The sequence below is a fragment of the Paenibacillus sp. OK060 genome, from assembly GCF_900101205.1.
GTDB lineage: Bacteria > Bacillota > Bacilli > Paenibacillales > Paenibacillaceae > Paenibacillus > Paenibacillus marchantiae.
Genome location: NZ_FNFR01000002.1, coordinates 807,399 through 922,741 on the forward strand (window position 1 = coordinate 807,399; position 115,343 = coordinate 922,741).

General features: G+C 46.7%; 110 protein-coding genes (1 of these 110 only partly in view). 16 read left to right on the forward strand and 94 right to left on the reverse strand.

Annotation, left to right across the window (positions count from 1 at the left end):
• Positions 1-309 precede the first annotated feature (309 nt).
• Both BLS14_RS09865 and BLS14_RS09870 read left to right on the forward strand, forming a co-directional pair.
• Positions 310-462: a DUF1540 domain-containing protein gene (locus BLS14_RS09865; RefSeq protein ID WP_072733378.1), complete on the forward strand. Its 153-nt coding sequence runs from the start codon at positions 310-312 to the stop codon at positions 460-462.
• 203 nt (positions 463-665) lie between these two features.
• Positions 666-2,123 (forward strand): 4-hydroxyphenylacetate 3-hydroxylase family protein, encoded by a 1,458-nt coding sequence (locus BLS14_RS09870; RefSeq protein ID WP_090951373.1) that lies wholly within the window; start codon positions 666-668, stop codon positions 2,121-2,123.
• A 22-nt stretch (positions 2,124-2,145) separates the two neighbouring features.
• Here the strand turns inward: BLS14_RS09870 and BLS14_RS09875 are convergent, their stop codons facing one another.
• The 3 genes from BLS14_RS09875 to BLS14_RS09885 are packed head-to-tail and all read right to left on the reverse strand — an operon-like array spanning position 2,146 to position 4,027.
• Entirely contained in the window at positions 2,146-2,712 is a 567-nt protein-coding gene (locus BLS14_RS09875; protein ID WP_090951376.1) for a nitroreductase family protein, read from the reverse strand.
• A 52-nt stretch (positions 2,713-2,764) separates the two neighbouring features.
• Positions 2,765-3,568 carry a hypothetical protein gene (locus tag BLS14_RS09880; RefSeq protein WP_090951379.1) on the reverse strand — a complete coding sequence of 268 codons (804 nt, stop codon included), beginning with the start codon at positions 3,566-3,568 and terminating at the stop codon, positions 2,765-2,767.
• Positions 3,569-3,574: 6 nt separating this feature from the next.
• Positions 3,575-4,027, reverse strand: a complete 453-nt coding sequence (locus BLS14_RS09885) for a flavodoxin (RefSeq protein WP_064636952.1) — start codon at positions 4,025-4,027, stop codon at positions 3,575-3,577.
• 262 nt (positions 4,028-4,289) lie between these two features.
• On the opposite strand from BLS14_RS09885, the gene BLS14_RS09890 reads away from it, so the two are divergent.
• The 3 genes from BLS14_RS09890 to BLS14_RS09900 all read left to right on the forward strand — a co-directional run bounded on the left by BLS14_RS09890 (position 4,290) and on the right by BLS14_RS09900 (position 6,352).
• Positions 4,290-5,153, forward strand: coding sequence for a class I SAM-dependent methyltransferase (locus tag BLS14_RS09890; RefSeq protein ID WP_024630567.1), 864 nt, complete (start codon positions 4,290-4,292; stop codon positions 5,151-5,153).
• The gene (locus tag BLS14_RS09895) at positions 5,153-5,887 is read left to right on the forward strand and encodes an RluA family pseudouridine synthase (protein WP_063563167.1); all 735 of its coding nucleotides are present in this window, start codon (positions 5,153-5,155) and stop codon (positions 5,885-5,887) included. Before BLS14_RS09890 ends, BLS14_RS09895 begins: the two co-directional genes overlap by 1 nt.
• A gap of 120 nt (positions 5,888-6,007) precedes the next feature.
• Positions 6,008-6,352 carry an MGMT family protein gene (locus BLS14_RS09900; protein WP_072733382.1) on the forward strand — a complete coding sequence of 115 codons (345 nt, stop codon included), beginning with the start codon at positions 6,008-6,010 and terminating at the stop codon, positions 6,350-6,352.
• Between the two features lie 112 nt (positions 6,353-6,464).
• Here the strand turns inward: BLS14_RS09900 and BLS14_RS09905 are convergent, their stop codons facing one another.
• From BLS14_RS09905 to BLS14_RS10025, 24 genes are all read right to left on the reverse strand, one after another.
• Positions 6,465-7,976, reverse strand: a complete 1,512-nt coding sequence (locus tag BLS14_RS09905) for a DHA2 family efflux MFS transporter permease subunit (RefSeq protein WP_063563169.1) — start codon at positions 7,974-7,976, stop codon at positions 6,465-6,467.
• The gene (locus tag BLS14_RS09910) at positions 7,973-8,419 is read right to left on the reverse strand and encodes a MarR family winged helix-turn-helix transcriptional regulator (protein ID WP_090951382.1); all 447 of its coding nucleotides are present in this window, start codon (positions 8,417-8,419) and stop codon (positions 7,973-7,975) included. Before BLS14_RS09910 ends, BLS14_RS09905 begins: the two co-directional genes overlap by 4 nt.
• Before the next feature lie 242 nt (positions 8,420-8,661).
• Complete coding sequence (locus tag BLS14_RS09915) at positions 8,662-9,099, reverse strand: MarR family winged helix-turn-helix transcriptional regulator (protein ID WP_063563171.1); 438 nt, start codon at positions 9,097-9,099, stop codon at positions 8,662-8,664.
• A gap of 229 nt (positions 9,100-9,328) precedes the next feature.
• Positions 9,329-11,791: a DNA gyrase subunit A gene (gene gyrA, locus BLS14_RS09920; protein ID WP_090951385.1), complete on the reverse strand. Its 2,463-nt coding sequence runs from the start codon at positions 11,789-11,791 to the stop codon at positions 9,329-9,331.
• A gap of 12 nt (positions 11,792-11,803) precedes the next feature.
• On the reverse strand, positions 11,804-13,783 hold the full coding sequence (parE, locus tag BLS14_RS09925; RefSeq protein ID WP_063563173.1) for a DNA topoisomerase IV subunit B: 1,980 nt from the start codon (positions 13,781-13,783) through the stop codon (positions 11,804-11,806).
• A gap of 76 nt (positions 13,784-13,859) precedes the next feature.
• A complete protein-coding gene (locus BLS14_RS09930; protein WP_063563174.1) occupies positions 13,860-14,849 on the reverse strand; it encodes an ABC transporter permease in 990 nt (329 codons plus the stop codon).
• Entirely contained in the window at positions 14,842-15,807 is a 966-nt protein-coding gene (locus tag BLS14_RS09935; RefSeq protein ID WP_143021531.1) for an ABC transporter ATP-binding protein, read from the reverse strand. The genes BLS14_RS09930 and BLS14_RS09935 overlap by 8 nt, the downstream gene beginning before the upstream one ends.
• Complete coding sequence (locus BLS14_RS09940) at positions 15,808-16,674, reverse strand: GDSL-type esterase/lipase family protein (protein ID WP_063563176.1); 867 nt, start codon at positions 16,672-16,674, stop codon at positions 15,808-15,810.
• 248 nt (positions 16,675-16,922) lie between these two features.
• Positions 16,923-17,741, reverse strand: a complete 819-nt coding sequence (locus BLS14_RS09945) for a CAP domain-containing protein (protein WP_240321286.1) — start codon at positions 17,739-17,741, stop codon at positions 16,923-16,925.
• A gap of 349 nt (positions 17,742-18,090) precedes the next feature.
• Positions 18,091-18,549 carry a GNAT family N-acetyltransferase gene (locus tag BLS14_RS09950; protein ID WP_062328403.1) on the reverse strand — a complete coding sequence of 153 codons (459 nt, stop codon included), beginning with the start codon at positions 18,547-18,549 and terminating at the stop codon, positions 18,091-18,093.
• Positions 18,539-19,726, reverse strand: a complete 1,188-nt coding sequence (gene purT / locus BLS14_RS09955) for a formate-dependent phosphoribosylglycinamide formyltransferase (protein WP_063563177.1) — start codon at positions 19,724-19,726, stop codon at positions 18,539-18,541. Before purT ends, BLS14_RS09950 begins: the two co-directional genes overlap by 11 nt.
• 136 nt (positions 19,727-19,862) lie before the next feature.
• Entirely contained in the window at positions 19,863-21,713 is a 1,851-nt protein-coding gene (locus BLS14_RS09960) for an ABC transporter ATP-binding protein (RefSeq protein WP_063563178.1), read from the reverse strand.
• Positions 21,710-23,482: an ABC transporter ATP-binding protein gene (locus BLS14_RS09965; RefSeq protein ID WP_063563179.1), complete on the reverse strand. Its 1,773-nt coding sequence runs from the start codon at positions 23,480-23,482 to the stop codon at positions 21,710-21,712. The genes BLS14_RS09960 and BLS14_RS09965 overlap by 4 nt, the downstream gene beginning before the upstream one ends.
• Before the next feature lie 321 nt (positions 23,483-23,803).
• Positions 23,804-27,475 carry a dynamin family protein gene (locus tag BLS14_RS09970; protein WP_090951390.1) on the reverse strand — a complete coding sequence of 1,224 codons (3,672 nt, stop codon included), beginning with the start codon at positions 27,473-27,475 and terminating at the stop codon, positions 23,804-23,806.
• A 295-nt stretch (positions 27,476-27,770) separates the two neighbouring features.
• Entirely contained in the window at positions 27,771-28,043 is a 273-nt protein-coding gene (locus tag BLS14_RS09980) for an NAD/NADP transhydrogenase alpha subunit (protein WP_090951395.1), read from the reverse strand.
• Between the two features lie 23 nt (positions 28,044-28,066).
• A complete protein-coding gene (gene nth, locus BLS14_RS09985; protein ID WP_063566827.1) occupies positions 28,067-28,762 on the reverse strand; it encodes an endonuclease III in 696 nt (231 codons plus the stop codon).
• A gap of 163 nt (positions 28,763-28,925) precedes the next feature.
• Complete coding sequence (locus tag BLS14_RS09990) at positions 28,926-31,667, reverse strand: S-layer homology domain-containing protein (protein WP_090951398.1); 2,742 nt, start codon at positions 31,665-31,667, stop codon at positions 28,926-28,928.
• Between the two features lie 72 nt (positions 31,668-31,739).
• Positions 31,740-32,423: a GerMN domain-containing protein gene (locus BLS14_RS09995; protein WP_090951401.1), complete on the reverse strand. Its 684-nt coding sequence runs from the start codon at positions 32,421-32,423 to the stop codon at positions 31,740-31,742.
• 35 nt (positions 32,424-32,458) lie between these two features.
• Complete coding sequence (locus tag BLS14_RS10000) at positions 32,459-33,871, reverse strand: N-acetylmuramoyl-L-alanine amidase family protein (RefSeq protein ID WP_090951403.1); 1,413 nt, start codon at positions 33,869-33,871, stop codon at positions 32,459-32,461.
• Positions 33,872-34,129: 258 nt separating this feature from the next.
• Positions 34,130-35,536: an N-acetylmuramoyl-L-alanine amidase family protein gene (locus tag BLS14_RS10005; protein ID WP_090951405.1), complete on the reverse strand. Its 1,407-nt coding sequence runs from the start codon at positions 35,534-35,536 to the stop codon at positions 34,130-34,132.
• 275 nt (positions 35,537-35,811) lie between these two features.
• Positions 35,812-36,429, reverse strand: coding sequence for a 3-isopropylmalate dehydratase small subunit (gene leuD, locus BLS14_RS10010; protein ID WP_063566822.1), 618 nt, complete (start codon positions 36,427-36,429; stop codon positions 35,812-35,814).
• Between the two features lie 31 nt (positions 36,430-36,460).
• Positions 36,461-37,882 carry a 3-isopropylmalate dehydratase large subunit gene (gene leuC / locus BLS14_RS10015; protein ID WP_090951409.1) on the reverse strand — a complete coding sequence of 474 codons (1,422 nt, stop codon included), beginning with the start codon at positions 37,880-37,882 and terminating at the stop codon, positions 36,461-36,463.
• 455 nt (positions 37,883-38,337) lie between these two features.
• Positions 38,338-40,926: a metallophosphoesterase gene (locus BLS14_RS10020; RefSeq protein WP_090951412.1), complete on the reverse strand. Its 2,589-nt coding sequence runs from the start codon at positions 40,924-40,926 to the stop codon at positions 38,338-38,340.
• A gap of 19 nt (positions 40,927-40,945) precedes the next feature.
• Positions 40,946-41,782, reverse strand: coding sequence for a chitosanase (locus BLS14_RS10025; protein WP_256336331.1), 837 nt, complete (start codon positions 41,780-41,782; stop codon positions 40,946-40,948).
• A gap of 301 nt (positions 41,783-42,083) precedes the next feature.
• Here BLS14_RS10025 and BLS14_RS10030 point away from each other — a divergent pair, with 301 nt between their 5' ends.
• Entirely contained in the window at positions 42,084-42,923 is an 840-nt protein-coding gene (locus BLS14_RS10030; protein WP_090807356.1) for an AraC family transcriptional regulator, read from the forward strand.
• 257 nt (positions 42,924-43,180) lie between these two features.
• Here the strand turns inward: BLS14_RS10030 and nagA are convergent, their stop codons facing one another.
• Both nagA and BLS14_RS10040 read right to left on the reverse strand, forming a co-directional pair.
• Positions 43,181-44,323 carry an N-acetylglucosamine-6-phosphate deacetylase gene (gene nagA, locus BLS14_RS10035; RefSeq protein WP_063566818.1) on the reverse strand — a complete coding sequence of 381 codons (1,143 nt, stop codon included), beginning with the start codon at positions 44,321-44,323 and terminating at the stop codon, positions 43,181-43,183.
• A gap of 26 nt (positions 44,324-44,349) precedes the next feature.
• On the reverse strand, positions 44,350-45,135 hold the full coding sequence (locus BLS14_RS10040; RefSeq protein ID WP_176854453.1) for a DeoR/GlpR family DNA-binding transcription regulator: 786 nt from the start codon (positions 45,133-45,135) through the stop codon (positions 44,350-44,352).
• A 457-nt stretch (positions 45,136-45,592) separates the two neighbouring features.
• Between BLS14_RS10040 and BLS14_RS10045 the strand changes: the two genes are divergently transcribed.
• Entirely contained in the window at positions 45,593-46,513 is a 921-nt protein-coding gene (locus tag BLS14_RS10045; protein ID WP_063566816.1) for a LysR family transcriptional regulator, read from the forward strand.
• A 220-nt stretch (positions 46,514-46,733) separates the two neighbouring features.
• Here the strand turns inward: BLS14_RS10045 and BLS14_RS10050 are convergent, their stop codons facing one another.
• From BLS14_RS10050 to BLS14_RS10065, 4 genes are all read right to left on the reverse strand, one after another.
• Positions 46,734-46,919: a hypothetical protein gene (locus BLS14_RS10050; RefSeq protein ID WP_024630602.1), complete on the reverse strand. Its 186-nt coding sequence runs from the start codon at positions 46,917-46,919 to the stop codon at positions 46,734-46,736.
• Positions 46,920-47,005: 86 nt separating this feature from the next.
• The gene (locus BLS14_RS10055; RefSeq protein WP_063566815.1) at positions 47,006-47,827 is read right to left on the reverse strand and encodes a carbon-nitrogen family hydrolase; all 822 of its coding nucleotides are present in this window, start codon (positions 47,825-47,827) and stop codon (positions 47,006-47,008) included.
• A gap of 48 nt (positions 47,828-47,875) precedes the next feature.
• Entirely contained in the window at positions 47,876-49,522 is a 1,647-nt protein-coding gene (locus tag BLS14_RS10060) for an ABC transporter substrate-binding protein (protein WP_090951414.1), read from the reverse strand.
• Positions 49,523-49,725: 203 nt separating this feature from the next.
• Entirely contained in the window at positions 49,726-50,742 is a 1,017-nt protein-coding gene (locus tag BLS14_RS10065; protein WP_090951417.1) for an ABC transporter substrate-binding protein, read from the reverse strand.
• 260 nt (positions 50,743-51,002) lie between these two features.
• On the opposite strand from BLS14_RS10065, the gene BLS14_RS10070 reads away from it, so the two are divergent.
• The 7 genes from BLS14_RS10070 (at position 51,003) to BLS14_RS10100 (ending at position 58,467) form a co-directional block, all read left to right on the forward strand.
• On the forward strand, positions 51,003-52,211 hold the full coding sequence (locus BLS14_RS10070) for a pyridoxal phosphate-dependent aminotransferase (RefSeq protein ID WP_090951420.1): 1,209 nt from the start codon (positions 51,003-51,005) through the stop codon (positions 52,209-52,211).
• 361 nt (positions 52,212-52,572) lie between these two features.
• Positions 52,573-53,676 carry a glutamate 5-kinase gene (proB, locus tag BLS14_RS10075; RefSeq protein ID WP_076288974.1) on the forward strand — a complete coding sequence of 368 codons (1,104 nt, stop codon included), beginning with the start codon at positions 52,573-52,575 and terminating at the stop codon, positions 53,674-53,676.
• A gap of 96 nt (positions 53,677-53,772) precedes the next feature.
• Positions 53,773-55,020, forward strand: coding sequence for a glutamate-5-semialdehyde dehydrogenase (locus BLS14_RS10080; RefSeq protein ID WP_090951422.1), 1,248 nt, complete (start codon positions 53,773-53,775; stop codon positions 55,018-55,020).
• 36 nt (positions 55,021-55,056) lie between these two features.
• Entirely contained in the window at positions 55,057-55,917 is an 861-nt protein-coding gene (gene proC, locus BLS14_RS10085; RefSeq protein WP_072733401.1) for a pyrroline-5-carboxylate reductase, read from the forward strand.
• Positions 55,914-57,137 carry a 2,3-diketo-5-methylthiopentyl-1-phosphate enolase gene (locus tag BLS14_RS10090; protein WP_063566809.1) on the forward strand — a complete coding sequence of 408 codons (1,224 nt, stop codon included), beginning with the start codon at positions 55,914-55,916 and terminating at the stop codon, positions 57,135-57,137. Before proC ends, BLS14_RS10090 begins: the two co-directional genes overlap by 4 nt.
• Positions 57,134-57,811, forward strand: coding sequence for a 2-hydroxy-3-keto-5-methylthiopentenyl-1-phosphate phosphatase (locus tag BLS14_RS10095; protein WP_063566808.1), 678 nt, complete (start codon positions 57,134-57,136; stop codon positions 57,809-57,811). The genes BLS14_RS10090 and BLS14_RS10095 overlap by 4 nt, the downstream gene beginning before the upstream one ends.
• A 2-nt stretch (positions 57,812-57,813) precedes the next feature.
• Positions 57,814-58,467: a methylthioribulose 1-phosphate dehydratase gene (locus tag BLS14_RS10100; protein WP_090951425.1), complete on the forward strand. Its 654-nt coding sequence runs from the start codon at positions 57,814-57,816 to the stop codon at positions 58,465-58,467.
• A 164-nt stretch (positions 58,468-58,631) separates the two neighbouring features.
• On the opposite strand, the gene BLS14_RS10105 is transcribed toward BLS14_RS10100, so the two are convergent.
• From BLS14_RS10105 to BLS14_RS10225, 25 genes are all read right to left on the reverse strand, one after another.
• The gene (locus BLS14_RS10105; protein WP_256336335.1) at positions 58,632-59,933 is read right to left on the reverse strand and encodes a multi-tm2 domain protein; all 1,302 of its coding nucleotides are present in this window, start codon (positions 59,931-59,933) and stop codon (positions 58,632-58,634) included.
• Positions 59,934-59,970: 37 nt separating this feature from the next.
• Positions 59,971-60,423, reverse strand: a complete 453-nt coding sequence (locus BLS14_RS10110; RefSeq protein ID WP_079694034.1) for a hypothetical protein — start codon at positions 60,421-60,423, stop codon at positions 59,971-59,973.
• Entirely contained in the window at positions 60,413-61,033 is a 621-nt protein-coding gene (locus BLS14_RS10115) for an RNA polymerase sigma factor (RefSeq protein ID WP_090807369.1), read from the reverse strand. Before BLS14_RS10115 ends, BLS14_RS10110 begins: the two co-directional genes overlap by 11 nt.
• 162 nt (positions 61,034-61,195) lie before the next feature.
• Entirely contained in the window at positions 61,196-61,918 is a 723-nt protein-coding gene (locus tag BLS14_RS10120) for a DnaD domain-containing protein (RefSeq protein WP_231952456.1), read from the reverse strand.
• A complete protein-coding gene (gene asnS, locus BLS14_RS10125) occupies positions 61,918-63,213 on the reverse strand; it encodes an asparagine--tRNA ligase (protein ID WP_063566804.1) in 1,296 nt (431 codons plus the stop codon). The genes BLS14_RS10120 and asnS overlap by 1 nt, the downstream gene beginning before the upstream one ends.
• 102 nt (positions 63,214-63,315) lie before the next feature.
• Entirely contained in the window at positions 63,316-64,521 is a 1,206-nt protein-coding gene (locus BLS14_RS10130; protein WP_063566803.1) for an acetate/propionate family kinase, read from the reverse strand.
• Entirely contained in the window at positions 64,518-65,390 is an 873-nt protein-coding gene (locus BLS14_RS10135) for a 3-hydroxyacyl-CoA dehydrogenase family protein (protein WP_090951427.1), read from the reverse strand. The genes BLS14_RS10130 and BLS14_RS10135 overlap by 4 nt, the downstream gene beginning before the upstream one ends.
• Before the next feature lie 133 nt (positions 65,391-65,523).
• Positions 65,524-67,026, reverse strand: a complete 1,503-nt coding sequence (locus BLS14_RS10140) for an AAA family ATPase (protein WP_063566801.1) — start codon at positions 67,024-67,026, stop codon at positions 65,524-65,526.
• Positions 67,019-67,546: a hypothetical protein gene (locus BLS14_RS10145; protein ID WP_063566800.1), complete on the reverse strand. Its 528-nt coding sequence runs from the start codon at positions 67,544-67,546 to the stop codon at positions 67,019-67,021. Before BLS14_RS10145 ends, BLS14_RS10140 begins: the two co-directional genes overlap by 8 nt.
• Before the next feature lie 303 nt (positions 67,547-67,849).
• Positions 67,850-68,380 (reverse strand): DUF5590 domain-containing protein, encoded by a 531-nt coding sequence (locus tag BLS14_RS10150; RefSeq protein ID WP_090951430.1) that lies wholly within the window; start codon positions 68,378-68,380, stop codon positions 67,850-67,852.
• A gap of 41 nt (positions 68,381-68,421) precedes the next feature.
• Positions 68,422-69,726 (reverse strand): amidohydrolase, encoded by a 1,305-nt coding sequence (locus BLS14_RS10155; protein ID WP_090951433.1) that lies wholly within the window; start codon positions 69,724-69,726, stop codon positions 68,422-68,424.
• A complete protein-coding gene (locus BLS14_RS10160; protein ID WP_053780717.1) occupies positions 69,713-70,366 on the reverse strand; it encodes a redox-sensing transcriptional repressor Rex in 654 nt (217 codons plus the stop codon). Before BLS14_RS10160 ends, BLS14_RS10155 begins: the two co-directional genes overlap by 14 nt.
• A 215-nt stretch (positions 70,367-70,581) precedes the next feature.
• Positions 70,582-73,443, reverse strand: a complete 2,862-nt coding sequence (gene dinG / locus BLS14_RS10165; RefSeq protein ID WP_079694038.1) for an ATP-dependent DNA helicase DinG — start codon at positions 73,441-73,443, stop codon at positions 70,582-70,584.
• 141 nt (positions 73,444-73,584) lie between these two features.
• Complete coding sequence (locus BLS14_RS10170) at positions 73,585-74,208, reverse strand: tetratricopeptide repeat protein (RefSeq protein ID WP_231952455.1); 624 nt, start codon at positions 74,206-74,208, stop codon at positions 73,585-73,587.
• A 117-nt stretch (positions 74,209-74,325) separates the two neighbouring features.
• Positions 74,326-74,709: an aspartate 1-decarboxylase gene (gene panD, locus BLS14_RS10175; RefSeq protein ID WP_024630626.1), complete on the reverse strand. Its 384-nt coding sequence runs from the start codon at positions 74,707-74,709 to the stop codon at positions 74,326-74,328.
• Positions 74,702-75,598, reverse strand: coding sequence for a pantoate--beta-alanine ligase (gene panC / locus BLS14_RS10180; RefSeq protein WP_090951436.1), 897 nt, complete (start codon positions 75,596-75,598; stop codon positions 74,702-74,704). The genes panD and panC overlap by 8 nt, the downstream gene beginning before the upstream one ends.
• A complete protein-coding gene (gene panB / locus BLS14_RS10185; protein ID WP_063566794.1) occupies positions 75,595-76,470 on the reverse strand; it encodes a 3-methyl-2-oxobutanoate hydroxymethyltransferase in 876 nt (291 codons plus the stop codon). Before panB ends, panC begins: the two co-directional genes overlap by 4 nt.
• 330 nt (positions 76,471-76,800) lie before the next feature.
• Positions 76,801-77,778, reverse strand: coding sequence for a biotin--[acetyl-CoA-carboxylase] ligase (locus tag BLS14_RS10190; RefSeq protein ID WP_090951439.1), 978 nt, complete (start codon positions 77,776-77,778; stop codon positions 76,801-76,803).
• Complete coding sequence (locus BLS14_RS10195) at positions 77,765-79,033, reverse strand: CCA tRNA nucleotidyltransferase (RefSeq protein WP_090951770.1); 1,269 nt, start codon at positions 79,031-79,033, stop codon at positions 77,765-77,767. The genes BLS14_RS10190 and BLS14_RS10195 overlap by 14 nt, the downstream gene beginning before the upstream one ends.
• 111 nt (positions 79,034-79,144) lie before the next feature.
• Positions 79,145-80,305, reverse strand: a complete 1,161-nt coding sequence (bshA, locus tag BLS14_RS10200) for an N-acetyl-alpha-D-glucosaminyl L-malate synthase BshA (protein WP_090951442.1) — start codon at positions 80,303-80,305, stop codon at positions 79,145-79,147.
• Between the two features lie 96 nt (positions 80,306-80,401).
• A complete protein-coding gene (gene bshB1 / locus BLS14_RS10205) occupies positions 80,402-81,103 on the reverse strand; it encodes a bacillithiol biosynthesis deacetylase BshB1 (RefSeq protein WP_063566791.1) in 702 nt (233 codons plus the stop codon).
• Entirely contained in the window at positions 81,100-81,540 is a 441-nt protein-coding gene (gene mgsA / locus BLS14_RS10210) for a methylglyoxal synthase (RefSeq protein ID WP_024630633.1), read from the reverse strand. Before mgsA ends, bshB1 begins: the two co-directional genes overlap by 4 nt.
• Positions 81,541-81,592: 52 nt before the next feature.
• Positions 81,593-82,396 carry a 4-hydroxy-tetrahydrodipicolinate reductase gene (gene dapB / locus BLS14_RS10215; RefSeq protein WP_053780709.1) on the reverse strand — a complete coding sequence of 268 codons (804 nt, stop codon included), beginning with the start codon at positions 82,394-82,396 and terminating at the stop codon, positions 81,593-81,595.
• 81 nt (positions 82,397-82,477) lie between these two features.
• Entirely contained in the window at positions 82,478-83,002 is a 525-nt protein-coding gene (locus BLS14_RS10220) for a tetratricopeptide repeat protein (protein WP_236703321.1), read from the reverse strand.
• A 52-nt stretch (positions 83,003-83,054) separates the two neighbouring features.
• Positions 83,055-83,384 (reverse strand): nucleotide pyrophosphohydrolase, encoded by a 330-nt coding sequence (locus BLS14_RS10225; RefSeq protein ID WP_024630636.1) that lies wholly within the window; start codon positions 83,382-83,384, stop codon positions 83,055-83,057.
• A gap of 173 nt (positions 83,385-83,557) precedes the next feature.
• On the opposite strand from BLS14_RS10225, the gene BLS14_RS10230 reads away from it, so the two are divergent.
• Positions 83,558-84,427: a YitT family protein gene (locus BLS14_RS10230; RefSeq protein WP_063566789.1), complete on the forward strand. Its 870-nt coding sequence runs from the start codon at positions 83,558-83,560 to the stop codon at positions 84,425-84,427.
• 105 nt (positions 84,428-84,532) lie between these two features.
• On the opposite strand, the gene BLS14_RS10235 is transcribed toward BLS14_RS10230, so the two are convergent.
• From BLS14_RS10235 to mtrB, 33 genes are all read right to left on the reverse strand, one after another.
• Positions 84,533-85,402 (reverse strand): sporulation protein YpjB, encoded by an 870-nt coding sequence (locus BLS14_RS10235; RefSeq protein WP_176854458.1) that lies wholly within the window; start codon positions 85,400-85,402, stop codon positions 84,533-84,535.
• 66 nt (positions 85,403-85,468) lie between these two features.
• On the reverse strand, positions 85,469-86,095 hold the full coding sequence (locus tag BLS14_RS10240) for a DUF1405 domain-containing protein (protein ID WP_063566833.1): 627 nt from the start codon (positions 86,093-86,095) through the stop codon (positions 85,469-85,471).
• 113 nt (positions 86,096-86,208) lie between these two features.
• On the reverse strand, positions 86,209-87,090 hold the full coding sequence (locus tag BLS14_RS10245) for a menaquinol-cytochrome c reductase cytochrome b/c subunit (protein ID WP_090807379.1): 882 nt from the start codon (positions 87,088-87,090) through the stop codon (positions 86,209-86,211).
• 21 nt (positions 87,091-87,111) lie between these two features.
• Complete coding sequence (gene qcrB, locus BLS14_RS10250) at positions 87,112-87,783, reverse strand: menaquinol-cytochrome c reductase cytochrome b subunit (RefSeq protein WP_017687726.1); 672 nt, start codon at positions 87,781-87,783, stop codon at positions 87,112-87,114.
• Positions 87,784-87,798: 15 nt separating this feature from the next.
• Positions 87,799-88,341, reverse strand: coding sequence for a QcrA and Rieske domain-containing protein (locus tag BLS14_RS10255; RefSeq protein ID WP_063566786.1), 543 nt, complete (start codon positions 88,339-88,341; stop codon positions 87,799-87,801).
• A gap of 193 nt (positions 88,342-88,534) precedes the next feature.
• Positions 88,535-88,957 (reverse strand): DUF2487 family protein, encoded by a 423-nt coding sequence (locus BLS14_RS10260; RefSeq protein ID WP_063566785.1) that lies wholly within the window; start codon positions 88,955-88,957, stop codon positions 88,535-88,537.
• A 164-nt stretch (positions 88,958-89,121) separates the two neighbouring features.
• Positions 89,122-89,301, reverse strand: a complete 180-nt coding sequence (locus BLS14_RS10265) for an IDEAL domain-containing protein (RefSeq protein ID WP_063566784.1) — start codon at positions 89,299-89,301, stop codon at positions 89,122-89,124.
• A gap of 23 nt (positions 89,302-89,324) precedes the next feature.
• Positions 89,325-89,831, reverse strand: coding sequence for a gamma carbonic anhydrase family protein (locus tag BLS14_RS10270; RefSeq protein ID WP_090951448.1), 507 nt, complete (start codon positions 89,829-89,831; stop codon positions 89,325-89,327).
• Positions 89,832-89,875: 44 nt separating this feature from the next.
• Positions 89,876-90,994 (reverse strand): hypothetical protein, encoded by a 1,119-nt coding sequence (locus BLS14_RS10275; RefSeq protein WP_090951450.1) that lies wholly within the window; start codon positions 90,992-90,994, stop codon positions 89,876-89,878.
• Positions 90,995-91,229: 235 nt separating this feature from the next.
• Entirely contained in the window at positions 91,230-91,829 is a 600-nt protein-coding gene (locus tag BLS14_RS10280; RefSeq protein WP_090807383.1) for a histidine phosphatase family protein, read from the reverse strand.
• 40 nt (positions 91,830-91,869) lie between these two features.
• Positions 91,870-92,505 carry an anti-sigma factor family protein gene (locus BLS14_RS10285; RefSeq protein ID WP_063566780.1) on the reverse strand — a complete coding sequence of 212 codons (636 nt, stop codon included), beginning with the start codon at positions 92,503-92,505 and terminating at the stop codon, positions 91,870-91,872.
• On the reverse strand, positions 92,502-93,095 hold the full coding sequence (locus BLS14_RS10290; protein WP_053780698.1) for an RNA polymerase sigma factor: 594 nt from the start codon (positions 93,093-93,095) through the stop codon (positions 92,502-92,504). The genes BLS14_RS10285 and BLS14_RS10290 overlap by 4 nt, the downstream gene beginning before the upstream one ends.
• Positions 93,096-93,758: 663 nt before the next feature.
• Positions 93,759-94,853, reverse strand: a complete 1,095-nt coding sequence (locus BLS14_RS10295) for a prephenate dehydrogenase (protein WP_063566779.1) — start codon at positions 94,851-94,853, stop codon at positions 93,759-93,761.
• Positions 94,854-94,880: 27 nt separating this feature from the next.
• Entirely contained in the window at positions 94,881-95,981 is a 1,101-nt protein-coding gene (hisC, locus tag BLS14_RS10300) for a histidinol-phosphate transaminase (protein WP_072733416.1), read from the reverse strand.
• A gap of 86 nt (positions 95,982-96,067) precedes the next feature.
• Entirely contained in the window at positions 96,068-96,874 is an 807-nt protein-coding gene (trpA, locus tag BLS14_RS10305; protein ID WP_063566777.1) for a tryptophan synthase subunit alpha, read from the reverse strand.
• Positions 96,871-98,070: a tryptophan synthase subunit beta gene (gene trpB, locus BLS14_RS10310; RefSeq protein WP_063566776.1), complete on the reverse strand. Its 1,200-nt coding sequence runs from the start codon at positions 98,068-98,070 to the stop codon at positions 96,871-96,873. The genes trpA and trpB overlap by 4 nt, the downstream gene beginning before the upstream one ends.
• Complete coding sequence (locus tag BLS14_RS10315; RefSeq protein ID WP_072733417.1) at positions 98,067-98,804, reverse strand: phosphoribosylanthranilate isomerase; 738 nt, start codon at positions 98,802-98,804, stop codon at positions 98,067-98,069. Before BLS14_RS10315 ends, trpB begins: the two co-directional genes overlap by 4 nt.
• Positions 98,801-99,592: an indole-3-glycerol phosphate synthase TrpC gene (trpC, locus tag BLS14_RS10320; protein ID WP_090951452.1), complete on the reverse strand. Its 792-nt coding sequence runs from the start codon at positions 99,590-99,592 to the stop codon at positions 98,801-98,803. Before trpC ends, BLS14_RS10315 begins: the two co-directional genes overlap by 4 nt.
• A complete protein-coding gene (gene trpD, locus BLS14_RS10325; RefSeq protein WP_371121629.1) occupies positions 99,582-100,604 on the reverse strand; it encodes an anthranilate phosphoribosyltransferase in 1,023 nt (340 codons plus the stop codon). The genes trpC and trpD overlap by 11 nt, the downstream gene beginning before the upstream one ends.
• An 86-nt stretch (positions 100,605-100,690) precedes the next feature.
• The gene (trpE, locus tag BLS14_RS10330; protein WP_090951455.1) at positions 100,691-102,262 is read right to left on the reverse strand and encodes an anthranilate synthase component I; all 1,572 of its coding nucleotides are present in this window, start codon (positions 102,260-102,262) and stop codon (positions 100,691-100,693) included.
• A gap of 488 nt (positions 102,263-102,750) precedes the next feature.
• The gene (locus BLS14_RS32515) at positions 102,751-102,933 is read right to left on the reverse strand and encodes a hypothetical protein (RefSeq protein ID WP_143813571.1); all 183 of its coding nucleotides are present in this window, start codon (positions 102,931-102,933) and stop codon (positions 102,751-102,753) included.
• A 28-nt stretch (positions 102,934-102,961) separates the two neighbouring features.
• Complete coding sequence (gene aroH / locus BLS14_RS10335) at positions 102,962-103,339, reverse strand: chorismate mutase (RefSeq protein WP_063566773.1); 378 nt, start codon at positions 103,337-103,339, stop codon at positions 102,962-102,964.
• A 5-nt stretch (positions 103,340-103,344) separates the two neighbouring features.
• Positions 103,345-104,439 (reverse strand): 3-dehydroquinate synthase, encoded by a 1,095-nt coding sequence (gene aroB, locus BLS14_RS10340; protein WP_090951457.1) that lies wholly within the window; start codon positions 104,437-104,439, stop codon positions 103,345-103,347.
• 1 nt (position 104,440) lies between these two features.
• Positions 104,441-105,610, reverse strand: coding sequence for a chorismate synthase (gene aroC, locus BLS14_RS10345; protein ID WP_063566771.1), 1,170 nt, complete (start codon positions 105,608-105,610; stop codon positions 104,441-104,443).
• Positions 105,611-105,856: 246 nt separating this feature from the next.
• Complete coding sequence (locus BLS14_RS10350; RefSeq protein ID WP_064636850.1) at positions 105,857-106,651, reverse strand: CheR family methyltransferase; 795 nt, start codon at positions 106,649-106,651, stop codon at positions 105,857-105,859.
• Positions 106,652-106,675: 24 nt separating this feature from the next.
• Positions 106,676-107,119, reverse strand: coding sequence for a nucleoside-diphosphate kinase (ndk, locus tag BLS14_RS10355; RefSeq protein ID WP_063566769.1), 444 nt, complete (start codon positions 107,117-107,119; stop codon positions 106,676-106,678).
• 189 nt (positions 107,120-107,308) lie between these two features.
• Positions 107,309-108,283: a polyprenyl synthetase family protein gene (locus BLS14_RS10360; protein WP_063566768.1), complete on the reverse strand. Its 975-nt coding sequence runs from the start codon at positions 108,281-108,283 to the stop codon at positions 107,309-107,311.
• 339 nt (positions 108,284-108,622) lie between these two features.
• Entirely contained in the window at positions 108,623-109,240 is a 618-nt protein-coding gene (locus BLS14_RS10365) for a UbiX family flavin prenyltransferase (RefSeq protein ID WP_090951460.1), read from the reverse strand.
• A 2-nt stretch (positions 109,241-109,242) separates the two neighbouring features.
• On the reverse strand, positions 109,243-110,109 hold the full coding sequence (locus tag BLS14_RS10370; protein ID WP_063566766.1) for a UbiA-like polyprenyltransferase: 867 nt from the start codon (positions 110,107-110,109) through the stop codon (positions 109,243-109,245).
• Entirely contained in the window at positions 110,102-110,830 is a 729-nt protein-coding gene (locus BLS14_RS10375) for a demethylmenaquinone methyltransferase (protein ID WP_053780684.1), read from the reverse strand. Before BLS14_RS10375 ends, BLS14_RS10370 begins: the two co-directional genes overlap by 8 nt.
• Before the next feature lie 15 nt (positions 110,831-110,845).
• Entirely contained in the window at positions 110,846-111,709 is an 864-nt protein-coding gene (locus BLS14_RS10380; RefSeq protein ID WP_064636846.1) for a heptaprenyl diphosphate synthase component 1, read from the reverse strand.
• Between the two features lie 101 nt (positions 111,710-111,810).
• Entirely contained in the window at positions 111,811-112,362 is a 552-nt protein-coding gene (locus BLS14_RS10385; RefSeq protein WP_063566764.1) for a hypothetical protein, read from the reverse strand.
• Positions 112,363-112,460: 98 nt separating this feature from the next.
• Positions 112,461-112,682 (reverse strand): trp RNA-binding attenuation protein MtrB, encoded by a 222-nt coding sequence (gene mtrB, locus BLS14_RS10390; RefSeq protein WP_024630669.1) that lies wholly within the window; start codon positions 112,680-112,682, stop codon positions 112,461-112,463.
• A 147-nt stretch (positions 112,683-112,829) separates the two neighbouring features.
• Between mtrB and BLS14_RS32520 the strand changes: the two genes are divergently transcribed.
• Positions 112,830-112,991 (forward strand): hypothetical protein, encoded by a 162-nt coding sequence (locus BLS14_RS32520; protein WP_157258423.1) that lies wholly within the window; start codon positions 112,830-112,832, stop codon positions 112,989-112,991.
• A 66-nt stretch (positions 112,992-113,057) separates the two neighbouring features.
• On the opposite strand, the gene BLS14_RS10395 is transcribed toward BLS14_RS32520, so the two are convergent.
• The 3 genes from BLS14_RS10395 to BLS14_RS10405 form a co-directional block, all read right to left on the reverse strand.
• On the reverse strand, positions 113,058-113,330 hold the full coding sequence (locus tag BLS14_RS10395) for an HU family DNA-binding protein (protein ID WP_024630670.1): 273 nt from the start codon (positions 113,328-113,330) through the stop codon (positions 113,058-113,060).
• 220 nt (positions 113,331-113,550) lie between these two features.
• Positions 113,551-114,537, reverse strand: coding sequence for an ABC transporter permease (locus BLS14_RS10400; RefSeq protein ID WP_063566763.1), 987 nt, complete (start codon positions 114,535-114,537; stop codon positions 113,551-113,553).
• Positions 114,534-115,343: the 3' portion of a sugar ABC transporter ATP-binding protein gene (locus tag BLS14_RS10405; RefSeq protein WP_090951463.1), read on the reverse strand. 708 nt of this gene lie beyond the right edge of the window; only the last 810 of its 1,518 coding nucleotides appear in the window; the start codon falls outside the window, past its right edge; the stop codon is at positions 114,534-114,536. The genes BLS14_RS10400 and BLS14_RS10405 overlap by 4 nt, the downstream gene beginning before the upstream one ends.

Consider the following 115,343-nt stretch of genomic DNA (forward strand, 5'->3'; position numbering starts at 1 on the left):
TCGATTCATTCTCATCCATATTTAACGATCTTTTAATCGTAATTATTACTATTAAACAATAACATAAGACGGCCCCTTTGCAAAGTTTCCGTGACTTGTCCATCATTTTGCGTAAGGTCCCGTCCAATTTGTTGCAAGCGGAAGCAAAATTTGCTATTCTAAATATGCATCGTTGTGTATAACGCAAAAAAGCCCTCTATTCACTCGAGAGAGCACAAAATTTTTCCAGATTTGCAAGCGGCAACTTGCCATTTCCGGAAGTTCTTTTATACCAACGAATGTAATCCAATTAAAGCGAGGTTATCAATCATGGCAAAAGACGTATTATGTGAGGTTAATTCATGTCGTCACTGGGCTCAAGAGAACAAATGCAACGCATCTTCAATCTACATCGTGAGTCACAGTTCCAAAAAAGTAAGTGAATCCGCTGAAACGGATTGCAAAACATTTGAAGTAAAATAATAAAAATTCAGTTTGTTCAAGTTAAAGGAGCCTTCGCGGTTCCTTTTTCTTTTTCTATTGTAACAAGAATGATAATTATTATCAAGCTCTTTTCTGCAAAATCTGAACTCCCCTCTCTACATGCACATTGGACTGCCTATTAACGTACACTACGAGAGCAGTCAAACTGCCCATGAACGAATAGATCATAGAGGTGAGTAACGATGCCCGTAAAAAGTGGCAAACAGTATATCGAACGTATCGATGCCCAGACAGTCCCCTGCTGGTACAAAGGAGAGCTTATTACCGGAAAACGTTCTGAACATTTTGCGTTTGCAGGTTTGATGGAAACACAAGCGAAGTTGTACGATCTTCAGTCTGATCCACATCTAATCGATACGATGACTTATGCATCTCCTGCTGACGGAAAACCAGTAGGTATGTCCTTTCTGCCTCCAACCAGCGCAGATGACTTGCGCAGACGCCGAGAAGCAATGAATATTTGGTCAGGGACTCACCATGGTTTTTTGGGACGATCACCCGATTATATGAACACAGCAATTATGGCCTTTTATACTGGGGCAGATATTCTTGAAGAAGTATCGCCACAATACGCTGAAAATTTGAGAAACTACTATGCCTACTGCCGTGATAATGATATTACCCTCTCCCATGCCTTTATCCAGCCTCATGCCAGTAAAATTTCAGGACTATTGGACGCGACCGAAGATGCCATTGCCGCCAAAGTGGTTGATCGCACTGAAGAAGGTCTGATCATTAATGGTGCATTCATGATGGCCACTCAGGCCGCCACGTCAGACGAAATCCTGGTGTATCCTTCCCCTTCACCGGCACCGTTCGAAGATGAAAATCCGTTCGCCTTTGCCTTTGCTGTACCGAATGACTTGCCTGGAATTAGCCTGATCTGCCGGGATACCTACGCAGCCGAATCTAATTTCAACTATCCACTCAGTTCCAGATATGAAGAGATGGACAACATCGTCATTTTTGATCATGTGCTTGTTCCTCATGAACGGATATTCTTCGCAGGTAATGAGGAAATGTCTGGCCGCCTCTTTAGCGGAAGCCATTTTCACATTCACGCAGGACATCAGGTCGTATGTAGGTATATTGCTAAAACGGAATTTGTTCTGGGCACCATTCAGTTACTCGCTGACACGCTCGACCAAGCTGCTGAAACGCATGTGGTAGAGAAAACAGCCAGGGTACTCGCCGGTCTTGAAACGTTAAAAGCACTGGCTCTGGCAGCAGAAGCCGGTGCTATGGCAGATGGTCGGGGATTTATAATACCTGCCCCCAAACCGTTAATGGCAGCAAACCTTTTATTTCCCAAACTGTATCCAGAGATGATTGAAATTTTGCAGCTCTTGGGTTCCAGTGGCGTAATTATGGTGCCTCAGGAAGAAGAATTCCGCTCCGAAATCGCGCCGCACCTGGATACGTACCTGAGAGGAACCGACATGGTATCTCAGGAACGCACAGCATTGTTCCGCCTAATCTGGGAGCTTGGAGCAGGATCATTCGGAGGCAGACAGACCCAGTTCGAACGGTTCTTTTTTGGTAACACGATCACTGTGTCGAATCGGATGTATTCAGCAAGCTCAGCAGATCAATCGTATCGTCAACTCGTACGCAATTTTATTGCCAAGACGGGCAAATAAGAATGAGGATTGATCCCGTCGTTTAAACCAGATGGTCGTAGACCGTCATCAGTTCAGAGGCTGGTCTGCCTGCATCGGTGTCCCGAAGTGCAGACTGGTCTCCGTAACCGATATGGAATACACCCAATACCTTTTCCTCACGCGTTAAACCCATCAAATTCATAAATACGGGATGCTGTTGATAATCATTGATCTTCCAGACGGCATTCAAACCTTGTTCCGCTGCCAGGATGCAAAAACGTTTGCTCCAGGCTTTTGCAGACAATAAATGGTCCTCCCTGGCACTTGAAGGGGCGACAACAACCAGATGTGCCGGAATAGCTTCTGTATATTGATATGTAGCCCAGTCCCCGTAACGATCTGCCAAATGTGGTGGGTAACTCTGTCTGACCGCCTCCAGATACAGTTGACGTCCTTCATTCGCGAACAACATAAACCGCCAAGGCTCTGAACTTATCACATATAAAGATGGATCTGCTTCATCAAGCAACCGTCTTATAACCGACTGTGGTACAGGCAACGGGCTGAATTCACAAGTTCCTGTACGTTTCTTGCCGCTTGCTGCATCTTGTCTCAAACCGGTAGACATGGCTCATCCCTCCTTAATCTGCACGATATATAACAACATCCCTTGTCATTCTTCACATCAACCAGTTTTTTTTCGGTTCAGTCTCACTTCTCCACCGATCGACCTCTTCATGCACTCTGGCTTTGTCCTGAACCGTAAATTGATCAGATTCCACCTTCTCTGCGCTCGGAATGCTGTCACGAATCAGTCGAATATAATCCATCGAACGGATAAGTGATTGACGTCCCGGGATATATCGAATCTTGCGACCTTCAAGCAAACAATAGATTTCGATCATACCTGGCAGCTTGCCAAATGCTTCCCAGCAGAACACGCTCACCATATGCTGGAACGCCTCAACCACGTTTGGATCATGGACAACCATATATTTTTGGATGAGAAGCGAATCCCAGCCCTCTGGCTGCCAGGCCGCCTGGAAGATCATGGACAGATGTATCGACAAGGTAGGAAGCTCCGTTCGCCATTGTTCAAACAGAATGGTCGGATGCTTCAGATCATCGTTCATTGCAATTGCAAGGGATAATTCATCGGTAATTTTGTTTTTTATATCCCAGTAATGAAGTACTGATTCGAATCCGGTTGCCTTTCTAGGCCACCACTTTTCGAGTAAATACTGTACAGGCACCTCTTTGCGGACTTCCGGGTCCATACTGTAAAAAGCATTAACTGCATGGCTGACTGCATATTGTACACGGTGTCTCCATTGCAGCGGAGAGCGCTGTTCAGCCTCCGGTTCCGGGCGGATGAACCGATGCGGGCTGCGCAGCATCTCTTCCAATCTGTAATCTTCAAGCAGCCGTACCGGGGCGTCTGACATTCCCGGCTGCAGAGCTGCCTGAACATTATGTCTTAACATGAGTTCTTAGGACACCTGTAATCCGGCAGCAGCAAAACGTTTGCCAAAGTCACGGCACGTGTCCTTCTCCTGCTCCATCGGACTGTATTCAATCTTCAGCATCTCTGGAGATACCTCCGCCCCACGTTCCACCAGCTTCGCTGCCGCGAGATCTACGGCTCCGCAGTACTGCTCGTAAGAAGTATCCCCGCTTCCGAACACCGCTGCCCGTTTGCCACTCAGATCAAGCTCATCCAGCTCTTCGTAAAAATCGAGGAATTCATCCGGCAGTTCACCGTCTCCCCACGTGTATACTCCAATGAGAAACCCGTCATAATCAAGCACATCAGCTGCATTGCAATCCGTTACGGACTTGAGATCCACTTCATGCCCACCTTGTTTAATTCCTTCGACGATCAGTTCCGCAATCTCTTCCGTATTTCCTGTCATACTTGCATAAGCCACTAACAATTTAGCCATCTATTTTTCCCTCACTTTTTATTGATCATGTCATACTGTTCCTGAAGAAGTAACATTTGAATTTATCAAAATCATATGTGATAATGATTATCATTGTCAAATTAAATTTTCAATCGGTTTCCATTTCAGTATATGGTGATGGACCAAATTCAACACCATATTAGGCACTGCACCCTTTCAGGCGCCTACCACAACTGGCGTACAGGCCCTTTTTTGTTGTACAATAGTATCCAAATGACTTTTGAAGGATGGATAAATCATTATGTACGTAGCAAAGAACTGGAAGGACTATGAAGTAATCGATACAGGAGGCGGCGAAAAGCTGGAGCGTTGGGGCGATGTGATTTTGCGTAGACCCGATCCACAGATCATTTGGCCCCTTGAAAAAGAAACCAATGAATGGCGCCAGGTTCACGGCCATTATCACCGCAGTTCTTCGGGCGGCGGCAGCTGGGATATGAAAAAACCGATCCCGGAACGCTGGACCATCGGATATGAGAACCTGAAATTTCATATTAAACCAACCAGCTTCAAGCATACCGGTCTGTTCCCTGAACAAGCCGCCAACTGGAGCTGGATGATGGATAAAATTGCTGGGGCAGGTCGTCCCATCTCTGTACTAAACCTGTTTGCCTATACAGGCGGTGCAACAGTTGCTGCTGCTTATGCCGGTGCTTCAGTTGTGCACGTGGATGCAGCTAAAGGCATGGTACAGTGGGCCAAAGAAAATGTTCAATTATCTGGCCTCGCGGATCGTCCTGTTCGTTTCATTACAGATGATGTATTCAAATTCGTACAGCGCGAACAACGTCGCGGCAATCGGTATGACGCGATTATTATGGACCCGCCTTCCTATGGCCGTGGCCCTAACGGAGAAACATGGAAGCTGGAAGAGAACCTCTATCCTTTCCTTAAATCCTGTATGGAAATTTTGTCCGATAACCCATTATTCATGCTGGTCAATTCCTATACAACCGGTATTTCGTCTACCGTTCTGCGCAACATGCTGACAATGACGATGTCTGCCCAATACGGCGGTCAAATTACAGCAGGTGAAATTGGTCTTCCCATTACCCGTAGTGGTCTGGATCTGCCATGCGGCATCTTGGGCCGCTGGGAGTCCTGATGATGTCCGAACATTCGCAAACAACGGGAAATATTCCGATTCTGTTTGAGGACAATCACTTGTTAGGCATTACGAAACCGGTCAATGTACCTACCCAGGAAGATGCATCAGGTGATCCGGATTTGCTTACACTGCTGAAACAGGATTTGAAAGAACGCTATAACAAACCTGGCAACGTTTATCTCGGATTAGTACATCGTCTTGACCGCCCCGTTGGTGGTGCCATGATTTTTGCCAAAACATCGAAGGCGGCTTCAAGATTATCCGAGACGGTTCGGGGACGTCATTTCCGCAAAATATATGCGGCTGTTGTACATGGCAAGCTGCCTGCACAGCACGGGACGTTAAAACACACGCTGCTGAAAGATGCGCGTACCAATACCGTCACCGTTGTGCCTAAGGGTACAGCTGGTGGTAAAGATGCTGTTTTGGATTACCGGGTCATCGGTGAAAACGACCGTTACAGTCTGGTTCATATTGAGTTGCACACAGGCAGATCTCATCAGATTCGGGTCCAAATGAAAGAAATCGGCTGCCCGCTGTTCGGAGATCAGAAGTACGGTGCAGGTGTGAATAAGCCTGGGCAACAAATTGCTCTATGGTCTGCCATCGCTGCTTTTCCCCACCCGGTAACGAAGGAAGAAATTGTCCTCCAGTCCCTGCCTCCCCGTGAATTTCCATGGGCAGAGTGGCCGGCTGCTGTGTACGATAAAGCATTTAAAGCCGAACATTAATTGATATATTTAAAATAATCATTCACAGGATCAGGTCAAATCTGACCGTAAACCGTGTCATCCAGATTCCTTATCTGAATGGCGCGGTTTTTTTTACTCCAATGGAAAGGAAGACCTACTATGACACCTTTTACGAAGCAGGTCGTCGCCATCATCGCAGCAATCCCTGAGGGAAAAGTCATGACCTATGGACAGATTGCCGCTCATGCAGGCAGCCCGAGAGCTGCCCGACAGGTTGTGCGCATTCTGCACTCCATGAGCCGGAAGGAGCGGCTTCCCTGGCACCGCGTCGTCAATGCCAAAGGTCTGATAGCCATTCCCGACGAGCATTCACGCCTGATGCAGGAGACGGAGCTTATTAGCGAGGGTGTTGAATTTCAGATGGATGGGAGTATCAACCTTAGACTCTTTGGTCATGATCCTGGTCCTACCTTCCTCTTTGATTCATCAGCCGATGAAGAATAACGTCAAAACAAGGCAAAACAAAAAGAGAGTTCAAGCAGTGTGATCTGCCTGAACTCTCTTTTGTATATATAAGACCTTTATTGAATGAATAATAACAGTAATCTAGGTTGATTTATGCTGTTGCATTCACTTTCTGTTGCTCAGTTGTTACATGTTCAGTAGCCGGTTTTGTTTTACGGATGAAGAAGGCCAGAACCAGAGCAACGACTGTCATTGCGGTCGCTATAATAAAAGCATAGTTTACCCCGTAGATGGTTGCATCTGCGGTAGCACGAAGCATTGCAGCCTTATCATCTGTAGCGATTTGGCCTGTAGCCAAGGTATCTGCCAGATGGGATTTCAACTTGCTACTCATAATCGTAACGAGAATCGCTGTACCAATCGCACCCGCAACCGTACGCAGTGTGTTGGACATCGCTGTACCATGCGCATTCAGACGCTGTGGCAGCTGATTCAGACCCGCTGTTTGAATTGGCATCATCAACATCGACATACCGAACATACGAGCTGTGTAGATAAACATCATGTAACCATAAGTAGTATCGATCGACAGGCGGCTGAGCCCCCAAGTTGTGATAGCGGTAATTGCAAGACCGGCAACGGACAACCAGCGTGCTCCGACTTTATCGAAGATGCGACCTGTGATTGGAGACATAATCCCCATCAAGATGGCGCCCGGCATCATCAGCAAACCGGATTCAATCGGTGAGAATCCACGAATATTTTGCAGGAAAATCGGAAGCAAAATCATACCTGCAAACATCGCCATCGTAACGAGCATGTTAATAATCGTTGTTAATGTATACATGTTGTATTTGAAAATACGGAACTCCAAGAGTGGATGATCGGTTGTCATCTGTCTAATCACGAACAGAATCAGGGATAACGCCCCTACGACCAGACAAGCAATTACAATTGCACTGCCCCATCCGTCTGTACCCGCATCACTGAAGCCGTACAGCAAGCTACCAAAACCGAGTGTGGATAAAATAACACCTGGATAGTCCAATTTAGGTTTGGATTGACGTGTTACATTTTTGACAAACGCAATACCGATTGCAGTTGCAATAACGGAGAATGGCAAAATAATATAGAACAACAGTCTCCAGGAATAATGCTCAACCACATAACCTGACAATGTTGGTCCAATGGCCGGAGCGAGAATCATCGCGATCCCCATTGTACCCATCGCCTGACCACGCTTCTCAATAGGGAAGATCGTCAAGAATACAACCGTCATCAGAGGCATCAGGATACCTGCACCTGCCGCTTGAATAACACGACCTACCATCAGGATAGCAAAGTTGGGACTTAAACCACAGACCAAGGTTCCTAATGTAAATAGCGTCATGGCTGTGATAAAAATTTGACGTGTGGAGAATTTAGCGATCAGATACGCCGTAACCGGAATCAACACACCATTGACGAGCATATAACCCGTAGTCAACCATTGTGCTTTGTTCGCTCCGATGCCGAGGTCCTCCATAATTTTAGGAAGAGCTACATTCATCAAAGTTTGGTTCAGGAAGGCGACGAATGCACCGATTAACAATGCGGCCACAATCGGGCCTTTCCTAATATTGTCCATCGCTGAGGATGGCGCTGCTGCTGCAGTAGTACTCATTGGTTGTTCATCTCTCTTCCTTCTAACTTTTCAATCATTTGATTATGAATTCTTAGCAGGTGCTCAAGGTCTTCCTTCGGGATATCCAGAATAGGTGACACTCGCTCCATCCACAAACGGTGTGTTTCCTCCTGAGCCTGTGCCCCTTTGTCCGTAATCTGAAGCTTTACAGATCGACGGTCCGAGTCGGATCGCGTTCGAACAATGTACTCACCCTTGACCAAACGCTCCACCACAGCGCTCATGGAGCTGCTGCCCATATGACAGAGATCAGCCACTTCATTGATACCGATCGAAGGGCGCTCCTTCAAAATGGATAACACCATAAATTGAATCGAAGTGAGCTCAATTTCCTTGTTTTCATTCCAGAATGCCCGGAAGAGCAGTTGATTGACCTGCCGAAACGAATTAATAATGTAGAATACTTCGTATGTGTCAGACATTAATTCACCCTTTTTACTTATGGAATATAATATTTCGTACACGAAATATCAGGGGAACAATTACTTATTATAACAAAAATATTTACATAGTCAACTCTTTACATATAAAATTTTATAGATTATTCTTACCTATCCAAAGCAGGCAAAACTCTTTAAAGTACACATCAATAAAAAATAACCACAGCCCTCCTGCCTTTTCAGCAAGAGTTCCATGGTTACTATTATTCGTGCGTCCATCGTCTTTAAGATGTGGACAAGGCATGCTCTTTTGTTTTTGGTGTTGTCATTTTGCCTAATAGATAAACCAGCAACTGCTGGTTATGCATTGAAATGTTGCTGAGCACCGAATTCATAAATTCATTACGAATCGTGATTCCCCGTTCGGTCTCCATGCGTCCCTTATCAGATAGAGATACCCATACAATTCGTCGATCCTGATCATCCCGATCCCGGCGAATCAGTCCGTTTTTTTCCATACGATCCAACAACATCGTTACTGCTGCGGGTGTTGTAGCCAGAAAAGGAATCAGATCGGATGGTTTCATCTTCTCGTGATCCTCAAGAACCTCCAGTACGGCCAGCTGCGCCTCTGTTAACGACGGTGCCAGCTCATGATCCATATGCAGCTTGTAGTCCTTGGTCAGCCTCGACCAGCACTTGGCAAAATCGGAATTATACATCTTGAATCGCTCCTCTCTGCAACCGGTTATCACTTCACCTGCTTAAGTTTTCGCCCTTCAAAGCCGCATTCCTGCTGCCTTTTTTCAATTTCCCAGCGATCGACCGTAATCGACGAAGGTTGTTAAACTTCGCATGGAGGTCCTCTTTTAATCCGCGTTTGAACAACAAAATAAGACTCCTCACATGACAGGTTTCCCTGCTCTGCAAAGAGTCTTTATTGAATCCTTATTAGGAGGAAGAAGCTGCCTGATTCTCTGTGAGATCCATGATAAGCTCCACAATTTCATCCTGTTTATCCACATGCACAAGCAATTTACCAATATGTTTCCGTTCAGTAATAGGTACAGCTTCGGAAGAAATGTGATGTGTTTGACCTTCCTTGGTCATCACCGTTACATTCCGTTGTTCCCGACAATAGAACGCTCCGGCAATTCGGCTACCGTTCGGTTTTACCCGTTTGCCTTCCTTGAATTCAAATGTTGCCAGTCCTTTGCCGCCACGGCTCTGCAGAGCATAATCCAGCAGTAACGAGCGTTTGCCATAACCCAAGTCAGACAATATAGCAACCTCGCCTTCATCGCCTTCCACCCACAGAACAGATACGACTTCATCCGTTTCTTTTAACTGAATACCACGTACGCCTCCAGACACACGACCCATCGGATTTACTTCATCCTCACGGAAACGGATGGCCATGGCTTCTTTGGTGATCAGCATGATGTCCTTGCCACCTGTACTCAGAAGAACGGATAATACCTCATCATCCTTGCCGACTTTGCATGCGGCTACTGCGCCAGAACGCTTGGTGACGTATTCCTTCAGCTCGGTACGTTTAACCTGTCCTTTGCGAGTGACAAAGACCAGACTGTGATCCGGCTCTTCGAAAGATTTAACAGCAAGCACACTTGAGATTCGATCGTCTTTTGCCAGAGGAATGACGTTGACGATCGCCGTCCCCGGATCTTTCCACTTGAATTCCGGTACCTGATGCACAGGCAACAGGAAATACTGGCCTTTCTTCGTAAATACCAGCAAATTCTCAAGCGTGTTTACTTCAAGGACCTGAGCGATATAATCGCCTTCCTTCACACCACTTGCGTTACGTTCCCCGCCGGATCGTGTGAATGATTGCATGCCTGTACGCTTGATGTATCCCTCTTTGGACAATGTGACAAATACATCTTCTGCGTTCACCAGCACTTCCAGATTAACCTTGAGTTCTTCTACTTCGCCTTGAATGGCTGAGCGACGATCAATTCCGTATTTCTCACGAATCTCCATCAGTTCTTTACGAATGACTCCGATCAGCTTGCGGTCACTATCCAGAATGGAGCGTAATTGCGCGATCTTCTTCATCAGTTCGCCAAGTTCCTTTTCCAGAGAAGTAATCTCCAGATTGGTCAATCGGTATAATTGCAAAGTCAGAATGGAATCCGCTTGACGTTCGGAGAAACCAAACATCCACATCAGGTTATTTTGAGCATCCTGACGGTTCTTCGAAGCTTTAATAGCCGCAATGACCTCATCAAGGATGTTAAGAGCTTTTACCAGACCTTCCAAGACATGTGCACGGTCTTCCGCCTTCTCCAGCTCAAAGCGGGTACGGAACGTCACAACTTCACGCTGATGGGCAATATAAGCCTCGAGGATTGATTTCAATCCCAATTGCTGAGGGGCTTTGTTTACAATCGCAACCATGTTGAAGTTGTAAGTGACCTGCAAGTCGGTTTTCTTCAGCAAATAAGCCAAAATACCTTGTGCATCCGCTTCTTTTTTCAGCTCAACCACGATTCGCAGGCCTTCACGCCCACTCTCATCCCGAACTTCGGCGATTCCTTCAACCTTTTTCTCCAGCCGAATGTTCTCCATCGCTGTAACCAGACGGGATTTTACGACCTGATAAGGGATCTCGGTAATGACGATTTGCTGTTTGCCACCGCGCATATTCTCGATATCGGTTTTGGACCGGAGATAGATCCGTCCTTTACCTGTGCGATAAGCATCCAGAATTCCGTCGCCGCCCATGATTAATCCGCCTGTCGGAAAATCCGGACCTTTGATAAACATCATAATCTCGTCCAGTTCAATCGACGGCTTCTCCATCACGGCAATACAAGCATCAATGGTTTCACGCAAATTATGTGGAGGGATCTCCGTTGCAAACCCGGAGGAAATCCCACTTACGCCGTTGACCAGCAGGTTCGGATAACGCGATGGTAATACAACCGGTTCTTTGGCCGTATTATCAAAATTATCCTTAAACAGAACAGTCCGTTTCTCGATGTCGCGAAGCATCTCCATAGCGATGGACGACAAACGGGCCTCTGTATAACGCATCGCTGCAGCCGGATCATCATCCTGTGATCCCCAGTTACCATGACCGTCCACGAGCATATGGCCCATTTTCCATGGCTGTGCCATCCGCACCATACCTTCATAGATGGAGGAGTCCCCGTGAGGATGGTAGTTACCCATGACATCCCCAACGGTTTTGGCTGACTTACGATATGGTTTCTCCGGCGTATTTCCTGAATCGTACATGGCGTACAGAATACGCCGCTGCACAGGCTTCAAACCATCCCGTACATCGGGAATGGCCCGGTCCTGAATAATGTATTTAGAGTAGCGACCGAAACGGTCACCTACGACCTCTTCGAGAAAGGCCGGCATAAATTGTTCTGATAGGCTCATTCCAAGCACCTTCTATTCTTCGTACTCTGTAAAGTCGACATTCTCTACAATCCAGCGTTTGCGTGGATCAACTTTATCACCCATAAGCGTAGATACTCGACGCTCCGCTTTCGCTGCATCAACGATCTGTACCTTGAGCAATGCACGTGTTTCCGGGTTCATTGTAGTCTCCCACAGTTGATCCGGATTCATCTCGCCAAGCCCTTTATAACGTTGGAGCTCCACATTGGTTCCAAATTCTTTCATGTAATTCGCCAGCTCTTCATCGGTCCAGGCATAACGTACACTTGCCATTTTGCCGGATTTGCGCGTGAGTTTGTAAAGCGGCGGCTGAGCAATATATATTTTTCCTGCATCAATTAACGGTTTCATGTAGCGGTAAAAGAAAGTCAGCAATAGTACCTGAATATGTGCACCATCCGTATCAGCATCCGTCATAATTATGATTTTGGAATAATTGCTGTCTTCAACTGCGAATTCGGTTCCAATACCCGCCCCGATCGCCGATGTAATGGCGCGGTATTCTTCGTTTTTGAGGATATCAGCCAACTTCGCTTTTTCCGGATTGAGCGGTTTCCCCTTAAGCGGGAGTATCGCCTGGATCTTGGAGTCACGCCCCTGTTTGGCTGAACCGCCTGCGGAATCCCCTTCGACGATAAACAGTTCATTCCGGGTAAAATCCTTCGATTGTGCCGGAGTCAACTTGCCATTGAGGTTGGAGCTTTCGCTGCGTTTTTTGCCCGTCCGCATCTCATCACGTGCTTTGCGTGCAGCTTCTCTGGCTCTGGAGGCCTGAACCGCTTTGCGAATCAACGTTTGCGCAACCTGCGGGTTTTCTTCCAAAAACCGCTGGATGTTCTCGGACACGACAGAATCCACTGCGCTTCGCGCGGAAGCGCTACCGAGTTGATCCTTCGTTTGTCCTACGAATTCGACCTCCGACATTTTGACACTGATGACAGCCATCATGCCTTCACGCAAATCATTACCTTCAAGGTTTTTATCTTTTTCCTTAATCATGCTGGTACGCCTTGCGTAATCATTCATCACACGTGTATAAGCTGCTCTGAATCCGGTCTCATGTGTACCGCCACCTCTAGTGGGAATCGAGTTGACGAACGACGCCAGCGTTTCCGTATAACCCGCGTTATACTGGATCGCCACTTCGACCTCAATGTCATCCTTCTCCGCATAGAAGTGAATGACATCATGCAGCACATCTTTATTTTCGTTAAGAAAAGCAACAAACTGGCTTGCTCCGCCTTCGTACATGTACTCATCCTGATTGCCTGAACGTTCGTCCTTGAGCATAATTCTCAGCCCCGAGTTCAGGAAAGCAATCTCCTGAAGACGTTCTGCCAGTGTATCATAATTAAATTGAATGCCGCTCTGGAACACGCGAATATCCGGTTTAAACGTAACTTTGGTTCCCGTTCGATTGGTATTGCCCAATACTTCGAGACCAGACACCGGTTCTCCGACATGCTCAACGCCTTTTTTGTCCTGCCAATACTCGAATCGTTGACGATGAATCTTGCCATCACGGAAAATCTCGACTTCAAGCCATTCGGACAATGCGTTCGTAACTGACGCACCTACACCGTGCAAACCGCCTGATTTTTTGTATCCTGATCCACCGAACTTTCCGCCTGCGTGCAAAATCGTAAACACGACCTGGGGAGTAGGAATCCCTGTTTTATGTATACCTGTCGGAATTCCCCTTCCGTTATCCTGAACCGTAATAGAACCGTCCTTATGCAGCGTGATATCGATTTTGGAGCAGAATTTGGCGAGATGTTCGTCGACAGCGTTATCCACGATTTCCCATACCAAATGATGTAGACCCGAAGAGCTGGTGCTGCCGATGTACATCCCCGGCCGTTTCCGTACCGCTACCAGTCCTTCAAGTACTTGAATGTCGTCCGCGTCGTAGCCTGAAGACCCTTGTCCTCCGCCTGTCGAACCTGCCGACATATCGATTTGCTCGACCATTCATGCTCCCCCTTCTTAACTTGCAACTAAAAAAATGCCTAAAATGCAAACAGATGTTTTCTTATCCTTGTCCATTTTAATTCAAGATATCCCGTTTCGTAAAGACAATGAATGACACAAAGAGTGAAGCAATGCCCCAAACACTAAGCACAATAAGGGAAAAACCTAAATTCATCCCTTCGATTGGTGGCAATCCGCCAGACAAATAATTTGGAAGTTCGAGGTTAACCATGAACAAATATTTGGCTGACTGCCAGGATGCGGCCATACTGGTGAGAATAGTTCCTGCTATGAGTGCTGCCATCATGATGACAATACTTGCTGCTGTACTTCGCACTAGCACAGAGACCATGAAGGCAAGCATCGCCACAATTATACTGACGAACCAGATGAGCCCTGCCTGCATTAGCATATACAACCACTGGTCCACTGCATGGACTGCTGACATATCGACATCTGTACCCACAACCTTGAATCCGGTAAAGATCGGCATACCGAAACCTTTATATCCGAATACCGCTCCCGAAATGACATAACAGATGACGTACGCCGACACCACAATAATCGACACGAACATAATCAACGTGATGAGCTTACTCAGCAACACTTTCCAACGTTTGACCGGACGGGTCAGAAGCATTTTAATCGTACCTGTGGTGCGCTCACCGGATACCAGATCCGAGGCAATCGCCATAATGAGCAGTGGTATAAACAATCCAACGGCGTTATTCATGAATTCCCGCGTAAAAGTTACACCGCCAGGCTCCTTCGGATTGATGTCATTCTCCAGATAGTATTGCATTTGCTGGATGTACACAGTCCTGTACTTTTTGTATTCTTCAGGTACCCGGTCACTGCCAAGCGAGTTCTGATTATCCGTAATGGCTTGTTGCAGCTCAAGCCGCCAGTCGCCGCCAAACTTGTCACGATTATTTTCCGCAGATTTCATCTGGGCATACGTAAACATCGGAACCAGGACCGCGAGTACGATAAAAATAATATAAAGACGTTTTTTCTTTACCATTTTGATCGTTTCGTTTCGGATCAGCGGCATGATGTTACTCAATGGATTCACCTTCTGTCATTTTTAAGAATAGCTGTTCCAGCGTAGGCTGAATCCGCTGCACTCCTTCAACCTGAATTCCGGCTTGCACCATTTGCTGGACTAGGGCCGGAATTCGATCTTCATGCATTTCAGCAACGACAGCATTCGGACCAAGCCCTGCAACAATGGAATCATCCATAACATCTGCAGGCCGATCCACCAAGGAAACACCTGCATTCAACAGCATTTTTTTACCTTCCTCCAGCGGAGTAACATGCCATATCGCCAATTTGGAATGGTCTTCAATCAGTTCATTGACGCCGCCAACTGCCAGCACGCGCCCTGCACTGATAATCGCCACCCTGTCACAGAGAAGTTGAATCTCACTAAGCAAATGACTGCTGACGAATACAGCCATGCCTTCACTTGCAAGCTGTTTGATAAAGACGCGAAGTTCCTTAATCCCTTTGGGATCAAGTCCGTTCGTTGGCTCATCCAGAATCAGCAGCCTTGGGCGACCAAGCAATGCCTGTGCAATGCCAAGTCGTTGACGCATCCCCAGAGAGTAGGTTCTTACTTTATCATGAATCCGCTGATCGAGGCGTACAATATCCACAACTTCCTGAATACGGTCATTATCCACGCCTGGCTGCATACGGGCAAAATGCTCAAGATTTTCCCATCCGGTCAAATACGTGTACACTTCCGGGTTTTCAACAATGGAACCCACATATCTCAGGGCCCTTTCAGGATCACGGTTGACATCATACCCACAGACTTGAATTTTACCTTCTGTCGGTTTAATTAAATCAACTAACATCCGGATGGTTGTTGTCTTCCCGGCACCATTGGGTCCCAGGAAACCGAAAATTTCGCCTGGTTTAACGTCAAAAGTAACATCCTTAATGATCCATTTGCGTCCAATCTTTTTCTTCAGATGCTGCACGGACAATACGGAATCAGTCTGTTCTTGTGCCATTTATTTTCCGCTCCCTTCTGCTGGAGTCTCTGCCTGATATTCCTGTGCAATCCGAACCGCAATTTGCTCGTAGCCTTCTCCATTGGGATGAAAATGATCTGACGACAGATATTGTCCCAGATGATTTTCAAACAGATCAAATGTAGGTACAAGTGTCATCTTGTCCTCATTGTTCAGAACCTTCATTGCAGCATCGTTCCATGCAGCTACAACCGCATTTCCTGGCTCTTTGAGTTCTTTCACATCCCCAAACGGATTGTATAGCCCTATGTAGGCAATCTGTGCATCAGGGTTAATTTCTTTCACTTTCTTCAAGATCTCCTGCAAACGCTTCGACGTCTCCGGTAATGCCGCAGCAAGTGTCTCTGCCGTGGGCGCGTCTTCTCCCTGTAAAACCTGTCCACCCTGGAATAGATCATTGGCTCCGATCGACAACAGAATAAAGTTGGACTGTTGTAAGACATAACGTACGCCTTGTTCATCTAGCTTGCTCAACAATGCGTCTGTTCTCAAACCGTTCACACCCATATTGTTAAGCACTTGCACATCATATCCCTGATCTTTAAGCAAATTACCTGCCCGCCTTACAAAACCAAGCCCCTCATCATCCCCAGTACCTCTTGCCAGGGAATCACCGATTACAGCCATTCGAATTTTGCCATCTTTCACCACAGGTGTTGATTGCCCGCTATCCTTTGCAGGTGTCGTTGTCTGCTGTCCTGTACCTAATTGGGCATCTCCCTCAGGAAAAATGACGTCTTTAATGGCGTATCCAAATCCAAATAACAGCAGCAATGTTGTTAATATGGACACTGTACTAATGGTTCTCCAGATCCATGGCGCTGAATCAAGATTTCTTTTTTTCATTCATCACATCTCCGCTCATGTACACCTGGCTGGGTGCTTAAAATTTAAAATGATTTTACATTAAGATGACGCTTTTTCTAAATAACATAAATGTTCTGTCGTTAATTTGCAAATTTTGCCGCTGTATTAAGCAGAATTCAGTTTCAAATATGCTTTTACAAAAAAAAGCTATGTCATGCACAGCTTCGAGCTGTGATGACATAACCTTTTTTTTGAACTAAAATCAAAATATTCTTCAATAAAATGAATTAGTTACCGATAAATTCTTGAGCCCAATATCCGTTGTAAAATCCAACACCAATTTTCGTAAAGTTTTTACTTAGGATATTCGCACGGTGGCCTTCGCTATTCATCCAAGCTGTAACAACCTCTTGAGGTGTTTTTTGCCCTTTTGCGATATTCTCGCCAGCATAGCTGTAAGTTACTCCGAATTGTTTCATCATGTCAAACGGAGAACCATAAGTCGGTGATTGGTGATCAAAATAATTGTTGTTGCTCATGTCTTTAACTTTGGCTACAGCCACTTTGTCCAAAAGAGCGTCGGAAGCCAATGCGCTCAGGCCAGCTTTGGCACGTTCAGCGTTCACAAGTTTTACTACTTGAGCTGCAAAATCCGATTGTGTGCTCTCGCTACCACTGTTGCTTGAATTGCCTGTATTGCCCGTAGTCGTTCCAGTTCCAGTTCCACTATTTGAAGGATCTTTGGTTGGTGTAGTTGCCGGTTTCTCTTCTTGAGAAGGTTTTGCAGGTGTTACCGGTTTTGCAGGTGTTGTCGGTTGAGCAGGTTTGGTAGTTTGATCAGGTTTAGTTGTTTGATCAGGCTGTGTTACAGGCTTCTCTACTGTTGTTTGCCCCTCGCCAGTTGATACAGTGTAACCATTATCTTTCAGCCATTGTTCAATGTACGCTTTTAAGCTATCCGCACTCGTAATTTTAAACGTTGTAGTTTTAGTAGTTGTTTTATATGATGCATCTGCAGCAGAAGCGGAAGCAGGGAGCATAACCCCTACGGCGAGTACGGCTGTCAGACTGCTGGTTACCACGGTTTTCATCCATTTCTTCTTCAAATTCATTCATCTCCTTAGAAATATTAGTTATGACAACTTTGTAATTAATACTCTAGGAGTATATCAATTGAATAGTAGATTGTGAACCCATAAATTATGGAAAAGTAACTTTTTTGTCATTTTTAATCCTGTTTCAAAGGGGCGTGGACGGTTTATAGTACATTGCACCATATCCTGCAACTTGCTCTTAAAACACTGGTATATCAACTAAAACCCCAACCATCAACTTTAAAATACGGCATAAAAAAATGGCATCCGGACAAGAAATGCTTGCCGAATGCCACTTATCTTCTATTTATCATTCACCACACCAAAAACGTGAAGATCGCGATATAATAAAACTCTTTTTCTATAGAAGGACTTTACTGAAACGATAGCCTCTCTTCTGGAAACCAATATGCTCGTAGAAAGAATAGGTTGTTGAAGTCACTTCACGGTTCGCTCCGGTGACAAACAATTGTTTCCCACCTTGCTGTCTGCCCCAATCCTCGGCACGAGCCATCAGACGACGGCCAATTCCGCCCCCACGATGCTCTTGCCCTACAATCAAGGACGTAATTTGTGCGGCAGGTTCCGGATAGGCATGACTTTGCACACATTGCAAGCCAATCACACCAATAATCTGTTCATCCACTTCGGCAACAAGCATGCATGCGTTTGGATTGCTTTCCAAACATTCAATGCGCTCTTTCATGACATTGGCTGTTGTGGGATAGCTGACCTCTCGCATCAGTCCCGTTACCGCTTCAGCATCTCGCAGTTCACACTCTCGGATCATCAGTACAGGGGCCTCAACATTATTGGACATGATTTACCTCCACTTTCAGCATATTAGCGGCTTGTACCGCTGTTTTACGAGCTTCTTCCACATCTTGGCCGGCACTTAATGCTACGGCCATTCGGCGTCCCACTTTGGTCTCAGGTTTGCCAAATACACGAACCTGAGTACGAGGAAGCGCCAGTGCTTCTTCAATCCCGCCTACAGTAAAGTCAGATGTTTCATCATTAGCCTTCAGCGTTGCTGAAGCTCCCGGTGTCAGTAAATGTACACCTGTGACCGGAAAACCAAGAATTGCACGCACATGCAGCGCAAACTCGGAACTATCTTGCGTTACCATAGTAACCATGCCTGTATCATGCGGACGAGGCGATACCTCGCTGAACACAACTCCATCTGATGTCAGGAATAATTCGACCCCGAACAGTCCATAACCACCGAGTTCATCCGTAACCAACTTGGCAATATGACAAGCTTGTTCCCATTGCTCTGGTGTCATCGCATGAGGCTGCCACGATTCGACATAATCCCCATCTTTCTGAATATGACCGATCGGAGGACAAAATACAGTCCCTGAGACAGATCTAACAGTGAGCAGCGTAATTTCGCTGTCAAACTTCACAAAGCTTTCCACAATGACACGTACGGATTTGCCACGTGCTCCCGAAAGAGCAATGTTCCAGCAATCCTCTACATCATCCGATGTACGGCATACACTCTGCCCTTTACCGGAAGAACTCATTAGTGGTTTGATGACGCATGGTGTACCCAATTCACGAACAGCTTCCTGAAGTTGTTCCAGGTTGTCCGCAAAAAGATAGGCCGCTGTCGGAAGGTTCAATTGTTCGGCTGCCAGACGGCGGATGCCTTCGCGATCCATCGTTAAACGGGCAGCACGGGCCGTAGGAACGACACAAAATCCTTCTTCCTCAAGCTCGAGTAAAGCTTCTGTTGCGATTGCTTCAATCTCAGGTACGATGTAATGAGGTTGTTCCTTTCGGATCAATTGTTTCAGAGCTTCGGCATTTAACATGTCGATGCAGTAAGACCGATGCGCAACCTGCATGGCAGGTGCGTTTTCGTAACGATCAACAGCGATCGTCTCTACTCCCAGTCGTTGAGCCTCAATAACGACCTCTTTTCCCAATTCTCCGCTGCCCAATAGCAGCATTTTTTTGGCTTGAGCCGAAAATGGAGCACCCCACATGTTCTTTCCAATCCTCCCAAAGAGAAATCTTCTATATCTATCTCTCTATTTTCGGGGTTTTGGTTAAAGAATGCAAGAGTGCTCCCTATTTTTCTTGTGAATTTTACAAGATTTTTTGTGTTTTTTCGATCAATTTTTACAAAAATCTGTATTGAGCTTCTATTAACCCATTATAAACTCCTTGTTTCTGGATAAGTTGCTCATGGTTTCCTTCTTCCTTGATTTCACCATGATCTAGCACGATAATGTTATCCGCATTTCGGATCGTGGAGAGACGGTGGGCCACCATAAAGGAAGTTCTTCCTTGCAGCAGCACTTTCAAAGCCTCCTGAATTTTGAGCTCCGTTTCGGTGTCGATACTGGCAGTCGCTTCATCCAAAATCAAGATTCGAGGGTCAGCCAGCAAGGCACGGGCAAAGGATAACAATTGCCGTTGTCCCATAGATAATACATTCCCGCGTTCTTCGACTTCCGTATCGTATCCACCCGGCAGCTTCATAATAAATTCATGGGCATTAACTGCCTTCGCAGCTTCTTCCACTTCTTCATTGGTTGCATCAAGCCGTCCAAAACGAATATTATCGCGAATGGTGCCAGAGAAGATAAACGTGTCCTGCAACACAATACTGATCTGGCTGCGCAGACTTTCAACCGTTACATCCCTTACATCCTGACCATCAATAGTGAGACGTCCGCCTGATATGTCATAGAATCGGCTGATGAGATTGATAATGGTACTTTTACCTGAACCCGTATGACCTACAAGTGCAATCGATTGTCCGGCATCTGCAGCGAAACTGATTCCCTTCAGCGCCTGTCTGCCCTTCTCATATTCAAACACCACATTGTCGAATACAATATCTCCTTTAATAGAAGCAAGCGGCTTGGCTCCAGGTTTATCCGCAATACTTGGCTCCTCATCCATAAACTCAAAAATCCGTTCGGAGGAAGCCATAGCAACGAGCAACTGATTGTACATCTGTCCCAGACGGTTAATCGGGTCCCAGAAGTTGCCGACATAGTTAGCAAAAGCTACGAGCAATCCGATTGTCAGCTGCCCTTCTTGAATCAGATAAGCACCAAACCAGAACAGGATTAACGTACCGAAGCCGCCCGTAATTTCAATCAGAGGACCAAAGCCTTGGTTCATGGCCGATGCTCTATCCCATGATTTTTTGCTCGACAGATTCATGTTGTCAAAATACTTCATGTTTTCTTTTTCCTGCGTATAGGCCTGAGTCACACGAATCCCCTGAATGGATTCATTCAAATGGGAGTTGATGCGTGAGTTCTTCATACGTACATCCTGCCAGGCACGGCGGATCAGCACACGCAGTTTGGTCGAAATAATAAACATGAGCGGAACCGTAATAATGACCGCGAGGCCCAGTTTCCAGTTGATCAGCAGCAAAATGACGATAATCCCCAACAACTGCACACAGTCAATCATGACATTGACCGCACCGTTGGTGAACAGATCCTGCAGGGAGTTGATATCATTGGTGACACGCACCAATACCGAGCCCGCAGGTCTTTTGTCAAAGAAGTTAAAGGACAGCTTCTGGATGTGTTTGAACAAATCCGAGCGAAGATCGTAAATGACCCGTTGCCCGATAATGTTCGTCAATTTGATTCGGTACGTATTAGCCGCCCATTGAATCAGATACAACACAAGTACAGAACCAGCAATAATATAAAGCATCGTCAAGCTTGGCAAACCCGTTGCAGGTGCAATTGCTTTATCAATCGCCAAACTGATCAAAAATGGAACGGACAATTTCGTAATGGTACCCAAAATCATCATTAGAATAATGAGTGGCAAGAGTTGTCTTGCATAAGGTTTCATGTAAGCGAACAAACGTCCGAACTCACGCCAGTTAAACGGTTTTTCAATTATTTCGTCGTCCTGATATACAAAACGTTCATTCATTTTCTTATCAGAGGTCTCTTTGACCTCCCGCCTATCGGCTACCGTTTCGGCACTCATGAATTCACCTGCTCCCCAGCCTCCCGCTTACCGCGGGCAATATAATCTGCGTATTGAATCTCATATACGTCCCGGTAAGGTCCAGGCTCTTCAATGAGACGTTTGTGTGTGCCACGTTGAACGACACGTCCTTCATCCAGTACCAGAATCTCATCTGCGTGACGCAAGGAAGAGATCCGATGCGCAATGATAAACGTCGTTCTTCCACGCATGACTTCCTGGAATCCGGATTGAATTTCATGTTCGGTCTCCATGTCGACTGCACTGGTTGCATCATCCAGAACGAGAATTTTCGGGTTTTTCAGCAGAGCTCTAGCAATTGCAATCCGCTGTTTTTGTCCTCCCGACAAGCCCATTCCCCGCTCCCCGACGACCGTATCGTATCCTTCAGGGAATTCCATGATGAATTCATGTGCTTTGGCCAGTTTGGCTGCACGGATAATTTCATCCATGGTTACATTTTTGAGTCCATATGAAATGTTGTTGCGAATGCTGGAAGAGAACAGGAACGTTTCCTGGAACACAGAAGCAATCTGACTCCGCAGGCTGCGAATTCCAATGTCCTTAATATTTTTTCCGTCCAGCTTGATGGTGCCCGAGTTCACGTTGTATGCACGCATCAGGAGCTGAATAATAGTTGATTTACCCGAGCCTGTTCCTCCCAGGAAGCCAATGACGGAGCCTGGTGGCGCATCAAAGTTAATATCGGTCACTGCCGGCATTTTATTGCCGTAAGCAAAGGTAACGGATTCAAAGGCCACATGCCCTTTGACTTGATCAGCCTCTACAATGACCGGATCTTCTGTCTCTTGTACATCTACCGGCGTATTCAAAAGTTCCAACACCCGTTCACCCGATGCTTTGGATTGCGTATAGTTATTGATATGGAAGCCAAGGTTCCACATTGGACCGATTATGTACCAGATCAAACTGAAAAAGGCAACGAGTTCACCGAGTGTTAACGTTTTCTGAATAACCATGTTTCCGCCAATGAGGAGCAGAAGAACTACGCTGACCGAAGCGAGAATCTCCATGATCGGAAAGTATTGACTCCATAATGTTGCTGCATGAATCTGGTTCGTTTTGTAACGCTCGTTACGGACGGCAAACTTCTCCACTTCGTGAGGCTCACGTGCAAATGACTTTACAGTACGCACACCTGTAATATTCTCCTGTACTGCTGTCGTCAAAGAGCTGAGTGCCAGCCGCATTTCTTGGAATGCAGGGTGAATTCGGGATTCGAATCTCAGCGCAACGAAGGCAAGCAGAGGAATACATATGAGCGTTAGCAAGGTAAGCTTCCAACTCATGGTCATCATCATGATTGCGCCGAATACGACCATCAGAACCATGTTGAGAATTTGAGCGAAGCCAAATCCGATAAAGTTACGGATCGCTTCGAGATCTCCAGTGAGGCGGGACATCAAGTCTCCCGTTTTGGCCGTGTCGTAATACCGGAAGGATAAAAATTGAAGCTTTTCGTAACAAGCGTTACGAAGTCGGTACGCCAAGAAGTTTCCGAGACGCCCTCCAAAAAGACCGTGTAAAAATTGCATTCCCGCTTTCAAAATAACGACACCTAATACCGTTAAAGCAAGTTTGGGAACGTCTTCAAAATTGCGCGGAGTGATGACGTCATCAATCAGTATCCTTAGCATGTTCGGATACACCAGTCCAAGCGCGGTCGCTATGGCGAGGCATAAGATCGATAAAAATAAATACGAGCGCTTCTCCCAGAAAAAGATCTGCAATTGCCTGAGAACATCCATGTCTCTCCTCCTCTTATATCGTTCAAAATCAGTATGAACATTTATGAAGTTTATCACCGTCCCCCCTTCGCGGCAAAGCGAATAAGCGACCATATTCAGGCTACTTTCACCTTAATGCGTCATTAAGGGAGGTAGATACCCTTCTATCAATCAAATGTTTGAATATTCTCTTCCTTTCAGGTTGTTCGTACCAAAAAAGGCTCCCTGTATACCTTTAGAGGCAGGGGCCTTTTTTGGTACAACGACAACATTTCAACATATCGCTGTATATCTCATTTCGCTTTTCAACCGTTTACATACAGACATGGATTTGAATACCTTTTATTCACATTCAATCTGCCCCAGTTGTACAGACAGACTCTCCCATTCTTCGGCAGGAATTCCACTGGTCAGAGTCTCATGGAGGGCACTCACGGCCTCCTCAAGTCTCTCTTCCAATTGACGGGATTGATGCTGCAAAGACTGCCCAAGCTGGTTGTCATAGAATTGGACCAGCTTATTTTCCGCAGCAGGCAGAACATCGATCACCATCTGTTTAATAACTGGGTCAAGTGCCTCCTGCAGCCGCTGTCGTCCATCTCCTTCGAAGAACTGTTTCGGATTACGGAAATAACTCAGATATGTTTTCCAACCCGAAGGTTCTTCCAAACGCACCTCGTCCAGGACAGGTGTACTCCAGCGTTCGTTCAGCGGCAACGACAGATCCATTCCTCCGGATAATCGTTTCAATTCATCTACACATTCGGTCACTTGTTTGTGCAGCCAAGTCTGACCCGCCTGTTCGAGTCGGAGTGTAGTAGCAAGCAGTTCCTGCTCCAGTTCGATGGCAATCATGCGCAGCAGTTCGCGACCGCAGGCTGCAAAGGCTGCTTTCAGATTCCCGCGATCCTCACGAAGAACGGATGGATGGAACGCTTCTGCCATGAACAGACCAAAACGATAACCCAGGCGCTGCCGCACATGGAACAGAAGTTCAGACGTTTCCTGAGCCAGTTCTGCCTTCATGGACCGTTCCGCAAGCAAATGTACCCTCTGAAGCGACTGTTCCTGGATTGAGCCCAGCTCATCCCGACGTCGCTGTAGAACCTCTTCCCCCTGAGTCGCATCCTCGGCACGTGTCTTCAGACGTTTTATCACCCGTGCGATCTCTTCAGAAGCTCCACCAACTGCAAGGTCCGCAAGCTCACTTCCTGCAAATCGGTTAAATTCTTTCTCGAACTGAATGAAGCCGGATTGCTCCAGCAATGTCGCATCGTTGCCCGTCTTGCCTTCCATTGCCAGCATGCTGGATACAGGAAATAGGCGTGGTGCCCGAATGCCATTACTGCGCAGCTGAGTACTCACATGGTCAAGAACCTGCTCCAACTCCTCTTCAGAGGAAGACAAATCACTTGCATTAACTACAAAGAACATCTGATCCATCGCCGAGCTGTCTTTGACGCGTCCCAATTGATTCAGGAACTGTCGGTCTCCTTGAGAGAAGGCATGATTGTAGTACGTTACGAAAATGAGTGCATCCGCATTCTTCATATAATTGAATGTGACGCCCGTATGACGGGCATTCACGGAGTCAGCCCCTGGCGTATCTACAAGGACAATGCCTTGTTCTGTCACATCACAACTGTAGTACAGGTCAATACTGTCGACAAAGCAAGACTTCTTCTCATTAGCGACAAAGTTACGATATCCGTTCAGATCCACCAGCACATCCTGGCCGAGTTGAGCTGCGGTATCCTCCCAGCCTGCTGCAGCTGCCTGCAAAAAGCTGTAATGCGGGCGCCCCGCCGGATGCACATCCTGTGGTGAAAGGGCTTTGACGCGTTTTTGCCAGTCTGCCCCAGGCTCGCCCAGTCCAAGCAAACGGAAGGAATACGCAAGATCCTCCTGGAAGGCGTCCGGGGACTTCATCCGGACCCGGGCAGTTCCATGCTCCGCGCCACCGGACGGAGCCATGATCCGGTTAATTGCCGCTGTCGTTGGATGCGGCGAGACCGGTAACACGGCTTCGCCCAGCAACGCGTTGGCGAAGGAGGACTTACCGGCGCTGAACGCTCCGAACAGCGCCAGCGTAAACGTGCCGCCCGCAAGCGAAGCCGCGCGTGCACGCAGATCCCGTACCGCCGACCCCATGGCGGGGTACGGCTCTACCAGCGCAGCGGCGGCTTCCAGCCGTGCCGCCGCTGCGTCCAGGCGCCGGCGGCGCTGTGTGCCAGCCGCCGGCTGCCCGTGCACCGCCGCTTTGCGCGGCGGCGGTGCCCCTGGAGTCTGTGGCTGCGCAGCCACAGACTCTGCCGTGCCCGTGTGCGGGCCGGGTGCTTCACCCGGCTCGTGCGCGGGCACGGGCGGGCCCTGCACCTCCGGCAATAGCCCGGAGGTGAGGGGGCCCGCAGGCGGCAGCAGGCTGCGCAGCCCTGCTGCCTCGGCGTCGGCGGCGCGCTGTAGCGCCGTGTAGCGCGTCGCCGACGCGGATTGCGCCAGCAGCGCTGTGCGGCTGGCGTCCAGCGCCTGGAGCGCGGCTTCGCCTTGCGCGCCCAGCGCTTCAAGCAAGCGGTCGGCCAGCATCATGGCCGACCTGCGGTAACGGGCCTCAATCTCGCCCCGTATATCTTTGCTGAATTGAAGCACATACTCGGGAGATACTTCTGCGCTGGCGCTCCGTTTCATCTCCAGCAGTGCTTCATCTACTGTAGGCAGCTCCGCGTTCAGCGCCTGCTCCCACTCAGCACCCCACAGCTGATGGGCTTCGCCCAACTGTCTAAGCATGGTACGGATATGCACTTCTACTTGTCCCGAGACCTGATCATGCAGAAGTCTCACAAGCTCAGCGGCACGACGCAGTTTCTCCTGCTCGGTTTTACCACCAGAGAACAATAAGCCTACCCGGAAACCGGGTTTACGGCTCTCCAAATAAGCTGCCGCAGAGGTACGAATATCGGCAGGGGTTAGGTTCGCATTTGCCAGAAGGGGTTCCAACTCCGCCCGAAACTTCTCCCGTTCCCGTGATGGTTTGGAACGAAGTTCTGCTTCCTTTTGATCCAGGAGACCCAACTCCCGTTCCAGGTGTTCAATACCTTCCTTGCCCCCTACTTCCTCCAGGAGCGCTGTCTCTTCCTCTTCGCGTTCTTCCGCACGTCTAGTCAGGTGCTGCTCAGTCACATGGCTCGCAGAGCTTGCAAGGCTATGCTTGATTAACCCTTCCTTCTCATTCATCATATGTTCAATCAGTTGAGGAAGCTGCTTCCACTGGCTGTAACGATGCTCCTTGTCCCGAAGCGAAGTAAACAGCAGACCATCATACCGGACTTCCCAGGCTGCAAAAATAGCTTCTACACCTTCAACATATTGGTCAAACGAAAGCTCCCGTTCCCGATGTTTATCAATCTGGTTTACGATTAGAAACAACGGTTTGCCCCAATCGGATAAACTTTTGGCAAAAGAAAGGTTGCTTTCCGATTGCACATGGTTATAATCCATCACATAGAACACCACATCGGCAAGATGAAGTGCTGAATGTGTTGCTAGGCTGTGCCCCTGATCGGTCGAATCCACGCCTGGTGTATCAAGTAATACCGCATCATCTTTCAGTAGGGAAATGTCGTCCCATACTTCAATGGAGGTGTATGCCCCACCATTCTTGCAATACTCTTCCAATTGTTCTGGCGAAACCTCAAGTACTCCCGCTGAATTGTCAGCGCTTACGTTCGATGACGTATAAATAAGTGCTCTCGGCTCACCGTTACGGATGGATACAACATTCGCACTTGTAGGTACAGGACTCGAAGGCAAAACCCGCTTGCCACATAAACTATTAATTAGACTCGATTTACCTGCCGAGAAGTGTCCACAAAACGCAATCGTTAACTGTTTCATTTCCGCCTTACTGATCAAATCCGTTAAAGCCTGTACAGCTGTATGGTCCCCTGTCTGCTCCATCGCTTCTCGCAGTGGAAGCAGAGGTTTGGCCATCTCTACTGGGTAATCTGTTCTGGACATGACTGGCCTTCCCCCTGGCTCCTCTAATTTGACATCTGGTCCGATGTCTTTATCTTATAATTCATTTATTTTACCATTATCAAGTTTGAAATTGAACGGTTTGAATGCAAGATGACTGACAAAGAAATTTTCACATCGCAATTCTCCACATAAAAAAATAAAACCGATCCTGTCGGTTTTATCTGTGAAACGATTGTATTCCATAAGAAGCATGCTGCGTCCATGCCCAATGGGATCACCTTCAAAAGGATAACCCAGTGACATAGAAGCAGCATATCTTATTATTCCAAATCTCTTAAGAAACAACGTTCTCCATCGAAGGCAGCAAAATTTCAAATACTTGTCCATGCTGCAGAATCGTAATGTCACGACCTTTGTCTCTCATGACAACCACTTCTGGTTTCGTGGACATACGCTCCAAATAATGTTCAGGCACATCGCCAGAATGGCTTACAGTGATGCCTTCTACTTCTTTTTCTTCGTTTTCAGCCATTTCCTGTTCAACGATTTGTTCGAAAATATCGGAGAAGGCCTCAAAATTGTCAGTGTACACGGAAATGCATTTCATGATTACTCATCCTCTTCTACTCATTAATTTATTTTTCGTTTTGGGGTTGTGGCACGTTCCTTATCTTTCCTGATTTGGGACGTTTTCATACGCTTTTTACCTTCTCTGCATATGTCCAGCAATGGACAGACATGACATTGAGGGTTTTGTGCCTTGCAATGGTAGCGTCCAAAAAATATGAACCGATGATGAGTTAAAGTCCACTCATCCCGGGGTACGCGCTTCATCAGTTTTTTCTCGACTTCAAGTACGGAGTCATCCCAACCTGCTAGTGCCAGCCTTTTGGATACACGTTCAACATGCGTATCCACCGCAATTGCCGGGACTCCAAATGCATTGGATACAACGACATTTGCAGTTTTCCGCCCGACACCAGGGAGCGTCACAAGCTGATCATGTTCCTGCGGTACATCACCGCCATACTGCTCTATTAAAATTCGGCACATGTTCTGAATATGCTTGGCCTTGTTTCGGTACAAACCGATACGCCGGATATCCTGTTCCAGTTCTTCGAGAGGAACAGACAGATAATCGGCAGGACTGGTGTACTTTTTGAACAAGTCTGCGGTTACCTTGTTTACCGTTTCGTCGGTGCACTGGGCAGACAATAGGACGGCTACAGTCAATTCAAACGCATTGCTGTGATTTAATTCGCAATGTGCATCAGGAAACATCGCTTCCATTGTTTCAAGTATATGCCTAACAGTGGCTGCATTCATGAAGAGCTACCTCCCACAAAATGACTCCACGAGGTGGAGCCTTACTTCGAAGCTTCTTTCGAGTACTTTGCGGGGACCCCAAAAATCTTGCAAAAAAAACGTCCTGATACGGGAAAGATCCCGCATCAAGACGGTCATTCTTTTGATCCTCGAAAAGAAACGATTACTGTTTTTGGATCTCCAGTACAACGTTGTTCAGGAGATACAATACAATATTATCATTATCTTTGAGAGATTGCACGCTTAAAGTGTTGTCACCCTGGTGAACAAATGCGCCTGTACCCAGTGCAAAACGATAATTCGTGTCAGATGTGGACTCACGTTTAACCAAAATTTGGTTACCGACTCCATCATAAGACCAGAACTGTTTGCTCATGACCGTCAACACTCTGAAACGGGTGGAATTATCCGTATCCTTTGTCATCTCAACACGGTCACCTACAGTGAGACTGCCAAGAGTGGTTAACGTAGATCCTGATTTGACCACTTTTACAGAACCACTAACAGGAACCGTCTCACTTTGACCATTGAATAGTTTCAGTGTAACTGACGAAGCATCAACAGATGTAACCTCCGCAAGCGTACGTTTAACGACTTGAACCGCTTTAGGCGTAGTTCCCTCAAATGTAACGTTAATCAGGTTGCCCGCTGTCAATTGTGACGCCGTAATGGTCTGACCACTTTCTCCTGTCAAAACCGCTTGATCGACATAGAACTGACTTGTCAGCGAGTCCGATTTCACGCGAACACGTCCATTGGTTTCTACAGAGACTACTTCAAATTGAGCCACGGTGTTCAAAGCCACTTTCTGCACATAGTCCTGATTCGAACCAAGCGTAACTGTGACACTATCACCGATCTTCAGATCACTCAGACTTGCTCCAGATTTGTTGTAGATCTCAATTGTTGGAACCGTAGAGTACGGCACCGTGATCGTTTGGTTTCCAGACAACAAACTGATTTTTCTGCCCGAAGTATCAATACTGCTGATTGTGCCTTCGTATTTGTAGATCACTTTAACGGATAGCGCACGAGTTCCCACATACGTCAGATCCAATTTGCGACCATCATTTAACAAAGACTCCAATCCAGCAAGTGTAGGCTTCGTTGTGTTGTAGTCCAGCTTCGTTTTGGCATCCAGCGTGAATACAAACGGTTTTTTATTGCTGTCGAGAACCGTCAATACTTTTGTTTTACTGTTGTAGGATACAACGGAAACCCCGTTCATTGGCTCCATCTGACGTCCGATTACTTGAATGCGCGTCACACGATCTTCAGAGTTTAGCGTAAGCTCAACCTGATCTCCATTGGTTGCGTCCGTAATCAGATCATTCAGCGTTGCATCCTGGATTCCGTTGATGACTACTTCAGGCTTTTCTACCAGCAGCTTCGCTTCCAGCGATCCACCTTCACGTTTAAACGTCAGTGTGGACTGGTTACCACCGATCTCCACCAGTGTACCGCGTAAAGACTGCTCTACACCTTGCGACAATTCGATCGTTTGCAAGATGCTGTCTTTCACCGTATACTTCACTGCACTTCCCGCTTTGAGCTCAGCCAAGGAAAGGATTCGGTCCTGATATCGAATGATCAGATTATCGTTATACGTGTATTGCTCTGTAGTTCCGGCTGCATTGGTAAGCTTAATCGTTTTGGCAGAAGTCGTTACTTCAGCAACGACACCACTATCACTTTTATTGACAATACCGGACTTCACACGAATAACAACTGTCTTTTTGTCAGCCGAGAACGTCTCACGTTGTACTTCAATGGTGCTATCTGCTGTAATATCAGACAGTTTGATTGCATTTCCATTTTGATCCATAAATGCTGTTGACTCATCATAGCCGTATGTTTCATAATTCTCGCCTACAAACAAGCCAATTTTATTACCTGATAATGAACGAGCAAACGTACCTTCAACGCTTTCTACCTGCGGCGTAGCATCGACCACTTCGACATAGGAAGCCGTACCGGTGGTAGTACCTACAATCTGAACTTTGGTATACAGCTTCACATCCGCAGACGATGCACGGGATTCACTGTCTTTTGTAAAGTAAGGCGTACTACTGTTCACTGCGAAGTTAACAGCTTTTCCGTCCACAACCAGCGTAATCTGCCCATCTTTTAATCCTGTTACATAACCTGTGGATGTGTTCGCATACTTCGTATCCGTTAACGTTTCGCCGCGGCTAAAGAATGTAGCAAGTTGGGCACGAGTTACAGAGCCCGTTGGGTTAAACTTGTTGCCTTCTACACCTTTGGCCAGATCCAAACTTACAGCCAGATTGATGTACCCTTTGCCACTTTCGGTAATGCTATCATTATCTGCAAATCCGGTAGATTGATTGTTTTGTGCCTTCGCTTCAGCATCTTTGTTCAACGAACGGATCAGCAATTTTGTAATCCATTCACGTGATGCCTGCTTCTGCCCCCAGGATGTTTTGGATACATCCACAGTAGATTCTTCGGTTTTATCAATCAGTCCCAGTTGAAGCGCCAAAGCGACATATGGCTTGAAATAGTTTCCCACTTCCATATTTGTCGGTAATGCCGTAGCCGTGCTGTCGTTCAACTGGTTCTCCTTGTTCATAAAACGGATCGCCATCGTCACAGCTTCCTGCTGTGTTACCGCGTCTCCTGGACGGAACAGGCCGTTGTTACCGAGAAGAATGCCTTGATAGGCCAGCTTGTACACATGTTTCTCAGCCCAATATCCGACCTTGATATCACTGAACAAACCGGTTGGTGCAGCTGTATTGCTTACAGTTGCAGTCTGGCCTTGCCCCGTATCTGTTGATTCTGCTGCCATGGCAGCTCCGCCAGCGCTAAGGGCCATCATGCCTGCAAGCACGGCTGAAACTACTTTTTTAGAGTGTGATGGATTGTTATATTTAAAAGTCACCTGTGATTCCCCTCTCTCATGTAAAACGGCCGATATTCCGCAGATTCACGGTAAAACAACATGCTGTACAACCTATTCGGATCGTGTCATTGGATGCTCAAGATCCACATGGCCCATCAAACTCTCGGATTGCTGGCCATCTACCAGCAAATCAAGTGATTTGACTTCATCAAACTGGAAGAATGTTTGCTTCAAAGCATCAATGGCAAACACTTCGCCACCTGCACCAAGACGTGCTGTATCCGGCATGTGAATATCCAGGGTAAGCGCGCCGTCTTTGAACTGAACAGATTTCAATTCAATTTCTTTCGCCCAAAGCGGAACGAGTTTGTCGTCCTTGCTTTGTTGCAGCGCCGCAAATGCAGCCTTGTACTTGGCTTCATCCGAAGCGTAAGAAATATCTGCCGATGCTTTGTGCAATTCCAACTCTTCCAGATCTGTGTAGTACACTTCAATGGTCTTCTTCTCTTTACTTTCGGAAGTTCCAGGTTTCTCTGAAGTAGTTCCACCCGATGGAGTCGTTGTACCCTCCGTAGTGCCTTCAGTGGTATCCGGTGTCGTTGTCGTTGTATCCTCCGGATCCACAGTTACAGGTTCAGTAATATCCGTCTCATTCTGATCCTCAGACGCATTATTCTCTGTTCCCGCACCTTGAGTCTGATTTGGAGCTGGAGCAGCTGTTGGCTTGCTTCCACATCCAGCAGCAACTGTCATAACCGTTACCAGCAGCGCTGCAATCCATAATTTTTTGTTCATTCTAACTCCGCCTCCTGATCATAAGGGTTGAACCCTTATTTAATTCCCAGATACTCCTTGATCCCTGCAACAATCCCTTTGGCTACACTGTTCTGGAAACTTTCAGTGAACAATGCGGCTTCATCACTCTTGTTGCTCAGGAAACCGGCTTCCAGCAAAACAGCCGGCATCGTTGTTTCACGGGTTACGTGGAGACTTGCCGTTTTTACTCCGCGGTCCTTCAGGCCAGATGATTGCAAGAGATACTTGTGCATCACCGTAGCCAATGCCTTGCTATTCGAACGGGTGTAATACGTCTCCACACCGTTTGCCGCTGCAGACCCGCTGTTCGCATGAATGGAAATAAAGATATCCGCCTTCAATTTTTCTGCGATCTTTACTCGTTCACTCAAAGCCAAAAATGTATCATCGCTGCGCGTCAGCACAACGTCAATGTTAGATTCTTTTTTCAGCAATGCTTCCACTTTCAGAGCCATTGCCAGATTGAAGTCTTTTTCCTTCTTGCCGGTTACACCGATGGCTCCCGGGTCCTGATTACCATGTCCAGCGTCTACAACAACAACTTTTTTACCGTTGTTTCCAACAGGAGGTTGCGGTGTTGAAGTGCCTTCTTTGTTCAGATCAATCATAACCAGACCGGAGTCACTTTGCACGTCATAACCTTTGGCATTGCTCAGATCAATGACAAAACGAAGAGTAGAAGGACTATTGCTGTACAAGGAATAACGAATCTTCGACACATCCGGATATCCACTCACCACAAGCTGTCCATTCTGGTTGCTGTCCAAAGCTTGTCCTTCACTAAAAGAGTCAGCGAATGCGGTATTTGGCAAGTCTATAACGATTCGATCCGGTCCTGTCATCGTGAAGACGTTCGGCTTCGTATTTCCGCTTGTTGCAATCAAAAAGCGGTTGTCACTGAAGCTGATGCCGTTCACCAGTACAAGACCATCCTGATCCGATCCTCCACCATCATTACCAGAGTTCGGAGGAGTGGTTGTCCCGTTTCCGGAACCTGAATTCTGGGTAACTAATGTTACCGTCTTCGTTGTATTGTTCCAACCCACCTTAAGACCCATTTGCTCACCAATGAACCTTAAAGGCACAAGTGTGGTTCCATTTTTCACGAGTGGCGGGGCATCCAGGTTCACGTTACTGCCGTTCACCGTTGCCGTCTTCTGTCCAACAATCATCTGCATGGCAGTGTTGTCTTTGCTAATAGTCACGGTGCTTGTTGCCTGTTTCCAGTCCACACCATATCCCAGGCTCTCCGAAATAACCCGAATCGGAACCATCACGCTGCTATTGATGATTTCCGCTTTGGCATCCGTAGGCTGCACAATTTCTTTCCCATCTAGGATAATGTGCGTATCTGCTGCTGCATGACTATAGCCCGGGAAAACGAGCCCAAAGACAAATAACAGTACCAAAAAACCGAACTTCTTCATCCTTCACCCCTACCATTCTCATATTTTTTTGCCGCATGTTGTGAACCTTCAGCTCCGACTGACCACTGAGGCATTACCAGACACCTATTAGACGCCTCGTACTCTCAAAAGTTGCGAATATATTCCAACATAACAGAAAAAAAACGTTGTCAAATCAAGCTTTTTCTACATTTTATTGTCTGAATTTTTCCTTAATTATCAATTATGCATCTCGAAACAACGGACTACCCTGACCTTCATATTTGCGCACAACCCACATTAAAGACCCAAATATTCTACAATTCCGTCTACGATGGCCTGTGCACATTTGTTCTGATAATCTTCAGTCAGCATCATTGCTTCATCAGCTGGATTACTCAGAAATCCAAGTTCAATCAGAACTGCGGGCATCGTCGTTTCACGGGTTACATGCAGACTTGCCGTTTTGACTCCCCGATCCTTAAATCCTGTAATCTGCAACACATGCTTATGCAAAACATCGGCCAAATCCTTACTATCTTTACGACTGTACAATGTTTCAATTCCATTAGGAACAGGAGTTGTAATCTTGTTTCCATGGATTGACACAAAAATATCCGCCTGATTCAGCTGGGCAATATCTACACGCTGCTGCAGGGATAATTCTGTATCATCCTGCCTTGTAATCACCGTCTGAATCTCCGTATGTTGTTGCAGAAGTGCCTGAACTTTGAGTCCCACAGCCAAATTAAAGTCCTTCTCATAGGCACCTGTCACACTGACGGCCCCTGACTGTCGTCCACCATGTCCTGGATCAATAATGACAACCTTTTTGCCATCATTGGTTGGCACAGCAGGCTGACTTGTTGGTTCTCCATTACTCGCCGCAAGGTCAACAAGCAACACGTTTTTCTCGCCCAGTGACCATTTGGCAGTCGCCACTTGACTCAGATCAAGGACCACACGCACCGTTGAAGGCGTTTGGCTGAACATTGCATATCGCACCTTGGAAACCAGCGATGAATCCGTAACCAGAAGAGTTCCGCTGCCATCCGGATTGGAAGCCTGTCCCTGGATGAACTCCTTAGCAAATGTGGTGCCGGGCAGATCTACGATGATACGATCAGGTCCGCTGAGACTGGAAACCTTCGGTGTGATTTTCCCGTTCGTCGCCAAGATTAAACGATCCCCGCCGAAGCTGATACTTTGAAGCTCAGACAGACCTTCTGGTTCAGGAGCCTCCACTGGGTCATTTTCACCTTCGGTACCTGCTACAGGAGGAATACTTGATAGGCTTACTGTCTTGGTTCCATTGTCCCATCCCACCTGAAGACCCATGCCTTCACCGACAAAACGTAGCGGAACCAGTGTAGTCCCCTGTTTAATTAGAGGCGGAGAATCGAGACTCACCCGATTTCCATTCACGGTGGCCGCATCTTCGCCTGCCGTCATCTGGATACTGCTGTTACCTTTGAGAATACGAACAGTCTGAGTGGCTTTCTCCCATTTCACCTGATAACCGAGGTTTTCAGAGACGATCCGAATGGGCACCATCACGGTTTTGCCAGTATTCTCGGCTGGAGCTCCCGACTGCTGGTTAATGGTCACACCGTCCAGCACAATCGAGGGAGACGAATCGGCATTTGCCATGACAGGAAATAAACAGAGGAACAGAAAAACAAAGACTGCTGCCGACCATTTCTTCATACATCAACCACCATTCTGTTTGTCTTTTGAACCTTCGACCTGATTCGCAGTGATGCAACACTCGACTCTATCTACCCTTCCATAATCTACTAATCAGTTTATCAGATATTGTCACTTCATCCGGTTACAACGTTGTCATATTTAGTCGGAATATCCTATAACTCGAAAACATAATTGCATCATTGCCAAATGCAAAAAAACCTCCAATTCGGTCCAAGGAACGGTGAAGTTCCCTGCACGATTGGAGGTTTGAAATACAAATTACAGATGAAAGATTAGACTGAGGCCGTTTGTCCAAACAGCTTTGCCGCGTGGCGTTGTTCATAAGCCCCTATTTCGTCATCATGTTGAAGCGTGAGACCAATATCGTCCAATCCTTGCAACAGGAATTGGCGACGATGCTCATCCAGATCAAAATCAATATGCAGTCCGTATGCATCTGTAATCGTTTTGTTTTCCAGATTCACATTCATCTCATAGCCTTCATGTGTAGCTGTACGCTGGAACAGATCTTCAACCTGCTCTTCGGAAAGTTTGATCGGCAAGATCCCGTTTTTGAAACAGTTATTATAGAAGATATCCGCATACGATGGTGCAATTACACAACGGAAACCGTAGTCCATAATGGCCCATGGTGCGTGCTCACGAGAAGATCCACAACCAAAGTTGGCGCGTGAGATCAGAATGGATGCCCCTTCGTAGCGAGGTTTATTCATTTCAAAAGAAGGATTGTTGTTACCCTCTTCGTCAAAACGCCATTCGTAGAACAAAAATTGTCCAAATCCGGTACGTTCGATCCGTTTCAAAAATTGTTTTGGAATGATTGCATCTGTATCTACATTGACCCGGTCTACCGGTGCAACGATGCCTTGCAGTGTTTTGAATTCTTCCATATCATTCGTTCTCCCTTCAATCCGTTCGTTGTTAGATAGCTGCTTCCGTTTTGAAATTCCAGTCACGTACGTCAACGAAGTGTCCCTTAACCGCTGCTGCAGCCGCCATTGCAGGAGATACGAGGTGAGTACGTCCTCCACGTCCCTGACGCCCTTCAAAGTTACGGTTGGATGTCGAAGCACAACGTTGTCCGGGTTTCAATACGTCCGGGTTCATTGCCAGACACATACTGCATCCTGCATCACGCCATTCAAATCCAGCCTCAGTGAACACTTTATCCAGACCTTCTTTTTCCGCCTGAATTTTAACACGTCCCGAGCCTGGTACAACGATCGCTGTAACATTACTGGATACGGTGTGACCTTTGGCTACCTGTGCAGCAGCACGCAAATCTTCAATCCGTCCATTCGTGCATGAACCGATAAATACATAATCAATTGGAATTTCGGAGATTGGTGTTCCAGGTTCCAAGCCCATATATTCAAGCGCTTTTTCAGCTGCTTTACGTTCGTTTTCAGTTGGCAGTTCAGCCGGGACAGGAACTTTCGAAGAAATGTCGGTTCCCATACCTGGGCTAGTACCCCAAGTCACTTGCGGAATCAATGATTCCACATCGATTTCAACCACATGGTCGAATTCAGCACCTTCGTCGGTTACAAGCTCTTTCCAGGCAGCAACCGCTTCATCGAATTGGCCATCGGCAGGTACGTATTCACGTCCACGCAGATATTCAAAAGTTGTTTCATCCGGAGCAATCATGCCCGCTCTTGCTCCACCTTCGATGGACATGTTGCAGACGGTCATACGCTCTTCCATGCTCAGTTCACGGATCGATTCACCTGTATATTCAATAACATATCCAGTAGCAAAGTCTGTACCGTATTTGGCGATGACTGCGAGAATCATATCCTTCGCCGTTACACCCGCGTTACGTTTGCCGACAAAACGAACTTCCATCGTTTTGGCTTTGGCTTGCTGCAAACATTGGGTTGCCATAACATGTTCTACTTCACTCGTTCCGATCCCGAATGCGAGTGCGCCAAATGCGCCGTGTGTGGACGTGTGGCTGTCGCCACATACAATCGTTTTACCTGGATGAGTCAGGCCGAGCTCAGGACCCATAACGTGTACAACACCTTGATCGATGGTATCCAGGTCATACAGTTTTACGCCGAAGTCACGGCAGTTTTGTGAAAGTGTGTCGATTTGTTGTTTGGAGATTGGATCCGTAATGTTAAAACGATCTTTCGTTGGAACGTTGTGATCCATTGTTGCGAACGTCAACTCAGGGCGACGAACTTTACGGCCGCTCAGACGCAGACCTTCAAACGCCTGTGGGGATGTCACTTCATGCACCAGATGCAGATCGATATACAAAATGCTTGGTTTGCCTTCTTCTTGGTGAATCACGTGGTTTTCCCAAATTTTCTCAAACATCGTTTTTTTACTCATCATTTTCACCTCATCATAAGTTCGGTCCTTGGAAGAGCCTCAGTAGTTTCTTTAAAAGTGAAGCTCTTGAATGACATAAATATATCACCCTGTCCTTCATTGTTCCAAGATATAATATCTATAGATGTAATAGGTTTAACCTATAATGAGGGAAAAGCAAATAAACCACTGCTCTATGCAGAGGTTTCAATTGATAACAATTATCATTATCATATAAGTCTTATACTACGTTCCAGCTTCTTCGCTGTCAATGCTTTTTATATTAAATAGAAAAAAAGCAGCCCTGATGCCAGGGCTGCGATGACTAATTCTCACCAGCTCTAGACGGTCCCGTCCACACACAGTACAAACGACGTATGAATAACCGAATGAAATAAATGAGACAACGGATCAGCAGATTGAGGTCTTGAAAAAAAGTACGATCGCTACCTCCCGTATTCCCCACATCTATCCATTCATTGCATTCCTGCCTCTGCTGGAAGTGAATTACTTCTTGTCCCCACTGCTTTAATAACGAAATTGTAGGCTTTGGCAGAATCTATGCCGTTTAAAGTATAGCTGTAACTTGTCTGACCGCTGACCGCCGGCACATACAAGCTCCAATTCGTGCTGACTTTATCATTCTTCTCGTAAATCCGGTAACCTCGCACCGGCTCAGAGCTAGTTGCTGGCGCTTTCCACGAAAGAACTGCACGGTTCGCTGACTGTCTTACTGCGCTTGGATTTTCGACTATGCCTGGTTTGCCGTCCGTCCGTTTAATACTGTAAGCATCATAGACGGCAAGAGGTTTATCTTTAACTGCTGTGTAGGATGTAACTTTCAGCACGTCGCTTGTAATGGAAACATCCAGGAACATTTTCTTATTGGGCTGATCGTTTTTTGCTGCAAAAAACGTGTCTGCGTCTGGATTAAGAGCATAGAATTTCGAAGCGGCCGAGTTCCCCATTAGATACACGGTCCCTTTGGGATTCAGCACATTTCCATGCTCATCGGTAATGACATTCTTAATCGGAACGTTGTTCAGCATTTGAAAAGATCTCATATACATATGGTCATGTCCCTCAAACACCATATCCACACCCAGCTCATCAAATACAGGAATCAGATATTTCCGGTAAAATTCTACACGTTCGCTTTCTGCCGAAGCATTATCTCCTGAAGAATAAGCTCCCTTATGCATAGAGACGAATTTCCACTTCTTGTCGGTCCTTGCCACCTGATTCCGCATCCATTCCAATTGCTTCGTGAACTGAATATCCGCTTTGTACGGCTTGACCTCCCCTTCGTACTGGGAATTGATTTGCATAAACAGGGCATCGCCGTATTCGAAAGCATATACCGACCCGTCATGAGCACCAGTCCCCACATCTTTTGGAAGATTAAAATGGTTATAAAAATTATTATTCGGATAATCCTCGATCTCATGGTTGCCGATTATCGGCGCAAATGGTACATTGGCAAATTCTTTTTTCGGCACACCCAAGAACCACTGCCACAGCTGCTCCAGATCACCGTCATCCGTTAGATCCCCTGTAAGAAGAACAAACTTTGGATCTACCGTTTTCTCAATAGCTCTCTTAAAAGTATCCTGCCACAGATCGAAATTGGATTTACTTGAGCCTTGGGTGTCGGTTACATAGAGGAAATGGAAATCCTGATTATCCGCCTTGTCTGTGGTAAAAGAACCCGTCTCGCTCCAGCCGTCCACATCACCGTTACCGGCGCGATACATATACTTGGTTCCAGGCTTAAGACCGGTTGCAATAACCTTGTGGCTGGCGAACTTCTTATACTTCTTGGAACTTCTGTCTCCTAACGTCATTAAGGTTTCAATAATTGTTGAACTACCCTCATAAGAAGTTGCCAGCTGTTCTGGGAATTCGCTTCCTCCGGCTTTGGAGGCCTCCACTACTTGCACTACTGTACTTCTTACGGTTTCGGCCGTATACCAGTCAAAAGCGATACTTGTCTTGGGGTCCCCATTAAAAGTCATATTCAGCAGCGTTGGTGTTTTGTTGCCGGTATCCGGAGACTTCGTCTTAAAGCTCCAAGTAATATCGTTGTCCGGTGTCCGGCCGTCCCCAGTCCCCTTAACAAGTTCTTTAGGGATGGTCACCTTGTAAGTTTTGCCGGCAGTAAAATTAGGATGGCTGACTTTAACCGTGTCTTGACCGAGGGGCGAGGCAGAGATGTTGGTAAGAGGGACATTATTTTCTGTGATTACAACTTGATGACCACTAACGAGACTAATGGCTTTATTAAACTTCACTGTAATCTCTGCGTTAAGGGAAACATCTGAAGCCCCTGAAGCGGGAGTTTTATTTACCTCAAGTGTGGGAGTGTTCCCTGGTTCGCCGCTGATGCGTGTTCCTTTAATTACCACATCTTTGATTCTGCTTGAACCTGAGCTGGACACCGTTCCCCCGCTTACGCTTTTCGCAGAGTTTACCACCCAGCGGATATAGAGTACATCTTGATTGTTTGTTTCCGCAGGCAATGCGAGGTTCGTTAATTTGCAGGAATTATTGGAACAATTAAAATTGTTCTGGGCAAGAACCATTTTGCCGCCCGAAACATCTGTCCATTGTTGCTGATTCGTACTGTATTGCACCTTAAAATCCCTAGGTCCTGTACTTGAAGATGTTTGCTGTGAAGAGAGGTCGATACCTTCGAAATCTTTGGTCGAAACCGTGGCAAGCCAGTACTTAATGCCCGTTCCTTCATGCCAGCCCTGGTTGCGTACGCTGTTCTCACCTGACTCATAGGTGTATGCATCCGTATTTGTTCCTACATCACGAATGGATGAAGCTGTTTGATATATCCCGCCGGTAGCCGGAAATACTCCGTTCTCACCTTTGTCTTTAAAAATCCACTGGGCAATCGTTTCCTCAACTGCAGTTGCTTCACTTGCAAGATCTTCCTCATTTCCTTCCCTTCCTGCTGAGACAAAACCGGTCAGTTCCATGACAAGCAGCAAACCTATAACCAATAGACTAATTACCTTGGAGAATCTGTTCTTGAGATAAGATTGGTTGTTGTCCATTCGCCTCATCTCCCTCCTATTATTGGAGTTTCCAGTTGGTAACTTGAAGTACTGCCGAATCTGCGCCCTTCAGGTCTGTTTCTCCCATGTTCAGCAAATTGCTCCACTGCTTCACACGATTCTTTCCGTTAGGCGGAGAGTTGTAGTCATTCGTATCCACAATCTTGGTCCGTTCTTTATAGAATGTGGTCATGAAAGTCTTCTCATCCGTGCTGCTTCCTGATTTACCCAAAAGCCCTTGAAGGGTCTCAGAACCGCCGGTCGCTCCATGGTTCAGCGCTGCGTCCACGAAGGAACCAATCGTTAATGCCGAGTTAAAGCCGCGTTTGCGGGCCTGATCCACACTGTACTTAATATAAACATTGTAGAACGTTTTCCACATAGCCTCTCTCCACTCGGGATCATTTTGCAAATTGCCGATTTTTTTGCAGAAACTCTTTTCGCTTTCATTGATTTCGAGGATCTTCCCTTTCATCGAACCCTTGACACCGATCCGGGCCAATGCTCCCTTAACCGAAGGATTACTCGCGCCTTTGGCAGCGTCATATTCCTTGAACAGATCCGGACCGTCGGGACCGGTATCATTTGAGCCGCCTGTAGTCGCACCGAATATTCCAATCGTATATCCGCGGTTATCATCAATATCTTCACAATATCCGTAAAACTTGTTCCAGTTCAGATCGTCCTGCTCCGGTTTGTTGACAAGCATCATAATATTGTTCCACTGCTCACCATCCAGACCTGTGTTGGTACGTAAGAATTGAAGTGTTGCAGGGGAGAAATTAGAATTAGGGTTCCCTGCCGCATAACTTTTCTGTTGAGACGTATTGGACAGAGAGCCATAAGAAAAAATCATTGAAAAACTGAGCAGGAGCATCAATGAAAATTTCATCTTCTTGAAAACCTTACTGTTCGTTGAATTAAGCACCGCAATCTCTCCCTTAATTGAATAGTATAAGCGCTTTAACTTTTAGAAATAGGAACCCTATCCCCAAACCTATCCGCCCCCCTCCTTTTTTAACGATTAATAAATTCCACTCAAGCTTATCTCAGAAAAATTAACTATACAGCACGTATTTTCTTGTAATTATTAAATTTTCATACATATATTGCTATGAACCTTAGATCAAGTCTACAATCCTCTTAGGAGGTGCTGAATGAAGCCGGTATTTTATGAGTCTGCTCTTTTTGATGTCAGCCGCAAGAAACAGGTATACACCAGCATGCCTTCAAGACACTATCATGATGCTTATGAGATTCTGTATTTAATATCCGGGGATTTTTATTATTATATAGGCGATAGAACCTACCAGGTTGCGGGCGGAACACTGCTATTTATGGATATTCACGAAAGGCACAAACTGGTTAATTCCGGCTGCAATATGTATGAACGAGTTACACTGCTTTTTAAGAAAGAATTCCTGCAGCAATTCTGCACCCGCGGTCAATGTGAGGATCTGCTCGAATTGTTCAAAAGTGATTACCGTGCTTTGAAGATGACCGGAAAGGATCAGCATTTCATCGAACAGCTTTTTCAGAAGATGATCCAGGAAGGGAAAAAGCAAGCCCGCGGGTATGAACAATATCAACAAATATTATTGGTAGAGTTGCTCCTCTATCTTAACCGTAAACTATTTGACAGCCTTGTCGCTCCATTGGTGGAATCCAATCGTACACACAAGAAAGTCCTAGACATCGTTAATTATGTAAATCAACATTATATGGAACCGCTTAAGCTCTGTGAGATTTCACGGCAATTCGACATAAGCTCTTCCTACCTTTGCCGAACTTTTAAAGAATCCACCGGGTTCAGCTTCATTGAATATATCAATAACATCCGTATTAAAGAAGCTCGTGATTTGCTGGTGGGCTCTTCTTTTAATGTTACTGAAATTGCGGGAATGGTTGGGTTTGATAACACTTCCCATTTTGGAAGAACCTTCAAATTAGTGATGGGCATCTCGCCACTCTGCTTCCGCAAACAATTTAAATCTTAATAGCAAAATCACTGAAATACCAATCATTAAAGAAAATAAAATGCCCAATTCTTCAAAATCGGCAATGGATTCTGTAAGGCAATACGTTAGCGGATCCATCCATTACAATCACTCACTTTCCTCATCCCAATTCAAGTCGAAATTTCGTTTCCCAACCCAAGAACCCCTTATAAAAAAGGGGTTCTTGGGTTTATTTATGTAAAGCCCACTAGACTTATCTAATGGGCTTTCTCTGTGGAATCGCAAATAATAGTGATTTATAGAATTTGACCGCCCACCATCGTCCAGAGAACCTGAAATTCATCATCCAATAGGACCAGGTCGGCATCGAAACCAGAGGAAATTTCCCCCTTTTGTTGAAATCCAAGAATATTGGCCGGCGTATTTGAAGCCATCTGTACGGCATCTATCAAGGGAATTCCGGTTTCGACAGTATAACGTAAGGCTTCATTCATGGTAACTGTACTGGAGGCCAGTGTTCCATCCTCTAGTCTTGCAATGCCACCCGAAACCGTGACATGATGGCCTCCAAATAGATAATTCCCATCGCCCATACCCATTGCTTGTAAAGCATCTGTGATCAAGACCATTCCTTCCGGTCCTTTCAGGTTATGAATCAGTCGAATAATAGCAGGATGCAGATGGACATTATCCACAATAGCTTGAAGACTTACATGTTTCTCTTCAAAAGCAGCCACGATTAGACCCGGATCTCGATGATGGATCGGCCGCATGCCATTAAAACAATGCGTCACATGACTCGCACCTGATGCAAAGGCTTGTTTGGCTTCCTCATATGTGGCATCCGAATGAGCGATCGCTATAACTACTCCCTGTTCTTTCAAAAAGGAAATCAAGTCCATTCCTCCCGGCAGCTCGGGAGCAATAGTAACCATCTTAATGAGTGACCCTGCTTCCTGGAAAATGATCTTCATTTCTTCTATGTTGGGATGCCGCAAATACTTTTCATTCTGCATTCCTTTTCGCTTCGGGTTCAGATACGGTCCCTCTAAGTGAATCCCTGCGATCTTTGCTCCCACTTCTTGTCCTATTACACGCTTGACACTACGAATCATTTCCAGAAGATCCTCCATCGTAGAACTAACAGATGTAGCCAGAAATGAGGTACACCCCGTTAAAGCACATTGGCGTGAAACTTCTTGAATACTCTCTTCAGTACCGTCCATCATATCAAAGCCATTGGCACCGTGGATATGAACATCTATCATCCCAGGTACTAGCAAATGTCCTCTCCCATCAATCCGTTCATACTCCCCTTCTAGCGTAGGAAGATCACCTGTGTCTACCCTCATGATTTTCCCTTCAGAAATCCACACATTGGCTGATGGAACGATACGGTTGCGAAGTGCCATTTGTACATTATGCAAAATATAATCCATAAAAACCCTCCTCTTCCCGATGGTTATCAGTCTTGCTTTCGAACCTCTTCATTTTCTTCCTGACACTCAATAACAGTGATGTTCTTCTGATCCAGAACTTCTCTGATCTCACTCGGGAGTTCCTGATTTGTGACTAAAATGTCAACGAAATCAAAGTCCAGCCGATGAATAGATTTGCCAATAAATTTTGTATGATCGGCTACTACGATAACCTGATCAGATCTTCTGGCCATTTCTTTCTTTACCCGGGCATCTTCTTCATATGGATAATAAAGTCCATCAGACCGGATCGCCGATGCTCCGATGAAGGCTTTATCAGCACGAATTTCACTTAGTTTATCGATAATGGAAGAACCATATAAAAAGCGGTGCTTTACATTCAAGTAACCACCGAGAATATAGATTTGAAGATCCTCTCGATTGGACAAGATCCCTACGTTATCAATCGAGTGCGTGACCACCGTGCAATTTTTTGCGCTAATTTGTTCCGCTACAAATTGCACCGTGGTTGATACGTCTAAAATCACAGTCTCATGGTCTTGGATAAGTTTTGCCCCAAACTTCCCTATTTTTTTCTTACTCTCGGATTCATCAATCAAACGATCCTGATAAGACAGCATTTCTTTCTGTAACTCAGGTAACGATAGCCCCCCATGAGTTCGAATCACAACGCCTTCTTGTACTAATCTAACAATATCCCTTCGTGCAGTATCCCTTGATACTTCAAACAGCGTACATATATCTGTAACACTCATCGATTGGTGATGTTTCAAGTATTCGAGTATTTTTAACAATCTTTCCTCTTGATACACAATACATGCACCTCCTTTTAAGTAAGTATAAGTTTTATTTTTAATTTTCGCAAGTTATTATAAGTAAAACTTAAGTAAGTGCAAGTATTTATTCCTGACTGTTCAATGAAAAAGACGTTAGCCAGATGAATTTACATCCGTTAACGTCTTCATAAGTTAAGATTTACTGCTAAGAAAAAATTAATGAATGGATTTCGGAGCCATTTGCTTATCAAATTGACTTAAATCACTCAGATAAATATGATCTTGAGTCCAATTGACTCCCAATAGGTTTTTTTTAATGCTCGTTGCAGAATTGGACTTCACGCTTTTCACCCCCTTGAGGGAGTTTCTTTTTGTTATAGTTTTGCCTGTGTTGTATTAACTCTTTTAAGCAGTTTAAGCGTTTCAGTTAAACTAATCATTTCTTATTTGTAGTGATATAATGATGGCATAACGAAAGGAATGAAGTGTGCATATGGAATTCAGACAACTTCAATATACGCTGCAAATCGCGGCAGAACGGAATTTCTCCCGGGCAGCCGAGAAGCTGCACATTGCCCAGCCTTCTTTAAGTCAGCAGCTATCCAAACTTGAAAAGGAACTGGGTGTACTGTTATTTCAGCGTAATACCAGCACTGTGGAGTTGACCCATGCAGGGGTGACTTTTGTAGAGCAGGCTCAAAAAATTATTGATGCAGTCGAGCTGCTCAGACAGGAAATGTCGGACATTTCCCAGCTGCGTAAAGGTAAAGTCGTTGTAGGCAGCATGCCGATCACTGGCTCCCACCTGCTTCCGCATGTGCTTCCCGCTTTTCAACAGGCCTATCCCGAGATTGAAGTAACCTTGCTGGAAGACTCCGGGCTGACGCTTGAAAAGTTGACGGCCAGTGGCAAGGCTGACTTAAGCCTGCTCTCCCTCCCATTGCAGGAGCCAAGTCTATCTTATGTAACGATAGGTGAAGAGCGAATTGATCTGGCTGTTCCCCCAAATCACCCTCTGGCACGCAGAGGAGATCCAGAGCATCCGATTCCAGTACGGATGGAAGAGCTTCGAGATGAACCCTTTGTTGTGCTGAAGAAAGGACAAGGCTTCCGCAAACTTACATTTGATCTGTGTGAGGAAGCTGGGTTTGACCCCAATGTGGTTTTTGAGAGTACAAATATTGAGACGGTGCAGTCACTGGTGGCTACAGGTATGGGGATTACACTGGTTCCGCGCTTTATTGCCCGTGCGCCCCGCAGTGAATTTGTTCCTATTTATGTACCGCTAGCTGAGCCAACGCCCAGTCGTACCCTTGTCGTTGCATACCGCCAAGGACGGGTTCTCTCCAAAGCCGCGGAGGCATTCATTCATACGTTTCAACAAACCGTAGCCGAGCTCTCTCAAGGAGAATAATTGGACGGTCAGCGAAACAGCCCGCCATACATGGCAATAAAATAAACAAAGGCTTGACCCATAAGGGCCAAGCCTTTGTTCTATACTCGTCTCCCGCATCCGCAGGATAAAGTTCTTACATGGTATTAGCAGTACATCATCGTTACAGTACAATGTTGCTGATATCATCATTGAATTGTTAACGTAAAAACGTACATATGAGAATTTAAAGTTTGGCGGTTTATTTTCGCAAATTACGTTCACTTGTCAGCCTGTTCTGTTGATTCACAAGGCGGCCTTCGTCCTGAACAGATTGTTCAGGTGGTGATAGCCCTCCTGCCCCATTCTCTAAGAATGGCCTCAAGTGATCTACCCTAGTGTTTTCCTGTTCCAGTCTCCTGAGCGTATCTTTCACATGGTTGTCCATTGATTGATCATCCTCCTTGGTGACGGGATAGTTATCATTACCCGCCTCCCGGATGAATAAACACTTTATTGGAAAATTGCAGATTTTTATTTGCTGCCAAAATAAATGCTAGGTCTACGGTCTTCGAATACCGGGATACGGCCACGAACCTCATCCACAAGCGAAGGACGGATAACTCCGGTCACGATCTCTTCTCCTTCTCCACCTTCAGCCACAATTTCACCCCAAGGATCAATAATGAGGGAATGCCCGAAAAATTCGGTGTCTCCGCTTTTCCCTACACGATTGCAGGCAATAACGTACATCTGATTTTCGATGGCCCTTGCTGTAAGCAGTGTGCGCCAATGATGCAAGCGCGGGTTCGGCCATTCAGCGGGGACAATTAATGCTTTGGCTCCGTTCAAGGCAAGGGTTCGAGCAAGCTCAGGGAAACGGATATCGTAGCAGATCGAAGCTCCAGCGGTGAGGCCATTTTCCAATTCGAATATTTCCGGTTCTGCACCAGGCTGCAAATACTTCTCTTCATCCATCAGACGGAATAAATGCAATTTATCGTAACGTGTCACCTGATTTCCTTCACTGTTATAGGCGTACATTGTATTGTAAATTTGGCCATTACGTTTCTCCGCAATGGAACCGCCAACGATGGAGATTCGATGTTTTTGGGCAAAAGCCGCGAGCCACTCTCTTGATTTCTGGCCCTCCGGGTCAGCAAGCTCATGAATTTGTTCCAAAGCATAGCCCGTATTCCACATCTCGGGCAGCACAGCCAATCCCAGGTCGGGAACCTGTTCTAGCGCTCGTTCGAGCAAAGACTGCATATGTTTATGGTTGGCCTCAGGGTCTCCGAGCTGAATATCGCCCTGAATCAGGGCCACACGCATTTCCCCTTGTTGTTGTTCTGTCATAACCAGCACTCCTCTGAACCGTAATACCTGTAATCATAGCTTGATCATTCAAACATCTGCAACCTGTTTTCGTTCTGAACTCCTACATAATAACTCGGGCAGCAATGTTAACAAACGGTTGCTCGTCAGCGCATCGCCCAAATTCCATGTTGTCTCCTCTACTCCGTACACTTGCCCCTTCTGCACGGCTGGAAGTGCCAGCCAGCTTGGACTCTGCATCAACTTCTCTGTGGCCTGCCTTGCAATAACCTCTTCAGGAAGCAAGACAAATATATGATCACCGGCATACTGACGAATCGCTTCTGACGAAATTTCCTTATACGCTCTGCCCGCGGCAAGCGCCTCCTTCACTTTCGTAACGGGTCTGAACCCCATCGGATGATACAAGAGCGAGGCCAGACCAATATTACCCATGACAAACAATCGTGCACCCCGATGATACGTGAATACGGACGCCGTTTCCCCCGGTTCAATTGAAGCATGAATCTTCATCCACATCTTTTCCATACGTTGCTGATAGGAGGAGAGCCATTGTCCAGCCTCTGATTGCTTGCCAAACCAGCTTCCCACCCTGCAAATCCGATCTTCCAGCGTTGCGTGAGAGTTGTATGCCAGTGTGGGTGCAATTCGGGAAAATTGCTCATATTGCTGTTCGTTAGTGCTATCGAAAATGATCAGGTCTGGTCTCATCCGGACTGCCTCTTCCACATTAACCGGGGCAACCGCATCATATGCCTGATCTCCTAACAGACCAATACCCAGCACTCGCAGATCTCCACCGGAATCACCATAAAACATAATTCGCTCCGGTCGTGCCGGAATATTCACATCATGACCCAACCAATCCTGAACCAGTGTTTGTTGCTGAATAGATCGGTCATATTGACGAGGCGATAATCCGGTCATTTGACGAAAACGCCTGCTAAAATAATACTCGTCCTTAAAGCCCACCCGGGTTGCTATATCCCGAAGCGGTTCATCGGATTTGCGCAGCCAATCCTTAGCATGTTTAATTCGTACATGGTTCACATAATCAAGCGGCTTGTGGCCGGTTAATTGTCTGAACAAGGTTGTATATTGCACGGGTCGGATAGCCGCAAGACGTGCCAGTTTCGTTACTGTGATTTCTTCAGCGTAATGGTCTTCTACATACTGAATCGTGCTGTGTAGTCTGGATTCCATGCTCTGCTCCGTTTTTGGAGAAGTGTACCGGGTGATGATCATCTCCATCCATCTCTGAAACTGTGCATTCAAATGGATATATTCGGCATCTGTTTGATAATCACGAATGGCATACAATTGCTCCAACAGTCCACTTAACGGGGCATAAGGATAGCCGTTCAATTGATTTCTATGTTCGAATACAGGGCGCGTATACTGTTCCGGATCTCCTGTCAATACATGAATAACATCAAATGATATCACCATATATTTTAATTCCATTCGGTTTCCATGTTCAATTTGGTACCCCTCGCCCGGAGAAAGCGGGTAAACACATCCGGTGGTAAAAGGAAACTGTTCATATCCTATGTATAAGCGACCTTCCCCTTCTTCGCAGATCAAAAATGTATGTTTATCGCATGCCACTTCCAGCATCACCTGTTCTGGTTGTTCAATTCGTTGTTCCAGATGATCCAGCCGAAACATGAATGCTGAAAAATACAACCCTCTCGCATCGGCATTCAAAGCCTGCATGGTGGTTCACCTCGTTCTTTAAAATGAGAATGATTATCATTAAATCTGTATGAACTGATTATAAGCGAGCTTTTGTCATTAATCCAGATCTGGCTGTAATCAGCAAAAAAAAGAGCTTTCAACGAAATGTTGAAGGCTCTTTTTTAGTCGGCATTTTCGTTCTTGTTCCAGTAAAATATTATGATCTATCAATCCATAAACGACTATTTAATCATCTGTTTCGGTAATTCTTTCAACAGCCATTCTCTTGAAGTTGCATCACTTGAAGCCTTAACCAGATCAAACCGATATACTTTTCCTTCTTTTACAGCGGGCAAGTTCTTCCAGATTGGGCTATCCAGCAATTCTTTGGTGGACTGCTTCGCATCATCCGTTACTGGATTCAGTATAAATACGCGATCACCCGCTATTTCGGGCAGCTTTTCAGTAGAAATCTCTGCAAAGCCCATTCCTTCATCTAATACTTTCTGAATTTCCGCGGTTGGCTTCATGCCATCGGCTCCATATAACAACTGTGGCAATCCTGCTCCGGCCATTACAAACAGTCGATTACCAGGATACATGGTGAATACCGAAGCCGTTTCCCCTTCTTTCAGTCCATTCTCATGAAGCTGCTTCCACATCTCTTCCGTTGCTTTTTGATGGGCCGTGATCCAAGCTTCCGCTTCCGGCTTTTTGTTCAACAGATCGCCAAGAGTATGCATGCGGTCGTCCAGTGAAGCAAATGAATCAAAGGTAACCGTTGGCGCAACCTTCGAGATTTGATCATATTGTGCCTGATCACTATTTGAGAAAATGATCAGATCAGGATTTAAGGTAAGCGCCTTTTCAACACTCATCGGGAAACCCACATCTTCCGCTTGGGCTACCTGATCATCATATACCGTTCCATCCTGACGAAGAATACCTACAGGTACAACGCCCAGCGCTAGCAAATCCCCTGTAACTTCACCATGATAAATCACACGTTTTGGCGTAACCGGAACCTCAACTTCATGGCCTGTCCAGTCCTTGAACATCCGGGTTTCACCCTCACTGTTATCCGTGGATGCCGTCTGTTCCTGCTTGGACTGATCCCCATCTGTCTGTGTTTCATTGGCCGTTTTGGAATCATCCGTTCCGGCAGATGGAGTTGAAGCCTGATTTCCGCAAGCCAGCAGAAGAATGGACAACCATGTAACCGTCAATAATACTGCCGTATTTCGTATATCCTTTTTCATTTCTATTTCTCCCCCTAATAAGTGCTTCGTTCATATTTATCAATGATATTGATTATCATTATCGAGTATTATCATAAAACAGGCTTTCCCCTAATCTCAATGGACAAAACGAAATCTCTCATTTCAGTTTTGTACAAAAACTCAAATATTGGCTCCATTCAAGTATTCATGAAGTGTTTTCCCCCTATACAGCTCGGGATTGACGTGATAAATTAATGAGTACTATATTGCCATCTTTAATAACCGGAGTGATGTATAGCATGACTAATCAGCCTAAAGCATCGGGTCGTTCAGCCTTTACCATACCTACATCCGATGTAATGACACAGCTTCCTACACAATTTTTTGCTACCCTTGTTCAAAATGTAAACCGCGAAATCGCAAGTGGTCACGACGTGATTAACCTGGGTCAGGGTAACCCGGATACACCTACACCACCCCACATTGTTAAAACATTGCAGGAGTCGGCGGAGAACCCGCTCTATCACAAATATTCGCCTTTTAGCGGGCATGCTTTCCTGAAGGAAGCCGTTGCGAAGCGTTACAAGGAAGATTATAACGTGGTCCTGGATCCCGAAACGGAAGTTGCTATTTTATTTGGTGGAAAAACGGGCTTGGTCCAGTTGCCTCAAGTATTGCTCAATCCTGGCGACGTATGTCTCGTACCTGATCCAGGTTATCCGGATTATTGGTCCGGTGTGGCACTGGCGAAAGCGCACATGTCTTTTATGCCACTGCTAGAGTCCAATGCATTCCTGCCTGATTATGAAGCAATCTCTACCGAGGATCGGGAACTGGCCAAGCTGATGTTCCTGAACTATCCCAACAACCCAACATCGGCAACCGCCCCGCTTTCCTTCTATGAAGATACGGTAGAGTTTGCCATTCAAAATAAAATCGTCGTAGCCAGTGACTTCGCTTATGGTGCAATTGGATTCGATGGACATCGTCCAGTGAGCTTTTTGCAGGCACCAGGTGCCAAAGAGGTGGGCATTGAGTTCTACACATTATCCAAAACCTACAATATGGCGGGATGGCGCGTCGGATTTGCTCTAGGTAATGCGGAGATCATCTCCAAAATCAATCTGCTGCAGGATCATATCTACGTGAGCCTCTTCGGAGGCATCCAGGCCGCTGCTGCGGCAGCACTGACATCTTCCCAGGAATGTGTGACTTCACTGGTTGCACGTTATGAATCACGTCGCGACGCTTTCTATGATGCACTCTCATCCATCGGCTGGCAGGCTCCTAAACCGGGAGGTTCCTTCTTTAGCTGGCTGCCTGTACCTGCAGGCTTTACTTCTGCTTCCTTTGCTGACGTATTACTGCGTGAAGCTAAGGTGGCCGTAGCACCGGGTATTGGTTTCGGTTCACATGGTGAGGGCTATGTGCGCGCAGGACTGCTAAGTGATGAAGATCGATTAAGGGAAGCAGCGGAGCGGATTGGCAAGTTGAATTTATTCAAGTAATTTACAGGTGCATAACCCCTTTGCATCTGCCAAGTTTCCATGGTATGTTATAAGGAAATATTGAACGAAACGTGATGACGGGACCAGTACGAGAGGATCAGCCGCGCCCAGAGAGTAAATTCCATCGGGCTGCAAGAATTTACCGCGGCTTCTCTCCGAAACCTACCCCTGAGCGGCCTGTGATGCACAGGACAGTGCCTTCTGTTACAGGGCATGAAGCCGGATGATCCAATCATCAATAAAGGTGGTACCGCGGAAGTAACGAACTTTCGTCCTTTTTAATTAAAAGGGCGGGAGTTTTTTTTGTACCCAACGGTCTGCTCCAGGGTCAATCATTAATATTGTTTAAGGAAGTGAAATTATGACCTCACGTATTGTAGTTAAGATCGGAAGCAGTTCGCTTACTACGGAAGAAGGCGGGCTAGATCGGAGTGCCATTACTTTTTTTGCTGGAGAAATTGCTGCCTTGGCCGAACAGGGCCACGAGGTTCTTCTGGTCACTTCGGGAGCGGTAGCTGCCGGATTCCGGGAGATTGGTTACCCCCAGCGTCCCAAGCAATTGCATGAAAAACAAGCTGCAGCGGCTGTTGGGCAAGCTTTGCTGATGCAGGCATATCAACAGGCTTTTGCAGCGCACCGCGTTACTACAGCACAAATTCTACTCACCCGTACCGACTTTCACAGCCGGAAACGTATGGGCAATGCAGGCATGACGGTAGAAGAACTGCTCAAACAGCGCGTCATTCCGATCTTTAATGAGAATGATACCGTATCTGTCGATGAATTGAAGTTCGGAGATAACGATCTCCTGTCTGCTCTGGTAGCGAATCTGGTCAAGGCACAGCATTTGGTCATTCTTACAGATACCAACGGTCTGTACACGGCTGATCCGCGAAAGGATCCATCTGCGTTTCGTTATGACCGCATCCCCGAAATTACGGCAGAAATTTACGCCTATGCTGGCGGTTCTGGATCATCCGTAGGTACCGGCGGCATGAGATCCAAGGTAGATGCAGCCAAAGTGGCAACGCGTGGAGGCGTACCTGTCTTTGTAGGAAGTGTGAAGGAACCTGGAGATATGCAAAGAGCGGTTGATGGCACCGGAAAAGGAACGTATTTCGAGACTCGCCTTGCCGCTCTCTCTCGCAAAAAACAATGGCTTGGCTTCATGTCTACTCCGCTCGGTACCGTCGTTGTGGATAATGGTGCCGAAGAAGCATTGGTTCATGGTGGTCATAGTCTCCTGCCTGTAGGTGTCAAACGTGTGCTGGGTACCTTCCATGCCGGAGATGTTGTAGAGGTGCTGGGTATGGATGACACTTTGCTCGGTCGTGGTATCGTCAATTATGATGATGACCAGCTACGGCTCATCGCAGGACTGCCAAGTGGCGAAGTGATGAAGCAGTTGAACAGCATCCATCGACTTGAGGTTATCCATCGAGACGAGTGGATTACGTTAAAATAGAACACCTATAATCCTACCGAGTGTACTGCTCAGGATCATAGGATATAGCCATTAAATAATCTTTTGTTTCCACTTTATATATGGGAGGAATTTATGATGAGTGAAGTCAGGGAAAAAGCGAGCAAGGCCCAAGCCGTGGTTCCGCAGCTGAATCGACTGAGCACAGAACAAAAAAATAACGCCCTGCTGGTCATGGCGGACGTATTGATTGCCCAAGCGGATTCCATTATTACAGCAAACGCTGACGATCTGGAACGTGGCAGACAGCAAGGTACGCCAGAATCGATGCTGGATCGCCTCGCTTTGAATAAGGAGCGTATCGCCGGTATTGCTGAAGGACTGCGTCAGATCGTGGAGTTGCAGGACCCTGTGGGCGAAGTGCTGGAGACTTTCACTCGTCCGAACGGATTGCATGTTGAAAAATTGAGAGTGCCCATCGGTCTAATCGGCATCATTTACGAGGCACGTCCAAATGTTACAGTAGATGCTGCCGGACTTTGCCTCAAAACAGGTAACGCTGTACTGCTACGAGGCGGCTCCTCGGCCCTCTCCTCCAATCGCAAAATTGTGGAGGTACTCCATCAGGCACTGGCAACAACAGATATGCCAGCTGATGCATTGCAGCTTGTTGAGGATGCAGACCGTTCCTCCGTGGACGAAATGCTCAAGTTAAATGGACTGCTCGATGTCATCATCCCACGCGGCGGCGCTTCACTGATCCGCAATGTGGTCGCCAATGCAACAGTGCCTGTGATCGAAACCGGTGCAGGTATCTGTCATACTTATGTGGATGAATCTGCTGATCCAGTCATGGCAGCGGAGATTGCCGTTAATGCCAAGGCACAGCGTCCATCCGTATGCAACTCCATGGAAACCTTGTTGCTGCACGCTGTATTCGCGGAGCAGCATCTGCCGGCTCTGGCTGAACAACTCCGTGAGGCGAATGTCCTGTTGAAGGGTTGTGACACGGTCCGCCGTCTCGTTCCCTCTGCCCTTTCTGTGACGGAAGAAGATTATGCGACAGAGTACAATGATTATATTTTAAATATTCGTGTAGTTCAGAACCTGGATGAAGCGATGGAGCATATTGCACGTTATGGCACAAAGCATTCGGAGTGTATCGTCACCAAGGATACGAGTAATGCAGAACGTTTTTTACATGATATAGATGCAGCTGCTGTATACCATAATGCTTCCACACGTTTCACAGACGGATTTGAGTTCGGTTATGGAGCCGAAATTGGGATCAGTACCCAGAAGCTGCATGCTCGTGGACCGATGGGTCTGCCTGCATTAACGTCAACCAAATACCGTATCACTGGCAATGGACAAATCCGGCAATAATATCGCAGCTACAGTTATATAGGAGGAACGATAAATATGAGTCAAGAACAACAGACGTTATTACAACAAAAGATTACTTTTCACGGAGCAGGTGCGATGGCTGAAGCCATCGTGCGCGGATTAATTTCCCGCCTTGTCGTTCGTCCTCAGGATATTACGATGCTGAACCGCAGCAACCAGAAACGTCAGGAGGAGCTCAGTACCCGTTATGCCGTACATACCGGAACTGCTGCACAATCGCTGGATCATCTCGCCGCTTCTCCCGTTATTGTACTCTGCATGAAACCGAAGGATGCCGCCGCAGCGCTGCGTCAACTTGGGCCGCTCCTGTCTCCGGATCAATTAATCGTCTCCGTTATTGCCGGATTATCGATCCGTACGATGCAATCCCTGCTTGGACGCAAGCAACCGATCGCCCGCACCATGCCGAATACGTCCAGTACAATCGGGCTTGGAGCAACCGGACTTGCCTTCTCTGAAGAGATTACGGATGAACAGCGCAGTACAGTCATGACGATGTTCGAAGCTGTCGGAATCGTGACCATTGTGCCTGAAGATAAACTCGAAGTGCTCACAGGTATTTCCGGAAGTGGTCCGGCTTATGTATACTATTTGATGGAGGCCATGATTGCCGCAGGTATTCGTGGCGGCTTATCCAGCCAACAATCCCGCGATCTGACTGTTCAGACCGTGCTGGGTGCTTCTCGCATGGTACAACAGACTGGCCTAGAGCCAATGAAACTCCGTAGTGATGTGACCTCCCCGGGAGGTGCAACCCAGGCAGCACTAAAAACGCTGGACGAGGGAGATTTCTTTGAAAATGTAATCGCAGCCGTCAACCGCTGTGCAGAGCGCTCACGGGAGATGGGAGCTGCTTTGGAAGGAGATTTAAAATGAATACTATGTGCACAGCCACATATCGTCTGCATGATGATCGTGCAGACTTCCGCAAGAAGGCTGAGTCCATTGCTGTCGGCATGACTGTTGGCAGTTGGACTGAATTGCCTCAGGCCAAGCGTGAGGCGATGCAGAAACATCTGGGCGAAGTCATCAGCGTTGAGGTGCATGAAGCTGAGGGCATGGCCCCAGGTGAGCGTTACGCCGATATTACCATTGGTTATCCGGATGTAAATTTCAGCCGTGATATTCCTGCCCTGCTCGTGACGGTCTTTGGCAAAATCTCAATGGATGGACGCATCAAACTGACACGGCTTGGATTCTCAGACGGCTTCCTCAGCGCATTCCCCGGTCCCAAGTTTGGACTGAACGGTGTTCGTGATCTGCTAGGTGTACATGATCGTCCATTGTTAATGAGTATCTTTAAATCAGTTATTGGACTGGATGCAGACGAATTGAAGGAACAGTTTATTCGCCAGGCTCTTGGTGGAGTAGACTTGATTAAAGACGATGAAATTCTGTTTGAGAACAAACTGACTCCGATTGAGAAAAGAGTCGAGGTCTGCATGAAAGCTGCGGAACAGGCACGCAAGGAGACGGGTAAGAAACTTCTTTATGCCGCGAATTTGACTGGACCTACATCACGCCTGAAACAACAGGCTGAACGTGCGATAGGTGCAGGAGCAAATGCGCTGTTGTTCAATGTCTTGTCTTACGGATATGACGTGCTGCACGAACTAAGCAGTGATCCAGACATCAACGTGCCAATCATGGCTCATCCTGCGCTTGCAGGTGCACTGTATCCTTCACCACACTATGGTATCTCAGCTTCCGTCCTGCTGGGACAGCTGATGCGACTTGCCGGAGCGGATCTGGTGCTCTTCCCTTCCCCTTACGGATCGGTGACAATGCCGAAGGAAGAGAATATGGCCATTACAGAACAATTGCTGTCACCTGAGCTTCCGGTCAGAACCAGCATGCCTGTGCCTTCGGCTGGTATACATCCAGGGCTTGTACCGCTTATTCTGCGTGACTTCGGCACCGATGTCATCGTTAATGCCGGCGGAGGTATTCATGGACATCCCATGGGCACTGAGGCAGGCGGACGGGCATTCTTGCAGGCTATCGAGGCAGCCCAGCGTTCCATTCCACTGGCAGAGTATGCAGTCGAACATCCCGAACTGAAAAGTGCACTGGATCTGTGGGGTGGCGAACGATGAGAAGTGATAAAAAAACGGTCATTTTCTGTGATTTCGATGGCACGATCACCCTTTCGGACAATATTGTAGCAATTATGAAACATTTTAAACCCGAAGGTATTGAAGCAATTATGAAAGACACGATTGAACAGCGAGTTTCGCTCCGCGAAGGTGTGGGAGCGATGTTCGCTCTGTTGCCTTCTTCGCAGAAAGATGAGATTGTGGAATTTGTACTTGGACAGGCTGGCATCCGAGAAGGGTTCAGCGAATTTCTTGCATACGTTCGGGACGAGGGCATTGAATTCAATGTCACCAGCGGCGGAATGGACTTTTTTATCGAGCCTTTGCTCGCTCCATTCGATATTCCACAGGATCACGTTTATTGCAATGGGGCAGATTTCACAGATGAATTTATACGTATTGAATGGCCTAATCCATGTCAGCCTCCTTGTGAGAACGGATGCGGCATGTGTAAAACGACGGTTATTCGTACATTCCCGGAAGAACAATATAATCGTATCCTCATTGGAGACAGTCTAACGGATTTTGAAGGTGCCAAAATCGCTGATCTTGTCTACTCCCGTTCTATCCTGACAGATAAGTGTATAGAGCTGGGTGTGGATCATGTCCCATTCACAACCTTCTACGATATTATGGAAGATATGAAACAGAAGCAAACACAAGGAGTGCTGTAAAAATGGGTTTTGAAAAGATTACATTGGAACATAAACGCCATGTCCTCGAAGAGCTGGCTGATATCAAAGCGCTGTTTGCCAGCCGTAACTGGTTCCCTGGTACAAGTGGCAACCTGTCGATGCGTGTGGGCGACTTTGACCCGGAGCAATTCTACTTTGCAGTTACTGCATCAGGCAAAGACAAATCTCTCCGTACACCGGAAGACTTTCTGTTTGTGGACAAGCATGGTAAAGCCATTGAGACCACAACCCTGAAACCGAGCGCTGAAACGTTGATTCACTGCGAAATCTATCGTTTAACCGGCTGTGGCGCGGTGTTCCATGTGCATACCGTATTTAACAACCTGATCAGTGAATTCTTTGGAGCAGATGGACACGTACCGATTCAAGGCATCGAATTGATCAAGGCTTTCAACATCTGGGAAGAAAATGCGGAGATTCGTGTACCGGTCCTGCCTAACTTCGCTGATATTCCATCCATCGCTGAATTGGTCCCAGGTGTACTTGATGCCAACGTACCAGGAATTTTACTGCGTAATCACGGTATTTATGCCTGGGGCAAAGATGCTTTTGAAGCGAAACGTCATCTGGAAGCGTTCGAGTTCCTGTTCGAAGTGATGTACCGTCAACTTCTGCTGAAGGGTGCTACGAAATAGCAATCATTTATTCGAAATAAAAGCTGCAAATCCAAAAACACGCCAAGGCTAATATACATAGTCCTCGGCGTGTTTTTTTATGTTTGGGGAATTGTAGCGATTGGAAGGTTACTCTATCATCGTAGTGTCAGTGTAACTATTCTTTAGTTCAACTAAGTAAAGCTCTACAGACGATCGTCCCGATCCTTGAATAAAAAGAGACTGTCCGCTCCCTCATCATTTCGATGAGCCGCACTATGGATACCCGTCCCCCTCTGCTTGCCAAACAACAGCTTCAGACCGCCAAAAATGAGCAGCAAGGACACAATGACGGTGTTCACATACGAACGAATCTCGTACGTCATAAATGCATCCGGGAACATCTCATTCAGCTGTGGAATGACCAAGCGGATAAACAGATAGTACAATCCCAATGCAGCAATTCCGAATCCAATCAGGCGCTGGTGACGAGCCCAATCCTTGAAAATAGGTTGATCTGTCAACGGTTCGCGGCCATACCTGCTTGAACACTGAAGTCCGTCAAAGAAGCTGTAGAACCAGATCAACGGAATCATGAACAGGAACACCGATAAATGAAGCAGGTCCAGAACGTAGATACTGCCGAGAAACAGGAACATGAGTTGCATGCCTCTTTTTTGCAGTCCCAGATACAGATGACCCGCACCCGGAAAGGCTGATAACAGGGTTGCCAGCACTTTGCTTCGCCGTCCAGAAGCCCTGCCCATCTCCAGCTCCTCGAACAACGTACGATCCTGCAATACCTCACCGGCCTGCTTGCGATGCACATGCTGGACCGCATCAAACATGCAGTAAACCCAGATGACAGGCAGAATGAGCAAGAACATCAGAAATACGGATTCATTCGTAATAGAAGCTACAAAAACCATCATGGCAAATGAACCGAAGAACGCGATAAGGAATGATAAACCGCGATGTAACAGTCCGAGATGAAGATGTCCCAGACCTGGAACAAAGGAAAGCAGAATCGTGAAGAATCGTTCGCTTTCACTGCCTTTTTGATACATGGGTTGACCATAAGGAGCCGCAGGCACGCCATACTCACCGTTCTGATGCTGATGTATTCCCTCCATGTCCATGTCCATCTCCATCTGTCCCAGATGACCTTCCTGACCAGTGTATGCTCCCTGATATGCCGCCCCCTGGTGCGGACCACTGTAATGTGCGCCATATCCATGGTATCGGGCATCATTAGGCGATGGGGCACGTAGCAGAACGATAATCATATCCAGCATGCTGACACACCAGAAGAATATGGTCCCCAAAGCCCCAAGAATCATTAACTCTCTCTCACTCACCAGAATTGCTAGCATAAACGAACCAACAGCTGTCCCAAAAAAGAGTAATGGATAGATTACAGCTCTGGCAGGCCGACCCCAATAGAGAAAACCCAGACCCGGAATCAGGTTTAATAAGAATGCAAGTAATTTGTTACGATCTGATTGCACAGTCTTCATCCTTTCTTTTCAGGCAATACGAAACAATTTATGGTCCAGGCTTGAAGTGATCCAGCCATGATGTGGCTGCCTCCGTCCATTTTTCCGTAAATGACCCCCTGTTCTCACCTTCCTGGAACTTATGATAAGGGGCTACCTTGTCAAACAGTCCCGAGGAGAGGAAGATTAACGTCAGACAAGCCGCTACAGCATAATGAAACACTTTGTGATCCAGCCAGAGACGTCTTCGTCCAGAACGCGATTTGCGCTTTGGCTTGGAGGATTGCATTTCCGTAATTTGATTCATGACCGAATCGGCGAAGCCTACCGGGTCCTTCAGTTGTGGCAGCTCCCGATGAATGCCGAGTGCTTCGAGATAGTTGTCCATTGCTTCCGGAACGTCCATAAGCACCTGTTCCATCAAACTTGCCTGGTTTGCAGTCATTCGGCCTTCAATATAATCAGTCCATTCCTGGACGGTATACATCCTTTTATTCCTCACGCCACTCATCCTCCTTCCAATGATTTCGAATCCACTGCCGGGCACGATACAGACGGGACTCCACGGTTTTCACTGCCACCTGTGCATCACGGGCAATCTGCTCATAATTTTTTTCGCTTAAGTAATACGCAGTAATAATGTCCCTATGCTGGGCAGGCAGCTGATTGATTCGCTCGCGCAACTTCTCCTGACGCTCTTCACGCACGAGGCGGGCAAGAACATCTTCTTCACTACCGGGCATGTTCATTATTTTTTCTTCTCCGCCCAGATCCTCAGCGCTTCGTCTGCCCAGCTTGCGTTTGGCATCAATTGCTTTGTGAAAGGCAATTCGGGTTAACCACGTTTTGAAACCTTCGGATCGGTAATCGGGGAGAGATTTGACCATTTGAATGAACGCCTCCTGCGCTGCATCCTGTGCATCCTGATCGTTCCGTAATACGGAGTAGGCCACATGGTATACATGCTGGCTGTACTTTTCGATCAACAAACGCATCTGGGATGTATCGCCTTGACGGATTTGTTCGATTAAGCGCGCTTCATCAATGACTCTCCCCTCCTCTCCACTACAATAGACGACAACTTGTTTGTTGACCCCTGCGTATTCATTCATTTTTTTTATAAAAAGGTTACACATTGCCTGAAAAGTCAGTTCCACCGGGAACTTAACATATCTTACTTAACATCTCTATAATCTAAAAAAACAGGCACAGAATATCTTCTGGCCTGTTTCTGGTTTATCTGAATGAAATTGTTGCCTAATCTAACATTGGTGTTAACGTCCACCGTTACGAAACCGCTGCGTATATGCCTTGGCATCCTGCACATTCTTCACGCGGTTACGGCTCCATTCCAGCAGAATTCGGTCGATATAGCGGAAATGCACTTTACCAGCAAACACCGCTTCCTTCAATGCCATGAGAATCAGTTCCTCCTGATAGCGATCCTGATCCAGCCAACTGGATATAGTCTCGCATTCCATCGGGGAAAGCGGGCGGCCAAATTCTTTTTCAAAAATAGAGAACATATTTCGCTCTTCCTCTTCTTTTTGAACACTGTTCGAATCCGGGCGTAATGCATTACTGTCCTGCTGCTGCTTACGAGCAACGGCCAACTCCTCTGCTGTACATCCTGCAAGCTTCGCATATAATCCATGCAGATCATAACGTTCATACTGAATATCACGCTCTTCATCCCGATGCTCGTCAATGTGAATGTACCCGTCTCTCATAAGACGTTGCAGCATTCTGGCGATGCCTTCAGGAGCAAGACCCATACGGGTAGCAAGCTCTTCAAGCGTTGGGAACTCATTGAATTCAACTTGCCGGAATCCAAACAATTGAATCAGCAGAAGTACCTCTGCGTCACTTAACCCCAGCTGATGATAATAGCGCAATAAAGCATATGGGAGCTGCGCTGTCCCTGATGCCATACCGTAAGCTGCTCCATTCAACCAGGCTTTGGAGCCGGTTTCTTCCATGGACTCGCGGTTAAGCATTAAGGGTACAGACGATAGAGCATACGTGGGAATGCAATTGTTTCACGTACGTGATCCAATCCACAGATCCATGCTACCGTCCGCTCCAATCCCAGACCGAAGCCGGAGTGAGGAACCGATCCGTATTTACGTAAGTCCAGATACCACTGATATGCCTCTTCCGACAATTGATGCTCATCAAAGCGCTGCTGCATCAGTTCCGGATCATCAATACGCTGGGAACCACCAATGATCTCTCCGTATCCTTCGGGTGCGATCATATCTGCACAGAGGACCACTTCAGGACGATTTGGATCAGGTTTCATGTAGAATGCCTTGATTCCAGCCGGATAATGGGTAATAAAGACCGGTGTTTCGTATTTCTCGGCAATCGCCGTTTCGTGTGGAGCACCAAAGTCTTCTCCCCAAGGAATATCGAAGCCTTGTCCATTCAGAAATTCAATCGCTTCATCATACGTAATGCGCGGGAATGGAGCTACAATTTTTTCAAGCTTGGATACATCACGTCCGATGGACTCCAGTTCAGCACGGCAGTTTTTCAGAACCGTTTGAACCACGTGAGCAATAAACTTCTCTTGCACTCGCAGGCTTTCCTCGTGATCCACAAACGCCATTTCCGGCTCAATCATCCAGAACTCAATCAGGTGACGACGTGTTTTGGATTTTTCGGCACGGAACGTAGGACCGAAGGAGTACACTTTGCCCAGCGCCATTGCTGCAGCTTCCATATACAACTGTCCACTTTGTGTCAGATAGGCATCTTCATCAAAGTATTTGATGTGGAACAAGTTCGTCGTTCCTTCAGCAGATGAAGGTGTAAGAATCGGAGGATCAACCTGAGTGAATCCGTTACCATCAAAGAACTGCTGAACAGCGCGGATGATCTCCGCACGAATCACCATAATCGCACGTTGTTTTGTCGAACGCAGCCACAGATGGCGATGATCCATCAGGAAGTCTACCCCATGCTCTTTCGGAGTAATTGGATAGTTTTCAGTCAGATGGATAATTTCCACGCCAGTAACTGTCATCTCATAACCGGATGCACTACGCGGTTCTTCACGGATAATACCTGTTACATACAATGAACTTTCTTGAGTCAAGCTCTTCGCAGCATTCCAGATATCTTCGCTAACTTCACTCTTAACCACTACCCCTTGAATATATCCGGTTCCATCACGCAGTTGCAAAAATTGAATTTTGCCGCTGGAACGTTTGTTGTTAATCCAGGCGCCGATTTTAACAGTCTCGCCCACATGCTCACTCACATTACGAATTACACAATCCGTACTCATGCCCATATCTCTCCTTGGAATCCTAAATTTGAAAATGCAGCGGGCAGGCATATGCCTGTCCCCTGCACTTCCTTGTCATGCTATATTCACTTTACATTTAGATTACAGAGAATTCAATACGATTCGGTGTGTATCTCTTGCAATCACCAATTCTTCGTTCGTAGGAACTACGAGAACGTCCACTTTGGAATTCGCTGTTGTGATGCGGCGTGGCTCTCCAGAGCGAATTGCATTCAGCGCTTCATCCAGTTCAACACCCAGGTACGTGAGTTGCTCACATACTTTTTGGCGAAGAACAACGGAGTTTTCACCTACACCAGCCGTAAATACGATCACGTCTACACCGTTCATTGCTGCTGCATAAGAACCGATGTATTTACGCAAACGGTATTCGTACATCTCGAATGCAAGCGTGGAATTAGCATCGCCAGCTTCCATACCTTCCGTGATTTCACGCATGTCGCTGCTGATGCCGGAGATTGCAAGAAGTCCACTATGTTTATTCAACATGGAGTTTACTTCGCTCACGCTCAGTTCTTCCTTGTTCATAACATAAGGTACAATTGCCGGATCCAGGTCACCACTACGTGTTCCCATCATCAATCCTTCGAGTGGAGTCATGCCCATGGACGTGTCCACGGATACGCCGCCCTGTACAGCCGTTACACTACCACCATTACCAACATGGCATGTGATGATCTTCAGATCTTCCAATGGACGATCCAGATATTCAGCTGCTGCCTTGCTTACGTAATCATGGGAAGTACCATGTGCTCCATAACGACGCACTTTATACTTTTTATAAAGCACACGTGGAATAGCATACAGATATGCTTTTTCCGGCATCGTTTGATGGAAAGCCGTATCAAAGACCATTACCTGTGGTACTCCTGGCATATTGGATTCAGCCGCACGAATACCCATCATTGCTGCAGGGTTATGAAGTGGAGCCAGATCGAACAGACGGCGGATTTCTGCTTTGGCAGCATCATCAACCAATGTCGATTCCTTAAATGCTTCACCACCATGAACCACACGATGTCCAACTGCCTGAATTTCATCAACGGAACCAAGCACACCGTTTTCTTTATCTGTCAGGATGTCAATAACTTTACGAATCGCTGTAGTATGTTCGAGAATTTCGCTAACTTCCGTAACATCCTCGCGGCCCGTTGGTTTATGAGTCAGAATGGAAGAGTCCATACCGATCCGCTCTACCAGACCTTTTGCCAATACGGATTCATCCGTCATGTTATACAATTGATATTTGAGCGAGGAACTCCCCGCATTAATTACGAGTACTTTCACAGCCGGTCACCATCCTTGTCGTACTTGAAGAATCCTTCGCCTGTTTTAACACCCAGGTGTCCTGCACGCACCATTTTCTTCAGAACTGTGGAAGGACGATATTTCAATTCACCGAATTCACGGAACATTCTTTCGAGTGCAGCTTCTACCGAATCCAATCCGAAACGGTCTGCCATCTCAAGCGGTCCGTGCTGGAAATTGTATCCGATACGCATAGCGTCATCAATATCTTCAGCGGAAGCGACACCTTCCTGCAGTACATGCAGCGCTTCGTTGATCAGAAGACAGATCAGTCTGGACGTAACAAATCCAGGTGATTCATAGATCATAACGCCTTTTTTGTCCGCTACTTCTTCCACAAAACGTCTAGTTTCTGCAAAAGTGCTATCGGATGTTTTCAGACCACGAATAATCTCTACAAGATCAACCCGGGAAACCGGGTGAATAAAGTGCATACCAATAACACGCTCTGGGTATTTGGTTGAGCTTGCAAGCTCAGTCAAACTCAGCGTGGATGTATTACTTGCAAGAATTACGTTGCTTGGGCAAACTTGGTCAAGTTGACTGAATACCGCTTTTTTCGCTTCCAGATCTTCAGAAATAGTCTCAATGACCATATCGCAAGTTCCGAGTTCAGCCAGATGAGCAACTTTGGTAATACGGGAGAGAATCAATTTCTTCTCAGCCTTCGTAATGGCCCATTTCTCCAGTTGTTTATCAAGGTTCGTCTCAATCATGTTATACGCATGATTCAGCTTCTCCGTTGTGTGTTCCACCAGAAGCACATCAAGTCCTTTGGCTGCAAGCATCTGGGAAATACCTTGCCCCATCGTGCCGCCGCCGACAACTCCTATCTTTTTGAAAAACATGGTTCTGCTCCATCCTTTCGGTTCTCTATTTCTCTATTGTACCCTGTTCGCCGAAAATTACAAATTTCGACCCAACATATAATAATATCTTAGCACGACTGAAATGTAAAAAAAAATAACCGACATAAATAAATTATGCCGGTAGAAGGGCGCTGTCACGAAATTGACAACGAAATTGATCGCCAGACAATACTTCTTCCCTGAGCAACGTGTCGAGGGAATTGTCGAAAATTGTCCGCTGTTCTTCAAGCAATCGTTTGGTCTGTTCCATCAGGTCTTGCAGGATTAATTTATTCTCCCGCATCAATTCTTCTGTAGTTACCATATCCATGTTAACAATACCCAACGTCGTGAGCCCGGAAGCCATCATCGTCTGTACTACATTCGTTGCTTGTTCAAAGTCATTACGCGATCCTGTACTACGTCCACCGTAATACATTTCCTCCGCTGCTGCACCTCCGAGGGCAATCATGATTTGCTCTTCAAGAAAGCGCTTCGTGTACAGAAATTGCTCTTGTTGCGGGTTATGACGTACATAACCCAAGGCCTGTCCACGAGGGCTAAGTGCAACCTGACTCACACTGCCAGGACGAACCAGTTCAGCCATGATGGCATGTCCCAACTCATGAATAGCCACTCTTTTCTTCTCTTCCACGCTGGATTCGCGGTCTGTCTTCTCACCCATCATTACTTTATCAATCGCAAGGGACAGATGACGCTGTTCAATGTTGAGCAGCCCGTCTCTCATCGCATAAATTGCTGCTTCGTTCATCACGCTTTCCAGCTGCGCTCCAGAGAAACCATAGGATTCTTCTGCTGTCTTATCAAGGCTGACCCCTTCCAAAAGAGGTTTATTAACTGCATGCAGCTCCAGTATGTGTTTTCTGCCTTTCTTATCCGGCAAGTCTACCTGAATATGACGGTCAAAACGACCTGGACGCGTCAGTGCGCTATCCAGCATTTCTTTTCGGTTCGTAGCGGCGATCACGAGTATACGTGGTGTTTCGGAAGAGTATATGCCATCCATTTCCGTCAACAGCTGATTCAGCGTCTGATCATATTCACGCTGTTGTCCACCTTCGCGTTTTCCACCGATCACATCAATTTCATCAATAAATATAATGGCATTTTCCTTATTTTCTTTAGCGGCGCGAGTTCTTGCATCACGGAACAAATCACGTATTCTGCCTGCACCTACACCAACATACATCTCAACAAACTCACTGCCTGAAGCAGCTACAAAAACAGAGTCGGTATAATGAGCAGCAGCTTTGGCCATCAAGGTTTTACCTGTTCCTGGAGGGCCAGTAAGCAGTATACCTTTCAAAGGACGAATACCAAACTTCTGAATTTCTTCATGTCGAATGAGAAAATCAAGCGCTTCCCGCAGTTCCTGCTTGGCACTCTCCTGACCACCGATTTCTTCAAAAGTCAGCTTGGAAGGGCCTTTTTTCTTGCGTTTACGTTCCTGACCTGCCCCCACCGTAATCCCACCCCGCATTTGCATCATGAGCAGCAGAGCTCCCACAAGCATTACAGCGATCAGAATGGGAATCATGTTTACACCGATAAAAGCGAGAAAGATAATTAATACGGGTACAAATCCAATGGCAATTTCTTTCGTCCATTTAGGCATTAGGCCACACTCCTATCTGACCGGGCACACGCGGCAGAATAATAAACTTACTGGCATCTCCATCTCTGAGACTGACATATACATTATTGTCATCCATGGCTGTATTTACCTTGATCCCATTTGTAGCCATTTTAGACAAGGTCGGTGTAATTTCGGTGTATTGCTTGTTCTCCATCGCTTGTGCTACGGTAAACATCGCGCTTCCCCACCAGCTCTCTAATGCTTCGTTGGAATGATCCACGACATCCAGCTTCAACGAACGAGTGCCAATCAAGGTTTGTCCTTCTTTGTGAATATATTGTACCAACCTGCCCAGATCAACATCCGGCTGCAGATCGAGTTTCAACTGTACATCATTGCGGTTAATAGTTAATTGAACATCATTGACTCCATCGTACTGGGTAACCATCTTTTCAATTGGGCTTTGCACAGCCACATGACGATACACAAACCAACCTCCAAACAACACAACGGCTGAAATGACGGCAGTCAGAGCAATAGGCAATACTTTTATCTTCAAGTGAGTTACCCCTCCTAAATTTTGGCCCATCCTATAACTTGTAGGCAAGAATATGAATATGTGTACGTAATGTCCTGTGATGTGCCTAACAGGATTTATTTGTGTATGATGTATCCTTGAATACATATTTGAGTATATCACATCGTATATACAATATCTAAGGCGAAAATATGAATAAATTATTAATTTTAACTATTCAAATCCAAAATGATCAACAAAGTACGCCAAAGAACCGGACCAGTCGGGTTTCCGTCTGCCGGTTCTTAAATGTATTCTCTTCAGACGATAGTACGTCTGCTAATTCTAGCTGTTCGGAATCGTATAGACCAGGTCCACTTGTTCCCCGTTGCTGAAGCGGTAAAACCGATAATAGTTGTGAGTATCATCGTTGTAATACACTTGCCATACATAGATTCCATTCACAACGCCTGGCATGATTCGTTTGATCTCCCCACCGGGAACTTCAGAGCTGAACCGATTTCGAATCTGAGCTTCATTCATGCCGTTCTTTAACAGTTCACCGTGTACTGCATTGGTTCCCGTCACGGGTTTGTTATTCTCATCAAACTTGATCCACACCATGACATCCTGGTTATCCTTACTTTTGCCGATCAGGGTCCAGTATATGTTGTCTCCGCCGTCTTTCTGCCCCCAGACATACTTACGCAGCTCTTCGTGGGACGTAATCCCCAGCTGTTCCTGGGCCGCCTGTATGGCCAACGCCTCTTCCTTGCGCTGATCCTGGGTAACATAGACATAATAACGCTGAAGTCCAAACAGAATCAGAACCAGGAGCAGCAGCGAAATCCATATCCACTTCTTTTTTTTCTTCAAAAGCCGAACTTCCTTTCCCTATGACGATGCTGTCCTTGTAATTAACGGGCAAGCAAACTGTCAAATGCCAGCTGAGACTCACGCAGAATGCGCTCTTCATCCATCGTAAGACATTCGCCATGTTTAACCACTTGTTTACCATCCACCCACACATGCTCCACATCTTTGGCCGATGCCGAGTAGACCGTATGGGAAATCAGATCCGTATGCGGATAGAAATGGGCCTGTTCGATGTTCAACGCGATGAAGTCAGCCTTCATGCCAACTTGCAGAGCGCCTGTATTGTTCAGGAATATGGATTTAGCACCATACGAAGTTCCAAGCAGAAGCGCTTCCCCTGCCGGCACTGCAGTAGGGTCACCGGACACACCTTTGTGAATCAACGCAGCCAATCTCATCTCTTCAAACATATCCAGGTTATTGTTACTTGCTGGTCCGTCTGTTCCCAGGGACACAGTCACGCCTGCTTTCAACAGATCAGGCACACGCGCAACACCCGAAGCCAATTTCAGGTTACTGCCTGGATTGTGGGAAACTGCTACATCATGCTTTGCGAGAATCTCGATCTCTTCATCATTCAGATGTACCGCATGTGCAACCAGAGATGGACGGGAGAAAAATCCTAGCTTCTCCAGATGTGCGACTGGACGCAGTCCGTAATCAGCCACGTTCTGTTCCACTTCGCGAAGCGTTTCAGACATATGCGTATGCAAAGGCAGATTCAGATCATGAGCAACCTGTACCAGCTTCTCTATGTAATTCGGAGGGCAAGTGTAAGGGGAGTGTGGAGAGATTACGGTTGTAATTCTTCCGTCTGCTTGTCCATTCCATTGACGGGCAAATGCTGCGGACTCTTCGAGCTTGCGCAGTTGTTCTTCTTCTGAGCAAAGTCCGATTACCCCACGTGCCAGAGCAGCCCGAACGCCGGATTGTTCCACCACTTTCGCAACCTGATCCATATGATCATACATATCTAGGAACGCTGTTGTTCCGCCTTTTAACATTTCAAGCACGGATAGCGATGTGCCCCAATACACGTCTTCAGACGTCATTTTAGCTTCCATTGGCCACATTTTCTCCTGTAACCATACTTGTAACGCCAGATCGTCTCCGTGGCCTCTTAGAAGCGACATGGCCGCGTGACCATGCGTATTGATCAGACCCGGCAAGAAGAACAGTCCTTTTCCGTCCACCTTTGTCAGGCTTTCGTCTCCTTCCGGCAATGTCTCACCAATATGCACAATCTTGTCATTCTCAACAACCATAAAACCTTGAACCACGTTCCAATTCGTACCTTCACTCACGGCAAATTTGCCGTTGTGAATTACCCATCTATTTGTCGTCATCTTCCTCGTCGTCCTTTCCATTCTCCAAGTAATAAGCCAGGCTAAGTAGATCCGTCGTAAAATCAGCATGATGAATGCGAATATGCGGCGGGGTCTTCAGGATCGTTGGCGCAAAGTTCAGAATCGCTTCAATTCCTGACTCAATCAGCTGATCTGCAACATTTTGAGCTTCCGTATCCGGAACCGTGATAATACCTATACGAATGTTATCTTTTTTCACCGAATCCGTTAATTCATTCATCGGTTGTACCGTCAAACTGTTGATTTGACTCCCAATTTTCGGACCGTAGGCATCAAATACAGCGACGATCTTCATGTTGTCTTTGAGATAGGCATTGTAATTGGACAAGGCATGTCCCAAATTACCTGCTCCGACAAGAGCTACATTGATCTGCTGGTCTATTTTTAAAATATGGCGGATTTTCTCAATGAGATATGAAACGTCATATCCAATCCCTTTACGACCAAAGTCACCAAAGTAAGCCAAGTCTTTACGAATCTGGGCAGGATTCAAATCCAGCCTCAGTCCAAGTTCTTGTGAAGAAACCGTATTGACTTCGCGCTGATGCAGTTCATTCAAATAACGCAAGTAAACAGGTAATCTACGCACCACGGCTTCCGAAATTTTATCTGATTTCATTCATTGCTCCCCCTTACCAAGGCCACGATAGATAGATGAAAAGATGAGCACCCTGTCTAAAACGATGCAAAATGATTACTGAATTAAACAGGATGCTCCTTGTTATATAATTTAATCGCTTTACTCGCATATCCATGAAACGAATACATGATATTACTCAATTTTACCGCCAATCACTGGCGTCTTGCAATAATGGAAGCTACAGAGCGTATCTGTTATTGTTGCTCTTCGGTTGGTCTCTCGAGCCATTCCGAAATGCGTGGAACCATCTGCTCTGTAAGCATGTGCTCCATTTTGGGACCAGGTAATGAATATAAAAAGTACTTGCCATAATACGCTTCAATAACGCGTGTATCGTATACAATCACAATGCCTCTGTCTTTGCCTGTACGAACCAGTCTGCCAAATCCCTGTTTGAAACGGATGACGGCTTGTGGCACGGATAGCTTCATAAACGGGTTTTTCTTCTGCTGCTGCAAAAGCTCGCTCTTCGCTTCCACTAATGGATGATTCGGTGGCTGGAACGGCAGTCTGACAATTGCAAGGCAGGTCAGAGCCTCTCCCGGAATGTCCACGCCTTCCCAAAAGCTGCTTGTGCCAAGTAGCACCGTTGCTTTAGCATCTTGGAACCGACGTGTAAGCTTGGAACGGCTGCCGCTGTCCACCCCTTGCCCAAGCAAAGAGATATCGTTGCCTGACAAGGCCTCCTTAAGCGGGTCATAGACCTGTCGCAGCATGCGGTAGGAGGTAAACAACACCATCATGCGTCCACGAGTCGCAATAGCCGTTTCCGCGAGCGAGTGCACGAGCATATCCACAAAGTGTGCATCGCCTACACTGCCCTTCACGCTTGGGAAATCACGCGGAATGACAAGCAGCGCTTGTTCTCGATAATTGAACGGTGAAGGTAGCATCGACGTTAACAGACGGTTATTGTCGGCAGCTTCCTGCAATCCCAGCTGTTCGATCATGAATTGAAATGACTTGTCAACGGAGAGCGTAGCCGATGTAAGCACAACGCTTTTCTTTTTATCAAAGAACATATCCTTCAATTGTGCACTGACATCGACAGGAACAGCATAGAGTTGCAGTGATTTACTGCGGAACTGGCCGCTGGCCTCCATCCAGTACACGGTATTGGCATCATCCATCCGCATGAAGAAACGCAGATTATCCTTAATCGTTGCCAAATCCTTGAGCAGACCTGAGATATCCGTAATCAGACTATCGGACTGATAATCGTCCTGATCTTCTTTCACTTCAAGCAGCAGCTTGTCGCCTTTACGAATCAAATCGCCTAGGGTGACATAAATTTGGTTTTCAGCGTCCTGCAATTCCTGCCATTTGGCTGGTTTTTGTGAAGACTTCAGTCTAAGTGAGAATTGTCCTGTCTCGCCTGGAGAAGCATCGCTGCGTTCAGGCAGCAGTCCGAACAATGCATCGCTTAGTCGATCCCACATCTCTTTAACTTCGACAGCAAGCGGGAACATCTGATCAATCATGGAGCCCCACTGTACCGAATTTTCATGACCCGACAATTGAGAACGCAGCATAGGCAGTTGGCCATTTCGGCTATCTTTAAATAGTCGGGTCAGTGTATGAACCAACGTGAAATATTTCATATGAAGACCAAGGTGCTTACCTGCTACGTCCTCCAGATGATGTGCTTCATCAATGACGAGACTTTCGTAGGCTGGCAGCAGCTGATGTGCTGCTTTGACATCCGTAAACAATTTCGAATGATTCGTAATGACGATATCGGAAAGCCCGGCTTCATGTTTGGCCCGGTGATAGAAACATTTGCGGAACCAAGGACAGGAACGTCCAAGACAGGACTCAGACTCACTTTGTACCGTCTCCCAGAAGTCTCCTCCGCGCCCGCTTAGATTAAGCTCCTCGTCGTCTCCAGTCTCCGTCTGAGTAAGCCAGACAATCATCTGAGCCGCTGTAAAATAATCCTCTTTCGGTGTAGCAAATTCACGTTTATTGATTTTATGCTCAAACTTACGCAGACACAGATAGTGCCCACGTCCTTTGAACACCGCTGCCTTGAACGGGAACGGAACCACTTGGGTCAGCATAGGAATATCCCGCTCTCTCAATTGCTCCTGCAGGTTGATGGTATGTGTGCTGACCATCACTTTCTGTTCCTGTTTTACACTTTCATAGATGGCAGGCAGCAAATAACCAAGTGATTTGCCCGTACCTGTCCCAGCTTCGATTAAGAGATGTTTCTCCTCATCCAAAGCTTGTCGTACACTGCTGAACATTTGAGTTTGCGCCTCACGCTCCTCATAATGGTCCAGCGTCTCCTTCAGGTTATCTCTAACCTGATCCATAAACTGCTCAAAACTCACGCCTTCCAGCGGATTACCCTCTCGCTCATCACGTGGTGAGCCTATATCGGTCCAGTCACTCACGTTCAGGGCAAGCTGGCGGTAATACGTATGACCATCCAGATCCTGAATAGGCTCTGCTTCCTTCTCAGAACGCATTCCATCGAAGAACCAACCCAAGTCGCTGTCTTCCGGTGCAAACAGGTCACTGAGGCGCTGAATCGTGATCAGAGGCAATGCACGCAGCTCATCGAGACACTTCAGTAATACAAAAGCTGTTGCAAGAGCATCACTGTCTGCCTGATGAGGACGGTCATGCTGAAATCCGAATTCCGAAGACACATAACCGAGTTGATAAGAGCCCAGTGACGGGAACGAGATCTTCAGGAAATCAATCGTATCCAGGATCCGTCCGGTAAATGGCAGATAACCGCATCGATCGAGTGCATTTTGAAGAAAATGAAAATCAAAAGCAACATTGTGTCCAACAAGAACCACATCATCAAGCAGCGGAACCATCTCCATCATCATCTCTTCCAATGAGGGAGCATCCGCCACATCTTCATCGGTAATACCGGTTAACCCCGTAATAAACGGAGGAATCGGTACACCTGGGTTCACATAAGAACTATATATTTGAGTTATGCTGTAGTCATGATCTATGATGGCAAGTCCGGCCTGTATAATCTCACCGTCGGACTGCGTGCCGGTTGTTTCGAAATCCAATACGGCAAATTTCATTGCAATGTACGGTCCCTTCCATTCCAGTCTATGTTACAGCATAGCAAAAAAAAGGGCGTTTGAAAATTAACTGACAAAAAAGGCGGTGTCCCCGCCGCTATGCCAGAGGAGGGAACACCGTCTTAATGCCGCCGAATAGTCCTAATTTAAGGCAGTCAGCTGATTTGCATATTGCAATTTTCCGCTGTTTAAACGACAAGCTTCCATGTTATACAGCGGTTCGGTCAACGATGGGTCATACTGAAGCGCCTGCGCAAATAATGAACATGCACCTTCAGGATTCGCGAGCTTGGCCTCGATACAGCCCAGGACGTTACATACCAACCCTTTCAATCTCGGCGAACCGTTCAGATGCATGATCCGCTGCAAGTGTATTCCTGCTTCCTCGGTTTGTTCCAGGTTGAGATGAGCAAGAGCCAGGTAAAAACGAGTCAATGCACTTTCCGGATAGTCGGTCACAACCCTAGAAAATTGCATAATCGCCTGCGGGTACATTTGCAGTTTGAAATATCCCTGACCGCGACTGAAACACTCCAAATGCAGTTCTGGCAGTGCGGTAACAGCTTCCTGTTCAGGTTCGAGGGAAGCAGGCTTATCCAGTTCCCTTTCCCTCACCTGGCTCATTTTTTCTTCAAACATCAGCCACTCATCAATCATCCCGTCACTCATCCGCTTCAGCAAATTCCACTTTTGCAGCAATTCCTGTTTGCTTAGGCCTTCAGCAGAAGGGTAGCGCTTGATAATTTCATCTAACATGTCGTTCATTTCTGCGAAAACATGCTGGAACATCGATGCATCCCCACCCTTGAAAAAATGGATTAGTGCAGTGACCTGTACTCATTTTTTGTAGAATGGGTCGATTTCATTCCCCTTACCAGTCGATTACATAATCGTCGCATGAACTTCGTGTTTCATCGTTTGCACAGGTTTATTCTGTCCATCTACAAATACAACGGTAGGCTTGTGATTATTTGCCTCTTCTTGAGACATCATTGCATATGAAATGATAATGACGGTATCTCCAGGCTGTACCAGGCGAGCTGCTGCTCCATTCAAACAGATAACTCCACTTCCACGTGGGCCTGGAATGACATAGGTTTCCAGACGTGCACCATTGTTGTTATTAACAATTTGCACTTTCTCATTTTCCATTAGATCGGAAGTTTCCATTAGATCTTCATCTATGGTAATGCTACCCACATAGTTCAGGTTTGCTTCCGTAACGGTTGCCCGGTGAATTTTGGATTTCATTAGTGTTCTAAACATGGGACAGTACCTCCGATTTTTGCAGCCTTATATTGTCAATCAATCTTGTTTTGCCGAATTTTACTGCAAGTGCGATCAACAGATCGTCACGACCATGAACTTTTTCCTGATCCAAAAGTGGCTCAAGACTTGGAAAAGCCTGAATTTCAGCATAATCAATCACGGCCATTGGTGAACGTTCAATGTTCTCACGCAATATAACGCGGATATCCGCTGCTGTCATTGCCGTCCCTGCATCTACAGCTTCCTGTGCCTCACGCAGAGCCTTGGACAGAACAAGAGCTTCCTGACGCTGTTCTGTGCTGAGGTACACGTTGCGCGAACTAAGCGCCAAGCCATCACTTTCACGAACGATAGGACAAGGCACAATCTCAACCGCCATGTTTAAATCGTTAACCATCTGCTGGATCACAGCTACCTGCTGTGCGTCCTTCATGCCAAAAAATGAACGCTGCGGTTGTACAATGTTAAAGAGCTTTGACACGACCGTAGTCACTCCGTCAAAATGCCCTGGACGAGAAGCACCGCACAAGCGATCCGTTAAGCGGGAAACCGATACGGTCGTTTGTGTAGGCTGTGGATACATCTCTTCAACAGAGGGAATAAATACGATATCCACCCCTTTTGCTCGTGCAGTTTCCACATCTCTAGCTTCATCCCTAGGGTAACTGTCAAAGTCTTCGTTCGGACCGAATTGAATTGGGTTTACAAATATGCTCAAAACCACGATATCACTCTGTTGTTTGGCCGCTTGCATCAAACTTGCATGGCCTTCATGAAGAAATCCCATCGTAGGCACGAGTCCTACAACGGACTGTCTGGACTGAATCGACTGACGTTTCAAGCTAAGCTCTTGTCTTAATTCTGCGATTGTCCGTATCACTTTCATACGTTGGTCTCCACCTTTTCTTTGCGATGTCCGTACAATTGATCCAGAACGCCGTCAGCAGCGGTAAATACATGCTCCTGTGCCGGGAACGAGCGATCCTTGACTTCTTTCACATAGGACTCGATGCTGTTGCGAATCAATGTACCTACGTCTCCATACGATTTGACAAAGCGTTTTGGCGTGTATGGGGAAGCATACTGAACCACATCATGGAATACCAGTACCTGACCATCACACCCTCTACCTGCGCCAATGCCAATCGTAGGAATAGACAATTCCTCCGAGATCGCTCTTGCCACTTCTTCCGTGACCAGTTCGAGTACAATGCCGAAAGCGCCAGCTGCTTCAAGCGCCTTGGCTTCGTCCATCAGCCGTTTGGCATCAGCAGCATCCTTGCCCTGAATACGATAACCGCCAATTTGATTCACGGATTGCGGTGTAAGTCCGATATGTCCAAGTACAGGTACACCGGCTTGCACAACCGCTTTTACCGTATCCGCGATTTCAAGACCGCCCTCCATCTTGACCGCTTGTGCATGACCTTCCTGCATCAGGCGACGGACACCTTTAAGCGTCTCATCCAAGCTACCATGATACGTCATGAAGGGCATATCAGCCACGATAAACGTATTTCCCGCACCACGTACTACAGAGCGTGTATGGTACACCATATCTTCGATCGTAACAGGCAAGGTGGAGTTATAACCCAATACCACGTTTCCCAGTGAATCACCAACCAGAATTAGATCGATACCCGCTTCCTCGGCCAATTGGGCTGTCGGATAATCGTAAGCTGTAATCATGCTAAGCGGCACGCCGTCCTGCTTATATTTTTTCATTTTCACAATATTCAATGCTTGTTTGTTTGCCATTTTCGTTATGGCTCCTCTCATCTTTTCAATTTAAACGCAACAAAAAAACCTTTTAGTTTCCACTAAAAAGTCCCGAAAAGTCAAAAAAGAGTCACTTGCGATCGTCCCTTCTGTCTCGGTCCTCTTCGGCTCAGAGCAGAATCCAACAACTCACTTTACTACCATTCCTGCCTTGTCACTGCAACATTTTGAAGCAGAACAAAGCATGCTATTGCCGGAGTGCAATTCGGTCTGCATTAGCCGATATCGCCTCACGAACACAGTATACCAAAGTTCTGCCCAAAGTTCACGTCTTATGTTCATTTTTACGGTGTAAATTCGACAAATTGTTTAATTCACCAATGAAACTTCACCGGAGTAAACCGATACTCGCTCACCGGTTTTCTTCTCCAAAATCAATGCACCAGAAGGATCAAGGCCAATGGCAGTACCTTCGATGATACCCTGCGGATTAGCCACCTTAATTTCACGATTCATGGATACGGACAAAGCTTCCCAGAGCGAAGAGATCACGCCGAACCCTTCCTTTTGATACAAAAAATACAAACGCTCCAATTCCGAGAGAATGGCCGCTGCAAGTTTGGTTCGGTCTATAGTTTGTCCGGTCTCCATCTTAAGCGAAGTTGCGATTGTTATCAGATCCTCGGGATAATCCTTAGGATCGAAGTTCACATCCACGCCTATGCCTGCGATACAGTAGCGTAATTCGTGGTCTTCGACGGTTGATTCAAGTAGAATTCCGCATACTTTACGACCATCAATCAAAAGATCGTTAGGCCATTTGATCCCAGCATCAGCACCTGTATATGATCGAATGGCACGACACACCGCCACACCCGTCAATAACGTAAGCTGTGGTGTATTTTGCAGGGCAAGCTCCGGACGCATTAGAACACTCATCCAGATGCCTCGTCCAGGTGGTGAGAACCATTTACGTCCAAAGCGGCCTCGTCCACCCGTTTGTTCTTCTGCCAGCACCACTGCCCCTTCGCCCTGCCCCTGTTCAGCCATGTGCTGAACATCACCTTGGGTGGACAACGTGGAATTCAGAATGATTGCCTTCCGACCAAACACCGTCGTTTCCAATGCCAGCTGAAGCGCTGTGGCATCGATACTGTCCGGTTTCGTGATCAAGCGATACCCTTTGCGAGATACGGCCTCAAACTCATAACCCATGTCACGCAGTTTGTTTACGTGCTTCCACACGGCCGTTCGGCTAATGGAAAGGTTGCGACTAATCTCTTCACCAGACACAAACTCTCCTTCGGCATTCAGTAACATATGTAACAGTTCCTCATGCTTTGTCATCTGCAGCCACCCGCTTTACTTCGTTGGTCAGCATGTCATGCTGATTCGCTATATTTCCAATCGCAGTCTCTCTTAAGAGATGCTTCATTAGTTGTCCCAGCCATGGTCCGCCCTTGCGTCCAAGTAACTGCAAAACGTTCTCACCCGTAATATGCAGATCTTTCAGTTCATTCACCTTCATGGATTGACTCCATGCTGCACCTCGTGATTGTATTAATACGATCTGTTCTTCGTGCAGAACCTCTTGATCCCTCCAACCAGTTGGTAGCAGTTGTTGGATGATGAGCCAGTCCTCTGTTGCCTGACGTCCTCCAGACAGCACAGTTACGATCCATTCTGATCGAAGTGTCTCTTCATCCTTCTGCTCTTGTACGACAGTCCGGATCAACTGTTCGACCTGGAGAACTCCATTAATGCGGGAACGATCGTCATTAGAAAACGTCCATTTTCGAAGTAAAGCATCTGCTTCATCCCTGGTATAATGGCCTGCAATCAGCACAATGGACCAGCGCAATAGAACGTTTTCTTGGTTCAATTGTTCCATATTGGACATGAGGGCTTTATTGAATCGCTCCATGGAGATTGGTGCCTTCACATGCTCCAGTGCCTGGCTACGAAACAGCAATTCCAGACCGCGCAGTGGATGGGGGCCTGCCATCATTTTCACCATTTCGGTACGTACTCTTTCCATGGCGATATGTTGTAGCAGATCCTTTTGTCGAACTAACCCCTTCCAGGTGTTGTAGGCAATTTTGAAATCAAATACTGAAGCAAAACGAACACAGCGAAGCATCCGCAGCGCATCTTCTCCAAACCGTTCTGCCGCCGATCCCACACACCTGACCCGTCCATCCTGAATATCCGATTGTCCACCAAAAGGATCAACGATATTACCGTCACGATCCATAGCGAGAGCATTCATTGTGAAGTCACGCCGCTGCAAATCTTCTTTGACATCCTGCACAAATTGAACGGCAGTGGGTCTTCGATTATCCTTATATTCAGATTCAGTGCGAAAAGTTGTAACTTCAAAGTAAAAACCTCCTGAACGTACAGTAACCGTTCCATGCTGGAGGCCCGTAGGAATACAATCCGCGAACAGTTCCATGACTTGCTCAGGAGAAGCGGACGTGGTGATATCCATATCATCCACGCTACGTTCCAGCAGTTCATCACGCACACAACCACCGACCCAATAGGCTTCGTACCCTGTTTTATTTAATGTTCGCAGTACCTGTTCACTTTGTCTTGCCATTTCATGATCTACCTGTGTCCATTGAACCACTTACTCTCACCCCATAACTACGTGTTGCTTGGTGTGGCTTACACAGATATATTTCCAAGATGGAACAATCCTATCTGACAATCAGCCACAAACCGGCTTCAGATTCGGAACTTCACGTCCCAGCACCCGGTAGTATATTTGTTCATATTCATGCCGAATGGCATCATTACAGAAATCATGATGGGCCCGTCTCAAACATGCCTCTCTGAAGTCTGCTGTCAAACGGTCGTCAGTCAACAAACGAATCGTGTTCTCCGCCATCGATTGCGTGTCGCCAATTGGAGACAAAAATCCGGTCTTGCCGTGCAATACCAGTTCAGGAATACCCCCTGCCTGTGATCCAATAGTAGGTACACCACAAGCCATGGCTTCGAGTGCTACCAGTCCAAAGCTTTCCTTCTCAGACGGCAGCATAAGCACATCAGCCATCGAAATGACTTGAGCAATATCATCCTGCTTACCTAGGAAATGAACCTTGTCATTCAGTCCAAGCTCATTAATCTTCCATTGAATCTTCGGCAAGTCCGGTCCTTCTCCAACAAATAACAGCTTGGTGGGTACTTGCTCCTGTACTTGACGGAACACTTCTACCACATCCTGTGTTCTCTTCACAGGACGGAAGTTGGAGATATGCATCAGTATTTTTTCGTGAGGTGCTGCGAAGTCTCTACGCAGACTTGCTGCATCACGTGGATAATAAATTCTTTTATCAATAAAGTTATAGGTCAGATCGATTGGTCGTCTTATATCCAGCAACTCAACCGTTTCACGAATCAAATCCTGGGATACGGCCGTAACCGCATCACTCTCGTTGATGGCAAGTCGAATCAAATCCTTCAACGACTCATCCTGCGCCAGCACAGTAATATCTGTTCCGTGTAACGTTGTAACCACCTTTAAGTCCTCACCAACCATTTGTTTTGCCAAAAAGGCACACACCGCATGTGGAACTGCATAATGTACATGTAGCAGATCCAGTTGCTGTGCTTTGGCTACTTGCGCCATTTTCGTGGCCAATGACAGGTCATACGGTGGATAACGGAAGACGTAGTAATCGTTGACCTCAACTTCATGATAAAAAATATTTTTCTGGAATTTACCCAGTCTAAACGGGATACTATTAGCAATAAAGTGAACCTGGTGACCCTGTTCGGCAAGCAATTTGCCCAGCTCCGTTGCGACAACGCCAGACCCTCCGAGGGACGGATAACAGGTAATACCAATTTTTAGCTTTTGATCCATCCGGTGGACGCTCCTTTAATCTCCCGCGTGTGCAGGTTGATGTAATGCAACGGAAATGCAATTGATAAATGATTTATACGAGCAAGTTCGATCGTTTTATGACTTGGCTGCTTGGCCAAATTGATGAACTACATAAGGTGTAATGCTAGCGAATCCTTCTGCAAATGGAATAAGGCTCCGCTGTCCGAGCAAAGAATCCCGAGCTTTCACACGTTCAATATATCCTTGAGTCAATGGAGTGGCAACTGCGCCTTCTCCCAATTCGAACTGAGATCGATAACTGAGCAATGAATTTTCCTTCTGCTCATAGTGTTCCGTAATATCCACAATCAAATCCGTTGGTCCGATATCGTTAATAAAGTAAAAATACAATTCTTTCACCTGAACTGCGGGCATGTCCGGCATATAGTTTCTAAGCTTGGCATTAAAGACAGCCTCCTGCACCAGTTTGCTGCACATCACATGATCCGGGTGACGATCCTCCCAATATGGCGCAAACACGATTCGAGGGGCATGACGCCGTATCTCGGCAGTCACAGCCTCGATGTGTTCTGGAGTAATATACAGCCCCCGATCAGGCAAACCGAGATTGCTTCGACACGAAAGACCGAGGACGCGGGAGGCTTGCTCCGCTTCCTCGGCTCTGCGCTCTACCGTCCCGTTGGAAGACATCTCCGCCCGGGTCAGATCACACACGCCTACTTTCAGTCCAGCTGCAGTATGTTTGGCAATCGTTCCTGCCATCCCAATCTCTGCATCATCCGCGTGTGCACCAAATATGAGAATGTCCAAACTCATTGAGCATCACCCGAATTCAATCCACCCTCAGGCTTGTATTTATGTACAAGCTCTCTCCAGCCAAAATCACCGCGATCGAGCGCTTTAACGAGAATCTCTGCAGTTGCAATATTCGTAGCAAGCGGAATCCCCTGTACATCGCACAGACGCAGCAAAGCGTTAATATCTGGTTCATGAGGCTGTGCCATCAATGGATCACGCAGAAAAATAATCAGATCCATCTCATTTTGCGCAACCAAGGCTCCGATCTGTTGATCCCCGCCCAGTGGACCGGATTCAAACCGATGGATCTGTAAAGAGGTTCCTTCCATAATGCGAAGACCTGTTGTACCTGTCGAGTACAGTTGATGGTCTGTAAATACATTTTCGTAGGCTGTCACGAAGTTAACCATCTCTTCTTTTTTGCGATCATGGGCAATAAATGCAATTTTCAACATGACAATCTCCTTTTAGTGTGTGTTCAAAAGTTGACTTTTTGAACTACCTCTTTTAGTCGATAAAGTGATCAAATCCGTAGATAAGTCCTGTATATTCCATAACCTTCTGTACACCAATCTTAACACCAGGCATATAACCTGCACGTTCATAGGAGTCATGACGAATTTTGAGGGATTGGCCAAAGTCTCCAAATACCACTTCCTGCTGGGCGAATACTCCCGGCAACCGTACGCTATGAATTCGGAATCCATTATAATATCCGCCACGCGATCCTTCGATCGTCTCTTCTTCATTCGGATTACCCTGACGAAGTTCCTCGCGGTTTGCTGCAATTAGCTCGGCTGTTTTGATTGCTGTACCCGAAGGAGCATCCAGCTTCTGATCCCCGTGATATTCGATGATCTCCACATTCGGCATATGTTTGGCAGCCTGTGCGGCAAATCTCATCATCAGAATAGCACCGATTGAGAAGTTCGGGGCAATCAACCCTCCAATGCCTTTGTCCTGACACTGCTTGTCCAGCTGTTCGATCTGCTCCGGCGTAAAGCCGGTAACACCCATAACAGGTCTTACTCCGTGACGAATGGCAATTTCTGTATGGGCAAAGGCATATTGAGGGACTGTGAAGTCCACCATAACCTGCGGTTTAGTCTCTGCAAAAGCCATCTCGATATCATCGGTCAAAAGCACCCCACATTCGGGTAGACCGACAAGTGTTCCGGCATCCGTGCCTACTCCGGAGCGGTTGACCGCTGCGGCGAGCTCCAGTTCAGGATCTTGAAGCACCAGTTTCACTACTTCACGGCCCATCCGGCCAGCCGCTCCGATTACGGCAACTCTTATTACTTCACTCATCTTGACTGCATCTCCTCACTATGTTGGTTCATTTGGTTGAATCCAGTTCAAACGATTTCCATCCCGTTATGAAATGGCATCTTATTGAATGGATTTCATACGCTGCTTAATTTCCTGTAACAATAGATGCAGTTGATCATTCTGCGGGTCCAGCAACAATGCGTCACGAACGGAACGGGTTGCAAGGTCGAACTCATTCAGATCGCTGTAAGCAAGAGCAAGCATGATATGCGCTTCCACATATAACGGGTCAAGTTTAACTGCCTGTTTCAGCAGATCGGCCGCCTGCACATATCGTTCATGCGTTCCGTCTCCTGCCTGCTCAAGCAACACCTTGGCCTGAAGGCTTATCTGTTTGGCTTCCAGGGTCTGTAAATGCAAAACATATTCCTCTATCCCCTGTGACAGTTCAACAGCCTTACGCGCATATTCAAGCGCTGGAGCCAAGTGTTGACTGCGGGCATGTGTAATGGAACAACGATAATAGAGCTCCGCATGTTCCGGGTGAGCATCAATGGCAGATTCGAACCAACGAATCGCCTGCTCAAAATCATTTTGCAAAATACAGCGGTACGCATGCTGCATATACTCTTCCGGTTTCATCATCCAAGCTGTCCCTCCCTCATTGAGGTGATGGTACAGCATATGTAATCTACGCCTAATCGGTGTTTTTTGGCGTCCACCGATTTGCATCGCGTGTGTTAAATTTATGCATGACTTTGTCGTGCGCCTCTGCCAGGTCGATCCCGAGAGAATTAGCAAAACAAATCGTGATAAATAAAATGTCACCGAGCTCAAGCTCAATGGAATTGTCTGCTTCGGAAGATTTTTTCGGTTTTTCACCGAACTCGTGATTCACTTCCCTTGCAAGCTCTCCCACCTCTTCAGACATACGGGCGAGCATGGCCAGCGGGCTGAAGTATCCTTCTTTGAACTGGGAAATATACAGATCAACCTCACGCTGCATTTCTGCAATGCTTTTCTCCATGAGAACGGATTCTCCTTTTGAAATTGTGTCGTATTTGTTCCTAATATATCAGTTATTTAGATTCACTTCCACCATCATAAACGACAAATCATTTTTAAAGAATCGATAAACAGGTATACTAAGATGGGAATGATTGCTTTCTCATTCTAATTTGTAAAATGGAGAGGGAACTTATGAGCACTTCCAAAACCTGGGTTCAATTCAAATTGATTCTCCCCATCCTATTGGGTACGGCATTATATGCCTTTGGACTTCTGTACTTCATCATCCCCAACCAGCTCATGGAAGGCGGCGTAACCGGGATTACGGTCCTGCTAAATTATGCATTCAACATCTCTCCTTCGCTTACAACCTTGGTTGTTAATATTCCACTCTTTCTGGTGGGGCTTAAGATTTTGGGCGGCAGACAGATGATCTATACAGGCGTGGGCATAGGAGCACTTACGGTGTTCCTGTGGTTATTCGAAAAAATGATTCATCTTGGTTGGATTGAACCGCTGCATACCCAGAATGATCTTTTACTTGCAGCACTTTACGCTGGAGTTACATTGGGAGCAGGGCTTGGCATCGTATTCCGCTGGGGTGGAACGACAGGTGGCTCTGACATCATTGCCCGCATTCTTAATCGAAAATATGGCTGGAGTATGGGACGTGTACTATTAGGTATCGATTTCATCATTATTGGTATCTCCCTCGTCTACATCCCCAAAGAAAAAATACTGTATACCCTTGTAGCTGTGTTTATCGCTTCTAAAGTGATCGACTTCATTCAGGAAGGAGCCTATTCGGCTCGCGCATTTATGATCATCAGTGACCATGCACCTGAGATTGCAGATTTGATTACCCGTGATATGGACCGCGGTGTAACGCTCATTCCCGCCATTGGTGCATATTCGAAGCAGGCCAAACATGTTGCTTACTGTGTCATCTCCAGGCAGGAATTCCGACGTTTGCAGACGATTGTGCGTTCGGTTGATCCTAGAGCATTTGTTATTATTAGCGATGTGCATGATGTACATGGAGAAGGGTTTAAGGAAAGTTGACCTTTTACTTCTACAAAAAAGAAAACCTCTCTCCCCAAGAGAAGGCCACGGAATGGCCTGCCTTGTAGAAAGAGGTCTTTGTCATATCGTGATAACAGTAATGGCTTAACGCCGAAAAGGAAAAATCCCTTGTTGCTGTGCCCGATATTTACGATAACCCGCATAACTTAGCGTTGCTATGATTATGGAAGTAATGAGCAATCCGGCTGCCCTGCGATTGGGCCCCTGAACAAACGGTACGAAGGCACTTTCGTCCTTTTCCCGACCAAACAACTGGTTCACCAACTCTTCACCGTGGGTTACCATACTCTTCAATTGTGCGATGTCAGTCTGCTTGGCCGCAGTCAGACCCTTGGTATGAGACAACCAGGCGTCCAGTTGGGCGATCTCGTAAGGTTCACGGCGGATCATCGCGGCAGGCCGGATCGTCTCGTAATGCTCCTCCAGTAAGGCGTAGCGACTTGCTATTATCGCCGAACTTAACTGTTGATTTGCCGCGGTTGATAGCGCATCAATATCATTTTTTACGATTTTATAATACTGGAGCCATAAAGGTTTGGCCGGGTTCGCAAGACTGTCTGCCGCAAGTCGAAGTTTGGCAGAGGCCTGCTGCAGAGATGCATCATCACTTTTCACCCTGACCGCAGCTTCTTTCACTTCAACAATGGTCTCGGATAGGGCATGAATGCCTTCTACTGTCGTCTGACCCTCAAAGGATATATGCTCCAGACCTTTACTGATTCGCAAAATACTGCCTCTAACCTCTTCAATATCATTCTCCAAGGCATGTCGATACAGCAGGGCCGCTTCTTCATTTAATTGCTGAATTGAATTTTTGGCTAATACTTGCTGATCTGTATTTTCGTTCGCACCTGTACTTTCCGCTGATACGCTGTATGACAAGTTCGTCCAGAACAGTAGAGTCATGAACGACACCACCATAAATCCAGTTTTGATCCTGAACGTTCTCTTCATGGACATCCCTCCCACCATCAATGTATGGCGGGCCGGAGTTCCTTAGAACAAGCTTACATTAGGAAATCAGGTCCGTTTGGCCTGTCTCAATGCAAGCCATGCACAGAGAATGCTCACAAGCGTCAGTCCAACGGTGAAGTTGCGTACACCATCCAGATGGTCCATCAGCGATGCGGGCAGCCAAGGGAAGATGTCATAAGTATAATCCATCGTATCGTTTAACAGCGTCCATAAGGCAGCGATTACTAGAGCACCCCAACGGAACCCAAAGAACCGCACATACAGCAGAGCCTCAATAGCCATGGCGCTATGCGACGCAATTAACATCCAATCCTGCCAGTTCTGTGCGCCCCCCTGCATCCAGCCTGCAAAAATGATGGAGACTGCCCAAACACCGTATTTTACCGAAGTAACCACAGCAAGCGCCTGTATGACATGTCCAATCTGATTCAGAAGCATCGATTTCGGCTTGTACAAAATCCACAACAAGGATAGTGTAAAAAACAGACTCGCCGTCGGACTGTCCGGCACAAACACAATTTGCCATAGTGGTTGCTGTGCCAGCGTATATTCCAATTGATCCCCGTACCATATGTATCCATATACTGTTCCTAATGCATTACACCAAAAAAGAAGCCACAGGAAATAACGGTTCGTTAGAAATTCCCGGCTCCAAAAATACGATAAAGCCACATTCTCTGCCCCTTCCATCATATGTGTTCTGCATTCCAAAGATAGGTTTTGCGAAAAACGCCTCAAAAAAACCTGACCGCATAAACGATCAGGTTTCATTGCTTATTTCGATTTTACTGTTCTGCCTTCTGTTTCGCAAGCCATTCTGCCAGATGATTGATGTCATCATCTGTCAGCCCTTGAGCAATGGCGTTGTCGTACTGAGCAGGCATACTGTTATATCCTTCTTTGATAATCGTCAGGATTTCTTCCTGGCTGTGTTTGTCGCCCACACCCCGAAGCGAAGGTCCTCCTGCTCCCTTCATATCAGCCGCATGACATCCGATACATCCGGCCTTTTTGAAGGTTTCCATTGCAGGGTCATCCTTCTCAACGATCGCCACTTCTTCTTTTTGACCTGGCGCATTGGAGGTAGGCAGACCCTGCGCGTGTTTCTCCCGCGCTTCTTCCTCACGCTGAATATGTTCCGGCTTCTGGCCGCTTGCTTCCAACTCATGCGCGTAGTGTGTCCATGCAACATTGGTCAGGTAGAAAACGGCCATCACCGATAGAATCATAAGTGATGATGCAATCGGACGTTTGTAGAAACGCCGCTCCTTGCCTGTATCCAGAAAAGGAGCGAGTAATAAAGCGCCGAAAGCAACTCCACTGACTCCAAGTACCCCGAGCAGGACATAATCACCTGAGGCATATGGGTATTTCAAATACTGATACAGAAAAAGGAAGTACCAGTCTGGCATCGGGATAACCGATGCACTTGGATTGGCCGGATAGCCCAATGGTGCAGGTTCCGAAATCGTTAATACTAGAATACCAACCAGTACAACAACACCAACCATCCATTCCTTCAGCAAGAAGTTAGGAATAAAAGCCTCTGATTTGCCGGGATACGCCGTGTAATCCGGTGGAGTTATAAACCCCGCGCCTTTACGGACGCGTGAGTCCCCGACGAAGATAATCTTTTCCTGGTCATCTGACTTGTGTCCGTGAGCCATGTCGATTCCTCCCTTCTCAGATTATAGTGGTCCCGAAATGCCCTGTCTGCGGATCATAATAAAGTGACCGACCAGAAGCACCAGAAGCACAGCCGGAAGGAAGAAGACGTGCAGGGCAAAGAACCGTGTTAACGTCTGCGCACCTACAATAGTTCCGCCTTGCAGGAATTCCTTAATGATCGGCCCCAGCCAAGGAACCGTATTCGCAATCTCTAGAGTAACCTTGGTTGCAAAGTATGCTTTGTTATCCCAAGGCAACAGGTACCCGGTAAGCCCGAGACCCAGCATGACAAAAAAGATCAGCATGCCGACAACCCAGTTCATCTCACGTGGTGCTTTGTAAGAGCCGGTAAAGAATACACGCATCGTATGTAAGAACATCATAACGATAACCAAACTGGCTCCCCAATGGTGCATCCCGCGTACAATTTGGCCGAAGGCTACTTTGGTCTGCAAATACTCGACACTGGCGTAAGCATTAATAATATCAGGCACATAATACATGGTCAGGAACATCCCTGACAAAATTTGAATAACAGTGATAAAGAACGTCAATCCACCAAAGCAGTACACGAATGCGGAAAAGTGATGAGCCGGGTTTACGTGCTCTGGAACTTCATGATCCGCAACGTCCCTCCAAATTGGCGTGATATCGAGACGCTCGTCAATCCAGTCATAGACATTTTTAAACATCTGCGTTCACGCCTCCTATTTGACTCGGGTGTTCGGAACAATGTCGCCCAGATAAACCCAACCCTGATCTTCCTTAACCACATACTCATCCAGCGGCTTCGGGGCTACGGCAAGATTCTTGCCTTCTTTGGTATAATGCGCACCATGGCACGGACAATGATATTCGTCGGGATACTGCTTATCACTGTTCCAACCTACGGTACACCCCAAATGTTTACAAATGGGTGACAGCGCATAGATTTTGCCCTGTTCATCTTTCCTGATCCAGGCGATTAACGAAGCATTGCTCAAATACCAACCGTCTTGCTGTTTCACTTCAAACGTAAATTCTTGAGGTTCATTCGTAATTTTGCTGATTTCCGCTACTTTGACAGAGGTGCCTTCTCCCTTGTGCTGCAAAATCGGGTCCACCGCAAAACGGACCATGGGAAGTATTGCACCGGCGGCCATGTAGGCTGTAGCTCCACCAAGCGTGTACGTCAAAAACTGCCTGCGTGACATTTCCATGCGGCTTGGCAATTTCATCGAAGCTTCGTGCTGGTCATGCTCACTGCTCATACTGTCTCCAACCCCCTTTTTCAGCCAACTCTCTTAATCGTTTTCATTATCAGAAATTCCACGACTTACTAGAACATACATAATCATATAGTAGCCCTAGAACACCGTCAAGAATTTGTCACACATTTTTAAGGTTCATTTGTAAGCGTTATTAAAAAAGTGTTGGTAAATTGTCACATTTGTCACAGGTAGGTCATCTTTTCCATAACTCACGGATTTTTTCCCCGACAAAACGCGAAATCCCTTCTTCTCCAACCTCTTGAATTAAAACAGAACGACTTAATACCAAATCTGCAGAAGTAATTTGGGTCTGTTCCATCACACCATCAGATGACATTATAACCACATATTTGAAACCGGAAGATTTGAGTTGTTCGGATAAGGTATTTAATGCCATTGACATATCCGGACACGCATAATGGAATGCAGGGTAAGTCATGATACGCCCTTTAAACGGAATCTCCACTAGATCCAAAAAATCTCTAAGCCGCTCCAACGCCTCAGTTGCTTCAACTGGAGACTGCTTGCCCGTTAGGGCTGTATATGGAATAAGGCATGTATCCAGATAGAGTTGCAGTTCCGCCCAGCTGTCTTGAGTCATCTCACTGAATTTCAATTCCCTAATTCCCCTCTCTATCCATTTTATTCCCATATTATATATGAGCTTATATTATAAATCCAGAGATTGATACTTTTTCCGTGCAGGAATGGTCGTGAACGCAAAAAAGAAATGCGTGTTTCACGCATTTCCTGTGTTATATATTTATTTTTACATGCTCATCAGTTTATGGCCTTCAGTTCATCCGTCAGATTCCGGAAAGCTACTTCGTCTCCGGTAGCCAATGCATTATCGATTTCCATATACAGCTTCTCGCTGCGCTGTTTACGAAGCGCGTCGTCCCACACCATCTCAGCAGCCAGCCCCAACATGACTTCATACGTAACTTTCATTTTATCCAATAGGATGCACCTCCAAAACGGATTTAAGAGCTCCTATACTCCTTTCCTTTGGCAACATAACCTAGTGTAGTTCTCGACATCCGCTCAAGATCTGCATCAGTCAACTCACGTATCACTTTGGCTGGTGTGCCCAAAGCAAGGGTATAGGGCGGAATTTTAGTATTTTCAGTAACAACAGAACCGGCCCCGATCAGCGTATGTTCACCAATTTCGGCTCCATTGAGAATGATAGCGCCCATACCAATCAGCGAACCTGTTCCGATACGACATCCATGGATAATCGCAGAATGTCCTACCGACACATCGTCGTCCAAAATCAAAGGTTGATCCGTGTTGACGTGTCCAACAGCATTATCCTGTATATTACAGCGCCGTCCAATCACAATGGGTGCCAGATCGGCGCGCAGCACAGCATTGAACCAGATCGTAGATTCTTCACCCATTGTCAGATCACCTATAAGTTTGGCGCCTTCAGCCATATATACCGAAGGGTATAACTGTGGTTGCATACCTTTGTATGGAATTATCATAAGTATCACTCCTTAATTTGGGAGTGATTTTAGCAACTTGTCCTTCACTTGTCAAACATAACGGGGGTAATATCCCCGGATAGCGAGCGACAGGATGACGCAAGGCGTGAACCCCATGCTGTCATTTGTACTGTTCGCCCATCTGCATGCTCTCCAATACGAAGCATGCCTAGGTGCAGCATCATTTTGAGTATCCTGTTGTCATAAATCGTCTCTGCAGTGTCATAATAGAACGGCTGAATGTAGGGACCAATCTGTCGGAACAAAGACTCTGCTGTGGACCAGCTAGCTGCACATTCCCCTGTCCAGTACACAATGGAGGACAGATTGGGAATAGCACCTTTATAAAGTCTTAACCAAAACCGAAATAGCTGTATCATCTCAGCTGTTTTCTCTGCCCCCAGCTTGTCTTCACCGGAAGGTGACAATTTCAGCGAGCCCTGCTCCTCGCGGACCAGATGATGATGAAAAGCGTAGTCATAGATGAACGCAAATCGGTCGGGGTAGTCTTTGAACGAACGACCGTAACCGAATCTCCATCCAGCCTTACCCACCAGCGCCTCACTTACATGCAAATGCTCTATGATCTGATGCTGAGAACGACGATACATCATGCCTTCTGCGTTTAGTGCTATTTCATGCTGCTGGACAAATTGTAGAAACAGTTTCAGATCATCTGCGAGTAGATGGTATTCATCCCGGTAAACGGGAGGCTCGCTCGTCTGTGCAATGCCGGCTTTCAGGTGAGTGGATAACACATCCCGAAATCTCAATTGCAAATCCTGGGGTACCTGATACAGATACCTGGTCTGTTGAGTTGTGCCATTGAACAACCATCCACTCTTCGTGAAGCGTACGATAAGATCACGTGGACTGGCTCCAGCCTCGCTATCTTTTTTATCCATCGATTGACGAGCAATGGCGACAAGTTCCTCCATACCGAAGTATTGACGGGCATCAAACAGCAAGTTGTTCAAAAATCGCAGATCTACCTGGTTTAGTTCACGAACCTGCTGCTCAAAAAAAGGTCTGCTGCCCAATGTAGTGAGAATACTCTGGATGAGTTCATGTTTGGAATTGGGCTTACACTCGCACTGGTAATAGTCTGCTATTCGATTAAGCTGGCCGATATCGGCAAAAGTAAGCATATCCGCTAGATTCATGGGTCCATCGCCTCGCCCTTGACTACTTTTTGGCTGTTGATTCGGGGCCTGGAGTAGTTTGGTTTTGTAAATATCGTTGACGGAATTCCCATGATCTAAACCTCTTTTTGCAAATCTTTTATGTTTTAACCATACTATGCCCGAAGTTGCCCGCTCAGAAGAAGAATGAGAGGTTCAAAATCATATAGAATGGCAGTTATAAATTACTATAACGCAAAAAAACAACCTGAGTTAATTACTCAGGTTGTTTTGCCAGATCCAATGAAAGGTGTCGTGTACAGTTATAAAGCAGTGGACTCCAATCGTCACGTTCCTTCTCCAGGATCGTAAGCGACAGGTTTCCAATTCGTTCCGTATAGCGGTCTTTATACAAAGCTGATAGCATATTGGCTAAAAAAGCGCCATGGGAGACAATCAGCACATTTTGGTCCTGATGAGCCTCCCATAAATCCTCCAGAAAGCCCAATGCACGTGTCTGAATATCAGCAATCTGTTCCTGCCCCAAATCCAGCGTCTCCCAAGAAGCGCCCCAGCGAGCAACACGCTCTTCGGACGTCAGACCTTCAATCTGACCAAAGGCACGCTCCTTCAAGCGTGCATCTGGCTCCAGCAAAGGAACATTCAATAGCCCGGAGATAATCTCTCCCGTCTCCTGAGCCCTGGACAGCCCGCTCGTAATGATGTGGTCCCAGCGATACTCTTCGGTAAGCAAACGTCTACCCAGACGTTCAGCTTGCTCACGACCTTCTGCATTCAGAGGTATGTCTGTCTGTCCCTGAATACGTCCTGCCGCATTCCAGTCGGTTAGACCGTGACGAATAAGCCCGATCCGCATCTCATCCCTCATTTCTCTATACGGTGAACGAAAGCTTTACCTAAGCACGTGCACCTTGTTTGCGTTTGTTCGTTGTACGATGCATCCGTCCAAGAGAGAACAGAGCCATACCTATTGCAAGCAGCGACAACGCCATCCAGTACTGAGGATACGCTGGGCCCATGCTCACAACGAAGGGCTCAATAATACTACCTCTGTCCGCTCCCGTCATGTTGTACTTGTACAATCCGGAGGAAGAAGGCTCACTGCCCGCTACTCCTGTCTCCAAAATGCCCGTAGAGACCACGTTGGTCTGCTCAGCTTCTGATACGTCTGGCTTAAACATCGCCATGTACAGAAAGCTGCATAAAAAAATTGCCAGGAACGCAGCAATCCACAAAGACATATGCTTGCGGATTACAGCAGAGAAACGATTAACCTTTGCCTCTTCCGGCAGTAGCCATGGAGACTCCGCATAGATCCGGTCCATAACATTACGGTTCACTTTCTCTGCTTGTTGTTCTGTCACTGGGACCGGTATGCTGTGCATCAGAATTTGAGCTTCTTCCCACACCTCAAATTGCTGCGAGCAATCTTCACAACCAGCGAGATGAGCATGAAATGCAATTCGCTGAGGATGAGCTTCCGGCAAGTCCCAGACCAGTGCAAACAGTTCCTGGGCTTCATTGCAATTCATCTGTTCTTCATCCCTTCATATGGCTCGTAGACCGGTTCGAAGAAATAAGGTTCCAATTGAGTTTTTACGCTTGACCTTGCTCTGAACAATAACGATTTTACAGAACTGACGCTCTGCCCAAGAATATTTGCAATCTCCTGGTAATCTAGTTGATCATACTCTCGGAGTATAATGGCAGAACGCTGCTTCTCCGGTAAATTGTTAATTGCATCCCTAACCAGCATCACCCGCTCACTGCGCAATACAGCATGCTCTGGCGCATTCTCAGAAGGAGCAACAGGTACAATACCGCTCTCTTCAAGTGGAACACTCCCACTACGCTGTTTGCGAAGCTCACTCAGTACCGTATTTCTCGCGATGGTATATAACCAGGTTGAGAATGAGGCATCCACCTCTCGGAATGAGTGTAGACTGCGGAACGCCTTATAGAAAGTCTCAGAACAGAGATCTTCCGCAAGCAGCTCCATATTAGAACTTTTCAACATATGATATACGAAAGCCAGTATTTTACGCTGATAACGACTCATCAGCTCGGAATATAACTCCAGGTTACCTTCCTTGATCTCTCGAATCAACTGGGAATCCGTCATTTGAGTGCGACCCCTCCTCGCCCATCCATGTGCTTCTCCCCGTTCGACTCTATCCATGTATTACCGAACAGGCACAAAAAAGTTGCGGTTTTCACCGCATAAAACAGCGTTCAACGCCAAAACAGGCCTTCCCGCCAAATTCCCCTATGTAATGGCAATTTCCCCAACGTTTCTACATTAACAGTATTTATTGTACAACGGTCTGCATCGTCCTGGCAAATCCATGGCTTCCATTGAAGCCCGACCAGTCATTATTATGCGGCCGTTTTCTCGTCCATGACTTCAATTTGATCCCTTTTGTGAAGCCACTCATATATTGGACGAACGAAGGCCTCAAAAAGTTTGTGTGAATAAAGAATTAATTGAAAATTTCATTTCCAAATGAAGATCTAGACCACTTTGATGCAAGGATTATATTTCCTTAATTTACGAATGTTATAATTAATTCAAACAATTTTACTCAAAGTGTTGACAAAATGAAAACGGATACATATAATAAAAGTACAGTATGGTTTCTCTCCACTCCTATCCAATAACTGTATTGCTCCACGTGAGCAATGGCCGCTTATGTAAGCGGTCTTTTTTTTGTCCTTTTTTAGAACATGTCCTGTAACAGTTAGTTTTCAACACAAAGAAAGAGGGCTTTCGCCCCCTTCTAAAAACCTAAATCCACACTTGATACCCTAGGGAATCCAGCAACGTTTTGGCCCGTTCCATCTCTTCTTCTTGCCGGAATGACAAACGCATAATGCCCGGTACATCGACCCGGTTCTCAATAATCTCCATGTTGCTTAAGTTAATATCATTCGCCCCAAGCTCGGTGGCAATCTTGCCGATCATCCCCGGTGCATCCTGTACATCCGTATACAGATCAAACAACGACGAGATCATGCCTTTCCGTCGTTCTGGCAGCACACTGCGGAACTCGCGTGCCTGACGAAACGCCTCCTCAATGCCCTCACCATTTTGTTGCTCCAGCATTTCGGTGAAAGCCGTCATCTGGCCGTTCCAGTCCTTCAGCAAGCCCAACAGCACCTCACGGTTGCTCAGCAGAATATCTCTCCATACAATGGCATCACTGGAGGCAATCCGAGTAATATCCCGGAAACCGCCTGCAGCTAGCATTTTATACAAAGGGTTCGATTCATTATATTCGCGCACCTGGTTCACCAGCGCAACTGCAATAACATGTGGCAAGTGACTAATCGCCCCCACAATGTCATCGTGCAGCAGCGGCTCTACACGTACAATCTGGGCACGTGTATACGCAAGAAGATCAGATAACCTGTCATAAGCTTCCTCAGGTACATATTCTGAAGGGGTCAAGACATAGTATGCATTCTCGAATAATACTGCCGAGGCTGCATCTACACCTGCACGCTCAGATCCGGCCATCGGATGCCCGCCGATAAAGTATGCGTCACTCATGCGGACATGCTCAGCACAGGCTGCGATGGACGCCTTTGTGCTTCCTACATCCGTAATAATACATCCCTTTTTCAAGGGAAGCTTGGCCAATTGTCCAAAATAGGATTCGAGCAGCCCAACAGGTACGCACAAAAAAATAAAGTCGGCATCCTGTACCGCTTCCTCCAGAGAGAGCGTAGCATCATCCACTACACCACTCGCTATGTACTTGTCCTTCAGTTCAGGCAGGTGGGCATAGCCCATCACCGTTACACCAGGCTTGCCTTTGAAGCAAAGCGCCAATGAACCGCCGATGAGCCCTACACCGATCATTGCAATTTTTAGTTTCATGGGTCCTCACTCTTTTCATCGCCAGATTTAAGGGCGTGCTACCGCCTTCTCAGCCAGCGTGTTCTCCAGTGCCGTGACAAACGCACGGTTCTGTTCTGATGTTCCTACGGACACACGAATGTATGTTGGATATACATGGAATCCAGGACGAACAATAATGCCTTGTTTCAATAGCGACTGAAATGCCGTTGCAGAAGGCATCTCCAGATCAACCATGATGAAGTTACCCTGCGAAGGGAAAAACGGCAGTTCTAGCCGTGTGAACTCATTTTGCAAATACGCTCGTTCTACTGCATTACGCTCCGCACATTCTTGGACAAAAGCCTGATCCTCAAGTGCAGCTTTCGCCGCAGCCTGACCGAATCGTGAAGTATTAAACGGCTCACGCACGCGGTTGATCAGATCGATCACTTCCGGGCGTGCAATACCGTATCCAATACGCAATGAAGCCAGGCCGTAGATTTTGGAGAATGTCCGCAAAATGACCAAGTTAGGATAACGCTCAATCATAGAGACACTTTGTGGATACGCCTCATCCGTTACGAATTCATAATAGGCTTCATCCAGCACAACCATGACGTGAGAAGGTACACGATCCATAAATGCCGTCAATTCCTGCTCAGAGATAATTGTACCCGTTGGATTATTGGGGTTACATACCCAAACTGCTTTGGTCTTATCATTGATTTGTCCCAGCATGGAAGTCAGGTCATGAGTTCCATCTTTAAGTGGCACTTCAATGCTGACAGCACCCTCGATGTCAGCGTTACTTTTGTATACAGAGAACGTCTGGTCAGCCATGATGTTCTCGTCTCCCGGGAGGAAGAATGCACGAGTGATCAACGCAATGATCTCATCCGATCCACAACCAAAGATCAGATTATCCCGTTCTACCCCCAGATGCTTCGCCAGCACTTCAGTCAGTTCCGTGGAACTGCCATCCGGATATATGCTTACATTGACCAGCTCTCTGGTGATCGCTTCAAGCGCAGCAGGCGAACTTCCATATGGATTTTCGTTGGAGGCCAGCTTGATCACTTGCTCCAAACCCAGTTCACGTTTCACTTCTTCAATCGGTTTGCCCGGTTTATATACAGGCAGATTGACAATCTGGGACTTCGGTTTCAACCCGACCGCCTCCTGTTATTGAAATAGTTATGGACATGCCTCAGCCTGTGCTGAGCATGCCCCGGGGATGTAACATCATTTAATCCCTATCCTTTTAATTGTGCCACAAAGTTGCGAATTTGCAACAGTCCCGCCTGACGCGTATCCGGGTTTCCAAGAAGAGGTATAGCTTCTTCCACCTGACGAACGATAGCACTACCAACAACAACACCATCACAGATGCGGGAGAAACGAGCTACCTGCTCGTGACTGGAAATGCCGAAGCCAACAGCGACAGGAATATCTGTCAGGCTCTTTACAGTTTCAATGAAGCTCTCTACCCCATCGAAAAAGGAAGCTCTCTCTCCCGTGACACCCAGAGAAGAGACACAATAGATGAAACCACGTGCTCCCGTGACAATACGCTCGATCCTCGCGTTGGACGTAGGGGCTACGAGCGGAACCAAATGCACACCTGCAGCATCTGCACGGCGTCGCATATCCTCGGCTTCCTCAATCGGAAGATCCGGGATGATCATGCCGCTGATCTCATGTTTGACCAACTCGTCAAAAAATACATCCAATCCCGTCTGTAATACTGGATTATAGTAGGTGAACAGGACAAAAGGCATTTTCACACCCTCCGCACGCGCTCTGGCTGCTGTCTCCATACAAGTCCGAATCGTGATCTGACTTTTCAATGCACGCTCGGAAGCTCGCTGGATTACCGGTCCATCTGCGAGCGGATCAGAATAGGGAACACCGAGTTCCAAAATGTCTGCCCCCGCCTGTTCCAATTCCTTAATGATTTCCACCGTGGTGTCCACATCTGGATCTCCAACCGTAAGGAATGGAATAAGTGCTGTCCGGTTCTGTTCTTTCAATTGTTGGAAGGTCTGGTCCATCAGGTTCATGCCAAGTCCCCTCCTGTGTATTTCATAATGGATTCAACGTCTTTGTCACCACGACCGGAAAGACAGATCACAACGATATCATCAGCGCTGAGTTCAGGTGCAAGCTTGACAACCTGCGCAACAGCATGGGCTGACTCCAAAGCGGGAATAATGCCTTCTGTTCGGCTCAGCAACTGCAAGGCATCCAATGCCTCCTGGTCCGTAATCGGAACATATTTTGCACGTTTAATATCTTTGAGATAGGAATGCTCGGGACCAACACCCGGATAATCAAGTCCCGCTGAAATGGAATGGGCTGGCTGAACCTGTCCATATTCATCTTGCAGTAAATAACTCATCGAACCCTGGAATACACCGTGTGTCCCTTTGCTCATCGTAGCCGCATGGAACTCGGTGTCCACCCCTTTACCTGCTGCTTCAACTCCAACAAGCTTCACATCCTGATCGCCAATAAACGGATAGAACATACCGATTGCATTACTTCCGCCGCCTACAGCTGCAACAATTACATCTGGCAACCGTCCTTCAATCTCCTGAATCTGGCGCCGTGTCTCATCACCGATCACTCGCTGGAAGTTACGTACCATCATTGGATACGGATGAGGACCGACTACCGATCCAAGCACGTAGAAGGTATCTTCCACATTACTAACCCAGTAGCGGAGCGCCTCGTTTCCTGCATCTTTCAATGTGCGCGTGCCAGATGTCACCGGAATGACTTCCGCCCCAAGCAGCTTCATCCGAAATACGTTCAACTGTTGCCGTTGCGTATCTTCTTCACCCATAAACACTTTACATTCAAGCCCCAGCAATGCAGCAACTGTTGCGGTGGCAACGCCATGCTGTCCTGCACCTGTTTCGGCGATGACTTTCTTTTTTCCCATCCGTTTAGCCAGCAATCCCTGTCCAATAGCGTTATTGATCTTGTGCGCTCCCGTATGGTTCAGATCTTCACGTTTCAGATAAATTTTAGGTCCACCCAAGCGGCGGGATAATTGCTCTGCATGGTATAAAGGTGTTTCCCGGCCAGAATACTCGCTTAACAGGTAATTCAGTTCCTTGTTGAATTCCTCGTCTTCAGAGAAGTGGCTATACGCTTCCTCCAGTTCGATCAGAGCGTTCATTAGTGTCTCAGGTACAAAGCGGCCTCCGAAGGGACCGAAACGCCCGTGTTGATCCGGCAATTGATGTGTCATGCCTGCTTCACCCTTTCTACAAATGCTGTAATTTTCGCAATATCCTTCACACCTTCGGACTCTACGCCGCTGGATACATCGACGCCGTCCGGTGCATATGTCTGTATCAGTTGTTGCACATTATCCGGCTGTAAACCTCCTGCCACGAACAACGCGATTCCATGTTTTCTTGCCCACTCGGCGTAGAAAGGAATTCGTTCCCAGGCAAAGGTTTTACCGGAGCCCCCTCCATAGAGCGGGTCAAACGTATCGAGCAATATGGCGTCCACCACATTTTTATATGGATCAAGTGCCAATAAGGCAGTATCGTCAGCTAATGAACCTGTTTCATCCTTGGGAAAAGAGAAAGCCTTGAACACTTCGGTACCGAAGTGCTGCTTCACCTGTTCACAAAATTCCGGCGATTCCTGTCCATGCAGCTGAATGACATCCAGGCCTGAAATCTGCATGATGCTTTCCAGTTCTTCGAGCGTAGGATTCACGAAAACACCCGCCAGCTTCGGCCGATCAAACATCGTCCAGTCCAAGAGAACCGTTCTTAGCTCGGCACCCTGTTCAGGCGTAATACGGCGACGGGATGGGGCAAAAACAACACCAACGTAATCCACAGGCAAGTTTATCATCGATTTTAGCACTTCAACGTCCTGAAGTCCACATATTTTTACAGCCGCTGCCGGCCGGGTTCGCAGATCCACGTCTCTGCTGTTTGTGCCGTCATGATTGAATGCATTCATGCTTTTGGTCCCATCAGTTCATATACCGCTGCCTCAACATCGTCCTTACGCATCAGATGCTCCCCAACAAGGATACCATGCACACCTGCCTCAATAAGAGATTCCAGTGGCTGAGGGCCGTCAATTCCACTTTCACTGATTAATGTGACACCATCCGGAATCAAGTTCATCAAATCCAACGTGGTGTTGAGACTGGTTTCGAACGTTTTCAGATTGCGGTTGTTGATGCCCACAAGTGTTGCCTGCGGTATATCGAGTACTTGCTCCAGTTCAGCACGATCATGGACTTCAATTAATGCATCCAGGCCCAGACTTTTGGCAAACGTCAGATATTGACGCATCTGTTCGGGTGTCAGAATACTCGCAATCAGCAAAACGGCATCCGCGCCAAGCAGCCTTGCCTCGGCAATCTGTCGTTCATCTATAATAAAATCTTTGCGCAGTAGCGGTATGTTCACAGCTTCATGAATGGCCTGCAAGGATTCGCTATTTCCCTGGAAATAAGAAACGTCGGTCAATACGGATATACAATCCGCTCCAGCCCGTTCGTATGCGGAAGCAATTTCTACTGGATGAAAATCAGGACGAATCAGTCCTTTGGACGGAGAAGCCTTCTTCACTTCGGCAATGAGACCCAGTTTACGGTTACGTCTCTCTGATAGAGCACGTTCGAATCCACGAGTATTGGGTAATGCCTCTATCTTTTTCAGCGCATCGTCCATCTGAAATGTTTGTGCCAGAACTTCAACTTCTTTATGTTTGGTTGCTACGATTCGATCAAGATACATGACTGTACGCCTCCGTTGTATGAATTAACTGTTCCAGCTTCCCGGCAGCCTTGCCGGAGTCTACAGCGTCTGTCGCCATCAACACACCTTCTGCAATGGTATTTGCTAGACCGGATACATAGATGCACGCCCCGGCATTCAACAGAACGACATCGCGGTATGCGCTCCGTTCTCCCTGGAAGATCCTTTTAATAATTTCGGCGTTCTGAGCCGCATCTCCTCCAAGAACCGATTCCAGCGGATGTAACGATAATCCCATATCACGTGGATCAATGTCATACGTATGCACTTCACCATTACGCAGCTCGGATACCTGGGTAGGTGCGGAGATGCTGATTTCATCCAGTCCATCATGACTCGCTACAACCAAAGCTCTTTTCAGCCCCAGACGATTCAGCACTTCAGCGATCATCGGTGTCCGGCTGCGGTCATATAAACCAAGCAATTGTCGATCCGCTCCCGCAGGATTGGTTAGAGGTCCGAGCATGTTAAAGATCGTACGCACACCCAGCTCTTTTCTTGGCGCAGCAGCATGTTTCATTGAAGGGTGGTACACCTGAGCAAAACAAAAACAGATTCCGATCTCATCGAGACATTGTCTCGCCTGCTCTCCGTCCAGATGAATATTCACGCCCAATGCTTCAAGTACATCCGCACTGCCCGCCTTGCCTGAGGCAGAGCGATTTCCATGCTTCGCCACCCGGACAGAGACTGCTGAAGCAATGATCGCCGATGCTGTTGAAATGTTGAACTTATGAATACCTGAACCACCTGTTCCACAGGTGTCCAGCAGTCCATTGCCGTCGGTCAGGATCCGTCCGCCCTGTCCACGCATGGCTTCGGCAAACCCCGTGATTTCATCCACCGTTTCCCCCTTCATCCGCAAGCCCATAAGCAAACCTCCGATTTGAGCCGGAGTGGCCTCACCTCTCATGATGGAGTACATCAAGTCACGCGCTTCCGCCTGCTCCAGATGGCTGCCCTCCAAAATTTTGGCAAGGCCATTCTTCATTCCTTCCGCATGACTAACTTTAGTTACAAATCGCTCTGATTCTTCATTCATGACTGGGTTCATATTCATTTCCGGTCTCTCCTCTCTCAGTTTTGTGCAGCCGTGGCTGGGGTAACAAAATAATCGGCGTTGGCAAGTTTCAAGGTGTGATCCTTCTCTTTGGCAGGAAACATCGCTTCTGCTGTACGAATCGCCTTAAGTAACGCTTTGGCTTTATTTACTGTTTCTTCATATTCATTCTCAGGCACCGAATCCCATACGATTCCGGCTCCAGCCTGCACATAAGCTTTTCCCTTTTTGAAAATAATCGTTCGGATTGTAATACAGGAGTCCATGTTGCCCGAGAAACCAAGATAACCGATAGCACCTGCATAAGCACCCCGTGCTTCTTTTTCCAGTTCCGCGATAATCTCCATCGCACGTAGCTTCGGCGCACCGGATACCGTACCCGCCGGCAAACACGAAAGAAATGCATCAAAGAAATCCTTGTCTTCTCTAAGCTCACCTGTAACGTTGGACACCATGTGCATGACGTGGGAATATCGTTCAATTTCCATGAACATGTCACATTTCACACTTCCAAAGCTAGACACACGTCCCAGATCATTACGTCCCAGATCAACAAGCATCAGATGTTCCGCACGTTCCTTCTCGTCCTGCAGCAGATCTGCCGCCAATGCACGATCTTCTGCTTCCGTAGCTCCTCTTGGACGTGTACCCGCAATCGGCCGTGTTTCTACGCGGTTTCCATCCACTTTTACCAACGCTTCCGGTGAAGTCCCCACAATAATTTCATCGTCCATCTTCAGATAATACATGTAGGGTGATGGATTCAACGTTCGAAGCACGCGATATACATGCAGCGGAGATACTTCGGTATCAATGTGGAAACGTTGGGATAATACCACTTGAAAAATATCTCCTGCCCGAATGTACTCTTTGGCCTGCTCTACATTCCCGATAAACTGTTCCTTCGTGAGATTGGATCGAATATCCCCCAGTTCCACGTCTCCTGGGATGGAACGCGGGTTCAAGTTCTCCCCTGGTCCTTGCTGCTGCAAGCGTTCAGCCGCCTGTTCCAGCTTCTCAGAAGTTAAAGCATAAGCTTGACGGATATCATCATCCGTTGCACCGTCCTTCACGTGCACATTGCCCACAAGCAGCATCTGCTGCTTCACATGGTCAAACACGATAATCTGGTCGCAGAACATGAAGCGAATATCATCCATTTTCAGATCATCCAGCGCGTGGGCCGGAAGCTTCTCATAATATTGCAGCAGATCGTATCCAAAGAAACCGATGGCCCCGCCTGTAAATGGCGGCAGTTCATCATCCTTCGGACTGCGATACTTACGCAGCAGAGCTTTGAGTTCTTCAATCGGCTTGCCTGGCAGTTCTCGAATCTGGCCCGCTTCTTCTACCACGATCCGGCCTTTTTTGGCGGAGATCATCAGGAACGGATCTGTACCGATGAAGGAATATCTCGCCCATTGAATTCCACCCTCCACACTTTCCAGCAGAAATGCCCGGTCGTTGTCAGCATAACGGCGGAAAATCCGAATCGGGGTCTCCATGTCTGCCAGAATCCGTTTGACTACCGGAATCAGATTATATTCATTCGACATTTTCAGTACTTGATTAACGTTTGGCGTTATCATCAGATCACGTCCTTTCAGATTTATATAAGTTCAACTAAAGAGGTTTACACTGAGCACTCCGATGACAGAACAACCTTCCGATCGCTGTTATCCCCAGATTTTTTGATTCCCTTTCTAAAGGGAAAATCCGGTGATAAAGGCGAACGCTCCGCTTCTTCAGGTTATTTCTGTCCTCTCCGTTTTTGTGTAAAAAGTTTAGTTGAACCTATATGGGTAGAAGAAACAATTCAATATACAACAAAAAAACCTCTACCATCAGGTAGAGGTTTGGTTATAAGCTGTTTCAACAGGTTGGTGCTTCATAAATAACAAGTCCCTATACATGCATACTTACCGAATTATCACACAGGCTGTTGTATGGATGTAATACAAATCCATCAAATAAAAAGGAAATGTACCGGCATACACTGATTCTCACCCATAGCACTCATTCTTTCATGAAATGCAAGAGGATATCGGTCGTGTTATACCTAAACAAAACGATGTCGCTAGACACGTTTGCATTCCTTCATCCTGTTTCTAATAATTCCGTAGCTCGACGTACCGCGAATCAGTTGACCGGCTTCTGTTACTCCGGTTACCACCCGCTGGACTCTGCTATATACTCCACTCATCTCAGCTGCTCTCAGCTCAATCTCTACTCTACTCAACTGGTTCTCACTATACATCATTCAGAATGATTTGACAACCACTCTAATCTTACGAATTGGAAGGTGCCGCCAAATCGGGACGCAGAGACTGTGCACCGTTAAGATACACATGGTTGATTTCATTCTGACCTTTTGCAGTGTTAACATGTACCATAAAACGGATGCACTGTGGCAAGGCACCTGCAACCGGAACTTCCAGCGCACACATCAAAGGTACAAGCTCCCAGCCATCCAACTGGCGAATTGCCTTTGCTGGGAAAGCTGCATCCAGATCTCCAGTCATCGTAATCCACACACTGCAAATATCTTCGGGTTGAATCTCGTTACGATCCACGATTTCCTGCAATAGTACAGCCGTTTCTTTCAAAATATGTTCTTCGTTATTATGCGTGACCGTAGTAGCCCCGCGAATTCCCCGAGTAACCATCACTTTTAATCTCCCTTCTTGAGCATTTCAATGACGTCGCGTACTGCCGATACCGGTACATCCTTCACAATTCTGGCAGCGCCGATCCGGTCAGGAATAATGAAGACCATATGGCCCTCACGGAACTTTTTGTCGTGCATCATTGCATCCATTAATGCATCCGTATCCAAATGTTTTGGTATCGTCACCGGCAGGCGCAATGAACGCAACATGCGAACCGTATCGTCATAGAGTCCTGCTGGGGCTCCCAACTTTTCGCCGAGCAATGCCGAGCCCGCCATACCAATCGAGATGGCTTCACCATGCAGAAATTCGCCGTAACCGGCAATCGCTTCAATGGCATGACCAATCGTATGACCCAGGTTTAACAATGCACGTTCTCCATTTTCACGTTCGTCACGCGATACAATCTCTGCCTTGATACCACAGCCTCGTTCCAAGCCATATCCCAAAGCCTCCGGATCAAGGGCAAGCAGTTCATCCGCATGCTCCTCACACCAGTATGCAAAAGCTTCGTCCCGAATCAGTCCGTGCTTCAGCATCTCTGACAAACCAGCAGAGACATCGCGTGGCGGCAAGGTTTGAAGAGTATCCACATCATAGAGCACCAGCTCTGGCTGATGGAATGCACCGATCATATTTTTAGCCAGCGGATGATTGACAGCTACTTTGCCGCCAACACTGCTGTCATGCGCCAGGATCGTCGTAGGCACCTGTACAAACTTAATTCCACGCATATATGTAGCAGCAACAAAACCCGCCAGATCCCCTACTACACCGCCGCCTAAGGCAACAATTGCCGAACTGCGATCCAGTTTGCCTTCGATGGCGACAGTCATCATATCCTGATATACCGAAAGGGATTTCGATGTTTCACCCGATGGAACAACTGCGGAGACGACTGTAAAACCAGCCGTACTCAGCGTTTGTTCCAGATTGGACAAGTATTTGGGTGCGACATGATCATCAGTAATAATGAGTAAGGGGCTTTTTTTGGTTAAGCCATATTGCTCAAAATATTGAGGCGCTTGAGCCAACAGGCCGCTGCCAATCAGGATTGGATATGAACGCTCCTCCAACTGCACTGTCAGCTGGCGCATCTTAGTAATTCTCCAGTTGGTTATTGTAGTTGGCAAAGTTCGCGCGGATTTCCTCCATGGAGTCTCCGCCAAATTTCTCAAGGAAAGCTTTTGCAATTTCCCAGGCTACCACATGCTCCATTACTACACTAGCTGCAGGAACAGCACATGCATCAGAACGCTCAACCTGAGCTGTAAATGCTTCTTTTGTATCGATATCCACACTTTGAAGCGGTTTGTACAACGTAGGAATAGGTTTCATAACCCCACGTACCACTACTGGCATACCGTTAGTCATTCCGCCCTCGAATCCGCCCAAACGGTTGGTAGCTCGGTGGTAACCACGCTCTTCACTATGCACGATTTCATCATGCACCTGAGAACCACGAATCGTTCCGGCTTCGAACCCGATACCAATTTCCACACCTTTGAATGCGTTAATGGACATCACGCCCTGAGCAATCCTTGCATCCAGTTTGCGGTCATACTGTACATGGCTACCAAGACCCACAGGCACACCTTCAACGATACATTCCACGATTCCACCGATGGAGTCGCCTTCCTGCTTGATCTGGTCGATGTAAGCTTCCATCTTCTTCTCGGTTTCTGCATCAGTTACACGTACGGAGGAAGCTTCTGTCACTTCGATCAGTTCATCAATCGGCAGATCTTGATAAGGAGCTTCGATTTCTCCGATACGCAACACACGTCCAGCTACTTTGATTCCGAATTCAGCAAGGAATTGACGTGCAATAGCACCACATGCTACACGCACCGTTGTCTCACGCGCACTGGAACGCTCCAGCACATTACGCAAATCTTTTAGGTTATATTTGAGCCCGCCATTCAAATCAGCATGTCCCGGACGTGGACGATGAACGCGACGTTTCTCTTCGTCACTGCCTTCAATCGGCTCAATATTCATAATATTCTGCCAGTGTTTCCAGTCATTATTTTGAACAACCAACGCTACAGGAGCACCTGTTGTATATCCGTGACGAATACCACCAACGAAATTGGCCTGATCCTTCTCAATTTGCATGCGACGTCCACGGCCATATCCCTTTTGGCGGCGGTGAAGCTGAAAATTCAGTTCTTCAAAGTCAATATTCAGATTGCTTGGCAATCCTTCAATAATTGCGGTTAATTGGGGTCCGTGCGTCTCCCCTGCGGTTAAATAGCGTAAACTCATAATACGTTCCCCCTTTAAACTGTTAAACTTCACATTGCTAAAATCCCATAATTTCTTTGCTTATTATAGTATAGCTGACCGGCTTTGACAAGAAAGTCGGTCGTTTCTTGTCCTAAATTGGATTGGACTCGAATGGTGATTGATTGAGATTCCGACGTGTCTGAGAAATATCCATTCATCCATTATGCAAATAACCGCCTGGACACATATACATGTGCACGCCAGACGGTTATGAAATAATTGAAATTATTTTTTGCGATAAAAGAATGTTTCCGCTGTTTCCAGACCATATTGCCCCGGGGAAAAAATCTGTTCCGTACTGCCCACGAACAAAATACCACCTGGACGCAAACTTGTTGCAAACTTGTGATACAACAGGTTTTTGGCTTCCTCGGTAAAATAGATCATGACATTGCGGCACACAATCAGATCATATCCTTCGTCAAAACGATCGAGTAACAGATTCTGCTTCATGAACTTGACTGAACTTTTCAGTTGTTCATCAATACGGTACACCAAGCCATCCTGCTTGAAGTATCGATTTGCTGTTTCCTTCGGTACATCTTTGAGCGAGCGTTCCATATAACGCCCTTCCTTGGCTTTAGCGAGAGCTCCTTCGTCCAAGTCACTTGCCGTAATGGAGCTTCCCTTAAGAATTCCCATCGTGTCCAGAATCATCGCCAAAGTGTAAGGTTCTTCGCCTGTGGAACAAGCGGCACTCCACACTTTAACGCCACGCTTCGGACCCAGCAACTCAGGCAGGATTTCATCCCGCAGTACTTCCCAGCGATTGGGGTTACGCCAAAATTCCGAGACGTTAATGGTCATGCGATCCAGAAACTCATAAAACAGAGACTTGTCCTTCTGCATGGCATCAAAAAAGATAGAAAACGTATGAAATCCGTTTTTGTTACGAAGTGTGGTCAGCCTTCTTTTCATCTGGCCTTCCTTGTATTGAGCAAGATCAATGCCTGTGCTCTCTTTGATTTTCCGAATAAATCCGGTGTAATCCGGGTCTAGTAGTTGTTCCTGCTCCAGCATCGTATCACCCTTCTGGCTAAAAAATTACAACCAGGCTGCGATGCTCTTGTCGTACGTTACCAGCTCATCCGGAGTAAAGAAGTTCGCTGCTTCACGAGTGGCGCTTTCCGGTGAATCCGCCCCATGAATCAGATTATGCGGTGTATGGCTGGCGAAATCTCCGCGAATTGTACCCGGAGCCGCTTCCTTCACATTGGTTTTCCCGATTACGATGCGCGCAAGCGCCACGATGTCGTCACCTTCCCAGACCATAGCAAATACAGGTCCAGATGTGATAAAACGAACCAGATCATCGAAGAACGGTTTCCCCTCATGTTCAGCATAATGGCGTTTGGCCTGATCTTCAGACATCTGCACCAGCTTGCCTGCCACCAACTTAAATCCTTTGTCTTCCAGACGGCTAACGATACGCCCTATCAAACCACGCTGCACACCATCCGGCTTCACCATCAAAAATGTACGATCCATAGGCTCACTCCTCACTCACGGTTCAAAGTTATTTCATTATGTAAACGCAATCCCTTTGATTGTAACATACATGTCCAAATCCTCCCAATGAGGAATATCACATGAATGTTATTTTTTGAGTGAGACAGCTACACGAGGAACTGCATTCATGAAAAGATGCCCGTCCATAGCAGTCTATGTTCAAACATATTAATGCGTACGTTTGACCACAAAATGAGCGATATCACGCAAGTTTTTGGTGGTCTTGATGTTAGGCAGTTGATCCAGAGCATCGAGCGCTTTCTTCATATATCGGTCAGCCAGGGCTTCTGCTTTAGCAATTCCTTGACTTTGGCGAATCATTCCAATTGCATCGGATGCACTCGCCCGTCCCTCCTCGTGCTGAACGCGGGCTATCTCCTTCAGCAAAGGTTCACGCAAATTAGGTTCCTGCAATGCATACAGTACAGGCAGCGTAATATTCCCCTGCTTCATATCACTGCCTGGAGGCTTGCCCAGTTGCTTTTCGGTGCCAACCAGATCAAGTACATCGTCTTGAATCTGGAACGCCATACCCACGTTGTAACCGTAGGTGTACAGCAACGAAGATACATGTTCCGGCGCACGAGTAGCAAGCGCCCCCAGCTGGCAGCTGACAGCAATAAGAAGCGCCGTTTTGCGACGAATTCGCAAGAGATAGTTACGTACACTTTGTCCCGTGTTGAAAAAGTCCCGAATTTGCTCCATTTCACCAATGGACATCTGCACCATCGCTTTGGCCAGAATACGGTGTATAGCTGGATCGGACAGGCCCGCAGTCATTTCAAGCGCCTTGCCGTAAATGTAATCTCCGGTGTACATGGCAATCCGATTATCCCATTTGGACTTCACCGTTGGTTTACCTCTCCGTGTCGCCGCATTATCAATAACATCATCGTGAACCAGAGAAGCCGAATGAATCAGTTCCAACGGAACCGCTACCAGCTTCAGACGTTCAATGTCGTATGTACCAAATTTCCCACCGAGTAACACAAATACCGGACGCAAACGCTTACCCCCTGCCTTGAGCAGGTGAAGTGACGTTTCGCTTAGCAGTTTCTGTTCTCCCTGAACACTGCGATACAGCTCTTTTTCAATGTAGTCCATGTCTTTTTTTAACAACCCGAAAATATCCAATAGTTTCATTCGTTCACCCGTGTCAGCGTATTGTCAGTCCATAAATCCATGCTTACCTTCCCCTCCAGCAAGTCGGGCCTGCAGGCATAACGAAAAACCAGGGCTTGCCTTTCCTGCTTGTGTTCTTCTGAGACGTACTAATCTTCTTCGAATGTCAAGGCCGACATCCGGGAATTAAACTCTGCGACTTGTTCTGAAACATAAGTACAGAAGTTGCCGGAGCATGGGTCAAGGCTGTGGTTCCATCCAAACATCACCATCAGCGCTCACCAATACCCCGGGATTGGGGGACAGCAAATTGCCCCTGCAATTCGGTCAGCAGATTCAAAATTGCAGGAAGCTCAGAAGCTATCCCCGTTCATCCGGTTCTCCCCACCTGGTAAACAGTTGATGCGGGATGCGCAGACTATCGAGCACTTTACCCACTAGAAACAGAATCAACTCGTCCATCGTTTGGGGTTTGTAATAAAAAGCAGGCATGGCCGGTATCATGCGGACACCAAGCCGTGAGAGTTTCAGCATGTTTTCCAGATGAATTGCATGCAGTGGCGTCTCACGTGGCACCAGAATCAGCGTTCTTCCCTCTTTCATCATGACATCAGCAGCCCGGGACATCAGATTGTCCGATGACCCTTGTGCAATGGATGAAAGAGTACCCATGGAGCATGGCATTATAATCATGCCTTCTGCCAGGAAAGAACCACTCGCGATGGAGGCACCAATATCACTAACGGGATGATAGATTAGGGAACCCGCACGACCGCCGAATTTTTCTTCCAGCACACGGTCCCGATTCGTAATATCCCAGTCCATTTCTTCTTTCAATACACGCCACCCGGCATTGGAGATCACCAGATGCACAGTGTATTCCAGATCAAGCAGCGTTTCAATTAATCTGATGCCATATATACTTCCACTGGCCCCGGTAATTCCGACAACAAGTCGTTTATTGTCCGGCTGCTGCATCTTTATTTCACCGCCAAATCAATCAGGGTAAACGTAAATACCACTAAACTCAGCACACTGTTCATCGTAAAGAATGCTGTTTGTACACGGCTCATGTCATTTGGCGATACAATATAGTGTTCATAGAAGAGGATACCATAAGTTATCAGCATTCCGGCTCCATACCACCAGCTCAGATCGGTCAACAATAACAAAGCAAGAAAACCGATTGCTGTAATCACGTGGAAGAACTTTGCGATCTGCAATGATTTGTTAAGACCAAAACGGGAAGGTATGGAATGAAGGCCTTCGCCCTGATCAAAATCCAGATCCTGACATGCATAGATGATATCGAACCCTGCAGTCCAGAACACAATCGTAACGTACAGCACAATCGCTGTCCAATCCATCGTACCCGTTACTGCTACCCAACCCCCAAGTGGAGCCAGACCAATGGTCATACCGAGCACTACGTGGCACAACCAGGTGAAACGTTTGGTATATGAATACAAAACCAGCATAAATACAGCTATCGGCAACAGCTGCATGGATAACACGTTAAGGTTGGATGAGGCCCAGAACAAGAGCACAAATGATACTATGATAAAAATAACGACCTCACCGTTTTTCAACAAACCGGCCGGAATTGCTCTCATCGCGGTACGTGGATTTTTCTTGTCTATGGCCTGGTCAATCATGCGGTTCAAGCCAAAAGCAGCACTTCTTGCACCAATCATAGCCAGTAACACCCACATAATCTGCATCCAGGTCGGGAATGTATCATTCACTACCATGGAACCGAGGATGGCTCCCATAAATGCAAAAGGTAAAGCGAAAAGCGTGTGTTCAATTTTGATCATTTCTAAAAAGATGCGAATTTTCCTAAACATGCTGATTCTCCTTGGTTCCAATATGCAGTGCCGCGACGCCTCCGGTTAGAGGGTAGGCCTGCACTTGCTGCAATCCAGTTTCAGCGAAAATGTCGGCCAGTTCCTTCCTTCCTGGAAAAAGTGCAAGTGAGTCGGGCAGCCATTTATACTGCTCATAACGTTTGGCAAACAATTTGGCAAGATTGGGTAATACTTGTTCAAAATAAAAATAATAAATACCTTTAAACGGCTGCCATGTCGGCTTGGACAATTCCAGACACACCACCATGCCACCCGGTTTCACTACACGCTTCATCTCCGACAGAACCTGTCTAAGATCCGGTACATTGCGCAGTCCAAATCCAATCGTTACATAATCGAATGAATTGTCTTCAAAGGGAAGTGACATTGCATTGCCCTGTACCAACGTAATTTGTTTTTGCCGATTTACAGCGTCAACTTTGGTTTGTCCAACCTCCAACATGTTGCTGCTGAAATCCAGTCCATGCATGTGACCTGTTTCACTTGCTTCAGCCATCGCAAGCGTCCAATCACATGTGCCGCAGCACAAATCAAGACCGGTATCGCCTTTGGACATATTCATTTTCTTCATGGTAAATTTACGCCAAGCCTTGTGTCTGCGGAAACTCAGGATATCATTCATGACGTCATATTTACCTGCTATACTCTGAAAAACAGAATGGACAAATTCTTCTTTAGGTTTGGTCTCTCCGCTCCCCATTCGTCTGTCTCCCCCTCAATCTTCCCTTACTGCCGCATGTGAAGGCTGCAAATACGTCAGGTAAGGCTCCAGGATTGCATCAATTTCTTGCAGGCCCAGTTGATCTTCCTCGTCTTGCAGCAACAGTTGTATACGGTGTGTACACTCACGAAGCTTGTCCAGCAAAAACTCGCCGATCCGATACTTATGCACCATACCACTCCATGCTCTTGTATCAGGCTCCGGCTGACGCAGCGTATTGCGCTCGTCGTCATTGCCATACTCGTAAATATGCCAGAAAGCATAACTGTGATAAAAGTTCTGTTCGTCATTCATCCGCTGCAGCTCTTCCATAATTGCCTCGCAGTAGCTGAATTCGGCCAACAGGTCGTTCCATAGTGATGCTTCGTTATCGCGGATCATGCCTGTAAAAGAAAGAAACAGCTGCATCTTCAGCTGTACTGTTTCACGCAAGTATTCTTCAGCCGAAACGAGAAGCTTTTTCATCCGTTCATACAGCGTCATCTTGCGTGCATTCACTTCGGATACAGCACCACTAAGTTTACCGATCATTTCAATTTTGCCTGCATGGGCAAGCAACTGATAGAAACGGCTACTGAAATAATCTCCGGCAAGCACGTTCAGCTGGCGTGAACGCATCTCCAGTTCTCTACGCTCTCCGGATATCGTATCGATTCGATCATGCGTATCCATGGCCAACTGAACGAGCGAGGTTGCGAGAGCGTATAGCTCATCATGAACCTTTTCGTCTGTGCGGCCCACAAATACCTGCAGCAGACGAGCCCGGCTATCCGGAAATGATGGGATTTCCGTATGTTGTCGAATCATGTCGTAATCCGTATATTTCTTTGCTAGTTGGGGTACGCGATATGAATTCATTCTCAGCCTCCGAGCCTTTGCATTGTTAAACCATTTCTGCACTACAATCTTATATATTATAGCATATGTTTATCGGGCACGCACTGAATCATGCTATTCTATTACCCCGGACTTGACATTTCGAATTGCTTCTTCCAAAGTTCGGTCTCCATCATGTGAAACCAGTCCTTCAATTCGTCCGAGAGGATCGGACTATTCCAGTCTCGAAGCGTTTCGATCGCGTACATTGGCCATTCCCCACGCCGAAAATCGGCAGCGAGCAACAAATGTCTTTTGTGAAGCCATTCATCCTCTGCCATAACACGCAGCATCACCTGTTCCACGTTATCCAGACTTCGAAATCCTAGATCTGCCACAGCAGCCATATTACCATAGATTTCGGTGTAACTTGTGCTGGTTCCGGTAACCTTTAGATCAAGCGTCAAAATGGATCGTTTCCACTCCACCCTGGCAATGGGTGTCGATAATTTCATGGTGCTCAGCACGTCCACCAGATTGTCTTCTGTTAGCTGGACGGGATGCTGCGCCGCAGAAACGGGTTGTACGTTTTCACCGCCCAAGGTACGCATATGTAAGGTTTGTATGGCAACAAGCAGAAGGACCGCCGCAACCGTTGCCAGCAGTGAAGCAGTCACGATCATCCGCGGTTTCATAAATGCCTCCCTGCCCTTACCTGTTAGTGTAGTCTGTCCGGTAAAGGCTCATACCTCATTGTACAATGAAAAAAAGCAGGCTATGCCTGCAATTTTCATTATTCCGACTGAATTTGTCCATGCTTGGTGATCAGCGTGGCTTTTCCACGGATTTTAATGGCGGAAGTATGATTGGTAAATTGGGCAAACATGACTTCTCCCTTATCCAGCTTCTCCGTATGGTGGAAGCGGGTATCCTGACCTCGGGTTAAGCCGATCACCTGGACACCGTTCTCCTCCGCCTTAATTACGATATAATCACTGCCGGTTGGATGATCCATCACGCACATCCCCTCTCCTAGTTCAATAGCGTTAATGATGATAAATATTGTTTCATTTGTCAACCAGCCCTTATGTGAATGGAGCGCAATAATCTGTTACTCCCAGGTCATACTACAAGTGATCCAGCCACAGAAAGGAGAGTCTCTATGAAGTACATTCCCGCAGCACTGACAGACGAGCATATTCACCAGTTAAAAGAAACTGAACAGCATCTGTCCGCAGCTGCTGGAGAAGAACTGATTCTGATTGCCTATGCGCAGCAACCGGATGAGCCGGAGTCGCTAGACGGCAGGAAGAAAAATGATTAAAGGACAAAAGAAAAGGCCGTGAACAAGTCACGGTCTTTTTGTCGACATATGGAATATGTAGAAATCTTATTTAATTCCGTCTTTGAGCGCTTTACCTGGTTTGAATGCAGGAATTTTGCTCGCAGGAATTTCGATTTCTTCACCTGTTTGCGGGTTGCGTCCTTTACGTGCAGAGCGCTCGCGAACTTCGAAGTTCCCAAAACCAACCAATTGTACTTTGTCTCCGCTTTGAAGAGCCTCAGAGATTGCTTCGAATACGGCATCAACCGCTTTCGTTACATCCTTTTTGGACAATTCAGTAGCTTCGGACACGTGTGTAATCAAGTCTGATTTGTTCATTTGTTTTTTCACCTCCTGAATCAATGTCCTGAATGTTATACTGTGTTTCCGTTTTATAGCGAAATATACGTTCATACACAAAAAATCTACGTACATCTTGAGCGTGATGAACAGAAATCTCGGCCTGCGGTCAACAGTCATTTCCGGCAGAATGTCGCCTGAAACAAAGGTTGTTTCAGACGCCGAACAAATTTTATACTAATACAGACAGCACACAATTTCAAGTGCGGTTGCGGTTTAACACGTAAAATGTAACCGCCAGGGCAAGCACGAGCACCCCACCTTTTACAATATCATGCGTGAAATATTGAACATTCATCATAGTCAAACCGTTCACCAGTACACCAATCAGAACCGAACCAATGAATGTTCCGATCACGTTTGGTTTACCTGCACCAAATACGGAGAATCCGACAAATACCGCGGCTACGGATTCCATTAACAACGGAGAACCCGCATCAATTTGCCCTGAACCTACTTTGGATGCATAGATGATACCGCCGATTGCAGCAAACACTCCAGCAGCTACATAAGCGAGTGTACGCACCTTTTTCACCTTGATACCGGATAGGCGTGCCGCTTCTTCATTGCCCCCCGTAACGTACATCTGGCGCCCATACTTCGTATACGTCAAAAAGATATGCACACCGATAACCGCAATGAGCAATAGAATGACCGAAATCGGCATTCCCAGCCATTTTCCCTGCCCAAGCTGCAGAAATGTGGGGTCCATCTCTCCGGCAGCCTTGCTTCCGTCAGGAAACTGCATATGGTTATAGATCGTGTACCCTTGAGCATACGTTTTGTGAATTCCACCGATAATGTACATCGTGGCAAGTGTAGCGAGTAGATCCGGGATACGCAGTTTCACAATTAGCAAGGAATTAAGCCAACCAATCACAGCCCCAATAATCAGTGGGACGATAATGACAACTGCCAGCGGCTGCTGATACCAAATCATTAATGAAGCGGTAACGACAGTAGTCAGCGAGACGGTCGCCCCCACCGAAAGATCAAATCCATCAACAATGAGAGATAAGGTAACACCAATCGCCACAAATGTCACGATAGAGATTGAACCCAAAATATCGGTCAAGTTACTGTACGTGAAGAAATAAGGCAATTTAATACCGAAAAATGCTATAACACCAATAATAACGATAATTGCGCCATAACGGAACGCGAAATCTAATGATTTATCCTTCATTCTTCCACCTCTTGTCCACCGCTTGCATAGTATAGCAGCTGTTCTTGATTGGTCTCGCCCCGTTTGAATTCCTTTACAATCGTCCCTTCACACATGACTGCAATCCGATCACCAATGCCCAATCCTTCATCCAGTTCACACGTGAAATAGATAACAGCTTTACCCGCCAAAGCCAGTTCGTTAATGATGCGAAAAATGTCACTTTTGGCGCCGATATCCACACCTTTTGTCGGCTCATCAAAGATAAAGACGTCTGCGTCGGCATTCAGCCATTTGCCAATGGCCACCTTTTGTTGATTGCCACCGCTTAAATACTTCACTTCCTGTCGCACTGACGATGTTTTGATACCGAGTTGCTGCACTAAAGATTCCGCATTCTCACGCTCTCGCTTTCGACTTACAAAACCTAATCTACTAAGACGTCCAAGCAAAGGCAGGCTCAAATTCCGCTCCACGTTTTCCTCAATCAAAATCCCCTGTTTCCGCCGTTCCTCAGGCACGGAGACAATTCCCAGAGCAGCAGCATCAGCAGGTTGGGAAAGACGAAGTTCACGATTGTTAAGCCGAATCTCTCCACTCTCCAACCGATCTGCACCAATCAACAAGCGGGAACATTCCGTTTTCCCCGCACCTACAAGCCCTACTACAGCAAGCACTTCGCCTCGACGAACAGATAGGTCCACACCCTTGACTCGGACTCCACGCCGAAGTCCTCTTGCTTCCAGCAACACTTCTCCTACCGGTGCTTCTGTCTTGGGAAACTCTTCCTCAAACGGTTTTCCGAGCATCTGTGTCACCAGATCATT

Excerpts from the sequence above, each read along its gene's own strand:
- BLS14_RS10135 (WP_090951427.1), bottom strand. The coding sequence starts at position 65,390 with ATGTTTTTCAAAAAGATAGGAGTTGTCGGCGGCGGCACGATGGGGCAA.
- mtrB (WP_024630669.1), bottom strand. The coding sequence starts at position 112,682 with ATGGATCATCCAACCGGCAGTGATTATATCGTAATTAAGGCGGAGGAG.
- BLS14_RS10290 (WP_053780698.1), bottom strand. The coding sequence starts at position 93,095 with ATGACGGATTCCCAGTTGATTCGAGAGATCAAGGAAGGTAACCTGGAG.
- BLS14_RS10000 (WP_090951403.1), bottom strand. The coding sequence starts at position 33,871 with ATGAAGAAGTTCGGTTTTTTGGTACTGTTATTTGTCTTTGGGCTCGTT.
- BLS14_RS09980 (WP_090951395.1), bottom strand. The coding sequence starts at position 28,043 with ATGAAATGCATTTCCGTGTACACTGACAATTTTGAGGCCTTCTCCGAT.
- BLS14_RS09960 (WP_063563178.1), bottom strand. The coding sequence starts at position 21,713 with ATGAGTGCCGAAACGGTAGCCGATAGGCGGGAGGTCAAAGAGACCTCT.
- BLS14_RS10020 (WP_090951412.1), bottom strand. The coding sequence starts at position 40,926 with ATGGACAACAACCAATCTTATCTCAAGAACAGATTCTCCAAGGTAATT.
- BLS14_RS10295 (WP_063566779.1), bottom strand. The coding sequence starts at position 94,853 with ATGAAACTAAAAATTGCAATGATCGGTGTAGGGCTCATCGGCGGTTCA.
- asnS (WP_063566804.1), bottom strand. The coding sequence starts at position 63,213 with ATGAGTACGGATTGTGTAATTCGTAATGTGAGTGAGCATGTGGGCGAG.
- ndk (WP_063566769.1), bottom strand. The coding sequence starts at position 107,119 with ATGGATCGTACATTTTTGATGGTGAAGCCGGATGGTGTGCAGCGTGGT.
- BLS14_RS10190 (WP_090951439.1), bottom strand. The coding sequence starts at position 77,778 with ATGACAAAGCATGAGGAACTGTTACATATGTTACTGAATGCCGAAGGA.
- BLS14_RS09950 (WP_062328403.1), bottom strand. The coding sequence starts at position 18,549 with ATGTCCAATAATGTTGAGGCCCCTGTACTGATGATCCGAGAGTGTGAA.
- BLS14_RS10220 (WP_236703321.1), bottom strand. The coding sequence starts at position 83,002 with ATGATGAAACCGGAAGAGTATATGCAGCATGCGTACCGCTGTATTTTG.
- BLS14_RS10055 (WP_063566815.1), bottom strand. The coding sequence starts at position 47,827 with ATGACAGAACAACAACAAGGGGAAATGCGTGTGGCCCTGATTCAGGGC.
- BLS14_RS10285 (WP_063566780.1), bottom strand. The coding sequence starts at position 92,505 with ATGAATTGCAATGAAGCCCAGGAACTGTTTGCACTGGTCTGGGACTTG.
- BLS14_RS09995 (WP_090951401.1), bottom strand. The coding sequence starts at position 32,423 with ATGAACAAAAAATTATGGATTGCAGCGCTGCTGGTAACGGTTATGACA.
- BLS14_RS10195 (WP_090951770.1), bottom strand. The coding sequence starts at position 79,033 with ATGGCAAGACAAAGTGAACAGGTACTGCGAACATTAAATAAAACAGGG.
- leuD (WP_063566822.1), bottom strand. The coding sequence starts at position 36,429 with ATGGAAGAATTCAAAACACTGCAAGGCATCGTTGCACCGGTAGACCGG.
- panC (WP_090951436.1), bottom strand. The coding sequence starts at position 75,598 with ATGAAAGTGATACGGACAATCGCAGAATTAAGACAAGAGCTTAGCTTG.
- BLS14_RS09875 (WP_090951376.1), bottom strand. The coding sequence starts at position 2,712 with ATGTCTACCGGTTTGAGACAAGATGCAGCAAGCGGCAAGAAACGTACA.
- BLS14_RS10380 (WP_064636846.1), bottom strand. The coding sequence starts at position 111,709 with ATGAATTCATATCGCGTACCCCAACTAGCAAAGAAATATACGGATTAC.
- BLS14_RS10395 (WP_024630670.1), bottom strand. The coding sequence starts at position 113,330 with ATGAACAAATCAGACTTGATTACACACGTGTCCGAAGCTACTGAATTG.
- BLS14_RS32515 (WP_143813571.1), bottom strand. The coding sequence starts at position 102,933 with ATGATGTATAGTGAGAACCAGTTGAGTAGAGTAGAGATTGAGCTGAGA.
- BLS14_RS10275 (WP_090951450.1), bottom strand. The coding sequence starts at position 90,994 with ATGAATCTAGCGGATATGCTTACTTTTGCCGATATCGGCCAGCTTAAT.
- BLS14_RS09890 (WP_024630567.1), top strand. The coding sequence starts at position 4,290 with ATGTACGTAGCAAAGAACTGGAAGGACTATGAAGTAATCGATACAGGA.
- BLS14_RS32520 (WP_157258423.1), top strand. The coding sequence starts at position 112,830 with ATGAAGTACATTCCCGCAGCACTGACAGACGAGCATATTCACCAGTTA.
- BLS14_RS10045 (WP_063566816.1), top strand. The coding sequence starts at position 45,593 with ATGGAATTCAGACAACTTCAATATACGCTGCAAATCGCGGCAGAACGG.
- trpB (WP_063566776.1), bottom strand. The coding sequence starts at position 98,070 with ATGACACATCAATTGCCGGATCAACACGGGCGTTTCGGTCCCTTCGGA.
- purT (WP_063563177.1), bottom strand. The coding sequence starts at position 19,726 with ATGTGGGGTGCTCCATTTTCGGCTCAAGCCAAAAAAATGCTGCTATTG.
- BLS14_RS10225 (WP_024630636.1), bottom strand. The coding sequence starts at position 83,384 with ATGGAGAAAAGCATTGCAGAAATGCAGCGTGAGGTTGATCTGTATATT.
- BLS14_RS10160 (WP_053780717.1), bottom strand. The coding sequence starts at position 70,366 with ATGAAATCAGATAAAATTTCGGAAGCCGTGGTGCGTAGATTACCTGTT.
- trpA (WP_063566777.1), bottom strand. The coding sequence starts at position 96,874 with ATGAACCTGATGGACCAGACCTTCCAACAATTGAAAGAACAGAACCGG.
- BLS14_RS10365 (WP_090951460.1), bottom strand. The coding sequence starts at position 109,240 with ATGCAGCAGCCGGACAATAAACGACTTGTTGTCGGAATTACCGGGGCC.
- trpC (WP_090951452.1), bottom strand. The coding sequence starts at position 99,592 with ATGTATCTTGATCGAATCGTAGCAACCAAACATAAAGAAGTTGAAGTT.
- bshB1 (WP_063566791.1), bottom strand. The coding sequence starts at position 81,103 with ATGAGTTTGGACATTCTCATATTTGGTGCACACGCGGATGATGCAGAG.
- BLS14_RS09935 (WP_143021531.1), bottom strand. The coding sequence starts at position 15,807 with ATGGCACAAGAACAGACTGATTCCGTATTGTCCGTGCAGCATCTGAAG.
- BLS14_RS09965 (WP_063563179.1), bottom strand. The coding sequence starts at position 23,482 with ATGGATGTTCTCAGGCAATTGCAGATCTTTTTCTGGGAGAAGCGCTCG.
- BLS14_RS09865 (WP_072733378.1), top strand. The coding sequence starts at position 310 with ATGGCAAAAGACGTATTATGTGAGGTTAATTCATGTCGTCACTGGGCT.
- BLS14_RS10280 (WP_090807383.1), bottom strand. The coding sequence starts at position 91,829 with ATGCGGATCGGGCTTATTCGTCACGGTCTAACCGACTGGAATGCGGCA.
- BLS14_RS09900 (WP_072733382.1), top strand. The coding sequence starts at position 6,008 with ATGACACCTTTTACGAAGCAGGTCGTCGCCATCATCGCAGCAATCCCT.
- BLS14_RS10095 (WP_063566808.1), top strand. The coding sequence starts at position 57,134 with ATGAGAAGTGATAAAAAAACGGTCATTTTCTGTGATTTCGATGGCACG.
- BLS14_RS09870 (WP_090951373.1), top strand. The coding sequence starts at position 666 with ATGCCCGTAAAAAGTGGCAAACAGTATATCGAACGTATCGATGCCCAG.
- BLS14_RS10065 (WP_090951417.1), bottom strand. The coding sequence starts at position 50,742 with ATGAAAAAGGATATACGAAATACGGCAGTATTATTGACGGTTACATGG.
- trpE (WP_090951455.1), bottom strand. The coding sequence starts at position 102,262 with ATGATAACGCCAAACGTTAATCAAGTACTGAAAATGTCGAATGAATAT.
- leuC (WP_090951409.1), bottom strand. The coding sequence starts at position 37,882 with ATGAGTAAAAAAACGATGTTTGAGAAAATTTGGGAAAACCACGTGATT.
- BLS14_RS10050 (WP_024630602.1), bottom strand. The coding sequence starts at position 46,919 with ATGGACAACCATGTGAAAGATACGCTCAGGAGACTGGAACAGGAAAAC.
- trpD (WP_371121629.1), bottom strand. The coding sequence starts at position 100,604 with ATGAAGAATGGCCTTGCCAAAATTTTGGAGGGCAGCCATCTGGAGCAG.
- nagA (WP_063566818.1), bottom strand. The coding sequence starts at position 44,323 with ATGGATTATATTTTGCATAATGTACAAATGGCACTTCGCAACCGTATC.
- BLS14_RS10120 (WP_231952456.1), bottom strand. The coding sequence starts at position 61,918 with ATGCTTAACCGCGAGTCCATGGAAGAAACCGGCTCCAAAGCCTGGTTG.
- BLS14_RS10115 (WP_090807369.1), bottom strand. The coding sequence starts at position 61,033 with ATGAATGAATACGCAGGGGTCAACAAACAAGTTGTCGTCTATTGTAGT.
- aroC (WP_063566771.1), bottom strand. The coding sequence starts at position 105,610 with ATGAGTTTACGCTATTTAACCGCAGGGGAGACGCACGGACCCCAATTA.
- nth (WP_063566827.1), bottom strand. The coding sequence starts at position 28,762 with ATGAATGCAGCCACTGTTAGGCATATACTTGAAACAATGGAAGCGATG.
- panD (WP_024630626.1), bottom strand. The coding sequence starts at position 74,709 with ATGTTTAGAACACTAATGAAATCCAAAATTCACCGGGCAACCGTTACG.
- BLS14_RS10030 (WP_090807356.1), top strand. The coding sequence starts at position 42,084 with ATGAAGCCGGTATTTTATGAGTCTGCTCTTTTTGATGTCAGCCGCAAG.
- BLS14_RS10315 (WP_072733417.1), bottom strand. The coding sequence starts at position 98,804 with ATGAATGCATTCAATCATGACGGCACAAACAGCAGAGACGTGGATCTG.
- aroB (WP_090951457.1), bottom strand. The coding sequence starts at position 104,439 with ATGCGCCAGCTGACAGTGCAGTTGGAGGAGCGTTCATATCCAATCCTG.
- BLS14_RS10100 (WP_090951425.1), top strand. The coding sequence starts at position 57,814 with ATGGGTTTTGAAAAGATTACATTGGAACATAAACGCCATGTCCTCGAA.
- BLS14_RS09940 (WP_063563176.1), bottom strand. The coding sequence starts at position 16,674 with ATGAAAAAAAGAAATCTTGATTCAGCGCCATGGATCTGGAGAACCATT.
- BLS14_RS10360 (WP_063566768.1), bottom strand. The coding sequence starts at position 108,283 with ATGAAACTATTGGATATTTTCGGGTTGTTAAAAAAAGACATGGACTAC.
- BLS14_RS10270 (WP_090951448.1), bottom strand. The coding sequence starts at position 89,831 with ATGATAATTCCATACAAAGGTATGCAACCACAGTTATACCCTTCGGTA.
- BLS14_RS10170 (WP_231952455.1), bottom strand. The coding sequence starts at position 74,208 with ATGAACGACATGTTAGATGAAATTATCAAGCGCTACCCTTCTGCTGAA.
- BLS14_RS10385 (WP_063566764.1), bottom strand. The coding sequence starts at position 112,362 with ATGAAACCGCGGATGATCGTGACTGCTTCACTGCTGGCAACGGTTGCG.
- BLS14_RS10255 (WP_063566786.1), bottom strand. The coding sequence starts at position 88,341 with ATGAGCAGTGAGCATGACCAGCACGAAGCTTCGATGAAATTGCCAAGC.
- BLS14_RS10070 (WP_090951420.1), top strand. The coding sequence starts at position 51,003 with ATGACTAATCAGCCTAAAGCATCGGGTCGTTCAGCCTTTACCATACCT.
- BLS14_RS09880 (WP_090951379.1), bottom strand. The coding sequence starts at position 3,568 with ATGTTAAGACATAATGTTCAGGCAGCTCTGCAGCCGGGAATGTCAGAC.
- mgsA (WP_024630633.1), bottom strand. The coding sequence starts at position 81,540 with ATGTTGAAAATTGCATTTATTGCCCATGATCGCAAAAAAGAAGAGATG.
- aroH (WP_063566773.1), bottom strand. The coding sequence starts at position 103,339 with ATGGTTACTCGGGGAATTCGCGGGGCTACTACGGTCACGCATAATAAC.
- proC (WP_072733401.1), top strand. The coding sequence starts at position 55,057 with ATGAGTCAAGAACAACAGACGTTATTACAACAAAAGATTACTTTTCAC.
- BLS14_RS10090 (WP_063566809.1), top strand. The coding sequence starts at position 55,914 with ATGAATACTATGTGCACAGCCACATATCGTCTGCATGATGATCGTGCA.
- BLS14_RS10140 (WP_063566801.1), bottom strand. The coding sequence starts at position 67,026 with ATGCCTAAATGGACGAAAGAAATTGCCATTGGATTTGTACCCGTATTA.
- dapB (WP_053780709.1), bottom strand. The coding sequence starts at position 82,396 with ATGAGTGAAGTAATAAGAGTTGCCGTAATCGGAGCGGCTGGCCGGATG.
- BLS14_RS10370 (WP_063566766.1), bottom strand. The coding sequence starts at position 110,109 with ATGTTTAGGAAAATTCGCATCTTTTTAGAAATGATCAAAATTGAACAC.
- BLS14_RS10060 (WP_090951414.1), bottom strand. The coding sequence starts at position 49,522 with ATGCAGGCTTTGAATGCCGATGCGAGAGGGTTGTATTTTTCAGCATTC.
- BLS14_RS10245 (WP_090807379.1), bottom strand. The coding sequence starts at position 87,090 with ATGGCTCACGGACACAAGTCAGATGACCAGGAAAAGATTATCTTCGTC.
- BLS14_RS10235 (WP_176854458.1), bottom strand. The coding sequence starts at position 85,402 with ATGAAGAGAACGTTCAGGATCAAAACTGGATTTATGGTGGTGTCGTTC.
- BLS14_RS09970 (WP_090951390.1), bottom strand. The coding sequence starts at position 27,475 with ATGTCCAGAACAGATTACCCAGTAGAGATGGCCAAACCTCTGCTTCCA.
- BLS14_RS09905 (WP_063563169.1), bottom strand. The coding sequence starts at position 7,976 with ATGAGTACTACTGCAGCAGCAGCGCCATCCTCAGCGATGGACAATATT.
- bshA (WP_090951442.1), bottom strand. The coding sequence starts at position 80,305 with ATGGATCAAAAGCTAAAAATTGGTATTACCTGTTATCCGTCCCTCGGA.
- proB (WP_076288974.1), top strand. The coding sequence starts at position 52,573 with ATGACCTCACGTATTGTAGTTAAGATCGGAAGCAGTTCGCTTACTACG.
- BLS14_RS10350 (WP_064636850.1), bottom strand. The coding sequence starts at position 106,651 with ATGCTGGAGCAGGAACAACTACTAGACCCGGATTACACCGGATTTATT.
- BLS14_RS10025 (WP_256336331.1), bottom strand. The coding sequence starts at position 41,782 with ATGATTTTTTCTTATGGCTCTCTGTCCAATACGTCTCAACAGAAAAGT.
- BLS14_RS10155 (WP_090951433.1), bottom strand. The coding sequence starts at position 69,726 with ATGACGACAAATAGATGGGTAATTCACAACGGCAAATTTGCCGTGAGT.
- dinG (WP_079694038.1), bottom strand. The coding sequence starts at position 73,443 with ATGAAATTTGCCGTATTGGATTTCGAAACAACCGGCACGCAGTCCGAC.
- BLS14_RS09885 (WP_064636952.1), bottom strand. The coding sequence starts at position 4,027 with ATGGCTAAATTGTTAGTGGCTTATGCAAGTATGACAGGAAATACGGAA.
- parE (WP_063563173.1), bottom strand. The coding sequence starts at position 13,783 with ATGGTCGAGCAAATCGATATGTCGGCAGGTTCGACAGGCGGAGGACAA.
- BLS14_RS10375 (WP_053780684.1), bottom strand. The coding sequence starts at position 110,830 with ATGGGGAGCGGAGAGACCAAACCTAAAGAAGAATTTGTCCATTCTGTT.
- BLS14_RS10005 (WP_090951405.1), bottom strand. The coding sequence starts at position 35,536 with ATGAAGAAATGGTCGGCAGCAGTCTTTGTTTTTCTGTTCCTCTGTTTA.
- BLS14_RS09910 (WP_090951382.1), bottom strand. The coding sequence starts at position 8,419 with ATGTCTGACACATACGAAGTATTCTACATTATTAATTCGTTTCGGCAG.
- qcrB (WP_017687726.1), bottom strand. The coding sequence starts at position 87,783 with ATGTTTAAAAATGTCTATGACTGGATTGACGAGCGTCTCGATATCACG.
- BLS14_RS09915 (WP_063563171.1), bottom strand. The coding sequence starts at position 9,099 with ATGTATAATTCCGATTTTGCCAAGTGCTGGTCGAGGCTGACCAAGGAC.
- BLS14_RS10080 (WP_090951422.1), top strand. The coding sequence starts at position 53,773 with ATGAGTGAAGTCAGGGAAAAAGCGAGCAAGGCCCAAGCCGTGGTTCCG.
- BLS14_RS09895 (WP_063563167.1), top strand. The coding sequence starts at position 5,153 with ATGATGTCCGAACATTCGCAAACAACGGGAAATATTCCGATTCTGTTT.
- BLS14_RS10230 (WP_063566789.1), top strand. The coding sequence starts at position 83,558 with ATGAGCACTTCCAAAACCTGGGTTCAATTCAAATTGATTCTCCCCATC.
- gyrA (WP_090951385.1), bottom strand. The coding sequence starts at position 11,791 with ATGAGCCTATCAGAACAATTTATGCCGGCCTTTCTCGAAGAGGTCGTA.
- panB (WP_063566794.1), bottom strand. The coding sequence starts at position 76,470 with ATGGCAAACAAACAAGCATTGAATATTGTGAAAATGAAAAAATATAAG.
- BLS14_RS10400 (WP_063566763.1), bottom strand. The coding sequence starts at position 114,537 with ATGAAGGATAAATCATTAGATTTCGCGTTCCGTTATGGCGCAATTATC.